The organism is Mesorhizobium sp. WSM4810, from assembly GCF_055811235.1.
In genome coordinates, this window is record NZ_JBVVQV010000011.1 from 56,891 (window position 1) to 172,233 (window position 115,343).

Genomic DNA, 115,343 nt, shown 5'->3' on the forward strand with positions numbered 1-115,343 from the left:
CGGGTGTCGAGCACCTCGAAACGTCCCGGCCGCTTGTCGCCCTGGGCAAGCCCCTCGACGACCATCGAGACCGAAGCATCGCCGAAGATGAAATGCGTCTGCCGGTCGCGGAAGTTGAGATGGCCGGTGATGATTTCGGGCGTCGTCACCAGCACGCGCCTGTGTGCGCCCGCCCGCACCAGATTGACCGCGATATGCAACGCCGCCGCCGCCGACGAACAGCCAAGGCCCATGTCGAAGCCGGCGCCCCTCGTGCCCATCGCCTGCTGCATCTCGATGGCGATCGCCGGATAGGGCCGCTGGTGATGCGAGGCCGAGCAGATCACCAGGTCGATATCAGGTGGCTCCAGGCCGGCATGGTCGAGCGCTTTCCTGGCCGATGCGATGCCGAACTCGGCTTCCAGCGACAGTGCGTCGTCCGGCCGCGGCGGAATGCGCGGCGCCATGCGGGTCGGGTCGAGAATGCCTTCCCGCTCGATCACATGGCGCGTCTGCACGCCCGAAGCATGGACGATGAAGGCGCTGTCCGACTTCTGCAGCAGCGTCTCGCCCGAAACCTGGCGGCGGACATTCTCCATCTCGACCCAGGCATTGAAGCTGTCGACCAATTCCTCATTGGTGATCGAAGGCTCGGGGATTTCAACGCCGATGCCGCTGATGATGACGCGATGCATTTTCAGTTCGTCCCCATGCGCAGGCGCTACGGCTTGATGTGGGCGCCGCGAGAGTTCGGCGCAACATTATTCGCATCAAGCTAGTTTAAGCCGGCTTAAATCAAGGGCCTGAGGCACAAGACCACAACCTTGCGTGGCTGAAATACGCGTTGTGGCGAATCAAGCGCAGCCAGGCAGTGCGTCTCGGTGTCGCCAATCGTTTCTAGGCAGCGCGCCGCGCGACGATGAAAAGGCGCGGGAAACGCAGCAGCACCTTGCCGTTCGCCGTCTTCGGATAGGCTTCGGTTATCCCAGCGGTGTAGCGCGTGAGAAAAAACCGTCGCTCGTTCTCGTCGAGCGGATCGAGGAACGGCTTCAGCCCCGTCGACTTCAGCCACTCGACGATTGCCCCGGCATCGGCCAGCGGATGATTGTAGGCGGTGTGCCAGATGTCGAGCCGGTCGGAGAACGGCGACAAAAGATCGTAGTAGAACGACACTAGCGGCAGCGGCCCGCGCGCAGCACACTCGAGCTTTTCGGCAAACGGCATTTCGGCCGCCGTCTCGCGCATCAGCCGGTGCGACGGCTCACCCATATTGTCGGGCATCTGCACGGCAAGCGCGCCGCCGGGCGCCAAAAATCCCATCAGCCGCTGGAAGATCGCCGGATGCTCGGGCAGCCACTGGAACACCGCATTGGCGAAGATCACGTCGACCGGCTCTTCGGGCTGCCACGCCGCCGCATCCGCCAGTTCGAAGGCCACTTCCGGCAGACGTGCCCTCGCCTTCTCGATCATGTCAGCCGAGGTGTCCAAACCGCTGACCTGCGCGCCCGGCCAGCGCTCAACCAGCAATTCGGTCGAGTTGCCCGGCCCGCAGCCGATATCGACCACCCGGCGTGGCGCCGCCACCGGCACCTGCGCGACGAGATCGCGCGCCGGACGCGTGCGCTCGTCCTCGAATTTGAGATATTGGGCGGCGGACCAGTCTGCCATTTCAGCTCCTCAGATCATTTGAGAATTCGCCGCCCTAAAAACCCCTATCGCGTCAACCTCTTGTACGTCATGCGGTGCGGGTTGACGGCATCGGGACCGAGCCGGCGGATCTTGTCCTGCTCGTAATCCTCGAAATTGCCCTCGAACCACTCGACATGGCTGTCGCCTTCGAAGGCAAGGATGTGCGTCGCCAGCCGGTCGAGGAACATGCGGTCGTGCGAGATGATGACGGCGCAGCCGGCGAAGTTTTCCAGCGCGTCTTCGAGCGCCGCCAGCGTTTCGGTATCGAGATCGTTGGTCGGTTCGTCGAGCAGCAGCACATTGCCGCCGGTCTTCAGCATCTTGGCCAGATGGACGCGGTTGCGCTGGCCGCCGGACAGATTGCCGACCTTCTGCTGCTGATCGCCGCCGCGGAAATTGAACGAGGCGCAATAGGCTCGGGTGTTGGCCTCGAACTTGCCGAGCTTGACCACTTCGGCGCCGCCCGAGATTTCTTCCCAGACGGTCTTGGTCGGGTCGAGCGCATCGCGGCTCTGGTCGACGTAACCGAGCTTGACCGTCTCGCCGACGCGGATCGTGCCGGCATCCGGCTTTTCCTGGCCGGTGATCATGCGGAACAGCGTCGTCTTGCCGGCGCCGTTCGGGCCGATGACGCCGACGATGCCGCCGGGCGGCAACTTGAATTCGAGGTCGTCGATCAGCAGCGTGTCGCCAAAGCCCTTCGACAGGTCCTCGACCTCGATCACCACATTGCCGAGCCGCTCGCCATGCGGAATGACGATCTGGGTGTCGCTCGGACGCCGCTTGTCGGCCGCATCCAGCAGATCCTGGAACGCCTGGATGCGCGCTTTCGACTTGGTCTGCCGTGCCTTCGGGCTGGACTGGATCCACTCGCGCTCGCGGCCGATCGCCCGCTGGCGCGCATCGTCCTCGCGGCCCTCCTGCTTGAGCCGCTTGGCCTTGGCTTCGAGATATTTGGTGTAGTTGCCCTCATAGGGAATGCCGCGGCCGCGGTCGAGCTCGAGGATCCAGCCGGTGACATTGTCGAGGAAGTAGCGATCGTGGGTGATGATCATCACCGCGCCCGGATAGGCGCGCAGATGCTTTTCAAGCCACGCCGTCGTCTCGGCGTCGAGATGGTTGGTCGGCTCGTCGAGCAGCAGAAGGTCGGGCTGACGCAGCAGCAGTTGGCACAGTGCCACGCGGCGGCGCTCGCCGCCCGACAGCTTGGTGACGTCGGCTTCCTTGGGCGGGCAGCCCAGCGCTTCCATCGCCATCTCGACCTGCTGTTCGAGATCCCACAGGTTGAGCCGGTCCATCTCGTCTTGGAGCTTGGCCGACTCGTCGGCCGTCTCGTCGGAATAGTTCATCATCAATTCGTTGTAGCGTTCGATGATCGCGGTCTTGGCGGCGACGCCTTCCATGACGTTCTCGAACACGGTCTTGCTCGCATCGAGCGCCGGCTCCTGCGCCAGGTAACCGACGGTGGCGCCTTCGGCCAGCCACGCCTCGCCGCTCCACTCCTTGTCGATGCCGGCCATGATCTTGAGGATGGTCGACTTGCCGGCGCCGTTCGGCCCGAGGATGCCGATCTTGGCGTCCGGGTAGAAGGAGAGGTGGATATTCTCGAGCACCTTCTTGGTGCCATAGGCCTTGTTGAGGCCGGCCATGTGATAGATGAACTGGCGTGCCACGCGCGCTTTCCCTGAAAAGTCGACTGGAATGTCGGATTGAATGGAAGTTGCGCGCTATGTAGGCGATGCCGCGCCGAACGGCAAACTGTTTTGGCATTTCGGGTTTGTCTTCCGGCCGAGACGGGCGCGATCGGCATCGGCGCATAGGCATCCAGTGTCACTGGAACTCGATCGGATCGATGATGCCTTTCGGACAGCCGGCATTGTTCGTCGGCACTGAGGCCAGCAGCAGCTCACTGAGCGAAGAGTTCGGACCGATTGGGCCGGTCAGGCCGAGCGTCAGTTCGCCGATCAGCCGCCTGCCGCTCGAAGGATCGTTCACACAGGAGACGCGAACCCGATCGCCGGCGCCGGGACCAAAGGCACTGTCGAAGGCGGCGCGGATCTGGCCAGAGGTCAGATCCCGGCCAATGTTTTGCGTGAAAAGATCACGCACCGGTGAAGCATTCGCCGCGCGCGTCAAGTTCAGCGCATCGGAAAAATACGCCTGCTGGCTCTTGCCGTAACAGGTGCCATGCTTGATCCATTCATGCCTGTCGAGAGCGGATGCGGTGCCTGGCATCACCCGATCGAGCTCCGACCGCGTGTTCGGCTCGAGCTCGACCGGCGGCAGGTCCTGCCAGCGCGCCGGATTGTCGTTCGCCTTGTCGGCCGCTGCCACCTGGCAATAGAAATTTCCGTTCGGCTGCGGCCACAGCCCATGCAAGGTGAAATGCGTCGCGTCAAAACCGGCCGCGGTCTGCGCCTTGCATTCGGTCTTGCCGGGCTTGGTCTCGCAAAACGCCGGCTGCCAGCTCAGCGCGAGGACATATTCGGGCTTTCGCGACGCCGGCGCAGCAGGCTTCTTCCGATCGGCCGGCACAGGTGCTGCCGGTTCCGTAGACGCGCTGCCACCCGAAACATGGCCGCAATCGACCTTCACCCACCGACGCTCCGGATCGGCACCGGGGACGCGGATCAGATAGTGGCTGGGAGCATCCTTGTTGCCAGCCAGAAGCTCGTAGCTCTGTCCCGCATCGGTCGCGATATTGCCGGGGTTCCTGCCGCTCCTGATGGCCTGGGTGGCTGGACAGGTGGCGTCGGCGACGAAAGAGCCGCTCATCTTGACCTCGGCCCGCGCAGCACCCGTCAGCGGCGCGGCGACAAGCGCCAATCCGAAAACAAGACCTGTCAGCGTACGCATAGGTACTCTCCGGTTGAATAATGCTGGGCAACAGACTGCCGCCCTCTCTGGGTAGCAAATTCTCCATGTCAGAATTGCGATACCCGCGTTGCGACGCAAGAACAGCGCTGCAAAACACCGCGAACGGATTGACGCAAAACCGGCGTCGGCGCACACAAACGTTCGCAGGCGCTAAAGACGCGTTGGAGACGAAGCGACAATGTCATTCAGCCAGCAGCGCGTGCTGCGATCGCCGACCGGCGCCGAGCTCAACCTTTACGTGAAACGCGCCGAGGGCCGCCCGCGTGCGGTCGTCCAGATCAATCACGGACTGGCCGAACATGCCGCGCGCTATGTCCGCTTCGCTACCTTTCTGGGCGAGTGCGGCTTCCACGTCTATGCCCATGACCATCGCGGCCATGGCGCAACCAAGGCGCCAGACGCTCCGCTCGGCAGATTCGCTAATGTGGATGGCGGCGCCAAGGTCATCGCCGATGTCGCCGCCGTGCATGATCTGATCGCCGGCGACCATCCCGGCCTGCCGGTCATCGTCTTCGGCCATTCCATGGGCGGCCTCGTCGCGGTGAATTTCATGCTTCACCATTCCAACCGGCTGCACGCCGCCGCCATCTGGAACGCCAATTTTTCCGCCGGGCTCGCCAGCCGTGCAGCGCAAGTCATCCTGGCCTGGGAAAAATTCCGGCTCGGCTCCGACATGCCGTCGCGCATGCTGCCGAGACTGACCTTCCAGGCCTGGGGCAAGGCCGTCCCCGGTCACCGCACTCCGTTCGACTGGCTGTCGCGCGACGCGGCGGAAGTCGACAAATACATCGCCGATCCGCTGTGCGGCTGGGATGCGTCGGTGTCGATGTGGCGCGACCTGTTCGGCTTTGTCTTCGACGGCGCCGACGACGCTAATTTTTCCGGCATCCGCAAGACCCTGCCGATCTGCCTGGTCGGCGGCGAAAAGGATCCTGCTACCGATCGTGGCAAGGCGGTCAGCCATCTCGCTGGGCGCCTGCACAGGATGGGCTTTTCGAATCTCGTTTCAAAGGTTTACGCCGAGACCCGCCACGAAAGCCTGAACGAGGTGAATCGAAATATCATCATGGACGATTTCGCCGCATGGGCCGACAGCGTGCTGAAACAAGCCTGATCGAGAGGTCCGGTTGGCCCATTGCAAGAGCCGTGACTTCGGCACGCGGGATTGATAGTGCATGTTGCCCAAAAGTGCGCAGCGGTTTTGGATAACGACATGCATAAAAAGAAAACCAGAGCCTGCGTTTCCGATCAATCACGGTGATCCATGACCGAGCCTCCGCTGAAAGGCATCCGCGTAGTCGAACTCGCCCGCATCCTGGCCGGGCCGTGGGCCGGGCAGCTGCTTGCCGATCTCGGCGCCGACGTGATCAAGGTCGAGAGCCCTGATGGCGGCGACGATACCCGCAAATGGGGTCCGCCCTTCGTCATGAGCCATGACGGCGAAAACCTCTCGGCCGCCTACTACCATTCCTGCAATCGCGGCAAGCGCTCCATAGCCATCGATTTCTCGACGCCCGAAGGCGCCGAGACAGTGCGCCGGCTGGCTGCGACATCGGACGTGCTGATCGAAAACTTCAAGCTCGGCGGGCTGAAGAAATACGGCCTCGACCATGACAGCTTGCGCAAAATCAACCCGCGGTTGATCTATTGCTCGATCACCGGCTTCGGCCAGGACGGGCCCTATGCGCCACGCGCCGGCTATGACTTCATCATCCAGGGCATGGCCGGCATGATGTCGATCACCGGCGAGGCTGGCCGCGAGCCGCAAAAGGCCGGTGTCGCCATTTCGGACATTTTCACCGGCCTCTATTCGGTGATCGCCATCCAGGCCGCACTTCGCCATGCCGAGAAGACCGGCGAGGGCCAGCATATCGACATGGCGCTCTACGACAGCCAGATCTCGGCGCTCGGCAACCAGAACCTCAACTATCTGGTTTCGGGAAAATCGCCGGTGCAGATGGGCAACGCGCATATGAACATCGCGCCCTACGAAGTGGTGCCGGTCAAGGACGGCCACATCATCCTTGCCATCGGCAATGACGGCCAGTTCGCCAAGTTCTGCGCGGCCGTCGGGTTGGACGAGCTGCCATCGAACCCCGATTTCGCCACCAATCCCGCCCGCGTCGCCAGCCGGGCCAAGCTGCGCGGGCATATAATCGAGGCGCTGAAAACCTTCGATCGCGATCCGCTGCTGGCCAGGCTGGAGGCGGCAGGCGTGCCTGCCAGCCCGATCAACACGATCGGCGAGATGTTCGCCGACCCGCAGACCATCGCGCGCGGCATGCGGCTCGACCTCGACGACGGCCATGGCAATCTGTTGCCCTCGGTGCGCGCGCCGATGGTCATGTCGGGCACGCCGCTGTTCTATGAACGGCCCTCGCCGCGTCTCGGTGAACACACCGAAGAAATCCTTGCCGAACTGGAGAGGTCAGGAAAATGAAGACCGGCGGACAACTGATTGTCGATGCGCTCGAAGCCAACGGAACGGACCGTATCTATTGCGTGCCCGGCGAATCCTACCTTGCGGTGCTCGACGCGCTGCACGACTCGCCGATCCGCACCATCGTCTGCCGCCAGGAGGGCGGTGCTGCGATGATGGCCGACTGCCATGGCCGCCTGACCGGCAAGCCAGGCATCTGCTTCGTCACCCGCGGCCCCGGCGCCACCAACGCCTCGGCCGGCATCCACATCGCCATGCAGGATTCGGTGCCCGTCATCCTGTTCATCGGCCAGGTCGCCAGCCACGCCAAGCAGCGCGAGGCTTTTCAAGAGGTCGACTACGTCAGGTTCTTCGGCGACATCGCCAAATGGGTCGTCGAGATCGACGACGCCGCGCGCATTCCCGAATTCGTCACCCGCGCCTTCGCGGTGGCGACATCCGGCCGTCCCGGCCCGGTCGTCATCTCGCTGCCGGAAGACATGCTGACCAGCCTGGCCGAAGCGCCGGCCGCCCTGCCCCACACGCCTGTCGAAACGCGGCCGGGCGAGGCCGAGCTCGATGCTCTGGAAAAGCTTCTCAACAAGGCAAAGCGCCCCTTCGTCATCCTCGGCGGCACGCGCTGGGATGCGGAGGCCGTCGCGCGGATGCGGACGATCGCCGAAGCCTGGTCCCTGCCGGTCGGCTGTTCCTTCCGCCGCCAGATGCTGTTCGATCATCTCCACCCGAACTATGCCGGCGATGTCGGCATCGGCATCAACCCGAAGCTGGCGACCGCCATCAACCAGGCCGACATCGTGCTGCTGATCGGCGGCCGCATGGGCGAGATGCCGTCCTCCGACTACACGCTGCTCAAGAGCCCCTATCCCGACCAGTTGCTGGTCCATGTCCATGCCGACGCCGGCGAGCTCGGCCGTGTCTACCGGCCGACGCTGGCGATCAACGCCTCGCCGTCCGCCTTCGTCGAAGCCTTTGCTGGGCGCAAGCCGGCCGCCACACCAGTCTGGGCGGATGAAACACCGAAGCTGCACGCCGCCTATCTCGACTGGTCGACACCGCCCGAAAGCGGCCCCGGCGCCGTCCAGATGGGGCCGATCATGAACTATCTCGAAAAAATGCTGCCCGACGACGCCATCCTCACCAACGGCGCCGGCAACTACGCCACCTGGGTGCACCGCTTCCACCGTTCCCGCCGCTTTGCCACGCAGGCAGCACCGACCTCCGGCTCGATGGGCTACGGCACGCCGGCAGCGGTCGCCGCCAAGGAACTGTTCCCCGAGCGCGATGTGATCGCCTTTGCCGGCGACGGCTGCTTCCTGATGAACGGCCAGGAATTCGCCACCGCCGTGCAGTACGATCTGCCGATCATCGTCGTCGTCGTCAACAATGGCATCTACGGGACCATCCGCATGCACCAGGAGCGCGAATATCCCGGCCGCGTCGTCGCCACCGACCTGAAGAATCCCGACTTCGCGGCGCTCGCCCGCGCCTATGGCGGCCATGGCGAAATCGTCGAGAAGACGGCCGACTTCGCGCCGGCCTTCGAACGCGCCCGCGCCAGCGGCAAGCCGTCGATCGTCGAGATCAGGCTCGACCCCGAGGCGATCACGCCGACCCGGACGATGACCCAGATACGGGACAGGTCGTGAGCGCAGAGGCATAGGCCGAGTTCCTTCGCAGCGCTTTCCCGCAAACTTCGACAGGCTAATGCAGCACTCCGCCGGGGCGCCGCTGCGCTACATCGTCGCCGCCTTCTCGATCTGCCCGCGAATCTCACCGTCCTTGTGGGCCGCCGTATGGATGTTTATGTAGTATTTGCCGGCCATCAGGTCGGCAGCCTGCGCGTCGGTCAGGATCGCGGCCCCCTTGAACGGGCTTTTCGCAGCGCCCTTGAACGGGACGACGACGTCGGCATTTTCACCCTTTGCTGCCGGACCGTGAATATGTCCGGCCGTCGCCGGTCCACTGAGACCTGAATACATCACGTTCCAGGTTAGCTGTTTCGTGTCGGTGTTGAAGCCGAGAGTGGCCTCGCCTTTGCCCTCCGTGGTGACAGGTGGATTCTGCTGAGCGCCATCGAGCGTCGCCTTCATCTTCATCATGTCGGCCAAGGCCGGTGAACCGCACAGGAAGGCAGCCGAAACGGCCAGCGCCGAAAGCATCGGCGAGAAGGATTGCATGCGCATGGAATTCTCCGTTGTGGCGATGACATCCGCTGAAGCAGGATGCACTGGAACAACGGTTGTGGCGAGCGGATGTTTCCACCGGTAACGGCTATTTTACATGCCAAAAAAAGGGGCGGTCGCCCGTCCCCTTTTTTTCGAATTGCGGGCCGCAGAGGCCCCGGTTGATGGCCCTTACTTGATGGCCTTGTCGGTGATAGCGGTCGTGTAGGCGCCGGTCGGCTCCTTGGTGATGATCTTCTGGTCGAGCAACGCCTTGGCGGTGCGCGCGTAGGTCGCCGGGTCGAGCTTGCCGTCGGCATTGTCGATCAGCTTGGCGACTTCGCCCATCATGCGCTTCTGGTGGTTCTCGTCCTGGCCGCCATTGTCCATGACGATGCCGGCCGCCTCGTCGGAATTGTCGACGGCGTATTTCCAGCCCTTCATCGAGGCGCGCACGAAACGCACCATCTTGTCCTCGAAGGCCGGATCCTTGAGCTTGTCCTCCAGGGCATAGAGCCCGTCCTCAAGCAGGTCGTTGCCCATGGCCGAGTAGTTGAACACGATCAGCTCTTCCGGCTTGTAGCCGGCATCGATGAGCTGCCAGTATTCGTTGTAGGTCATGACCGAAATGCAATCCGCCTGCTTCTGGATCAGCGGCTGCACGTCGAAACTCTGCTTCAGCACGGTGACGCCATCCGGGCCGCCGTCGGTCTTCAGGCCGAGCTTGTTCATCCAGGCGTAGAACGGATACTCGTTGCCGAAGAACCAGACGCCGAGCGTATGGCCCTTGAAGTCGGCCTCGGTCTTGACCGGGCCATCCTTCGGGCAGACCAGCTGCATGCCGGCCTTCTTGAACGGCTGGGCGATATTGACCAGCGGCACGCCCTTTTCGCGTGCGGCCAACGCGCCGCCCATCCAGTCGACGATGACGTCGGCGCCGCCACCGGCGATCACCTGCTCGGGCGCGATATCGGGACCGCCCGGCTTGATCTCGACGTCGAGGCCCTCGGCCTCATAAAAACCCTTGTCCTTGGCGACGTAGTAGCCGGCGAACTGGGCCTGTGTGACCCATTTCAGCTGCAGCGTCACCTTGTCTGCGGCCATCGCCTGGAACGCGGCAAGCGACATCGCGCCGGCCAGCATCGAAACAACAAGTCTTTTCATGCTTTTACCCTCTGGAGTTAAGTGTTCACCCTTTTAGGACCAGGACCTTCAATCCAACCCTGATTCCAAACCCGCCACCGCCCTATCCACCACGGACGGAGGGATGCCAAAACGTGACTGCTCTCTCGAAAAGAGCGACCACGCCATAAAAGACCGAACCCGCAAGTGCTGCAACTGCGATTTCGGCCCAGACCATGTCGATATTCATCCGTCCGACTTCGGTCGAAATCCGGAATCCCATGCCGACCACCGGCGTGCCGAAGAACTCCGCGACGATGGCGCCGATCAGCGCCAGCGTCGAATTGATCTTCAGCGCGTTGAAGATGAAGGGCGCTGCCGCCGGCAACCGCAGCTTGAACAGCGTCTGCCAGTAGCTCGACGCATAGGTGCGCATCAGGTCGCGTTCCATATGGCCGGAGGCAGCAAGCCCGGCGACCGTGTTCACCAGCATCGGGAAGAAGGTCATGATGATGACGACGGCGGCCTTCGACTGCCAGTCGAAGCCGAACCACATGACCATGATCGGCGCTACGCCGATGATCGGCAGCGCCGACACCATATTGCCGATCGGCAAAAGCCCGCGGCGCAGGAACGGCACGCGGTCGGCCGCGATGGCGGCAAGGAAGCCGGCACCGCTGCCAACGATGTAGCCGAAGATCACCGCCTTGAAGATGGTCTGCCGCACGTCGGCCGCCAGCACCGGCAGCGAATTGGCGATGCGCACGCCGATGGCGCTTGGCGGCGGCAGCAGGATGAAGGGAATGCCGGCGCCGCGCGTCACCGCCTCCCAGATGATCAGGATCCAGGCGCCGAAGATCGCCGGAATGATCAGCCTCAAAGCGGTCGCCGCCCAGCGCGAGGCCGGGCGAAGCGCGGACAGCACCGTCACGCAGCGCCAGGCCAGGAGCCATGCCGCGGCAAGCAGCAGATAGAACGACGCGCGGGCGGTGCCCTCATTGCCGGTTATGCCGGCGAGCAGCAGCCACGCTGCGCCATGCGCGCCAAGGAAGAGCAACACCACCCCAATTGCCGGCGGGAAATTATCGGCCCCAATTGCCAGGAGCAGCAACAAGAAAATCAAAGCCGCAGTACCGACACCGTAGCCGGGCGCCGCATCGACAAGCGGCCAAAGAAGCAGCGCGCCGGCAAGAAGGACAAGCGAGGCATACCCTTGCCACGAGCGGGGGGTGATCGACGAAAGGCTCAGGAGATCGCTCATGCCGGCCTCCCGCCCATGGCGCGGTTGACGAGGCGCCCGGCTATGCCGACCACCATCACCAAAAGGGCCGCCACCACCGAGCCCGCCACCAGCGCCGACCAGATATCGATGGTCTGGCTGTAATAGGCGCCGGCGAGCAGCTTGGCGCCGATGCCGGCGACGGCACCGGTCGGCAGTTCACCGACGATGGCGCCGACCAGGCTGGCGGCCACCGCCACCTTCATCGAGGTGAACAGGAACGGCACCGATGCCGGCACCCGCAACTTCCAGAAGGTCTGCGAGGGGCTGGCATTGTAGGTGTGCATCAGGTCGAGATGGGTGAGTTCGGGCGAACGCAGCCCCTTGACCATGCCGACCGCCACCGGGAAGAACGACAGATAGGTCGAGATCAGCGCCTTCGGGATCAGGCCGGTAACGCCGATCGCCGCCAGCACGACGATGATCATCGGCGCCACCGCCAGGATCGGAATGGTCTGCGAGGCGATGATCCACGGCATCAGGCTGCGGTCGAGCGTCGCCACATGGACGATGCCGACGGCAATCAGGATGCCGAGCGCCGTGCCGAAAGCGAAGCCGAGCAGCGTCGAGGACAGCGTCACCCAGGCATTGTAGACAAGGCTGCGATTGCTGGTGACCTTGCGCAGAAACGTGTTCTCGAAGAAATTCACCGCCACCTGATGCGGCGCCGGCAGTGTCGGCTTCGGCTGCGCCATCGTCTTGCCGATGAACTCCACGATCCCCGGCGTCTCGCCGGCACGGCGGTCGAGATCGCGCTGGAACGGCGCGTTGAGGATGACGGCGAAAACATACCAGACGACCACCACGCCTGCGAGGATCGAGGTCACCGGAACGATCTTGTCGCGAAAGGAGTCCATCAGCGAAGCTCCCCTCCTCTCCCCAACGGGGAGAGGGTGGCCGGAGCGAAGCGGAGGCCGGGTGAGGGGGTAGAAATCTTTCCGTCGAGGCAAGCCAGGATCGTATCAAGGACCGCTCGGCGCTCGGCCAAAACTTCATGGTTCCAGAACCGGAGAACGGAATAACCATGCCCATTCAGCCAGGCCGTCCTGGCGGGGTCGGTTGGTGAATCCGCATGCTGGCTGCCATCGAGTTCGACAATCAGACCCTTCTCGCGACAAACGAAATCCGCGATGAAAGGTCCAAGCGGCACTTGCCTCACAAATTTGTAGCCGTTGAGATGACGTCCTCTCAGATCCCCCCGAAGTCGGTACTCAGCCTCGGTTTCGTCGACCCGCAGCTTTCGAGCGCGAGCGGTTGCCCCGGCATTTCTTTTGGTCGGATCTGTCGGCGCCGCCCCCTCACCCGACCTCCGCTTCGCTCCGGCCACCCTCTCCCCGTCGGGGAGAGGAGGGAGCCCATCCCGCCCAATCCTCATAGCTGTGCCCTGCCCTGCGCCGCGTCGCTTCGCTCCTTGCTCCGCCCTAGGATGACGAAGGCATGGTTGGCCGCGCTCTCGATGAACGCCGCTTCGCGGCGGCTCCGCCCTAGGATGACGAAGGCATGGGTGGGCCCGCTGGCACCGTCGGGGAGAGGAGAGAGCCCATCCCGCTCAATCCTCATAGCTGTGCCCTGCCCTGAGCCCGTCACGCACCCGCGCCGCGATCGCCAAAAACTCCGGCGTCTCGCGAATGTCGAGCGGCCGCTTTTTCGGCAGCGTCGATTCGATGACATCGCTGACGCGGCCCGGGCGCGGCGACATGACTATGATCCGCGTCGACAGGTAGACCGCCTCGGGAATGGAATGGGTGACGAAGCAGATGGTCTTGTTGGTCCGATCCCAAAGCTCCAGCAGCTGTTCGTTGAGGTGGTCGCGCACGATCTCGTCCAGCGCGCCGAACGGCTCGTCCATCAACAGAAGATCGGCATCGAACGCCAGCGCCCGCGCGATCGAGGCACGCTGCTGCATGCCGCCGGAAAGCTGCCACGGGTATTTCTGCTCGAAGCCGGCCAGGTTGACGAGATCGAGCGTGCGCTTGATGCGCGCCGCCTGCTCTGCCTTCGACAGGCCCATGATCTCCAGCGGCAGCGCCACATTGCGCTCGATCGTGCGCCACGGATAAAGTGCGGCCGCCTGGAAGACATAGCCATAGGCGCGGTTTTCGCGCGCCTGCTCCGGCGTCACGCCATTGACGGAGATGCTTCCCGATGTCGGTTTCTCGAGATCGGCGATGACCCGCAGCAAGGTCGTCTTGCCGCAACCGGACGGCCCGATGAAGGAGACGAATTCGCCCTTGCCGATGGTCAGGTCGACATCCGACAGCGCCTGCACCGGACCGTCGCTGGTCTGGAAGGTCAGGCCGAGCTTGCTTGCCGAAACGACGGCTGGCGACTGTCCGGTCATAGGCCGCAGCCTGGCTTTTCGCACCGCCGCCGCGCCGGCCGCACTCCCGTTGCTTTTGCCAAAATGCTGCTTTCCACTTATCTTGTCCCACTCGATCGAGAGTTTGCCCGATGTCGTCCAAACCCACCTGCCATCTTATCCGCCCCGAAGGCTCTTATGAAGGCAAGCAGGGATTGAGTTATTTCACCGGCATCGCCGCCGAGACGGTCGGCTCTACCGGCATCTGCATGCACCTGCTCACCATGCCGCCCGGTGCCCGCGCCAAGGCGCATATGCACGAAAGCCATGAGACGGCGATCTATGTGCTCTCCGGCGAGGTCCATACCTGGTATGGCGATCGGCTCGAGCAGCAGACCGTGGCCAAGGCCGGCGACCTCTTCTACATTCCCGCCGGCGTGCCGCATCTGCCGGCCAATCTGAGCGACAGCCCGGCCTCGGCGGTCATCGCCCGCACCGATCCCAACGAACAGGAAAGCGTCGTGCTGCTGCCGCAACTGGATGGGCTGGTCGCCTGAGGCCGGCTTCAGTGCAATCGCTTCAGGTTTGCGCTGCCCCTGAGGGGCGGCGCCGACTTCGACAAACCCGCGCAAGCTCACACCCCGGTCGCCGGAATGCCTGATCGTTCCACCTTGCGCGGCGCGGAAATTTCCTTCCAGGTCGACAGCGCCCGGTTGACCGCGGCATTCGGCTCGCGAGCGACGAACTCGCCATGGCCGGGCTTCGCCTTGACCTCGTTCTCCTGGATCGACAATTCGCCGCGCGAAAAGACGAAGCGCGGCAGGCCGGTCACCTCGAAACCTTCGAAGACGTTGTAGTCGATCACCGACTGCTGCTTCTTGGAGGTGATCGTCTTCTTGCGCTTCGGGTCCCAGACGAGGATGTCGGCGTCGGCGCCTTCGACGATGGCGCCCTTCTTCGGATACATGTTGAGGATTTTGGCGATGTTGGTCGAGGTCACCGCGACGAATTCGTTCATCGTGAGCCGGCCGGTGTTGACGCCCGTCGTCCACAGCACCGGCAAGCGGTCCTCAAGCCCGCCGGTGCCGTTCGGGATCTTGGTGAAATCGCCGACACCGTTGCGCTTCTGGCTGGTGGTGAAGGCGCAATGGTCGGTCGCCACCACTTGCAGCGATCCGGCCTGCAGGCCGGCCCACAGCGAATCCTGGTGCAGTTTGTTGCGGAACGGCGGGCTCATCACGCGGCGCGCCGCATGGTCCCAGTCCTTGTTGAAATATTCGCTCTCGTCGAGCGTCAGATGCTGGATCAGCGGCTCGCCGAACACCCGCATGCCCTTCTGCCGCGCCCGGCGAATGGCTTCGTGCGCCTGCTCGCAGGAGACATGCACGACATAGAGCGGCACGCCGGCCATGTCGGCGATCATGATGGCGCGGTTGGTCGCCTCGCCTTCCACTTCCGGCGGCCGCGAATAAGCGTGCCCTTCGGGGCCGTTATTGCCGGCGGCCAGCAGCTTCTGCGACAGCGCCGCCACCACGTCGCCATTCTCGGCATGGACCAGCGGCAGCGCGCCAAGGTCGGCGCAGCGCTGGAACGACGAATACATCTCGTCGTCGTCGACCATCAGCGCGCCCTTGTAGGCCATGAAGTGCTTGAACGAGGTGATGCCCTTCTCGACGACGGTGGCCATCTCGTCGAACACCTGCTTGCCCCACCAGGTGATCGCCATGTGGAAGGAATAGTCGCAGGAGGCTTTCGAGGTCTTGTTGTCCCACATCTGCAAGGCCTCGAGCAGCGACTGCTGCGGCGCCGGCAGACAGAAATCGACAACCATGGTGGTGCCGCCGGCAAGCGCGGCGCGGGTGCCGCTCTCGAAATCGTCAGCCGAATAGGTGCCCATGAACGGCATTTCGAGATGGGTGTGCGGATCGATGCCGCCCGGCATCACGTAGCAGCCGGTGGCGTCGAACTCGTGATCGCCATGCAGGTCCGGCCCGATGGCGATGATCTTGCCGTGCTTGAACAGCACGTCGGCCTTCCAGCTTCGATCGGCGGTGACGATGGTGCCGTTCTTGATGACTTTGGACATTTTTTTGTTCCCTTGTTCTCTTCGCGCTTCTTGGTGAGCGACGTTCGGAATCTTGGTTTCTAGCTCACCCCACGATGACAGCTGTCTCCACCACCGCGTGGAACAGCACATCGGCGCCGGCCGCCGCCCATTCCTTGGTGATTTCCTCGGCCTCGTTGTGGCTGAGCCCGTCGACGCAGGGGCACATCACCATTGCCGTCGGCGCGACGCGGTTGATCCAGCAGGCGTCGTGGCCGGCGCCGGAGACGATGTTGCGATGCGTATAACCCAAGCGCTCGGCCGCATCCCGCACTGCCTTGACGCAGCCCGGATCGAAAGTCACCGGATCGAAATGGCCGACCTGGTCGATTTGATATTTGATGTCGAGCGCTTCGCAGATCGTGTCGATGCCTTCGCGGATGCGCCCGTCCATGGCGTCGAGCACTTCCTTTTCCGGTGAGCGGATGTCGATGGTGAACATGGTGCGGCCGGCGATGATGTTGCGCGAGTTCGGATAGACCTCCATGTGGCCGACCGCGCCGACGGCGTCGGGCTGGTAGTCCATGGCGATCTCGTGCACCAGTTCGATCACCCGCGCCATGCCGAGCCCAGCATTGCGGCGCTTCGGCATCGGCGTCGAGCCGGTATGCGCCTCCTTGCCGGTCAGCGTCACCTGCAGCCATTTCAATCCCTGGCCATGGGTGACGACGCCGATGTCGATGCCCTCGTCCTCGAGGATCGGGCCCTGCTCGATATGCAGCTCGAAGAAGGCGTGGATCTTGCGCTCACCGACTTTCTCGCTGCCTTTCCAGCCGATGCGTTCGAGCTCCTCGCCGAATTTTTTGCCGTCCTTGTCGACATGTTCGTAGACGTCGGCTTGGTCGAGGACGCCGGCGAACACGCCGGATGCCATCATCGCCGGCGCAAAGCGCGCGCCTTCCTCGTTGGTCCAGTTGGTGACGACGATCGGATGTTTTGTCTTGATGCCGAGCTCGTTGAGCGAGCGTACGATCTCAAGGCCGCCAAGAACGCCGAGCACGCCGTCATACTTGCCGCCGGTCGGCTGGGTGTCGAGATGGCTGCCGACATAGACCGGCGGCAGATCGGGCTCGGTGCCCTCGCGGCGGGCAAACATCGTGCCCATCTCGTCGAGGCCCATTTCAAGTCCAGCCGCCTCGCACCAGCGCTTGAACAGCTGCCGCCCCTCGCCGTCCGCGTCGGTCAACGTCTGGCGATTGTTGCCGCCGGCAACGCCGGGGCCGATCTTCGCCATTTCCATTATCGAATCCCACAAACGGTCTGAATTGATTCGCAGATTCTCGCCCGGAGCGGCCATTTCTAAAACCTCATCGATTGCGCAGCGTCCCCCAGGGAACGCTGCCGCGCGCCCTTCAATCCACCGCCCTCAGCACTCCACGCACATGGTCGATCAATTCGTTGATCTGGCCCTTGGTGATGATCAGCGGCGGCGACAGCGCGATGATGTCGCCGGTGGTGCGGATCAGCGCGCCGCGCTCGAACGCTTTCACAAAAGCCGAGAAGGCACGCTTGGTCGGACTGCCGGGAATCGGCGCCAGCTCGATCGCACCGATCAGGCCGATGTTTCTGATGTCGATGACGTTCGGCTCGCCCTTCAGCGAATGCAGCGCGTCTTCCCAATACGGCGCCAGTTCCTGGCCGCGGGTGAGCAGGCCCTCTTCCTTATAGGTATCGAGCGTGCCCAGCGCCGCCGCACAGGCGATCGGATTGCCCGAATAGGTGTAGCCGTGGAAGAACTCGATCATATGCTCGGGGCCGGTCATGAAGGCGTCGTGGATTTCCTTCTTGACGAACACCGCGCCCATCGGGATGACGCCGTTGGAGACGCCCTTGGCGGTGGTCATGATGTCGGGCGTGACGCCGAAATAGTCGGCGGCAAACGGCGTGCCGAGACGGCCGAAGCCGGTGATGACCTCGTCGAAGATCAAAAGGATTCCGTGCTTGGTGCAAATCTCGCGCAGCCTCTCGAGATAGCCCTTCGGCGGCAGGATGACGCCGGTGGAACCCGCCACCGGCTCGACGATGACGGCCGCGATGGTCGAGGCGTCGTGCAGCGTGACGATGCGCTCCAACTCGTTGGCCAGTTCCGCGCCATGCTCGGGCACGCCCTTGGTGAACGAATTCTTCTCCGGCAGGTGGGTGTGCGGCATGTGGTCGACGCCGCCGAGCAGCGTGCCGAACATCTTGCGGTTGGTGACGATGCCGCCGACCGAGATGCCGCCGAAATTGACGCCGTGATAGCCGCGCTCGCGGCCGATCAGGCGGGTGCGCGAGCCCTCGCCTCTGGCGCGGTGATAGGCGATCGCCATCTTCAGCGCGGTCTCGACCGATTCCGATCCGGAATTGGTGAAGAACACGTGGTCCATGCCCTCCGGCGCCAGGTCGACCAAACGGTTCGCCAGTTCGAAGACGATCGGGTGACCCATCTGGAACGCCGGCGCATAGTCGAGCTCTGCGGCCTGGCTCTGGATCGCCTCGGTGATCTTCGGCCGGCAGTGGCCGGCATTGACGCACCACAGGCCGGCGGTGCCGTCTAAAACCGTGCGGCCGTCGCTCGTCGTGTAATGCATGTCCTTGGCGGACACCATCATGCGCGGCGCCTGCTTGAACTGCCGGTTTGCCGTGAACGGCATCCAGAATGCGCTGAGATCGTTCGGCGTGACTTTCAGCCGGTTGGACATGACCAAGACTTCCCCTTGTAACCTGTTTCGGTGCGGCTAACGCTTGGTCTTCCCGACACTTGGTCTCTGCTGCGTTTTCGTGCTACGCAAATTTTGACCGATTGGACAAACGTTAGCACCGCCCTGTCGGCGGTCAAGGGATTACTAGCGGAAATGCGGCAGCTGAGGCGCGCTCCACAGGCCGGAGAAAAACTGGTCCAGAGAATTGGTCCAGATGGCTCTCCAAGCCATGGTATGCCGCGGTGACGGCCGACATGGAAATTCCGGCCCCTCGCCGTACCCGCATCCAGCAGGAAAAGCGCGAGCTGATCCTGGAGGCGGCGCTCGAGGTGTTCTCGACCAGCGGCTTTCGCGGCTCGACCATCGACCAGATCGCCGAAGCCGCCGGCATGTCGAAGCCGAACCTGCTCTACTATTTCCGCCGCAAGGAGGACATCCACGAGACGCTGATGCAGCGGCTTCTCGACACCTGGCTGGCGCCGCTGCGCGAACTCGACGACATCGGCGATCCCTTGACCGAATTGCGAAGCTATATCAGGCGCAAGCTCGAAATGGCGCGCGATTTCCCCAGGGAAAGCCGCCTGTTCGCCAACGAGATCCTGCAGGGCGCGCCGCGCATCATGCCGATGCTGGAAGGCGAGCTGAAGACGCTGGTCGACGAGAAGGCCGCCGTCATCAAGGGCTGGATGCGCGCCGGCAAGATCGCGCCCACCGACCCCTGGCACCTGATCTTCTCGATCTGGGCGACGACGCAGCACTATGCCGATTTCGACGTTCAGGTCCGCGCCGTGCTCGGCCCCGACCGCGGCGGCGACGGCCGCTTCGAGGATGCTGCAAGGTTTCTCGAACAATTGTTCATCGACGGGCTGAAGCCGAAGAGCTGAAGCTTCAGCAATTGGTTTGACAGATTGAGACCGTTTGCCAGAGGCTGCGGCGGCTGCCTCCGCGAGGCGGCCACCGAACCTTCAAAGCGGCTGCGCCGCCAGCGCCAGGAAACCTCCAGTAAGCGCCACGTTGCCGACAAAGCCGTTGATGCGCGACGCGCGCTTGGGGCCCTGATGATCCCAGAAATTGTGGAACATCGGCGTGGCCACCATCAGGAACAGCACCAGGCACAGAGCCGCGGCAGCGGTCCAGACACCTGATATCACCAGCGCTCCGGAAACGATTTGCAGGACGATCCCCAACCACAGCATCAGCCGCGCCTGCGGCACGCCTCGCGTCGTCATCAGCTGGGTCAGGAAGCCTGCATTCTGGATGTTGCGCAGGCCGGCAAAGACAAAGGCGCCGCCAAGCAGCAGGCGTGCGGCAACCAGAATCTCATTCTCAAAATTCGACAACATGGTCTTGATCCCAAAGCAAAAAGAGACGCGCGGGGCGTTAAGGCCGCGCATCCAGTTTCGTCTGCTCAGGCGGCCTTGGCCGCCGCTACCGGATGAATGGCGTGGAAGGGAACGCAGAGCCGGTTCCAGGTGTTGATCATGCCGATCGCGACGGACAGCTTGACCAATTCCTCTTCCGAGAAGTGTTCAAGCGTGCGAGCATAGAGATCGTCCGGCACGCCGCTGTCGGCGATCTTCGTCACCACGTCGGTCCAGGCGAAGGCAGCACGTTCGCGCTCGGAAAACAGCGGCGATTCCTTCCAGGCGGAGACGAGATAGAGCCGCTGCTCGGTCTCGCCATCTCGGCGCGCCTCGCGGCTGTGCATCTCGACGCAGTACGAACAGCCATTGATCTGCGACGCCCGCAGCTTGATCAGATGCAGCAGGCCTTCCTCGAGCCCGCACTCGTCGACCGCCTTGTTGAGCGCCGATACCGCTTTCATGATTTCCGGCGCCGCGCCGAAGAATTGCAGCCTCTGCTTCATTCTCTTTCCCTTCACGCTTGCTTGGTTGAACTGGATTTCTGCGGTCGTTGATGACGCTCGACAAAGGCGCAGTTGGCGGCGACTGAACGGGGATCGGCATCGCTCACGTATTCCGCAACGATGTCGGACAGCCGGGACTCAGCAAGAGCGGCGCGATAGGCGCGCTCGGCCTTCAGCATCGCGACGCTGATGCCGCAGGGTTTGACATAGGCCGAGGCATCGAGCCTGGCCGGCCCGCGCTGACGGATTTCGCCGCAACGGAAGGCCGGTTCGCGTCCTTCGACGGCGAGCACGATGTCGAGCAGCGTTATGCGCTCCGCCGGCCGCGCCAGCCGGAAACCGCCCGATGGCCCGGGCACCGATTCCAGGATGCCCGACGCCGTGAGCGCGTTGAGATGCTTGAGCAGATAGCTTGGCGACAGGCCGAACGCTTCCGCCATGGCAGCACCCGGCATGGTCGACGCGCCTTCCACGCCGGCAAGCATGGCGGCGCAGTGGATGGCCGCTTCAACGCCCTCGCCCAGCTTCATTTTTCTGAATTCCAATTCATGGATATATCTTATCGTGGATAATTTTTTATCCGCAATAGGAATATCCGGGCCTACGGTTCCTTTTCAAAGGTTGCGCTGCCCCTCATTGCCCTGCCGGGCATTTCTCCCCGTATAGTGACGGGGAGAAAGACGCTATCACCGATGATTTCGCCAATTGTCGGCGGTGCAAAAAGGGCGGCGAGGTTGCGGCAATCCCCCTTCTCCCCGTCACGATACGGGGAGAAGGTGCCGGCAGGCGGATGAGGGGCAGCGCCAACCTCGACAATTCAACCGGACGAAACCGATCTGGCGCTTCGACCAAACTTACTCCGCGGCCACCTTGGCCATCGGGTTGTTTGGATGCGTCGTCCAGTTGGCGTAGACCGGCGACACCGGTCTGCCGGTGCGCTGGTCGATGACGCCGGCCGCCAGCGGCTCCATGGTGATGCAGTTCTCGACAGGGCAGACATTGACGCAGAGGTTGCAGCCGACGCATTCGGCCTCGATCACCTCGAAATGCCGCTTGCCGTCAACCATGCTGGTGATCGCCTGGTGCGAAGTGTCCTCGCAGGCGATGTGGCAGCGGCCGCATTTGATGCACGCCTCCTGGTCGATATGCGCCTTGGCGACGTAATTGAGGTTGAGATATTGCCAGTCGGTGACGTTGGGCGTGGCGCGGCCGACGATGTCGTCGAGCGAGGCATGGCCCTTCTCGTCCATCCAGTTTTCCAGGCCGGCGATCATCTCCTGCACGATCTTGAAGCCATAGGTCATCGCCGCCGTGCACACCTGCACATTGCCGGCACCGAGCGCCATGAATTCGGCAGCGTCGCGCCAGGTGGTGATGCCGCCGATACCGGAGATCGGCAAGCCGTGCGTTTCCGGATCGCGGGCGATCTCGGCGACCATGTTCATGGCGATCGGCTTCACCGCCGGGCCGCAATAGCCGCCATGCGAACCCTTGCCGTCGATGGTCGGCTCCGGTGCGAAACTGTCGAGATTGACGCCGGTGATCGAATTGATGGTGTTGATCAGCGACACCGCGTCGGTGCCGCCGGCAAGGGCGGCACGCGCCGGCTTGCGTATATCGGTGATGTTCGGCGTCAGCTTGGTGATGACAGGCATGCGGGTGTTGGCCTTGCACCAGCGCACCACCATTTCGATGTATTCCGGCACCTGGCCGACGGCGGCGCCCATGCCGCGTTCCGACATGCCGTGCGGGCAGCCGAAATTGAGCTCGATGCCGTCGGCCCCGGTCTCCTCGACCACCGGCAGGATCGCCTTCCACGCATGCTCCTCGCAAGGCACCATCAGCGAGACGACGATGGCGCGCTCGGGCCAGTCCATCTTGACCTGCTTGATCTCGCGCAGATTGGTCTGCAAGTCGCGGTCGGTGATCAGCTCGATGTTGTTCAAGCCGAGCAGGCGGCGATCGGCGCCCCAGATCGCGCCATAGCGCGGGCCGTTGACATTGACCACCGGCGGCCCCTCTTCGCCGAGCGTCTTCCAGACAACGCCGCCCCAGCCCGCCCTAAAGGCGCGGATGACATTGTAGGCCTTGTCGGTCGGCGGCGCCGAGGCCAGCCAGAACGGATTTGGTGATTTGATGCCGACGAAATTGTTTCTGATATCTGCCATGCTCATGCCCTCCCGTTCGAGGTCAGTGCCCGGTGGATCGATTCGGCCGCGTCGCGCCCCTGCGCGACTGCCGAGACGGTGAGGTCGTCGCCGCCATAGATGCAGTCGCCGCCGGCCCAGACGTTTGGCAGCGAGGTGCGGCCTTCGGCGTCGACCTTGATGCGGCCGGCTTCCAGCGCCAGCAAGGCGCCGCTGCCGTTGAGCGCAGCCGGGACAAAGCTCTGGCCGATCGCCTTGAACACCTGGTCGGCGGTGAGCGTCATTCGCTCGCCGGTGCCGACGAGTTTCTCGCCATCCATCGCCGTATATTCGAGCTCGATGCCTGAGACCTTGCCGCCTTCGGCAATGACCCGCTTCGGCTGCAGCCAGTGGCGGATGATGACGCCGTTGGCGGCGGCCAGGTCCTGCTCGAATTCCGAGGCGTTCATGTGCTCCTGGCCGCGCCGGTAGCAGATCGTCACCTCTTCGGCGCCGAGCAGCTTTGATTGCACCGCCGCGTCGATCGCCGTCATGCCGCCACCGATGACGACGACACGCCGGCCGACCGGCAGGCTGGCAAGATCGCTGGCCTGGCGAAGCTCGGCAATGAACTCCACCGCATTGGTGACGCCTTGCGCGTCCTCGCCGTCGGCGCACAACGCGTTGACGCCGCCAAGTCCCATGCCGAGGAACACTGCATCGTAATTCCTGGTCAGGTCCGACAGCTGGTAATCGCGGCCAAGCGCCTTGCCGTTCTGGATGTTGATGCCGCCGATCGAAATGACATAGTCGACCTCAGCCTGGGCAAAATTGTCGATGCTCTTGTAAGCGGCGATGCCGTATTCATTGAGACCGCCGGCTTTCGGGCGGGCCTCCAGGATGGTCACGTCGTGACCGTGGCGGGCGAGCCGATGGGCGGCGGCAAGCCCGGCCGGTCCGGCGCCGACCACGGCGACCGTCTTGCCGGTCGGAGCGGCGCGCGCATAGAACTGCTTGTTCTCAGCCATTGCGACATCGGTGGCATAACGCTGCAGGCGGCCGATCTGCACCGGCTTGCCTTCCGCCACTTCGCGCACGCAGACCTCTTCGCACAGCGTCTCGGTCGGGCAGACGCGGGCGCACATGCCGCCCAAAATGTTCTGGTCGAAAATCGTCCTGGCCGAGCCGATCGGATTGCCGGTCGAGATCTGGCGGATGAACAGCGGGATGTCGATCGAGGTCGGGCACGCGTTCATGCACGGCGCATCGTAGCAGAAATAGCAGCGATCGGACTCGACCAGCGCCTCGTGATGATCGAGCGGCGGATGCAGGTCGGAAAAATTATCGGCGTATTGCTCAGGCGAAAGCCGGCCGCCGGCAATGCCCTGCTTGAAATGACCAGTCGCCATTCCGCTTCCCCATTCCTTGTTGTTTTGCGGAAGGCTAGCACGTTTTGTTTTTTTATCAATTGGTCAATTTTCGAGGCAAGCCGCTGAAAAGCCACAACAAAAACATGATATCAATACTCATGTTTTCTATATTGGCCTTGGCTGTCGGAATTCCGTCGCGAAGATCGTCCTAGATGGATCACGCATGATCGCTGACTGGAAACCCAAGGAGCACGACAATGCCAAACTCCCCGACGTCCTTCTTCTGGTACGAGCTGATGACCACCGATCTCGACGCTGCCGAAGCGTTCTACACCGACGTGGTCGGCTGGAAGGCGCAGCCCTTCGACGGCGCGCCCGGCATGCCGCGCTATATCGTCATGAATGTCGGCGAGCGCGGCGTCGGCGGGCTGATGACGCAGCCGGACGAAGTGCGCAAGACGGGCATGCCGCCGGCCTGGGTCGGTTACATCCATACCGGGGATGTCGATGCTTCGACGAAATCGCTGAAGGAGGCCGGCGGTACGGTTCACCGCGAACCCGATGACATTCCGGGCGTCGGCCGCTTTGCCGTCGTCGCCGATCCGCAAGGCGCGGTCTTCAATTTCCTGCAGCCGATTGGCCCTGACCAGCCGCCGTTGCCGGCTACCACTCCCGGCAATATCGGCTGGCATGAACTCTACACGACCGACTGGCGCGCCGCGTTCGATTTCTATGCCGGGCAATTCGGCTGGACCAAGGGCGACGCCATGGATATGGGGCCGATGGGCACCTACCAGCTGTTTGCCGCCGGCGGCGAACCTGTCGGCGGCATGATGAACAAGCCCGAGCAGGTTCCGGTGCCGGTCTGGCAGTTCTATTTCAATGTCCCCGCAATCGACGCGGCGGCCAAGCGTGTCACCGATAATGGCGGCACGATCCTGATGGGACCGATGGAGGTTCCCGGCGGCGGCTGGATCGTGATGTGCACGGATCCACAGGGTGCTCATTTCGCGCTAACGGCGCCGGTGCGGTAGCTGGGCCGGCGTCATGCTTGTCGAAGTGGGCGATCCTTCGCGCCCCCCTCTGTCCTGCCGGACATCTCCCCCACTTGGGGGGAGATTGGCAGCTCCGGCGACGGCACTCTTCTTGCGACCTTTGTGATTGGCGAATTCAGTGATGACGGCCGATCTCCCCCCTTGTGGGGGAGATGTCCGGCAGGACAGAGGGGGGCGCTGTCCCGCCGACCCCGCGCATTTTGGATAGCCTCCACCTAGCAGCGCCCTCACCCGCGCATCCGCACGAGATTCGCGTCGAACAGCGGCGTCGGCTGCACCCGGGCGGTGTAGCGCTTGCCCAGGAGCTCGATCTCGAAACCATCGGCCTCGTCGGCGATCTCCTTCGGCACATAGCCCATCGCCACGGACGTCTTCGAATGATGTGCGTAGCCGCCTGACGTGACCCAGCCGCGCACGGCGCCGTCGAACCAGATCGGCTCGTCGCCGATGACGTCGGCGTCTGCAGCATCGACGACAAAGGCGCGCAGCCGCAGCTTGCCGCCTTGCTGGCGCTCGGCCAGTGCCGCCTGCTTGCCGATGAAATCGGTTTCTTTCCCGTAGGCGACGAAACGGTCGAGCCCGGCCTCCAGCGGACCGTAGATCGGCCGGTATTCGCGCGCCCACGAGCCGTAATTCTTCTCCAGCCGCAGCGCGTTGAGCGCACGCGCGCCGAACAGGCCGATGCCGAAGTGTTCGCCGGCCGCCATCAGGGTCTGGTACGCGGCACGCTGATATTCCGGCGCCACCCAGATCTCGTAGCCGAGATCGCCGGTGTAGCTGACGCGGCCGACCAGGCACGGCGCCATGCCGATATCCATCCTGGCCGTCGCCATGAACGGAAACGCCGCATTCGACACATCCGCCCGCGTGGCTTTTGCCAGCACGTCCCGCGCCCTCGGACCGGCAATCGACAGGCCCGTCAGTTTCGCCCCCAGCGCCTCGATATGGACCGAGCCATCTTGCGGCAGATGCGCCTCGAACCAGCGCATATGATACTGCTCGGCAATGCCGGAACCGGCGAGGAACCAGCCCTCCCCGCTGGAATTGCCGCTGCCGAGATTGGCCAGCGAAAAGTCGCCGATCAGCCTGCCGTCTTGCTTCAGCATCGGCGCCAGCGTCATGCGGCCGGGCTTTGGCAGCTTGCAGGCAAGCAGGCGGTCGAGCCAGGCCGCCGCGCCCGCGCCCGTCACCCTGTATTTGGCGAAGGACGAGATTTCCGACAGGCCGACACTTGTCCGCACCGTCCTCACCTCTTTTGCGACATGCTCGAAATCGCTCGAGCGCCGCCACGAGAACTCGTCCCTGACGCCTTCGGGCGCATACCACAACGACACTTCCAGCCCATAGGCCACGCCCCACTGCGCGCCCTTCGCCGACAAAAGGTCGTAGACTGGCGTGGTCTTGAGCGGCCGCCCGGCAGGCAGTTCCTCATTGGGGAAGCGGATGGAAAAACGCCGCGAATAATTCTCGCGCACCTTGGCGTTGGTGTAGGCCATCGTTGCCCAGTCGCCGTAGCGAGAGACGTCCATCGCCCAGATGTCGGCGCCGGGATCGCCCTCGATCATCCAGTTCGACAGCGCCAGGCCAACACCGCCGCCCTGCGAAAAGCCGGCCATGACGCCGCAGGCGACCCAGAAGCCAGGCAGGCCGCGCACCGGCCCGACCAACGGGTTGCCGTCGGGCGCGAAGGTGAAGGGGCCGTTGATGATCTGCTTGATTCCGGTGTTCTGGAAGGCCGGGAAATGCCGAAACCCGACTTCCAATGACGGCGCGATGCGGTCGATGTCGGGCTCGAGAAGCTCGTGGCCGAAATTCCACGGTGTCTGGAGCTCGGACCATGGCTTGTTGGCCTTCTCATAGGTGCCCATCAGCATGCCGCCGCGCTCCTGGCGCAGATAGAGCTCGCCGTCGAAATCGACCGCGTGGATGATCTCCGTGCCGGTCTTCTGGTTCCAGGCGGCGACCTCCGGCATGTCCTCGGTGATCAGGTACATGTGCTCCATGGCCAGCACCGGCAGTTCGAGGCCCACCATGCGGCCGACCTCGCGCGCCCACAGGCCGCCGGCGTTGACGACATGCTCGGCCACCACCTTGCCCTTGTTGGTGATGATCCGCCACAACCCGTCGGCGCGGCGCACGATATCCTCGACCTTGGTGAAGCGCTCGACCTCGGCGCCAAGTTTTCTGGCCGCCTTGGCATAGGCGTGGGTGACGCCGGACGGGTCGAGATGACCGTCCTCCTTGTTGCGCACCGCGCCGACGAACTGTTTCGGGTCGAGCAGCGGCATCAACTCGGCCGCCTCATCAGGCGAGATCTCCTCGAGGTCGATGCCGAGATAGCGGCCCTTGGCGACAACGCCGCGCAGCCAGTCGAGCCGCGCCTCGGTCGCCGCCAAAAGCACGCCACCGGTCAGATGCACGCCGGTCGCCTGGCCGGACAGCTCCTCGATCTCCTTGTAGAGCGAGATCGTGTATTTCTGCAGCTTGGCGACGTTGGGATCGCCATTGATCGTGTGCATGCCGCCGGCCGCGTGCCAGGTCGAGCCGGAAGTCAGCTCGTCGCGCTCCAGAAGCACAATGTCGGTCCAGCCGTGACGGGCGAGATGGAACAGCACGGAACAGCCGACGACGCCTCCGCCAATGACCACGACCTTAGCATGCGATTTCATGGGTTTTTCTCATTATTTCAGGGAGTTGGAGGGGTGAGATGAGGGAGGAGCCAAGTCACCCCCCTCTGGCCTACCGGCCATCTCCTCCTCAAGGTCCCCCCAAGGGGGGAGATTGGCAGTTTCAACGCCGCCGCGCTCTTTTCAACGGTGGTGATTGGCGAAGGAGAACGTGACAGCCAATCTCCCCCCTTGAGGGGGAGATGTCCGGCAGGACAGAGGGGGGTACACGAGCGCAAGCCTTCGACCATCACGGCTCGCCCTGCCCGATCGCTTCCTTGCGCCTGGCCACATACGCCTCCAGCGCTTCGCGCACCGCAATATCCATCGTCGGCTCGACATGATCTTCCAGCGCCTTCTTCCACAGCCGCGTCGCCCGCGCCGTGGTGTCTAGCCCGCCGGCCTCCTGCCAGGCCTCGTAGTTCTGCCAATTGGAGAGCATCGGCTGGTAGAAGGCGGTTGCATAGCGCTCCAGCGTGTGCGGCTCGCCGAAGAAATGGCCGCCGGTCGGCACCGCACCCAGCGCCTCGACGGCGAGTTCCGCCTCGTTGACTTCGATCGGGCGCAAAAACTCCATCATGTGCTGGATCATCTCGACATCGATGATGAACTTTTCGAACGACGCGGTCAGCCCGCCCTCCTGCCAGCCGGCTGCGTGGTAGACGAGATTGCCGTGGCCGAGCACCGCACCCCACAGCGCCATCAGCGTCTCATAGGCGCCTTGCGCGTCGGCCGCGTTGGAGGCCGAGCCCGGCGTCGTCCGGTAGGGCAGTCCATAGCGCCGCGCCAATTGCCCGGAGGCGATGTTGGCCTTGGTGTTCTCCGGCGTGCCAAAGGCCGGCGCACCGGACTTCATGTCGACATTGGAGGTGAAGGCGCCATACATGACCGGGGCGCCAGGGCGGACAAGCTGCGTCAAGACCACGCCGAACAGCGCCTCGGCGTTCTGTTGCGCCAGCGCGCCGGCAAGCGTCACCGGGCTCATCGCCCCCATCAGCGTGAACGGCGTCACCGCAACCGACTGGCCGAACTCGGCCATGGTCATCAGGCCTTCGGCCATCATTTCGTCGAAGCGGCGCGGCGAGTTGACCGAGATGATGGTGGTGACGCCGGGATCGTCGCGCATTTGGTCGAGGCTCAAGCCCCGCGAAATCGCCATCATTTCGACGCCGTCCAGCGCCCTGCCGCGGCCGATCGCCGAGACGTGAAAACTCTTGTCGGTCAGCGTCAGATTGGCGAAATAGGTGTCGAGGTGGCGTGAATTGGCCGGCAGTTCCACCGGTGCGCAGACCTGATTGCCGAGCATGTGGATGCAGTTGAAATGCTGCGCCAGCCGGGTGAGGTCGCAATAGTCGCGCAAATTGCCGGCGCGCCGGCCGCGTTCCATGTCATGCACGTTCGGCGGTCCGGCGACGAGCGTAAAATTGATCGTGTTGCCGCCGAGATGGACTGTGTGGGCCGGGTTGCGCGGCGTCAGCGTATAGCTGGACCGCGTCGTCTTCAGTGCCTCGTCGACCATGCCGCGGTCGATGCGGACAGTCATCGACGCATGATTGACCTTGGCGCCGGCCTTCTCGAATAGCGAAAGCGCCCGCGGGCTCATCACCTCGATGCCGAAATTCTCCAGAATGTGCATCGACGCCTGGTGGATCGCCTCGATCTGATCGGCCGAGAGCATCGCCATCGGCGGATAGGGATTTGTCACGCGGCGCAACGGCAGTTGCGGGATGGCGGCCGGTCCCCTGTTGCTGGTTCGCTCGGCGCCGCGCTTGCGTCTCGGTTCGGTCATGCGGCGCATCAAAGCGCCGGCACGACGATCGGGCTGTCAGAAATCCGCCACCTGCGGGCGCGATTTTAGCCAAGGCGGCATTTTGGGATTTCGTGCCGACAAAAGCGACGGAAAACGTCGGAATATCTATCCTCGCTGTGTCCCGGCCAAAGCGGCCGATCAGCCGTTAAGGAACGCTGCAAGATTCCCTTTATGATTCCAGCCTAATCCTCTTCCAATGGGTAGGTCGAGTTTTAGCAAAATTGTAGCCGTTACCGTGCTGCTGGCGCTGTCGGCCTGCGCGACGCCGCCGAGCCATATCAACAATGTCTGCGCCGTCTTCGACCAGAATGACGGCTGGTTCGACAACTGGCAGGCGGCGGCCGAACGCGCCGAACGGAAGCACGGCGTGCCGGTTCCCGTGCTGATGGCGACGGTGCGCAAGGAATCCGGCTTCAAGAGCAACGCCAGGCCGCCGCGCAAGAAACTGCTCGGCTTCATTCCCTGGAAACGTGCCTCCAGCGCCACCGGCTTCTCGCAGGCGCTTGACGGCACCTGGGCGCAATATCAGAGCGAGACCGGCAGCTGGGCGGCGCGCCGCACCAGCTTCGCCGATGCCGTCGATTTCGTCGGCTGGTATCATTCCAAGACATCAGACACGCTCGGCGTCGCCCGCAACGACACCTACAATCTCTATCTGGCCTATTATCTCGGCTGGACGGCCTATGGCCGCGGCAACCGCGGCGATGCCGGCGTGCAGCGCTATGCGCGGGCCACGGAGCAGATGGCTCGGGACTACGCCGCGCAGCTACGCCAATGCGCGCGTTGATGGCGCCACGGATCTAATCGTCCGTCAGCTTCGGCCTCTTGCCATGCGGACGCTGCGGCGGAGCGCCGGCAAAGCCCGGACCGATGCCTTGCGGCGCGTCGTCGGGCACGCCTTCATTGGCGGCATGCTCCTTGTCGAACTTGATCACCGGCTCCATTTTCGCCAGCACGTCGTCGGCAAGCCAGCACAGGCTCATATGACCGTCGCCGAGATGCTTGACCGGCGGCACCTGCGTCTCGCAAAGATTGTCCGGCACCAGCTTCTTGTAGCCGCAGCGGGTCTGGAACGGGCAGCCGGTTGGCGGGTTCATCGCCGACGGGATGTCGCCCTCCAGCACGATGTGCTTCTTGATAACGCTGGTATCGGCGATCGGGATCGCCGACAGCAGCGCCTCGGTATAGGGATGATAGGGCGGCGAAAAGATCTGGTCGGTCGTGCCCTGCTCGACGATATAGCCGAGATACATGACGACGACGCGGTCGGCGATGTAGCGCACCACCGACAGGTCGTGGCTGATGAACAGCATCGTCGTCTTGTTCTTGCGCTGGATGTCCATCAACAGTTCGGTCACCGCCGCCTGCACCGACACGTCGAGCGCCGAGACTGGCTCGTCGGCCACCACCACCTTGGCATCGCCGGCAAAAGCCCGCGCCACGCCGATGCGCTGCTTCTGGCCGCCGGAAAGCTGGCGCGGCTTGCGGGTCTCGAACGCCCGCGGCAGCTTCACCAGGTCGAGCAGTTCCAGCATGCGCTTGCGGCGATCGGCAACGGTGTTGCCGACATTGAATTTTTCCAGCGTGCGGATGATCTGCGAGCCGACCGTATGGCTGGGATTGAGCGTGTCGAACGGATTCTGGAACACCATCTGGATCGACGACACCGTCTCGACGCTGCGGTTCTCGACCCCGATCGACTGGATCTGCTGGTTGCCGAGCGTCACGCTGCCGGAGCTTGCCGTCTCCAGTCCGAGCAGCACCTTGGCCAGCGTCGACTTTCCGCAGCCGGACTCGCCGACAATGGCGACGGTCTCGGATTCGCGCGCCATGAAGGAGATCGTCTCATTGGCCTTGACGACGCGGCCCTCGCTCGAGCCGAACACCTCGCTGCCGCCGACCTTGTAGTACTTTTTGAGATCCTCGATCTTGAGCACCGGCGCGCCGGGCTCGACGCGCTCGTTGACCTTCTTGGCGCCGGGCGGCAGCGCTTCCCAGTCGATCTCGTTGAAGCGCACGCAGCGCGAAAAATGGCCTTCATGGCCGTCGACCGCGATCATCGGGATTTCTGCGGCGTTGCAGACGCCCTCGACGAAATGGTGGCAGCGGGGGCCGAAATTGCAGCCCTTCGGCCGCTCGTGCGGCAGCGGCAATTGCCCCGGGATTGAGATCAGAGGCCGCGAATTCTTGTCGGCGCCAGGCAGCGGGATCGAGCGGAACAGGCCTTGCGTGTAGGGATGGCGCATCCGGTCGAAGACGTCCTTGATCTTGCCGGTCTCCACCGCTTCGCCCGAATACATCACCGTGATGCGGTCGCAGGTTTCCAGGATCAGGCCGAGATTGTGCGACACGAAGATCATCGAGGTGCCGAACTTCTCGCCAAGTCCCTTGACCAGGTCGACGATGCCGGCTTCGACCGTCACGTCGAGCGCCGTCGTCGGCTCGTCGAGCAGCAGCAGCGCCGGCTTCGACAGCAGCGCCATGGCGATGACGATGCGCTGTTGCTGGCCACCGGAAAGCTGGTGCGGAAACGAGCGCATCATCCGCTCCGGATCGGGCAGCCTGACCGAGCGCACCATTTCCAGCGCGCGTTGATAAGCCTCTTCCTTCGACACCTTGTCGTGGATCAGCGGCACTTCCATCAGTTGCTGGCCGACCTTCATCGCCGGGTTCAGGCTGGCCATCGGCTCCTGGTAGATCATCGCGATCTTGTTGCCGCGGATGGCGCGCAGTTCCTCGTCGGACAGCTCGCCCATGTCCTTGCCCTGGAACTTTATCCGGCCGCCGACGATCTTTCCGATGTTGGAGAGGTCGCGCATGATGCCGAGCGACACGGTCGACTTGCCGCAGCCGGATTCGCCGACGATGCCCATCGCTTCGCCAGGCATGACCGTGCAGGAAAAATCCATGACGGCCGGTATCTCGCCCTTGCGGGTGAAGAAGGAGATCGACAGGTTCTCGATCTCGATGATCGGCCCATTGGTCGGCTTGGCGGGATTTCGAACTGCCTCATTCATGGGTCGCTCCAATCCTGGTTCTTTCAGCATATCGGGTCGAGAACCCGTACATCAATCTTTCATCGATTGCTCACGCAGCGAGTCGGCCAGCAGATTAAGGCCCAGCACGAACGACATCAGCGCGATCGTCGGCGGCAGCGCCGGATGGATGAAGGAGCGCAGCAGCCGGCTGGCATCCTTGATCGCGGTGCCCCAGTCCGGGCTCTCGGGCGCCAGCCCCAGGCCGAAATAGCCGAGCGTGCCGAGCAGGATCGTGGTGTAGCCGATACGCAGGCAAGCATCGACGATCAGCGGCCCGCGCGCATTGGGAAGTATCTCCCACAGCATGATGTACCAGGGCGATTCACCGCGCGTCTGCGCCGCTGCCACATAGTCGCGCGTTTTGATGTCCATGACCAGGCCGCGCACGATGCGGAACACGCCGGGGCTGGAGGCGAACACCACCGCCACGAAGATGTTGAGCTGGTTGGGATCGATATGGATGATCCTGAACGGATCGGCATCGAAGACCAGGCCGGCATAGACCCAGCCGCCAATGATCAGCGTCAGCCCCAAGAGGATGTAAAGGCGGTCGGGCCGTTTCTTGTAGCGCGTCCAGAACAGCACGCTGAAGAAGATGATCGGAAACATGAAGAACAGGCCGGCCATCGCATAGGGGATAGGTGTCTCCATGATGCCCGGCGTCACCAGGAGGTAGAACAGCAGGATCACCGGGAAGGCGAGCACCAGATTGGCGAGGAATGACAGCACCGTATCGATCCTGCCGCCATAATAGCCGGCCGGCAGACCGAGCGTGATGCCGACCATCAGCGCAAACCCGGTCGCCGCCGGCGCGATGATCAGCACGATCTGACTGCCGTAGACCATGCGGCTGAACACGTCGCGGGCAAGCTTGTCGCCGCCGAACAGGTAGACAAGTCCCGATTGCGGCTCGACCGCGCCCGGCAGCGCGTCCTTCATGATCGGGATCTGGACAAGCGGATTGAACGGCGAGACGGTCGACGCGAAGATCGCCGTGAACAGCCAGAACAGGCAGATGCCGACGCCGACGATGCCGACGCTGCTGTCGAAGAGCTGACCGTAGAGGCCAAGCCTCTTCTTGTAGGCGAAGCTCGCCCCCATCACCACGACGAGAGCGATCCAGACCGGCCAGAAACGCGCAAGCACGCCAAGCACCACATTGAAGGCGCCGATATATTCAAGCTGCATCCGCTCGATCCCCTATTGAACTCTGATACGCGGATTGAGAAACGCGTAGCCGACATCGGAAATGAGCTGCGTGATCAGGACGATGAACACCGAGACCAGGGAGCAGCCGAGCAAAAGATCGATATCGTTGTTGCCGGCCGCCTCGACCAGCGTGTAGCCAAACCCCTGGTAGCGGAACATCACCTCGACGATGACGACGCCGGTGAGCAGCCAGGGAAATTGCAGCATGATGACGGTGAATGGCGCGATCAGCGCGTTGCGCAGCGCGTGCTTGACCACGACGCTGCCGAAGGAGAGGCCCTTCAGCCGGGCGGTGCGGATATATTGCTGCGTCATCACCTCGACCATCGAGGCGCGGGTCATGCGGGCGATGTAGCCGATGCCATAGATCGCCAGCGTCATCACAGGCAAGGTGAAGTTGTAGAAGGTGATGCCCCGGCTGGCGGAAGCCGCCGAACCGTTCAGCAGGCCGAGCCATGAGGCGAAGATGACGGTGAAAATGACGCCCGAGACATATTCGGGCGTCGCCGTCGAGGCGATCGAGGCGACCGACAAGGTCCGGTCGGTTCGCGAGCCTTCGCGCATGCCGGCGAGGATGCCGATCAGCAGCGAGATCGGCACCATCACCACAAGCACCCAGAACATCAGGATTCCGGTAGCACCGAGCGCCGGGAAAAGCTTCGACGCGACCGTCGTCTTGAACTTGGTCGAGCAGCCGAAGTCACCCTGCAGCACGCCGGAGAACGTCGGCTCGACAGGATCGTTGCAGAAGGCAAAACGTCGCGTGGGTTTGCCCGTTGCCGGGTCTGTGACCGGCTGTTTGGGTACGATACCCAGCCATTGGCCATAGCGGGAGAAGAAATTCTGGCGGTAGCCATGATTGACCAGCCAGTTTTCGAGCTGCTCGGCCGAGGTGTGCATTTCAGTCTGGCTGATCGCCAGCTTTTTCAGATTGGGATCGAGATTGATCAGGAAGAACACGACCATCGTCAGGCACAGCATCGTCAATGCCATGGTGCCGAGGCGTCGAAGGATGAAAGAAAGCATGGCGGTCCCCTGCCGGCTGGTTGGGGTTGAGGCCGGCTCGGAGCCAGCTCGGCCGCAATCGGCAGAGCTGGCTGTCAAACGGACCCTCAGAATGCGATCAACCCTGTCTTATTGCACGCCCCTTTCCGAAGAGTCTGCGCTTTTTTTCTGCGCCGACCTGCGGTTGTGGGATCATGCATGGCGTGGGTGGAAGGGGCGAACCGCCCCTTCCACGATCGATCCGATCAGGCCTCCTCGTCGAGCCAGACCTTGCCGTAGTCGCGCTCGAAGGTCGGGTGCATGGCGTAGTTCTTAACGGAAGCGACCGAATGGCTGTAGAGCTTGCGCCAGTAAGGCTGGATGATGATGCCGGCATCCTGCAGGATCTGCTCGATGTCCTTCATCATTTCCTTGCGCTTGGCGGGGTCGGCAACGGCGAGCGCAGCGTTGAGCTTGGCATCCCACTCCGCATTCGCCCAGCCTGTCTCGTTCCAGGCTTCACCGGTGCGATAGCCGATCGCCAGAACCTGGACGCCGAGCGGCCGCATGTTCCAGTTGGTCATCGACAGCGGGTATTTGGTCCAGTCGTTCCAGAAGGTCGAGCCCGGCAGCACCGTACGCTTGACCTTGATGCCGGCGTCGCGCATCTGCGCGGCGATCGCATCGCCGGTGTTCTTGTGCCAGTCTTCGTCGACCGTGATCAGCTCGTGCTCGAAGTCGGCCTGGCCGGCTTCAGCCATCAGCGCCTTAGCCTTGGCCGGATCGCGGGCAATCTTCGCCAGCTCGAAGTATTCCGGATGGATCGGCGAGACATGGTGGTTTTCGGCAACTGTGCCGGCATTGCCGTAGCCGAGCTGCAGGACGACAGCGTTGTCGACCGCAAGCTGCAGCGCGTTGCGAACCTTCTGATCGTCATACGGCTTGTTGGTCACATTGGTGCGGCAGACGATCGTCGAAGCGGTGACCACCTCGGACTTGACCAGGTCGACACCGTCGAGGATCGACACATAGTCGGCCGACGTCTCGAAATTGGTATGGACTTCGCCGGCTTCGAAAGCGCTGACCATCGCCGCCGGATCGGTGCCATAGTCGATGAACTCGACGCCGTCGAGAAACACCTCACCGTCCCACCACTTGTTGTCTTCGCGGCGTTTGTAGACGACCTTCTGGCCGACATCGTAGGAGACCAGTTCAAATGGGCCGGTGCCGATCGGGCAGGCTTTGAAATCGCCGCCCTTTTCGTCGAAGGTCTTGTGGACGACGAGACCGGGATAGTCGCACACGTTGGGGATGAGCGCGATATCCGGCGAGCTGAGCGTCAGCTTGACCGTGTGTTCGTCGACCTTGGTGACGGCGCTCTCATCCAGCTTGTCGTCCTTGACCAGCGAGCCGAGACGACCGGGCATGGAATTGCCTTCGGCCTTCTTGTCGGCCCAACGCTTGAAGTTGAAGATGACATCGTCGGCGGTGAACGGATCGCCGTTGTTCCAGGTGACGCCCTTGCGCACATGCAGCGTGTATTCGGTGGCGTCGTCGTTGACGTCCCAGCTCTCGAGCAGGTAGGGGCGGAACGTGTATTCGTTCGTGTACTTGACCAGCGGCTCGAGCGCCTGGCGCTCGGCATTGGCGATTTCCGACCAGTCGGCCTTGCGCGGATCCTTCGGATCCTTGATCCACATAGCGACCTTCAGTATGCCGCCTTTCTTGCCCTGCGCGTCCTGCGCTCTCGCCGGCGTCGGGTCGGCGAGGCCGAGCATGCCATAGGCCATCGCCGTGGACGCGCCGAAGACGCTGGCCAAAGCGAGAAACTCGCGGCGATCGACACGTCCGGCCCTGGCTTCCTGGGCCATCGCATGGATGTGATCCGGAACGCGGTCGCCATTACTCTTGTAGATTGTCATCGAGAACTCCCATTGTTGGCTTTCTGCCTTTTACCATTCCGCATCCGGGCCGTGATGTCAAAAACGGCACCGGATTGGGAACATGCCAAGGAATGTGCAACTTTGGAAGGGAAGCAGTTCGCGTGATAACGACAGTCTTGGCGCAAAATTGCTATTGCCCGGCAGATTTCGTTCGAATCTCCGGCATCGATCAAACTGAGACATTCACTACCGCGCCGCACGTCCCGTCGGGCGCGCAACGGACGCTGTAGCGGTTTGATTTTGCGCCGAAATCGATTTCGATTCTCGCGGTCATGCGCGAAGCTTTGCACCGCGCCGGCCGATCGCGGATGAGTGCCAGAACGGCGACGAGGGCTGTCGGACTGCCGGCCACGCAGGCCGGCTTCAGTACTCGCGTTCGTAGAAAATGCCACCCTTGGCTTCGCCGGCATCGGTGGCTTCGCCGCGCAATTTGACGCCGCGGCCGACGTCGAGATCGATCGCCGCCTTGCCCGAACCCGGCTTGTCGCCCTTCTGGATCGTCACATAGGTGCGGTCGTTGAGATATTTGCCGGCCGAGACCGCGGTGCCGCCCTCCTCGTCGGTGACGACGTCGAGATCGTCGACGCCGATGGCGCTGCGCAGGTTCTGGAGCAGTGAGGTCGAGCCGCCGATGCCGGCCAGTTGCGCGGCGGCTTCGGCAAGCTGGGCGATCTGCAGCGGCGACAGGTTCGACATCGAGCGGCCGAAAATCAGTTGCGCCAGGACCTCGTCCTCTGGCAATGCCGGCACCGACGAGAAGTTGAATTTCGGATTGGTCGCCTCGCCCGACACCACGATGGTGACGGTGGTGCTGCTCGTCGTCGATGTCGCCGTGAGATTGAGATATGGCACCAGCGACCCCGAAAAGCCGACCGTGCCTTCGGTGAAGGTCAGCCGCTTGGCCAGGATCGACAGCCGACCGCGCTGCAAGTCAAAGGTGCCGACCGCTTGCGGCGACGATGCCGGGCCGGTCAGCCGCAGCGAACCGCCAAGCTCGGCATCGACGCCCCTGCCCTGGATGAAGATCTGGCTGGGCGCGTTGACCGTGACATCGAGGTTGAGGCCGCCACCACCGCTGCTGCTGCTCGCCGTCGCCGGACGCAACGCCTTGTCTTGCGCGCGCACGGCGGCCGGTGCGTTCTTGTGCCTGATGTTGAGCGCCGCCAGCGAGCCCGGCAACTTTTCGGGAACGGTGATGACGGTCTTGGCCAGGTTGATCGTACCCGAGATCAACGGCGCCGATGCGAGTGGCCCCTTGATGGTCAGGTCGCCGCCGAGATTGGCGGTGACCACCCTGCCGTCGGTGTAGCGACCGTCGACGAGCTTGACCGACAGGTCGGCCGGAAAGCCTTGCGCCGGATTGATGCCGACCGTGCCGCTGGCCGACAGGCTGCCGCGCGTCGACAAATTGCCGGTCAGGCGGTTGATCCTGGCGACGCCATCGCCGATCGCCACATCGGCGGTGATGTCGTTGATTGCAAGTCCCGAGCGTGCATCGATCAGGCGGGCACCTGACGTGCGGACCGTGCCTGTGATCACCGGCGCCGTCGCCGGGCCGCGCACCTTCAGATTGACGTCGGCAGTGCCGCTCAACGACAGGCCTTGTGCGGCCAGTGTCCGGGTCAGGAAGGCGAACGGCACCTTGCCGGAAAAGTCGAGATCAAGCGTCGGCGTGCCTGATGTCGTCATCGTGCCGCCGCCCTTGAGGCCGAGACCGGCGGCATCGCTCATGTTGGCCTCGAAGGTCAGTCGGTTGCCGGAAAACGTGCCGGAGGACGAAACACCCATGCCGCCGAAACCGGCGCCGCGGGTCTGCGACGTCTGGACGCCTGCGGCGTCGACCTTGAAGGCGACGGCCGGATTGGCCGGCGCGCCCGTCACCTTCACCGTGCCCGAGATCGTGCCGGCGGCATCGAGGCCGGGCGAGAAACTGTTGGCGAGCGACATCGGCACCCGCGCCAGCGTCGCGTTGAGATTGAGCGCCTCCCCGACCTTGCCCGAAACCGTCGCCGTGCCGCCGCCGAGGTTGAGTGCGAGCCTGTCCAGGCTGGTGGTGCCGTTGGCGGTGGTGATGGTCGAGGTCTGGGCGATCGCCGCCTTGATGCCGCGCATCGTCGCCTGGCCGGAGGCGAGCTCAACCGTCGTCGTGCCATTGGCGACCCTGACGCGGCCGGCCGCCTTGGCCGGAATGTCCTTGACGGTGGCGCCGCCGGAAAAGCCGGTCCAGTCGCCGTCACGGGTGAGATCGACATCGATGCCGCGAATGACGGTGTCGCCGGAGGTGACGCTGTCGGCCCGGATTTTTCCGGAGATCACCGGTGCCGCGAGATAGTTGCCGATCGATGCATCGATGGTCACCGTCTTCGCCGAAACATCACCGCGTGTAATCGACGCCGTCGAAGCCTTGACGGTGACGCCAGGCGCATTGCCGGTCTTCGAGAACACGATCGTGCCGCGCACGTCGCCTTCCGCCTTTTCCAGCGCAAGCGCTGCCAGCGGTCCGATGTCAGGTAGGTCGAGCGCCACGGTGCCTTCAGGCACGAACGCCTCGTCAAGCGCCAGGTCGCCTGATATCCGGTTCTTGCCGAGCGACAGCAAAAGCCCGTCGATGGCGCGCTTGCCGTTTGACGTCGCCAGCACGGCGCTGCCTTGCAGGGGCTGGCCCGCGACGTTTCCGGTCAGTTGGACATTGGCCGCCGGGTTGGCGGCATCGGCCTTGCCGGTGGCGGTGAGGCTCAACCCGGTGATCTCGCGTTCGGCAACCGAAAGCCGCTCGCTGTTGACCGTCAGCGACAGGTCGGGCGCGGTGCTGGCGCCTTGCGCGTTCAGCGCAAAGGTGATGGCGCCGTTGGCGTCCCCTGACAGAAGCGAGATGTCGGCCAGCGCGCCTTTGATGTCGACGGTGAGCTTGTTGTCGGCAAGGCTGGCCTGCCCGTCGGCGGTCAGCGCGCCGGATACCAGCCTGATCGCATCGGCGGTGACATTGCCATTGGCGTCGCGCTTCAGCGCGGCACTGAGTTCCGTCCGCTGCGCGAGCACGCCGCGCGCTGCCGCCGGCAGCGCCGCGGAAACGGCATCGGTCTTAAGGTTGAGGTCGATGGCGCCGTCGGCCAGCGAGATCCTTCCATTGAAGCCGCTGTTCAGCGCGTCGCTCGTCACCGACCCGCTGTCGATGACGATGGTATCGGTAGCGAGATCGCCGGCGACCTTGGCAGTAATCTTTCCGGCGAGCAGCGGCGCGATGGTCGGATTGTCCAGGCCGATTTTGCCCGTCACCGTACCGGAGATCGGCCCTGTTCGGCCCTTCAGATCGAAGGCGTCGGAATGGAGCGCAAGCGCGATGCCTTCGGCCTTGGCGAGGTTGGTGGCGACCGACGGCAGTGTCGCGGAGATATTCAGCGTCGATTGCGTGCCCTGCCCCGCGACCTCCACCGAAAGCGCCTGCAGCTCGAGCTTGATCGGGCTCTCGGTGCTGCCGAGCGTCAGCGGCAGGCTCGGGCCGGTCGAGGCCAGGTCGAGCGAAAAATCGCTGGCGCCGTTCGGATTGATGGTGCCGGCAGCCTTGCCGGAAATCTTGTCCCCGGCAAGCGTCGCGTTGTCGATGGCGACGCCGCCGGCGGAGGAGAAGCTGCCTGCCGCATCGAGGTTGAGCTGCCCAAGCCCCGCCTGGCGGGTCTGGCTGGTCTCGGCGTCGTTGAGCTGCGCATCGAAACGAATGTCAGGGGCTGCCGACGGTCCCGTCACTTGCGCCGTTCCACCGAGCGTGCCTACGGCGTCGAGGCCGGGTGAAAAATCATTGGCCAGGGCGGCCGGCAGCCGGGAAAACTCTGCCGCAAGGTCGAGCGTCTGGCCGGCGGTGCCGGATACGGTCACCGATCCGCCGCCGACATCGAGCATCAGCTTCTCGATGCTGGCGTTGCCATTGGCGATGCTCAGGGTCGACGGCTGCGCGATCGCCGCCTTGATGCCGCGAATGGTCGCTTCGCCGGAAGCGATTTCGACGCTTGTCGTGCCGTCCGCGATCCTCACCCTGCCTTCGGCCCTGGCCGGAATTCCGGCAACGGTGGCGCCGCCGGAAAACCCGGTCCAGTCGCCGTCGCGCTTCAAATCGACATCGATGCCGCTGATCACGGTGCCGCCGGAGGTGACGCTGTCGGCACGGATTTTACCGGAGATCGCCGGTGCGGCGACATAGTTGGCAATCAGCGCATCGATGGTGACCGTCTTTGCCGAAAGATCGCCGCGCGAAATTGAATCTGTGGTCGCCTTGATGGCGACATGAGGCGCATTGCCGGTCTTCGAGAAGACGATCGTGCCACGCACGTCGCCGTCAGCTTTTTCCAGCGCCAGGGCTGCGAGCGGACTGATATCGGGTAGATCCAGCGCAACCGTGCCGAGCGGCAGGAATCGATCGTCGAGAGCAAGGTCGCCGGAAACTTTGTTGTCGCCCAGTGACAGGCTTAGTCCGTTTATGGACCGCTTTCCCTGGCGCGTTACCAGCGACGCCTTGAAATCGAGTGGCTCGTCATTGACGGATCCGGTGAGCGAGATATCGGCCGCCGGGCTGGCGATGTCGCCCTTCCCCGTCGCGGTGAGCTTTAGCCCGGTGATTTCTCGCGCCGCCACCGAAAGCCGGTCGCTGTTGACCGTCAGCGACAGGTCGGGCGCGGTGTTGGCGCCTTGCGCGTTCAGCGCGAAGGTGATGGCGCCCTTGGCATCCCCGGACAGAAGCGAGATGTCGGCGAGCGCGCCCTTGACGTCGGCGCTGACCTTGTTGTCGGCGAGGCTGGCCTGCCCGTCGGCGCTGAATGCACCTGATACCAGCCTGATGGCGTTGGCGATAACATTGCCGTTGGCGTCGCGCTTCAGTGCCGCGCTGAGCTGCGTCCGCTCGGCGAGCACGCCGCGCACTGCCGCCGGCAGTGCCGCGGAAGCCGCAACCGCCCTGAGGTTGAGATCGATGGCGCCATCGGCCAGGGAGACCCTTCCATTAAAGCCGCTGTCCAGTACCTCGCTCGTTACCGAGCCGCTGTCGATGACGATGGTATCGGTAGCGAGATCGCCGGCGACCTTGGCAGTAATCTTTCCGGCGAGCAGCGGCGCGATGGTCGGATTGTCCAGGCCGATTTTGCCCGTCACCGTACCGGAGATCGGCCCTGTTCGGCCCTTCAGATCGAAGGCGTCGGAATGGAGCGCAAGCGCGATGCCTTCGGCCTTGGCGAGGTTGGTGGCGACCGACGGCAGTGTCGCGGAGATATTCAGCGTCGATTGCGTGCCCTGCCCCGCGACCTCCACCGAAAGCGCCTGCAGCTCGAGCTTGATCGGGCTCTCGGTGCTGCCGAGCGTCAGCGGCAGGCTCGGGCCGGTCGAGGCCAGGTCGAGCGAAAAATCGCTGGCGCCGTTCGGATTGATGGTGCCGGCAGCCTTGCCGGAAATCTTGTCCCCGGCAAGCGTCGCGTTGTCGATGGCGACGCCGCCGGCGGAGGAGAAGCTGCCTGCCGCATCGAGGTTGAGCTGCCCAAGCCCCGCCTGGCGGGTCTGGCTGGTCTCGGCGTCGTTGAGCTGCGCATCGAAACGAATGTCAGGGGCTGCCGACGGTCCCGTCACTTGCGCCGTTCCACCGAGCGTGCCTACGGCGTCGAGGCCGGGTGAAAAATCATTGGCCAGGGCGGCCGGCAGCCGGGAAAACTCTGCCGCAAGGTCGAGCGTCTGGCCGGCGGTGCCGGATACGGTCACCGATCCGCCGCCGACATCGAGCATCAGCTTCTCGATGCTGGCGTTGCCATTGGCGATGCTCAGGGTCGACGGCTGCGCGATCGCCGCCTTGATGCCGCGAATGGTCGCTTCGCCGGAAGCGATTTCGACGCTTGTCGTGCCGTCGGCGATCTTCACCCTGCCTTCGGCCCTGGCCGGAATGCCGGCGACGGTGGCGCCGCCGGAAAACCCGGTCCAGTCGCCGTCGCGCTTCAAATCGACACCGATGCCGCTGATCACGGTGGCGCCTGATGTGACCGTGTCGGCCTTGATCGTGCCGGAGATCGCCGGCGCCTTGAGAAAGTTGGCGACCAGCGCCTTGACGGCGATGGTCTTCGCCGCCAGATCGCCGCGGGAAATAGACCCGCTCGTCATATCGATGACTACCGTCGGCGCGCCACCATCATTCGAGAGGCGGATGCTGCCCTGCACGTCGCCGGCCGCCGTCTGCCCGGCAAGCGCGGCCAGCGGGCCGATATCGGGCGCTTCGAGGGTCAGCGTGCCGAGCGGCAGCAAGCTGTCGTCGAGCACGAGATCGCCCGAGACCTTGTTGTCGGCCAGCGACAGGCTAAGCCCGTTGAGGGAACGCGTTCCGTCACGCGTCACCAAAGATGCCCTGAGATCGAGCGGCTGGTCGTCGACGGACCCTGTCAGTGCGACATCGGCAGCGGGATTGACGATGTCGGCCTTGCCCGTCGCTGTCAGCTTGATCGTCTTGACCGTCCGGCCCGACGCGGTCAGGCTGTCGCTGTCGGCCGAGACCGAGAAATCCGGCGCCGAGCGCGCGCCGCTCGCCGTCAGCGCGAAATTGACGGCCCCGCCGACCGGTACGCCAACCATCGGCGACAGCACCGAGACATCGCCGAGCGTGCCCCTGATGTCGGCCTGGATGTCGGTGCCCGTCGCGCTGGCGGTGCCGCTGGCGCTGAGCGAGCCCGAATTGAGTTGCAGCGCATTGGCGGCAAACAAGCCTTGCGGGTCGCGGGTCGCGGTCGCCGAGAATGTCACACGCTCGCCGAGAACCGGGCGGATCTGCGGCGGCAGCGCAGTCGAGACGGCATCGGCATTCATCTTGAGCGTCATCGCCAGATCGGCCAGCGTCACCTTGGATGTCACCGAGGCATTGAGCGCATCGCTGCGCAGCGTGCCTTGATCGACGACGATCTCGTCCTTGCTGACCGACCCGGCGAGGTCGGCGGTGACCCTGCCGGTCACCAGCGGCGCCAGCGTCGCCACGTCGGTGTTCAGGCCGCCGGCGATAAGCTTGATGGTGACCGGTCCGCTGCGGTCCTGGATGTCAAAGCCGTCGGAATGGATTTCGGCCACCAGATCGTCCACCCGCGTGCCGCCCGCCACCACCGAGACCAGGGACGCGCCGATGTCGATTATCGGCGCCTTGCCGCCGCCGAACGCGCGAGCCGTGGCGCCGGTGATCGCGACCGTCACCGGCTGCGCCGCGGCGCCGAGGCTGAGCACGATTGGTGGACCCTTGGCGGCGAGTTCCACCGAAAGGTCGCTGGCGCCGTTGGGGTCGATGATGCCCGCGGCGGTGCCATGCACGGCATCGCTGTCGATGCTGGCGCGCTCGACCTCGACGCCGCCCGTCACGATCGCGGTTCCGGCGAGGTCGAAGCTGGTCTTGCCGGCAAACAAGGATTTCAGATTGTCGGGCAAGAAGCGCTGGAAGTCGCCGTCGCCCTTGGCCTCGACATAGTTGCCCTTGTCGGTGAGCTGGTGGCGACCTGTGAGCTGGGTGACGATCTGGCCGTCGACGACGAAGGTACCGATGCCGCTCCAATTGGCGACCGGCCCGGTGCCGGTGACGACGATGTTGACCGGCGGCGCATCCGGCAATTTGAGCAGATTGGCGATGATGCCGCCGGCCGGCTCCGACGCCTTCAGATCGAGGTCCAGCTTGTTGTCGGCGGGCGCGAAATGGATGTTGGCGTCGAGCTTGCCTTGCTTGCCGTCGCGGCGGGTGATGTTGAGGCTGGTTGCGAGCGCCAATGGCGCCGCATCGGCCTTGAACGATCCCTTGGCGGCGAGCTCGGCGATACCGCTGCCGACCAGCGCCTGCCCGAGCGCGATTTCCGGCAGGTCGATCTGCTTGATGTCGAGCGACACCGGCAGCGTGGTGGCGCCACCTTGGCTCGGCTGCGTGCCGGCCGCCGGCAGCCGCGCCAGTTCGATGCGATCGGCGCCGATGCGGCCGGCGCTGAAGTTTTTCGACAGAAGCGCCAGCGGCGACCAGTCGACGGCCACCTTGCGCGCCACCAGCCAGGCGCCCTGGCGATCCTCCAGCACCACATGGTCGACCGTCAGCGCGCCGGACCAGATGCCGTCGATGCCGCTGACCGTGACCTTCTGGTCATCGGTCGACGCCACGGTCGAGATGATGCCGGCGAGATTGGCGCGGCCGCGCTCGGTCTTGGTCAGCACGACGAGCGCACCGACCACCGCCGCCACCAGGACGAGCAGCGTGTAAAGGGCAATGCGAAGGATGCGCTTGAACATTGTCATCAAAACGCCTGGCCGATACCGGCATAGATGCCGAAATCCGGGTCGTCGGGATCCGGGTTGAGCGGCACCGCCGCATCGATGCGCAACGGTCCGAACGGCGTAATATAGCGCAAGCCGACGCCGGCGCCGACCTTCATGCCGGAAAAATCCGGGAATTGATCGGTCGAGACGGTGCCGGCATCGACGAACGGCACGACGCCGATCGTGTCGTTGATGGCGATGCGCATCTCGAACGAGGTCTCGAAGAAGGACAGCCCGCCGATCGGCTCTCCGTCGGCGTCCTTCGGACCGATGCCCTGATAGGCATAACCGCGGACCGAGCCGCCGCCGCCGGAATAGAAGCGCCGGTCGGCCGGAACATCCTGAAGGCCGGCGCCGATGATCGAGCCGATGACGACGCGTTCGGCCAGGACGAACTTCGAGGCCGCGTCGAGCGACTGATAGGCCGATCCTTCGCCCCTAAGCTTGACGAAGGCGGCACCGTTCAAAATGTCGTAGCTCGGCTCGGCATAGGCCAGCGCCCTGAATCCGGTCGTCGGGTTGAGCCGGTTGTCGCGGTTGTCGTAGACATAGCGCAGCGGAATGCTGGCGATCAGAAAAGTGTGCTTGCCGAAGGAATCGGTGATCTTCGAATAGTCGAGCGCGACTTCCGCCGAAACCGTCTGCTGCCGGTCGAGGTCATACGACAGGCCGGTGTTGCCCTTGACCGAGAAACGGTCGTAGGCGTCGGGATGCTCCAGCACGGTGTTGGCGCCGGCGAAGAATTTAGACGCCGGCCCGACCACGCCCGGCTTTTCGAACATGATGCCGGCATTGTAGTTGAGCTCGGTCAGTTCGTTGCTGCCGATGCCGCTGATTTCACCCTCGATGCGCAGTTTTTCGGCGCGGCCGAACAGATTGCGGTGACCCCAATAGCCTTCGAGGCCGAGCCCCTCGGTGTTGGAGAAGGTGCCGCCAAGGCCGAAATAGCGCGGCTTGCGCTCGCTCACTTCGACGCCGATCGGGATGTTGCCATCGGCGTCGAGACCGTCGGCCTCCTTCAGCGTCACGCTGTTGAAGACTTCCAGCCCGAGCAGCCGGTCGCGCGCCTCGTCGACCTCTTCCGGCGAATATTGGCGGCCGCGCTTCAGGCCGGTCATGTATTCGGTGAAATCGCGGTCGACCTTTTCGGTGCCTTCGACCGTGGTGTCGCCATAGCCGGCAACCGGCCCGGCGGCCACGGTCAGCGCCACGTCGAGCGTCGAGGTGGCGTGATCGGCAACGATCTCGCGGGCGGTCACCTTGGCCAGCGGCCTGCCGTCCTCCTTGAGCGCCCGCACGATCGACGCCTCGGCCTTGAGCACGGCACCGGAACCGGCATCGCCGCCGGCGATCAGGCCGAAATCGGCGCCCGACAGCCCCGCCGCATCGCCCTCCAGCCTGATGTCGCCAAGCGTGAACTTCGGCCCGGCCGCAATGTTGATCACCACCGGAATCGGCTGCGGACCCGAGAATTCGGCGTCCGGCGGCAAATCGTCGAGCGGCTTGCCTTCGATGGTAATGGTGACGACGCCCTCGTAGCGGGCGTCCGCATAAAGGGCGGCGACAAGCTGATCGCGGTCGGCACGCGCCTTGGCCAGCAGGCCGAGCGAACCGGAGACCGGACGTTCTTCGTCGTCCTTCAGCGCCGAGGCGTTTTCGAGCTTTTCGGCGAGATCCTCGTCGGCGTCGGGCGCCTCGATGGTCACCGCATAGCGCAGCGGATCGACGATGTCGGCATCTTCATCCTCCGACGATCCCCACAGCTTGATGCCGAAGATCTCGAAAGCGGCCGCATTTCCGCTCGCGCCAATCAGTGCAGTCGAGCATAGCAAGGCGGAAAGCAAGGCGAGCGAAAACACGCGCCGTGGCGCGGTTCCTCCCGACATCTGCCTTTCATACGCCGACATTACAACTCTACACTAACGGCCAAAGCTAAAATTGGAATGAAGTTCTGAATTGCTCGTAAACGGGCCACAATCCAAATGCCACAATCCAACTGTCTGAAATGGACAGGGCTTGGAATTCACACCTTCTGCGTCGCCGCAAGAAAGCGTGATCCCTGTCCTGTGGAGGTACTACCGGTCATCGGCCGGAAAGGAAACCGTTGGCAGGCGGGAACCTGCCGCGTCCTTGTGTTGACAAGCTGGACCGAAGCTTGAACATGTCTGGGCGTAACGTGGACGTAACGTAAGCAGTGTCCGGAGGGGTGTCATGGCAATGCGCGCGGCTCGTGGTCTGTCGATTCTTTTTCTTCTCTTTTTCGCTTGGGGCAGTGTCGCGGAAGCGGCCGAAGCGCGCCGGGTGGTGACATCGGACAATTCCGATTATTTCGGCTTCGATCTCAGATCCGACCAGAACGTCAGCCTCGATCAGTGCACGACGACATGTCTCGGCGATCCCGCCTGCCGCGCCTTCACCTACAACCCCAAGGCCAAATGGTGTTTTCTCAAATCCGATTATAACACGCTGAAGCCCTTCAAGGGCGCCGTCGCCGGCAAGGTCGTCAACGTCGAAGGCGACCCCGACATCGGCGCGCCGCCGGCGCTCGCCTTCTTCCCCGCCTGGATGGCCGACCAGGCCCAGCAATACCGCAACAGGCTCACCGGCCCGGCCTACACCAAGCCCACCGAAGGACTGACGGCGCTGCGGGAGGCGGCAAGGCAAGCGTCGCAGACCGGCGACCACCGCTTGGCCGTTCAAAAATACGAGGCTTTGGTTTCGGTATTGCCCGACGATGGCCAACTCTGGCTTGAACTGGCGCGGGAAACACTTGCCGTGCAGCCGACCGCCAACAGCGCCGAGGCGTCGACCCTGCCGGCGAACGCCACCTCCGCCGGCTTCAACGCCTACAAATTGCTGCGCACCACAAAAACCCGTGCCGAAGCGCTGGCACTGCTTGGCGACGGGCTCGATCGCCGCGACCTCGCTCGGCCGGCGCTGCAGGCCTACGAAGCGAGCCTCGCGCTGGTCAGTTCGCCCTGGGTCACGGCCGCCTATCAGGACCTCAAGGCGCGCAAGGGATTCCGCGTCGTCGATCATACGGTCGACGCCGACACCAGCGCGCCACGCATCTGCGCGCAGTTTTCCGAAGACCTGGTCAAGACCGGCGTCGACTACGCGCAATTCGTCACCGTCGACAACGCCGCCCCCAAGGGCGTCGAGGCCAAGGACAAGCAGATCTGCGTCGAGGGGCTCGAGCACGGCCAGCATTACGACGTGACCTTCCGTCCCGGCCTGCCGGCCGCCATCGGCGAGGTGATCTCCACCCCGGTGGTGCTGTCGATCTATGTGCAGGACCGCGCCCCGTCCGCCCGTTTCACCGGCGACAGCTTCGTGCTGCCGGCCGGCGCGCGCCGCGGCATCCCGGTCGTCACCGTCAACATGAGCGCCGCCGAAATGAAGCTTTTTCGCATCGGCGATCGCTCGCTGACCCAGCTTCTGTCCGGCTACCAGTTCCTGCGCCAGCTTGACGGCTACGACATCTCCAACATTTCCGATCAGATGGGCGAGCCGGTTTGGCAGGGCCAACTCGACATCGCCAACGACCTGAACAAGGAAGTCACCACCTCCTTCCCGGTCGACGAGGCGCTGCCGCAACGCAAGCCCGGCGTCTATGTGCTGACCGCGCAACCGGTCGACGAGAACGACGACGACTATGATTCGCGCGCCACGCAATGGTTCGTCGTCTCCGATATCGGCCTGTCGACCTATACCGGGCAGGACGGGCTGAACGTCTTTGCCCGTTCGCTCGCAACCGCCAAGCCGATATCAGGTGCTGAACTGACGCTGCTGGCCAGGAACAACGAGATCCTCGGCACCGCGACCACGGACGCGGAAGGCCGCGCCGTCTTCAACCCTGGACTGACGCGCGGTGACGGCGGCATGGTGCCGGCCGTGCTGACAGCCAAGCAGGGTGACAGCGACTTCGTCTTCCTCGACATGGGCCGCGCCGGCTTCGATCTTTCCGATCGCGGCGTCACCGGGCGTCCGGCGCCGGGCGCGCTCGACGTCTATGCCTGGACCGAACGCGGCATCTACCGCGCCGGCGAGGACGTCCATGTCGCAGCACTTGCCCGCGACAGCGCCGCCAAGGCGGTCGAAAACCTGCCGCTGACCTTCATCTTCACCCGTCCCGACGGCGTCGAGAACCGCCGCATCGTCAGCGACGGCGCATCGGCCGGCGGCCATGCCGTCGACCTGCCGCTCGAACCCAACGCCATGCGCGGCACCTGGACGGTGGCGATCCACACCGACCCCAAGCAGGCGGCGGTCGCCAGCCAGATGTTTTTGGTCGAGGATTTCGTGCCGGATCGCATCGAGTTCGACCTGTCCTCCGACAAGCAGGAGATCGCGCAGGGCGAAACCGCCTACGTTACCGTCGACGGCCGCTTCCTTTATGGCGCGCCGGCCGCCGGGCTGGCGCTCGAAGGCGAACTGACGCTGTCGACCACCCGCGCCTGGGACCGCTTCAAGGGCTATTCCTTCGGCCTCGCCGACGAGCAGTCGGCAGAACCGTCAGTCACCCCGTTCACCGGCCTGCCGGTGGTCGGCGACGACGGCAAGGCGACCTTCCCGGTTTCCGTCGACCAGTTGCCCTCGACCACCAGGCTGGTCGACGCCAAGGTTACGGTCAGGATGCGCGAGACCGGCGGCCGCGCCGTCGAACGCTCGCTCAACATCGCCATCCGGCCGCAGGGCCAGATGATCGGCATCCGCCCGGATTTCGACGGTGACGAGGTGCCGCAAGGCGGCACGGCGAAGTTCGGCCTGATTGCCGTCGACCCCGACGGCAAGCGCGAGGCGCTGCAGGGCGCGCAATGGTCGCTGGTCAAGGTCGAACGCAATTACCAATGGTACCGCTCCAGCAATTCCTGGAATTATGAGCCGGTGACCTTCACCAAGTCGGTGGCCAGCGGCCAGGTCGACATGACCGCCGACGGCGAGGCCACCGTCTCGCTGCCGGTCGACTGGGGCCGCTACCGGCTCGAGATCGAGACGTCTGACCCGGAGGGCCCGGCGACCAGCTACGAGTTCGACGCCGGCTGGTATGTCAGCTCCACCACCACCGAAACGCCCGACGGCCTCGAAATCGCCCTCGACAAGGACAGCTATGCGGCCGGCGAAGTGGCCAAGCTCAAAGTGTCGCCGCATTTTGCCGGCGAGCTGCTCGTCACCATCGGCGCCGACAAGCTCTTGAAGACCGTCACCGCCAGCGTGCCGGCCGGCGGCAGCACCATCGACATCCCGGTCGGCGACGACTGGGGCGCCGGCGCCTATGTCACGGCAACGCTGTTCAGGCCGGGTGATGCGCAGGAAACCCGCATGCCGGCGCGCGCCATCGGCGTCAAATGGCTGAAGGTCGATCCGGGCTCGAAAAAACTCGCCGTCAGCCTGACGCCGCCGGACAAGACCATGCCGCGCCAGCAGCTGTCGATCCCGGTTTCGGTGGCCGGCGTGCAGCCGGGCGCCAACGCCTATGTCATGGTCGCGGCCGTCGACGTCGGCATCCTCAACCTGACCAACTACAAGGTGCCGGATCCGGAGACCTGGTTCTTCGGCCAGCGCATGCTCGGCCTTGAAGTACGCGACCTCTACGGCCGCCTGATCGACGGCTCGCTGGGCACGATCGGCAAGCTGCGCAGTGGCGGCGACGGCGCCAACATCCAGTCGCAAGGCAGCCCGCCGACCGAAAAGCTGGTCGCCTTCTTCTCGGGTCCGGTCCAGCTCGACGCCGACGGCAAGGCGCGGGTCGACTTCGACATCCCACAGTTCAACGGCACCGTGCGCGTCATGGCCGTTGCCTGGACCGAGGACCGGGTCGGCCACGCCCAGTCCGACGTGATCGTGCGCGATCCGGTGGTGATCACAGCCGGCCTGCCGCGCTTCCTGGCGCCCGGCGATTCGGCCGTCATGCGGCTCGACGTCACCGACGCCGACGGTCCGGAGGGCGACTATGCGCTGTCGATCGACACCACAGGCGATCTTTCGACCGGCAGTGCCGCCCTGCCCGAAAACCTGACACTGGCCAAGGGCAAGCGGCGGACGCTGACCGTGCCGCTGATCGCTGAGGCACCGGGCAACGCCTCGATCACCATCAAGCTCGCCCATGCCGACGGCACCGCTGTCGAGCAGACGCTCTATGTCCCGGTGCGCCCGGCGCAATTGCCGGTGACCACCCGCATGGTGGTCGACCTCAAGGGCAATGGCGGCTCGCTGCGCGTCGACAAGGAGCTCTTAGCGGCAAGCCTGCTCGACGGCGCTTCGGTCAGCGTCGGCGTTTCACAGGCGGCGGCGTTCGACGTGCCGTCGCTGCTGATGACGCTCGACCGCTACCCCTATGGCTGCGCCGAGCAGACCACCAGCCGCGCCATGCCGCTGCTCTATGTCAACGAGATGGCGTCGGGCGCCGGCATGGCCAGCGACGCCGATCTGCACGGCCGCATCCAGGACGCCATCTACAAGGTGCTGAGCTACCAGGCCTCGGCCGGCAGCTTCGGCCTGTGGGGCCCGGGCTCCGGCGATTTGTGGCTCGACGCCTATGTCACCGACTTCCTGACCCGGGCGCGCGAGCAGAAATACGACGTGCCGGCGCTGGCGATGAACCAGGCGCTGAGCAATCTGCAAAACGCGATCGGCTATGACCAGGACGTCAAGGATCGCGGCAGCGAGATCGCCTATGCGCTCTATGTGCTGGCCCGCAACAAGAAGGCCTCGATCGGCGATCTGCGCTACTATGCCGACACCCAGCTCGAAGCCTTTACCAGCCCGATGGCCGTCGCCCAACTGGCGGCGGGCCTGGCGCTCTATGGCGACACGCAGCGCTCGGAAGCCACCTTCCAGGCCGCCCTGCAACTGGCCAATTCGACCTCGGCATACGACCACTACAGGTCCGATTATGGCTCGCCGCTGCGTGACGGCGCGGCGATGCTGGCGCTTGCCGCCGAATCCAAGCCGGTGCCGACGATCGTGCCGGCGCTGATCAAGCGGGTGACGCAGGAACGCGCCGCCGTCAGATGGACCAGCACGCAGGATGAGTCCTGGATGCTGCTGGCGGCGCGTGCCCTGAAGGCCGGCAATGATGCGATCGCGCTGACCATCAATGGCGCGCCGCATGCCGGCGCCTATTCGAACCAGATCGCCGGCAGCGACATTGCCGACAGTCCGCTGACCGTCGCCAACACCGGCAGCAACCCGTTGCAGGCGGTCGTCACCACGGTGGCCTCGCCGATCCAGCCGCTGCCGGCCAGCGGCGACGGCTTCACCATCGGCCGCACCTACTACAAGCTCGACGGCACCGAAGCCAATGTCACGCAGGCGACCCAGAACGAACGCTATGTCGTCGTGCTCAGTATCTACGAGCAGAACAAATGGCCGTCGCGGCTGGTGATCACCGATCTGCTGCCGGCCGGCTTCGAGATCGATAATCCGGGCCTGGTTTCCAGCGCCCAATTGTCGAATTTTTCCTGGCTGGCCCAGACCGACGCCGCCCATCTCGAATTCCGCGACGACCGTTTCGTCGCCGCTTTCAATCCGAACGACGGCGAAGGCGACCGCAACATCACGCTCGCCTATGTCGTGCGTGCGGTGACGCCGGGCACCTATGCCCACCCGGCGGCAACCGTCGAGGACATGTACCGGCCGCAATATTCGGCCCGCACCGCAACCGGCATGATGGAGGTCAAGGCGCCGTAAGGCGGCGAACAGGAACATGGCGATGTCGCTGCCCCTCATTGCCCTGCCGGGCATTTCTCCCCGTAAAGAGATGGGGAGAAAGAAGCTTGCGCCGAAATTTTCGCCAAACTCGAACGCTGCTGAAAAGCCGCTGTGGGCCGTGATAGCCCCCTTCTCCCCGTCACTATACGGGGAGAAGGTGCCGGCAGGCGGATGAGGGGCAGCGCCGTGCTCTCCAAAAAATTCCTGCGCCGTTCAGCCATCGCCGCCGCCTCCCTCTCCGGCTTCGCAGCAATCGCGGCCGCCACCCTTTGGCAGCTCGACCGCGCCTTTCCGCCGCCGCTGCCGGCGGCGCTGACGGTATCGACCGAAGTCCAGGACCGCGACGGCCAGCTGTTGCGGGCCTTTGCCACGCCGGACGGCTATTGGCGGCTCGCCACCCGCCTCGATCAGGTCGACAGACAGTTCGTCGACATGCTGGTGACTTACGAGGACAAGCGCTTCTGGGATCATGAAGGTGTCGACGTGCTGGCGCTGGCCCGCGCCGCCGGCCAGTTCGCGACCAATGGCCGTATCGTCTCCGGCGGCTCGACGCTGTCGATGCAGCTCGCCCGGCTGACCGAACCGCGCGACAGCCGCAGCCTCGGCTCCAAGCTCAAGCAGCTGCTGCGCGCCCTGCAGATCGAGCGGCGGCTCAGCAAGCGCGAGATCCTCGAACGCTATCTGACGCTGGCGCCCTATGGCGGCAATCTCGAAGGCGTGCGCGCCGCCTCGCTGGCCTATTTCGGCAAGGAGCCGAAGCGGCTGGACGTCTCGGAGGCGGCGCTGCTCGTCGCGCTGCCGCAACTGCCGGAAAAGCGCCGGCCCGACCGCAACCTGGCAATCGCTCACGCCGCCCGCGACCGGGTGCTGACGCGCATGGTCGCATCAGGCCTGCTCGGCGAGCGCGAGGCCGCACGTGCCGCGCTCGACGATGTTCCCGCCAGCCGCCGCCCGCTGCCGGCGCTTGCCGCCCATGCCGCTTATGCAGTGCTGCCCCGGGCCGTCGCAGGCCACAAGCTGCGGCTGACGATCCGCAAGAGCGTCCAGGAGGGGCTGGAACAGGTGGCCAGGAATGCCGCCGCCAGGCTCGGCCCTCGCCTGTCCGTCGCCATGGTGCTGGCCGACGCCCGCACCGGCGACATCCTCGGCGAAGTCGGCTCTGCCGACCATTTCGACGCCAGCCGCTCCGGCTGGATCGACATGACCAGGATCGTCCGCTCGCCCGGTTCGACGCTAAAACCGTTCATCTACGGGCTCGCCTTCGAGCAGGGATTGGTGGCGCAGGAAACGCTGATCGACGACAGGCCGACGGATTTCTCCGGCTATCGGCCGAAGAATTTCGACATGGGCTATCAGGGCGACGTCAGCATCAGGCAGGCGCTGCAGCTGTCGCTCAACGTGCCGGCGATCAGTGTGCTCGACGCGGTCGGGCCGGCGCGGCTGCTCGCGCGCTTCCGGCAGGCCGGCGTCACGCCGATCCTGCCCGTCAACAAGGCGCCGGGTCTCGCCATCGGCCTTGGCGGCGTCGGCGTGACGCTGCGCGACCTCGTCCAGCTCTATGCCGGTCTCGCCAATGGCGGCAAGGCACACACGCTGCATGACGGCACCGAGCCGGCGAATGCCGAGCGCTCGACCGCTACCATCCTCGACGATCAGGCGAACTGGCAGATCACCGACATATTGTCGGGCGTCAAGCCGCCCGAGGGCGCCGCCCAGCGCGGCATCGCCTACAAGACCGGCACCTCCTACGGCTACCGCGATGCTTGGTCGGTCGGCTTCGACGGGCGCTACGTGCTGGGCGTCTGGGTCGGCCGCCCCGACGCCGGCGCGGTGCCCGGCCTGTCCGGCTATGCCTCGGCCGCACCGATCCTGTTCGAGGGCTTTGTCCGCTCCGGCCTGGCTGCCGTGCCGCTGCCGGGCCAGCCGGCCGGCGTCACCAGACCCAGGCGCGACGATCTGCCGGTGACATTGGCGCGCTTCGGTTCTGGCGCCGACGGCCTGGTCCAGGCGACGCCGACCGAGCCCGCGCCGACGATCATCTTTCCGCCCGACGGCGCCCACGTCGATCTCGGCGCCACCGCCGCCGACGCCACGCCGCTGGTGCTGAAGCTGCAAGGCGGCCGCGCCCCGTTCCGCTGGCTGGCCAACGGTAAGCCGCTGGTCGGCCTCGACCGGCGGCGCACCGCGACCTGGCAGCCGGACGGCGCCGGCTATTCGACCCTGACCGTGATCGACGCGGCCGGGCGCGCGGCCAGCGTGAAAGTGTTTGTTGAATAGAATGCGCCAAGCGATTCAGGGAATTGGCTTTCCATTAGGTCGGCGAGTAAGCAGGACACGCTCGACTCCTCAGGCCATTGCCGAGGCGCGACCTTTCTCTAGATAGATTGCTTCATGTGCCCGGATTCGGCACTGCAGCGTTGCGTGGAAAGAATTTCTTCGTGATGCCGAAAGCAGGCGAAAAATTGCTTCATAAGGCCAAAAAAAGCAACATTGAATGCATCTAATTTCTACCAATTCAGTAGATTGAGGTGATCTCAACGGAGGCGGAAATGACCAATCCTCATTTCAGGAAACTGCTCGGCGCACTGGTCGCCACATCTGTCCAGTTCGGCACGCTCGGTTTCGCGTTCGCCGATACCACCATCCTCAACGTGTCGTATGACCCGACGCGTGAGCTTTACAAGCAATTCGACGAGGCCTTCGCCGCCCACTGGAAGGCCGAGACCGGCGAGACGGTAACCGTCCAGCAGTCGCATGGCGGCTCGGGCGCGCAGGCCCGTGCCGTGATCGACGGCCTCGACGCCGACGTGGTGACGCTGGCGCTAGAAGGCGACATCAACGCCATCGTCGAGAAATCGAAGAAGATCAATCCCGACTGGCGGACCAAGTTCGAGAACAATTCGGCACCCTACACCTCGACCATCATCTTCCTCGTCCGCAAGGGCAACCCGAAAGGCATCAAAGACTGGGGCGATCTGGTCAAGGACGACGTCCAGGTGATCACGCCGAACCCCAAGACTTCGGGCGGCGCGCGCTGGAACTATCTCGCGGCCTGGGCCTATGCCAACGCCAAGGATGGCGGCGACGAGGCCAAGACCAAGGAATTCGTCGGCAATCTGTACTCTCATGTTCCGGTGCTCGACACCGGTGCGCGCGGCGCAACCGTGACCTTCGCGCAAAAAGGCCTCGGCGACGTGCTGCTGGCCTGGGAAAACGAGGCCTATCTGGCGCTCGACGAATTCGGCGCCGACAATTTCGATATCGTCTACCCGCCGACCTCGATCCTGGCCGAGCCGCCGGTCGCCGTGGTCGACGCCAATGTCGATGCCAAGGGCACGCGAAAAGTCGCCGAAGCCTATCTGAGCTACCTCTACTCCAAGGAAGGCCAGACGCTGATCGCCAAGAACCACTATCGCCCGTCGAAGCCGGATTTGGTACCGCCCGAGGACCTCGCGAAACTGCCTGAGATCAAGCTGATCACCGTCGACGATCCGCTTTTTGGCGGTTGGAAGAAAGCACAGCCTTACCATTTCGGCGACGGTGGTATATTCGACCAGATCTACAAGCCGGCCCAGTAGACCCAGTTAGCTAGACTCTAGATCAGGACGACATGACCACAGCACCCGCCAAGGCGGGGTGGCGGTTCAGACAGCCGAGCGTCATTCCGGGTTTCGGATTGACGCTCGGCTTCTCGCTTGCCTACCTCACGCTCATCATCCTCATTCCCCTGTCAGGGCTGATCTGGCGATCGGCTGCGCTTGGCTGGGCCGATTTCTGGGCGATCGCCACCGACCGCCGCACCATCAACGCGCTTGAAATCAGCTTTGGCACCGCCTTCATTGCCGCCATGGTCAATGTCGTCTTCGGCACGATCGTTGCCTGGGTGCTGGTGCGCTACAGCTTTCCTGGCCGCCGCATCGTCGATGCCATGGTCGACCTGCCCTTCGCCTTGCCGACGGCGGTCGCCGGCATCGCGCTGACCACGCTCTACGCGCCGAACGGCTGGCTTGGCAGCCTGCTGGCGCCGCTCGGCATCAAGGTCGCCTATACGCCGCTCGGCATCGTCATCGCGCTGATCTTCATCGGCCTGCCCTTTGTCGTGCGCACCGTCCAGCCGATCATGGAGGAGATCGACAAGGAGGTCGAGGAAGTGGCCGCCACGCTCGGCGCCAATCGCTTCCAGACCATCTCCCGGGTTCTGCTTCCGGGCCTGGCGCCGGCCATCGTCACCGGTTTCGCGCTGGCTTTCGCGCGCGGCGTCGGCGAGTACGGCTCCGTCATCTTCATCGCCGGCAACCTGCCCTACAAATCCGAGATCGCGCCGCTTCTGATCGTCATCCGGCTGGAGGAATACAATTATGCGGCGGCGACCGCGATCGCGGCGATCATGCTCGCTTTGTCGTTCGTGATGCTGCTGGTCATCAATCTGGTGCAGACGTGGAGCCGCAAGCGCTATGGCTGATCCGGAGATCAAATCCTACGCACCGCACCACGAAAGCCAGTCGGCGGCAGTGACCGAAAGCCGCCCGGCGAAAGCCGTGCTGATGATCGTGACCTTTGCCTTCCTCGGCATTTTCCTGCTGTTGCCGCTGATCGTCGTCTTCAACGAGGCTTTCGCAAAGGGTCTCGGTGCCTATACCGAGGCGCTGACCAACCCCGACACGCGCTCGGCGATCCACCTGACGCTGCTGGTGGCGGCGATCTCGGTGCCGCTCAACATCGTCTTCGGCGTCTCCGCCGCCTGGGCGATCGCCAAGTTCGAGTTCAAGGGCAAGGCCTTCCTGACCACGCTCATCGACCTGCCGTTTTCGGTCTCGCCGGTCATTTCTGGCCTAGTCTATGTGCTGTTGTTCGGCGCGCAAGGCCTGTTCGGCGCCTGGCTGAAGGCGCATGGCATCGTCATCCTGTTTGCCGTGCCGGGCATCGTGCTCGCCACCATCTTCGTCACCTTCCCGTTCGTCGCCCGCGAACTGATCCCCTTGATGCAGGAACAGGGCAATGGCGACGAGGAGGCGGCGCTGTCGCTCGGCGCCAATGGCTGGCAGGCGTTCTGGTACGTGACGCTGCCCAACGTCAAATGGGGGCTGCTCTACGGCGTCTTGTTGTGCAATGCCCGCGCCATGGGCGAGTTCGGCGCGGTCTCCGTCGTGTCGGGCCACATACGCGGACTGACCAACACCATGCCGCTGCATGTCGAAATCCTCTATAACGAATACAATGCCGCAGCCGCCTTCGCCGTCGCTTCACTGCTTGCGGGCCTGGCGCTGGTCACGCTGGTCTTGAAAACACTTCTCGAGATGCGCTACGGCGCCGAGCTCGCCGCGACGCGCGGACACTGAAAAAAGGGACGGTTGATGGAAGTTCGCGTTGCCAACGTGCGCAAGGAGTTTGAGCGGTTTCCGGCGCTCCACGACGTTTCGCTCGACATCAAGTCCGGCGAACTGATCGCGCTGCTCGGGCCGTCCGGCTCCGGCAAGACGACGCTGCTCAGGCTGATCGCCGGGCTGGAGCGGCCGACGAAAGGCAAGATCTTCTTTGGCGAGGAGGATGCGTCGCAAAAGTCGATCCAGCAGCGCAATGTCGGCTTCGTTTTCCAGCATTATGCGCTGTTTCGCCATATGACGGTCGCCGACAATATCGGCTTCGGCCTAAAAGTTCGGCACGGGCCGTCACGGCCGTCGGCGCAGGAAATCCGCCGCCGTGCCTCAGAGCTTCTCGACCTCGTTCAGCTTTCCGGCTTGGAAAAGCGCTATCCGGCGCAGCTTTCGGGCGGCCAGCGCCAGCGCGTGGCGCTGGCCCGCGCGATGGCGATCGAACCGGCCGTGCTTTTGCTGGACGAGCCGTTCGGCGCGCTCGACGCCCAAGTCCGCCGCGAATTGCGCCGCTGGCTGCGCGACATCCACGACGCCACCGGCCACACCACGGTCTTTGTCACCCATGACCAGGAAGAAGCGCTCGAGCTTGCCGACCGCGTCGTGGTGATGAGCCAGGGCAGCATCGAGCAGGTCGGCACCGCCGACGAAATCTACGACACGCCGAATTCGCCCTTTGTCTACGGCTTCATCGGTGAATCGAGCGCGCTTCCGGTCAAGGTCGAGGACGGCCAGGTCTGGATCGCCGATCGCCCGATCGGGCTGTCGGCGCCGCAGGCGCCGCGGGGCGAAGCAACGCTGTTCTTCCGCCCGCACGATGTCGACCTGGTGGACGAATGCAATGGCTGCATCGCCGGCACGGTCGCCGCCAGCCGCCGCGTCGCCGGCACCAGACGGGTGGAGCTCGAAATCGGCGGCGAGCGCCAGCGGGTCGAGATCGAGCTACCGGTCGACCATCCGGCGGCGCAGAAGAGCCGGGTAGCGTTCAGGCCGCGGCGCTGGAAGCTTTTTCCGGCTGCTTGATCCCCTTCCGGCGCTACTCAGCCAGTTCTCGACCTTCAGGCCCCTGATCCGGTTGAACTCTCCCATGTTGGCGGTTACCAGGGTGGTGTCCAGCGCGTAGGCGTGGGCAGCAATAAAAAGGTCGTTTTGGCCAATAGTTGCTCTGCCCGCCGGGTTTCGGATCATGTCGCTGACAAGTTGGTGTCCAGCATGAGCCGCATCAAAAAATTCTTTCGGATTTGACAGGCATATCGTCGGTTCCGGGGAAGTCGTCCTCGGGACCGAGCGGTGGCTCTTGCGCCCATTGCGCGAGCAGCGCCGAGAGGCCAGGTTTGCGGACCGGCTCGATGACCAGGCGGTCGCCTTCACGGCTGATCAAGACCTTTTCGCCGGGGAGTTCGAACTCGACAGGAATGCGCACCGCTTGGCTGCGATTGTTGCGAAACAGCTTCGCCTCTTTCGGCGGAGTCTTGGAATGGCGGCGCTGGGGCATAGCGATGGCTCCTTTGTTTATATCATTTGTAAAATGCCAGACAGTGTCGCGATGCAATCGTTTTGCCAACGCATGGGGACCGCTGCCCAGGTGCCTCGCAAGACTCGGGGTGAAAGAAAATCCTAGCAACGGCGTGGAATGGGAACATTTTTCTCGCGAGGGCGTGGTGAAGCCGCTCTGCGTGTCTCGTCGCCCACCATGCCTTGCCGCTATGGTTCGGCAATAAGCGCACTGCATCGGAGCCCTGTTTTCATGAAGCGATTTTTGCTTGGCGTCGCCACATTGGCCGGCCTGTTCCTCGCATCCTCCCAAGCCTGGTCGGCCGACAGACTGCTGAATGCGTCCTATGATGTCGGCCGCGAATTGTTTGCGCAGGTCAACAAGGCCTTCATCTCCGAGCACCCCGGCGTGGCCATCGATCAGTCGCATGCCGGGACGTCGGCGCAGGCACGTGCCATCGCCGAAGGCCTCGGCGCCGATGTCGTCACCTTCAACCAGGTCCTCGACATCGACTTCCTGGTCTCGAAGGGGCTTATCTCCGCGGACTGGCAGAGGGACTTCCCCGACAACGCCTCGCCTTTCTATTCGCTGCCGTCCTTTTTGGTGCGCGCCGGCAACCCGAAGAACATCAAGGATTGGAACGATCTCGTGCGCGACGACGTCCAGGTGATCTTCCCCAACCCGAAAACGTCGGGCAATGCGCGCTACACCTATCTCGCGGCCACCGCCTACGCCAAGGAGGCCTTCAAGGGCGACGACGCCAAGGTCAAGGAATTCGTCACCAAGCTGTTCAACAACGTGCCGATCTTCGATTCTGGCGGGCGCGCCGCCACCACCACCTTCGTGCAGCGCGAAATCGGCGACGTGCTGATCACCTTCGAGTCGGAAACGCGCGGCGTCCGCAGGGAGTATGGCGATGACAAGTTCGAGCAGGTGACGCCTTCGGTCAGCCTGCTGGCGGAGTTTCCGGTGGCGATCGTCGACACGGTCGCCGACGAGCATGGCACGCGTGACCTCGCCAAGACCTACCTCGACTTCCTCTACACGCCGCAGGGCCAGGACATCGCCGCCCGCAACGGCCTGCGGGCTCGCGACGCGGCGGTCGCCGCCAAATACAAGGCCGAGTTTCCCGATGTCCGGCTGCTGACGGTCGAAGATGTCTTCGGCGGCTGGGCCAAGGTCCAGGCCGAGCACTTTGCTGCCGGCGGACTGCTCGACCAGACCTATGGCAGCCGCTGAGCCAAGCGATCTTCGAAATTGATAGAAAGCCGGCTTTGCCGGCTTTCTTCGTTTTTCGCGCTCCGGACAGGTGATTTCCCGCACGTTCCCAGCGCGCCGTCCAAAACGTCACGAACAATCAACGTGTTTGTGCCTACTGTGCCCTCGGACGGCTTGTTTCGCGAAACTGCATCGCGCGACAAAACGTCATGATTTGCACACAAACAACCGCCAGATGCGGGCGGTTGGGGTTTTCATGAACTGAATCGGCATGCTTACCAAAAAAGGCAAATACGGCCTCAAGGCCCTCGTGCATCTGTCAGGCTTGCCGGTCGGCCAGCTGGCGTTCGTCAACGACATTGCCGTCGCCAACAACATCCCGAAGAAATTCCTGGATGCCATTCTGGGCGAATTGCGCAATGCCGGCTTCGTCCAGAGCCGCAAGGGCAAGGAAGGCGGCTATCGCCTCGCCCGCCCGGCCTCCGAGATCAAGATCGGCCATGTCGTGCGCGTCCTCGACGGGCCGCTGGCGCCGATCCCTTGCGCCAGCCGTACCCAATATCAGCGCTGCGATGATTGCGACGAGGCGACATGCCAGGTCCGGAACATGATGCTGGAGGTACGCCATGCGATCGCCGAGGTGCTGGACAATCGCAGCCTCGCCGCCATGCGCGACGCCGACAATGACGATTTTCCAGTCGAACTGACGTCACAGATCTGATCTGGCGTCTTGAAGCAATATCCGCGCCGGCGACCCCCTCATGAATCCGGCTCGAACAGGCTTATGACGTCGGCGACAATGTCGGCGATCGGGCGCGTTGCATCGAGCGTCAATACATTCTCGTCGGCTGCCGGCGGTTCGAGCGTGGCGAACTGGCTGTCGACCAGGCTTGCCGGCATGAAATGCCCCTGGCGGGAGCCGACACGCTGCTTTGCCGTCGCCGGATCGATTTCCAAGTAGAGGAACAAAATGTCCTGGCAAAAGCCGCGCAGACGCTCGCGATAACTGCGCTTGAGCGCCGAGCAGGCGGCGACGACGCTCTGCCCATCCCCGACCGGTCCTGCAATGCGCCGGCCGATCGCGTCGAGCCAGCCTTCGCGCAATGCGTCGGTCAGCGGCTCACCGCTTGCCATGCGCGCGACATTTTCCGGTGGATGCAGCCTGTCGCCCTCGACGAAGACAGCGCCCAATGCCGCCGCCAGCGCTTCGCCGACGGCCGACTTGCCACAGCCGGCAACGCCCATCACCACGACGGCCAGTGCGGGCCGAATGCGATCGCTCTGCATTTGTGCTGTCTTTTCGTCCACGATGCGGGTCAGCGGCTGGCCGGCGCGCGGCCGTAAAGCAGGAGCATGGCGACGATGACGACGCCATAGATGATTTGCCGCCCCGCCTCCGGCATCTGCATGACCGAAAGAATGGATTGCAAAAGCGTGATCAGGATGACGCCCGCGACCGTGCCGAGATAGGAGCCGCGGCCGCCGAGGATCGAGGTGCCGCCAAGCACCACCGCAGCGATCGACGGCAGCAGATAGGCGTCGCCCATCGACTGCGCCGCCTTGGAGGCATAGCCGGCCAGAAGCACGCCGCCGAAGGCGGAGAGTCCGCCGGATACGGCGAAGGCGATCAGCACCACGCGCCGCGTGTCGATGCCGGAAAGGTAGGCGGCGCGCTCGCGGTTGCCGATGCCGTAGACCGTGCGGCCGAAGCCGGTGCGGGTCAGCACGAAAACCATCGCAGCACCGATCAGCGCCCAGATGACGACGGCGTTGGGCACGCCCGGAATGGCAAAGCCGGTCGCCAGATAGCGCATCGCCCGGGTCGCCGAATCCTGTGGCGAGAAGCCGCCGGTATAGACCACCATCAGCCCTTGCGCGACGGCATTGGTGGCGAGCGTGATGATCATCGAGGGAATGCGCAGATAAGCGACGCCAATGCCGTTGACGATGCCGATCGCGACGCCGCAGAAAATGCCGAACGGGATCGCCAGCGCCACGCCGAGCGGGCCGTAGGCGGCGGCCGCACAGGCCATCATCGCGCCCGTCGCCACCGACCACGGCACCGACAGGTCGATCTGGCCAAGCAGGATGACCAGCATCATGCCGGTGGCGATGACGCCGAGAAACGACGCCACCTTGAGCTGCTGCAGCAGATATTCCGGCGACAGGAAGCTGCGCGAGTAAAGGCTGCCGACAAACAGCAGCAGCACGATGCAGGCAAAGGCGGTCAGCACCGCAGGGTCGGCGCGGCGGATGAATTTCGGCATGCGGCCGGCGATGCCGGCGATGGTCGTTTCGCTCACAGGAACCACTCCAGCCGGTTGCGGACCCTGAACAGGGCGAAGGCGCCGAGGCTGACGGCGATCAGCAGGATGACGCCCTGGAACAGCGGCTGCCAGAGCGGATCGAAATCGAAGACGAAGAGCAGGTCGCCGATGGTGCGGAAGGCAAGCGCGCCGAAAATCGCGCCGATGGCGCTGCCCTTGCCGCCGAACAATGAGACGCCGCCGAGCACCACGGCGGCGATCGAGAACAGCGTATAGGCATTGCCGCTGGCATAGGCCGCCTCGCCCGTATAGGTGAAGAAGGTCAGGAACAGCCCGCCGATCGCGGCGAGCAGGCCGGCCAGCGCATAGGCGGCGAATTTTCCCCGGCGGATCGGCACGCCGGACATGTAGGCTGCCATCTCCGACGATCCGGCCGCGTAAGCGGCGCGGCCGAGCACCGACCGGCTGAACGGCACCCAGACGACAAGCACGATGGCCAGCAGCGCCACCAGGCTCGCCGGCACCACGCCGAACAGCCGCCCGGTCAGCGCGTCGGCAAGATCCTCGTTGACCGAACCGCCCGGGAACGGTCGCAGCAGCAGCGCGATGCCAAAATAGACCGCGCCGGTGGCGATGGTGGTGACGATCGGCTGCAGCCGTCCGTAGATGACGATTGCGCCGTTGATCGCCCCGCACAGCAGTCCGGTGCCGAGCACCGCGACGACACCGAACGCGGTCTCGATGCCGGTGCCGATGACCAGCCATGAGGCCAGGCAATTGGTCAGCAGAAAGATCATGCCGACGGAAAGGTCGATGCCGGCGGTGATCACCACCAGCGTCTGCGCCATGGCGACGAAGGCAAGCAGCACGCCTTTGTTGGAAGCCGTCTGCACGACATTGGCGGTAAAGCCGGCCGGATGGTTCGAGGTGTAGATCGTGAACATCACGATGAAGATACCGAACGCCAGCAGCGTTCCGCGTTGTTCGGCAAGCCAGTAGCGCCAATCCTTCACGCGTCTGCTCCTCGGGCTGGCGTCTTCGCCATGCCCCTGACGGGCATCTCTTCGCCATGGATGTTGAGCGCGCTGGCGATCAGCGCCCGCTCGGTGATCTCGGCGCCGACCAGCTCGCGCTTGACCGCTCCGTCATAGAGCACCAGCACCCGGTCGCAGCAGCCGATCAGCTCGTCATAGTCGGTCGAGTAAAACAGGATCGCCGCGCCCTGGTCGGCAAGCTTGCGCATCAGCTGATACAGTTCCTGCTTGGTGCCGACGTCGATGCCGCGCGTCGGGTCGTTGAGCAGGATGATGCGCGGTTGCCGCATCAGCCATTTGGCGATGACCACCTTCTGCTGGTTGCCGCCGGACAGCGCGCCGACCGGGATGTCGAGGCCGGCCGTCTTGATCGCCAGCAGGGCGACCATGTCGTCGATCAGCCGCTGCTCGGCGGCACGGTCGATGATGCCGGCCCTGGATAATCGGTCGAGTGCGGCAAAGGAGAGGTTTTCGCGCACCGTCATCGGAAGCATCAGGCCTTCGGTCTTGCGGTCCTCCGGGATCAGCGCCATGCCGATCCGGTCACCGCGGGCCTTGGCCGGGCTGGCGATCGCCACCGGTTTGCCGTCGATCAGTATCTGGCCGCTGAGGCCGCGCAGCACGCCGAAGAAGGCGAGCAGCAATTCCCGCTGGCCCTGGCCGTCGAGACCGCCGAGGCCGACGACCTCGCCTGCCCCGACCGTGAGCGAGATATTGTCCAGCCGGTCGGTCCACGACAGTTTTCGCGCCTCAAGCACCGGAGCGGTCATAGCCGGGGCGCGCACCGGCTTCGGTGGAAAAATATGGCTGTATTCGCGGCCGATCATCAGCTCGACGACTTCATTGTCGCTCTTCGAGCCCGCAGCATAGCTGGCGACGTTGCGGCCGTTGCGGTACACCGTGCACTGGTCGGCCAGTTCCGCGATCTCGTTCATCCGATGCGAGATGTAGAGCAGCGCCAGCCCTTCCGAGCGCAGCCGCTTCAAGACGCCAAAGATCTTGGCGACGTCGGCCGCGGTCAACGCCGAGGTCGCCTCGTCGAGGATCAGGATGCGCGGCTTCCTGGCAAGTGCTTTGGCGATCTCGACCATCTGCCGTCTTGAAAGCGGAAGGTCCTTGACCAGCGCCAGTGGGTGGATGTCGGCGGCGCCTGCACGAGCCAGGGCTTCCTCCGCGATGCGCCGCTGCGCCTTGCGGTCGATCATGCCGAAGCGTTTCGGCGGATCGGAAATGACGATGTTGTCAGCGACGCTGAGTTCGGGGACGAGCGACAATTCCTGGAAGATGCAGACGATGCCGGCCTGGTTGGCCGCGGCCGGCGACGCGAAGCTCACCTCGCTTCCGTCCAGCATCATGCGGCCTTCGTCAGGCGCGACGACGCCGGCCATGACCTTGATCAGCGTCGATTTGCCGGCGCCGTTTTCGCCGAGGATGGCGTGGATGCTGCCTGGCGTGACCGAAAGCTCGGCCTTTTCCAGCGCCCGCACACCGCCATAGCGCTTGGATATGCCCTCCATGCGGAAGAGCGGAACCGCACCGTCCATCGGCCCCTCCCAAGGCGCTTGTTCATCGGGACTGGCGCCGCGTAATATCCCGCGGCGCCGAGCGATCAGCCTACTGGTTCTCCTTGCTCTGGCCCATGATTTCCTGCGCGGTGAAATTGATGCCGCAGGTCGGGAAGGAATTGCCGACGAAGAAATTGTCGGACTGGTCGGGGAAATAGTCCTCGCCCTCCTTGAAGTTCGGATCCTCGACGATCGCCAGCGGCAGCTTCACCGCCTGCGGGACGACCTGGCCTTCGAGCGCGGCGATCGCCGTCTTGATGGCGACCGCCACCTGGGCGGGTCCGGTTCCGGCCGACGAGCATTTCAGCCCTTCTGAGGCAAACTTGGCGCAGAATTTGCGAAAGCCATTCTCCGTTTCGCCGCCGAACGGCACGAACGGATGCTTGGCGTCGATCATCGCCTGGACGATGCCGGTGTCGCCGCCCTGCCCGGTGACGCCGTCGAAGGGACCGTTGGTGGCGATCGCGTCGGCCGTAGCCTTTTGCGCGACGCCGTCGTCCCATTTGCCGACGACTTCGGTGACCTCCCACTTCTTGCCGGAAGCGTCGAGGGCCTCATGGATGCCGTTGTGGCGGTCGGTGTCGACCGACGTGCCGGCAACGCCGCGCACCTCGAGGAGCTTGCCGCCATTGGGGATATGCTTGATCAGCCAGTTGGCCCACAATTCGCCAAGGCCTTTCTGGTCGACATTGACGTTGATGGCGTCCTTGGTGTCGAGGATGTTGTCGAAGGCGACCAGCACGACGCCGGCTTGCTTGGCGCGCTTGATGACCGGACCGAACGCCGTCGGATTCTGCGCGTTGACGACGATCGCGTCATAGCCGGAATCGATGAAATTGTTGATCGCCGAAATCTGCGCCGGCACATCTTCGCCGGTCGAGACGACCTTGAATTCCTTGAGTTTGGCCGCGACCTCCGGCTGCGCCGCATAGGCTTTTGCCGTCTGCACCATCTGGATGCGCCAGGTGTTGGCGATGTAGCCATTGGCGAGCGCGATGCGGTACGGGCCTTCCTTCTTGGGGAACTTGAAGAACTGCGTGTCGGCGGCCCATGGCGCGAAGCATTCCGGCTCGGCGGATGGGCCTGCGACGATTTCGGGTTCGGCGAGCGCCGACGAACTCAGCATGACGAATGCAGTGGCGGCGACGACGCCACCTACGAGTGACTTGATCATCGATATTCCTCCCAGTTGCAGTTTCTGATTGTTCTACGCGTCTCGCGTGCCTGGCTCGGCACCTCCTGCCTTGCCGTCGCGCTTTCAGGGTGGCCGAATGCCAACCCGATCTCCTCCCTCGTGGCTCAGTAAACCGGAATAAAAACTATCATATTATACATAATAAACAAGCATCAGCTGTCGCTTATATATAATAAACAGACTTTCGCTGTTTTCGCGAGCTTTCGCCTAGAGTTAACTGGTAGCGCTACCATGACGTCGAGTAAAGCGGCATTTTGCGATGCCTGCAAGCGCTTTCAGCGGGCAGTGCTCTCACGGCATTTGAGTTCGAAGCCGAGATCGACGACCGGGTCTTGCGGCCGCTTGCCTGCAATCGCCGCGAGCGCCATGGCGACGGACAGCCGGCCGATCTCGTAGCGAGGCGTCCGGACGCTGGTGACGGAGGGGAAAGCCACTTCCATCATGTCGAGATCGTTGAAGCCTGTGATGCCGATCGTCTTCGGCACGGCGATCGAGGCGCGGTGGCACTCGAACAGCGCGCCGAGCGCGATGTCGTCATTGTTGCAAAAAACCCCGTCCAGCGTCGGCATCTTGGCCAGCGCGTCGCGAAACAATTCGCGCCCGAGCGTCACGCTGGACGGCACTGGCGTGGTGGTGACAAGCCGCGCGTCGAACAGGCCGGCCGCCTCCATCGCCGCGCGATAGCCGGCCAGACGCCGCTGCGAGCGCGGGTCCATGCGCGCGCCGATGAAGCCGATGCGGCGATAGCCCATTTCGATCATGTGCTCCGTCGCCGCCCTGCCGCCGTCGAAATGCGAGAAGCCGACCATCATGTCGACCGGATCGGGCCCGGTTTCCATGACCTGCACCACTGGGCAGCCGGCCGTCTCGAGCAATCGTCGCGAAATTGGCGTCTGGTCGATGCCCGCCACGATCAGCGCCGCCGGGCGCTGCGGGCCGAACACCTGCAGCAGCCGTTCCTCCTCGAGGCCGGAATAATGGGTGTTGCCGAACTGGATGCGGTAGGAACTGTCCGACAGGCTGTCATAGATGCCGCGCAGCACTTCGGCAAAGACGCTGTTGGTGAGCGACGGCACCAGCACGCCAAAGACCTCGGCGCGCGCCGAAGCCAATGCTCGCGCGTTCGGGTCGGGCAGATAGCCGAGCTCATCGACAGCAGCCTGGATCTGGCGGCGCAGATCCTCCGAAACGCGCTCCGGCTCGCGCAAGGCGCGGGAGACGGTGATGGCGCCGACGCCGGCCTTGCGCGCGACATCGGCGATCGTCGGACGGCCGCCGCCGCGGCGCGAGCGCGGTTTGGTCATAGCCTTGTCCCGAACGCGGCGCTCTCGCCGAAGCGCGGCTGCGAAATGCTGTTCAGCGTCTTTGCCACTGTCGCCATGCCAACCCGACTTGCCGCACCCGACTTGCCACACCCGTCTGGCGTCGCGCAGCCTTACCCCATTGTCAAGCGAACCGGGCAGGACAGCTACCCGAACTCGGGCATTTGAATTTCGGCTGTGGGTGGGTTCGCGTGCGTCTTGTCGTCCACCGTGCTCAGGCTTCTACGCCGTGCGTCGTCCGCTGCGCCAGTTCGTGGCATAGGGCAACGCGAACAGATAGAGACCGCTGAGCATGAGCAAGGCGAGCGGGATCAGCGGCATGAGATATACCCAGTAGGCGGGCTCGACACCTACCCCCAGGGTGATGAAGATGGCAGCGACGACCGCCGTAAAAATGATCGACAGCCAGCGGTGGAATTGCCGAATCCACGCGTTCCAGTTCATTTGGGACCTCCTCTGAAGACGAGTTGAAGCGGATCGGGCGACCCGCTTGGCGGCTTTTTTTGCTACCTTGTTTCGTTGACAGATTTCTTGTTGGGCATTGGGTTTCGCCCGCAGATGCCTATGGCGCCGGCACGGCTATTCTATCCGCGCCAGGACCTGCTCCAGCTTCGCAAAGAACCGCTGCCATCCGTGTTGGGCGCCCTGATAGTACTGCTGCTGATCCGGCCGGAAGCCCAACTGCTCCATGCGCAGATGGGTCCCCGTGCTCGTAGGGGTGAGCGTCCACGTGACGACGCTCCTGAGATCCTTGGTATCCCACGTGTAAGACAGCGTCTTGTTGGGCTCGACTGCCTGGACCTGACAGTCGACCGTCCCCCAGTCCGCGCTCAGATTGAAACGGTGCCCCTCGTCTGGCTTGAAATCGTTCTTCATCAGCCACTCCTCGATCAAATGTGATTGGGTGAGCGCGCGCCAGATCTTTTCCGGCGGAAAAGCGACCTCCCGTTCAACAATGACGGCGCGCGTTTCGGTCTCGGTATTGGTCATTGGTCCATCCTTTTGAGCAGATCTTCGAGGTTGTCGAACCGGCTTTGCCAGAACCCAGCCATTTGGTTTGTCCAGTCGATCAGCGGCGCCAAGGCGCCAAGCTCCGCGCTGTAGTGCGTGTTGCGGCCTTCGTGGCGATCGCGCACCAACCCGGCCTGCTTCAGCACCCCAAGATGCTTTGACACGGCCGGTTGCGAGACCCCGGCCCGAGCGGTCAGGGCCGCGACGGTCTGGTCTCCGTCGCGACACAGCCGCTCGAAGATGGCCCGTCGCGTCGGATCGGCAAGCGTTTTGAAGAGGATCTCATGGGGCTGTGACATCGCGATCGATAACTCGCTGGCTATTGGAAACCAATAACCGCCGAGATATGTAAAAGTCAAGCAGGAACCTGGCCGGCATCCGCGTCACAGGGCCACTGCCATGTCATCGCTCCGGCCAGCGGAGGTCAGTGCTCAGGCCATCACCGCGGCGCTGCGCCGTGCCTTCCACAGCAGCAGCACCATGGCCGCTACGTTCAGCAGGTTCCAGGCGATGCCGTTGAGGAACGCGGCGGCGTAGGAGCCGGTCAGATCGTAGATCCAGCCCGACATCCAGCCGCCGATCGCCATGCCGAAGATCGTTGCCATGATTACGATTCCGACGCGCTGGCCGGCCTCTTTGGCGGGCATGTATTCGCGCACGATGATGGCATAGCAGGGCACGATGCCGCCCTGCGACAGGCCGAAGACCAGCGAGACGACGTAAAGCGACGCGAGCCCGTCGAAGGGGATGTAGAACAACAGCGACAGGGCTTGCAGCACCGAGCCGATCAGCAGGGTTTTCACGCCGCCGATGCGATCGGCGAGGAAGCCGGACGCCAGCCGGCTGACGACGCCCGCCGCCATCATGATCGACAGCATGTCGGCGCCTCGCGCCACGCCGTAGCCGAGATCCATGCAATAGGCGACGATATGGACCTGCGGCATCGACATCGCCACGCAGCAGCCAAGGCCGGCGACGACGAGCAGCACCTGCAGCGCTGCCGGTGACAGCGAGATCGGCTGGACCGGACGGCTGCCGGGTGAACCGGGAGCGGCGGCATGCGGTGCGCCGCGCCTGAGCAGCAGGATCAGCGGCAGCATGGTGGCGAGGCAGACGACGCCGATCGCGGCATAGGTGAAGCGCCAGCCCTCGCTCTGCATGACGTAGGGCATTGCCAACGGCCAGATCACCCCGGCGAGATAGCTGCCGGCGGCGGCAGCCGTCACCGCGACGCCGCGGCGGCGGTTGAACCAGTGCGAGATGTCGGCGATCAGCGGTCCAAAAATCGCCGACGTGCCGACGCCGATCAAAAGCCCCTGGACAAGGGTGAACTGCAGGATCGAAGTGGTCAGCGACGCCAGCAGGAACCCGGTACCGAGCGTCACCGAGGCAATGAGCGCCGGTATCCAGTAGCCGATGCGGTCGATGGCGCGGCCGACCAGCACATTGCCGACGGCGAAGCCGATCATGGTCGCGGTATAGGGCGTCGAAGCGGCGGCGCGATCGACGCCGAATTCGGCCTGCATGGCGGGGAGCACCACGACCACCGCCCACATGCCGACACCGCCGATCGTCGCCAGCAGCATCGAGATGCCGAGCCGCAGCCAGGCATAGGCGCTGTCTATGCCGGGGCTGCTTGCCTGGCTGGAGGCGGTTGTGGTCAAGGCGTTTCCTGTCCGCGATTGTGGGCAAGTCGACGGGTTCGACACCACTATCGGCACATTGGCGGCGCCGTGCAGCGCCACATTGCGCAATTGCGTGGCTCCAGGGATTTGAGCTGCAGTGGAACGGTGGCCGCCGTCCCGGAGTTTTTCATCAAACTTGCCAATAGGCCAATAGAAGGAAGAAGGAGTTTGTCATGACCGCGAAAAGGAAATGGTCGGCCGAGGTCACCGAGCACAGCGATGCGCTGGACCTCGAGGACCATATCTTCGAATCCCGCGACCCCAAGAAGATCGCAGCCTCGTTGAAGCGATCGGCCGAGCACAGCGACCGGCGCAAGGCCGAGCCGTTCCAGTCCGCCATGTCGATGCTGAATTTCTACATCAACCGCGCCGGCACGAACCTGCCGGCCAAGCAGAAGAAAGTGCTGGAGGAGGCCAAAAACGAACTGCGCGCCGCGTTTGGCCGCCCGAGAGAACACTGAGCAAGGAGCGAAGCGACGCGGCGCAGACCCTGGGAGCCATTCCGTGACAGCCGCCGAAGAATGCAACGGCTCAGAATAAAAGCGCTCTGTAGCGATCCTTCGCGCCCCCCTCTGTCCTGCCCTCTTTGCCAAGACTCGACATCTCCCCCACTTGGGGGAGATCGGCAGCTTCGCGGACAGCGTCCGCAAGGTTGGTGATTGGCGAAATCAGTGATGAAGCCAATCTCCCTCCTTGTGGGGGAGATGTCCGGCAGGACAGAGGGGGGCGCTGTCCCTCCGCGATCAAAGGTCCTGCACCGCAGCAGTGCTCCAAGGTAACGGCATGGATCCTGGGGTCTGCGCGGCGTCGCTTCGCTCTTTGCTTCGCCCCAGGATGACGAAGGCATGGGACCCTGCGGCTAATCTCAAATCTTGGAGATTGGCGGCTGTGGCCCGGCGGCGATCGCGAACGGGGAGATTGCGAACGGCGAAATTGCGGGCGGTGGAGAAAGAAGATGAAGCGCTGCAGTGGTCCGCCGCGCTTTCAGCGCGATTTGATGACGCCGTCGGTGTTGGCCAACAGCTTGCGCACCGCATTGCGTGCCGCATCCGGCCGCTGCAGGCGGATGTTCTTTTCGATCGCCTCGTGCAGCTTCTGCGCGTGCTGCAGATCGTCCAGTTCCCGCGTCGTATAGGCGAACAGATGATCGAACGCCGATTCGATCAGCACGCCGAGCGGCACCAGGAGGTCGTTGCCGGAGGCGCGCAGGATCGCCAGATGAAAACGGGTGTCGGCGCGGGTCCGCTCCTGCAGCGTCGCCGCCGCGCCCATCTCCCGGCAGGCCCGGCTGATCTCGGCCATCTGCTCGTCTGTGCGCCGCATCGCGGCAAAGGCGGTCGCTTCCGGCTCGATGATGTGGCGGAACTCCTGCACCGTCTTCAGGAACACCTCGCGGTCGGGCGAGGTCGCGTACCAGGCCAGCACGTCGCGGTCGAGCAGGTTCCAGCGCTCTTTCGGCTCGACCCAGCTGCCGATCTTTGGACGCGACGCCAAAAGGCTCTTGGCCATCAGCATTTTGATCGCTTCGCGCACCGCCGAGCGGCTGACGTCGAAAGTCTCGGACCATTTGGCCTCGTTGGGCAGGATGGTTCCCGGCGGATAGTCGCCGCGCACGATCCTGAGACCGATTTCGTTGGCCAGCGACGCATGCACGCTCGCCCCAGGCATGCGCGCCGTATCGGCACGGCGAACGGCAGCCGGGCGCTCGGCCGACGCCGCCCTGGCCGGTGTTTTTCGCTTATTCGGCTTGCCGTCCCGCATGCGTTCACAAAGTCCGGATTGCGAAAGCTGTCAAGCGCCGGAAAAGCCTCGGGCGGCAAAGCCTGCTTCTGTGCACAGATCAGCCGGGATGCATCGGCCTCGTCATGCCGTCCTGACGAATTTCCGCCAGCTGTGTTCCGGGCGGAAGCCGAGCATATCCCGCGCCTTGCGGTTCGAAAGCAGCGTCTCGTATTCGCCGAGCTCGCCCTTGACCGGCACGCCGGGATAGAACCGCTTCAAGAGTTCGGCCGTCGGCAGGTCGGAGGAGGTGTCGTCATTGGCGGCGTTGAACACCTGATAGCCGAGCCCGTCCTTCTCGATGGCGCGCAACGTGATCTGGCCGAGGTCGCGCGCGTCGATATAGCTCCAGGCGATCCGCTTGCGGAAACCTGGATCGGCGAACCATTTCGGGAACAGCGAATATTCATGCGGCTCGATGACGTTGCCGATGCGCAAGGCGTAGATGTCGATGCCGCTGCGCAGCGCGAAGGCACGCGCCGTCTTCTCGTTGACGATCTTCGACAGCGCATAGCTGTCCATTGGATCGACGTCATAATCCTCGTCGAGCGGGAAATGCGTCGGATCGCGCGGCTCGTTGGCGAAAACCAGCCCATAGGTCGTCTCGCTGGAGGCGATCACCACCTTGCGGATGCCGAGTTTTGCCGCCGCCTCGATGACATTGTAGGTGCCGAGCGCGTTGATGCGGAACACCTCGTTGTCGGGCGTGATCATGATGCGTGGGATCGCCGCGAAGTGCACCACGGCATCGACCGGCTGCGCGCGCAGCGACGGGTCGAATTCATGCAGGCCCATATAGCTCGACAGCGCATTGAACACCTGCCCGCTGTCGGTGATATCGGTGATCAAGGTGCGCACTTTGGGATTGTCGAGCGGCTTGGTATCGATGTTGAGCACCTGGCAGCCCTGCTCGACCAGATACTGCACGACATGACGCCCGGCCTTGCCGCTGCCGCCGGTGAACATGATCCGCTTCGTCATTTTGCTCTCCACATTCTCCAGGATTCATGTGTATTGTCAGACAATATCGAACTCTGCAATCGTCTGCCAACCGTTTGCGGCAAAAACCCGCTTCAACAATTCGCCTGCCGAAGTGCGGCGTTATCGAGACCGCAACACAGGATTACACGCCATGAACACCTCCGCCGCGAGCGAAAAGATCGGCTTCATCGGCCTCGGCCTGATGGGACACGGGATCGCCAAGAACATCGTCGACAAGGGCTATTCCCTGACGTTTCTCGGCCGCAAGAACCGCGCACCGGCGCAAGACATGCTCGACCGCGGTGCGAAGGAAGCCGCAACCTCGCGCGAGGTGGCAGCGGCATCCGATATCGTCTTCATCTGCGTCACCGGCTCGCGCGAGGTCGAGGCCATCATCCGCGGGCCGGGCGGCCTCAAGGAGGGCCTGAACAAGGGTTCGGTGATCGTCGATTGCTCGACCTCCGACCCGACCTCGACGATGGCGCTTGCCGCCGAACTCAAGGCGATCGGCGTCGACTATGTCGATGCCCCGCTCAGCCGCACGCCGAAGGAGGCCTGGGAAGGCACGCTGGACGCCATGGTCGGTGCATCCGACGCGGTCTTTGCCCGGCTGAAGCCAGTGCTCGACACCTGGGCCGGACGTATCGTCCATATCGGTGACACCGGCGACGGCCACCGCATGAAGCTGCTCAATAATTTCATCTCGCTGGGCTATGCGGCGATCTATTCCGAGGCGCTGGCGCTGGCCGAAAAGGTAGGCATCTCGCCGCCGCGCTTCGACAGCGTCATCCGCAAGGGCCGCATGGATTGCGGCTTCTACCAGACTTTTATGCGCTGGACGCTTGAAGGCGACCGCGATGCGCACAAATTCACCATCGCCAACGCCTTCAAGGACCTCACCTACCTCGAATCGATGGCCGGTGCCGCCGGCATCGCCAACCCGCTCGGCAATGCCACCAAGAACGCCTTCGCCGGCGCATTCGCCGCCGGGCCCGCCGATCAATATGTGCCGATGCTGGCCACACATATCGGCAAGGTCAACGGCGTCGATTTGACGCCGACGAAGGATGGGGAGAAGCAGACGATTTGAGGCGATCGGCTCGCTGTATCTGATCAAAGTTGGCGCTGCCCCTCATCCGGCTGCCGCCACCTTCTCTCCCCGTGGAAAACGGGGAGAAGGGACAAGCTCCAGCCGCTGATGGCGGCAACCTGCACCCATATCAGTCATCGACAATGACGATGCAGACTACCTCTTTTTGAGGAGTTCCCCGAACGCCGTCTCACTGTCATCGTTCGAGGAGAAGGTGCGGGAATAAACAAGAATTTTGAGGCGACCCATGACGCGAGAGCGTGAACCTACGCTTGACGATCTCCTGAGCGAGCCGATCATCCTGACTATCATGGCAATCTACGGTCATACTGCGGATGACATCCGACATCTAATACACCAAGTGGGCGCTCGGAAAACGCCATCAATGCTTCAGAAGCCCTCTACGATGGCTCACGCGCCCCAGCGGATTTCCAGTCCCGCCTTGACGGCCACTTGATGGCGGATCGGTTGGTGACAGTGGCTTTTCCACGGGACGTCGTTGAGAACCGCGATCCGTGTCAATCGACGTTTAGGCGTGACATCCGCCGACAGCAGATCGCCCAGGAAACGCAAAACAGGTCAGGTTTCTCTATCCCAGACCCAGTCCGCCGGCAGCCAGCGAAAACCATCGCCCTCCTTCACGACATGGCCAACGCCCGGGAACAGATAGTGGTAACCGTTAAAACCTTGCTGGGGTCGGATTGTGCGAGGTTCAGACTTCCCTAGTCTCAAAGAGCATTAGCTCCACTCCGCCATCTGCAAAATTGCCAAGATCAGCCGCCGTGGCCCGACCCTCGGGGGACGCTAAGGCCGCTTGAATATCCGCAACGGAATCGAAGTAGAGCGTAGCAACAAGATGATAGCCTGAGGCCCCACCCGGCGAATGGACGCCGCCATCGCTGATTTCGTATTTCCTCAAGCCGGGAATGGCTTTGGCCAGAGGAATGTGGGTCGAAACATAGTAACGGTCGAAGGCGGCCACGTCTTTCGGAGTCTTGTAGAGTGCGACAAGTCTGGCCATGCTCCCCCTTTCAACCGACACTCACCGCCAGCTGTGCGCAAAAGGATACTCCTCAGCAAGAGTGCTGGCAAATGGGTTCGTTCCTCGCTCTGAGGAGGTCAACGAAGCATATGGGTTTCAGGCCCGACGTGAGTCTTCCAGGTCGCCGCTCCCTGGCCGTTCAGAGCGATTGCGTTTGACCTTACCGCCGCGACCGCCCGATAACCTCGTCGGTGTTGGCGAGCAGTCGGTGCACCGCGGTGCGGGCTGCCGCCGGCCGCCGGAGGCGGATGTTCTTCTCGATCGCCTCATGCAGCGCCTGCGCCCGAGGCTGGTCGCTGGTTTCGCGCGTGACGAAAACGAAGAGATGATCGAGCGCCGATTCGATCAGCACGCCGAGCGGCACCAGCAGGTCGTTGCCCGAGGCGCGCAGGATGGCCAGGTGAAAACGCGTATCGGCGCGGGTGCGCTCCGGCAGCGTCGCCGCCTCGCCCATCTCCCGGCAGGCCTGGCTGATCTCGGCCATCTGCTCGTCGCTGCGCCGGATCGCCGCAAAGGCGCTGGCTTCCGGCTCGATGATGTGACGGAATTCCTGGACAGTGCGCAGGAACATTTCGCGATCGGGCGCTGTCGCATACCAGGCGAGCACGTCGCGATCGAGCAGGTTCCAGCGCTCTTTCGGCTCGACCCAGCTGCCGATCTTGGGGCGTGAGGCCAGCAGGCTCTTGGCCATCAGCATTTTTATCGCTTCGCGCACCGCCGAGCGGCTGACGTCGAAAGTCTCGGACCATTTGGCCTCGTTGGGAAGGATGGTTCCCGGCGGATAGTCGCCGCGCACGATCCTGAGGCCGATCTCGTTGGCCAGCGACGCATGCACGCTCGATCCGGGGATCAGCGCCGCGTCGGTCCGGCGGGCGCCGGCCGGGCGGGCGACCGGCGGCTTGACCTTGGCCCGTGCCTTGACCTTGGCCCGTGCCTTGACCGTAGCCCGTCCCTTGACCGTGATAAGTCGCTTTTTCGATCTGGCGTCCGACATCCATGTTCCCCGGCACAGGCTGAACTCAAGGCGCGGCAAGGCAGGAGCGGTTCGCCCCAGCCACGTCACCTCGTAGATTTTCGTGAACCGGCGTGACGGGGCGCCCGTCGAGCGGACGCCCCGAAAATGCGAACCTACTTCTGGATGCAGGTATCGACCGTATCCTTGGTGCACTCGTCGAGACCGGTGAAGACCGGATCGGCAACGGGCTTGCCTTCGACAAGATCGATCATCACCGAGGGCGCCTTGTAGCCCATCTCGAACGGTCGCTGGCCGACCAATGCGGTCACCAGGCCCTCCTTGGCAATGGCCACTTCCTCACCGATCGTATCGGCGGCGCCGATGACGAACTCGTTCTTGGCGATCTTGTCGGCCATCGGCTTGAACAGGTCGCGATAGGGCTGCGGCGCACCGAACAGCGGCCAGCCGCCCATGATGCCGAAGGCGTCGAGATCGGGATTTGCGGCGAGGATATCGGTCATCGCCTGCACGCCCTTGGCACCGTCGTCATTGGTGAACACCGGGCAGCCGGCGACCTCGGTCCAGCCGCCCTCGCCGGCGAGCGCCGGGAGATCCTTCTGGCCTGTAAGCGCGTCACGCATGCCCTGGGCGCGGCGCAGGATGTTGTCGGCCGCGGGATTGCCCTGGATGGTGCAGATCTTGCCACCGTCGGGCTTGGCCTTCTTGATGTACTCGCCGATCTTGTAGCCCATCAGGTAGTTGTCGGTGCCGAGATAGGTCTTGCGCAGCGCCGCATCTTCCTTGCTGAGGTCGGCGTCGAGCGTCATGATCGGGATCGACGGATTGGCGCTCTTGATCGTCTGCGCGATCAGCGGTGCGTTGGACGGCGAAATCGCCATCGCCACCGTGTCCGGCTTGCTCAGCATGTCCTGGACGATCTGGGCTTCGCCGGCTTCGTCCGAGGTCGATGCCGGACCGGTGTAGAAGCACTCATACTCCGAGTCGACGTTTTCCTTGTTCCATTTCTGGCAACCCTGGTTGATGGCCTCGAAGAACGGATTGTCGAGCCCCTTGACCACGATGACGAGCTGTTTCTTGGCCAAAGCCGGCCCGGCGCCCAGCGCCAGCATGGCGACGGCAGCGAGCAATAGTGACTTCCTCATTTCAGTCCTCCCTTGAAACAGACGGACACGGCGTGCCCGCCACACAGACCAGCCCGGATGCGCGATGACAGAGGTTCGTTTCGCGAGCGCTCGTGTCGTCAAGCCGGGCCGATAAGAATTTCCAGATGCGGTTGCAGACCAGCGCGATGTGGACGCTGCCAGATCCTCGACCGATAAACCTCCGCCTGCTCAGCCCCGGCGAACCGGGGCAGGAGATCGGCATAATCTCCTCCGACGCCTAGCTAATATCGGCTTGCGACGGACGTCAATTGCTATTTGTCCTACAAAACGGATTTTTCGAAAGAAGCCGCTGTTGACGGCAAGGGGGCATATGCGTAAATGGGCGAAAGCGCGGTTCCCGGGAGGAGCTGGGAAGAGCGAGGCCGCGGCAGGATCGCAGGCCGAAAGCACGGAGGAAGCAGACTGGTGCCGGTTCTCGAACTCGCCAACATCTCAAAACATTTCGGCGCCATCCAGGCCGTCAACGACGTTTCGCTGTCGATCGAGGCCGGACAGGTGGTCGGGCTGATGGGCGACAACGGCGCCGGCAAGTCGACGCTGGTCAAGATGATCGCCGGCAATTTCCGCCCGAGCCATGGCACGATGCAGTTGGACGGCAAGGAGCTGATCCTGCACAAGCCGGTGGAGGCGCGCCAGCACGGCATCGAGATCGTCCATCAGGATCTGGCGTTGTGTAACAATCTGACGGCCGCCGCCAATGTCTATCTCGGCCGCGAGCTGCGCCGCGGCGTCGGACCGTTTCGCATCCTCGACTACGCCGCGATGTACAAGCGCGCCGGCCAGATCTTTGCCGTGCTGAAATCCGAAACCCGCCCGCGCGATCTGGTCAAGCAGATGTCGGGCGGCCAGCGCCAGGCGGTGGCGATCGCGCGCACCATGCTTTCGCAGGCCAAGATCGTGCTGATGGACGAGCCGACGGCGGCGATCTCGGTCCGGCAGGTCGCCGAGGTGCTGAACCTGATCCGCCATCTGCGCGACCAGGGCATTGCCGTCGTGCTGATCAGCCACCGCATGCCCGACGTCTTTGACGTTGCCGACCGCGTCATCGTCATGCGGCGCGGCCGCAAGGTCGCCGACAAGACGATCGCGTCGAGTTCGCCCGAGGAAGTCACCGGGCTCATCACCGGCGCCATCGAACAGGTTTGATGCCAGCCGGTTTCACCACGCAAGCAGATAAAGGTCGACGATGGCAGTAACTCTTGACCAGACGATCGCGCAGAAACAGCACACTTTGCTGACCAGGGTGTTTGCCAGCCAGACCTTCTGGGTGGTGATCGCAGTCATCCTCGCCTGCCTGTTCCTGTCCGTCGCCACCGATTCCTTCGCCACGACGAAGAACCTCTACAACATCACCCGCAACATCACCTTCGTCGCCATCGTCGCGCTCGGCATGACCTTCGTCATCATCACCGGCGGCATCGACCTGTCGGTCGGCTCGGTGCTTTGCCTGTGTTCGATGGTGCTCGCCGTGACCATGCATGCCGGCTACGGCATCGAGGTCGGCATTGCCGCTGCGATCGCGACGGCGCTGATCATCGGCGCCTTCAACGGCATCCTGATCGCCTATCTCGGGTTTCCGCCCTTCGTGGTGACGCTCGGCATGCTGTCGATCGCGCGCAGCCTCGCCATGGTCGCCTCCAACAACACCGTGGTCTTCCAGTTCGGGCCCGACCACGACAAGCTTCTGGCGCTGGGCGGCGGCGCCTTTGTGTTCGGCATCGCCAATCCGGTGCTCTACATGATCGTGCTGGCGCTGATCACCGGCTTCGTCCTGCGCTGGACGAAATTCGGCCGGCACATCTTCGCCATCGGCGGCAACGAGCATGCGGCGACGCTGACCGGCGTACCGGTGCGCCAGATCAAGGTCGCGGTCTACATGATCTCGGCGCTGGCAGCAGGCCTCGCCGGCATCATCCAGACCGGCTGGCTAGGCGCCGTCACCACCAATCTCGGCAACGGCATGGAGCTTCAGGTCATCGCCGCCACCGTCATAGGCGGCGCCAACCTGGCCGGCGGCATGGGCACGGCCTTTGGCGCCGTCGTCGGCGCAGCGCTGATCGAAGTGATCCGCAACAGCCTCGGCCTGCTCGGCATCAATGCCTTCTGGCAGGGGGTGTTCATCGGCGGCGCCATTCTGATGGCGGTCCTGTTCGACCGGCTCCGCAATTTCCGGCGCAACGAGTGACGTTCAAGCCCCAACGTCCCCTTCTCCCCTTGTGGGAGAAGGTGTCGCCGAAGGCGACGGATGAGACACATCGCCCGGCACCGGGCGCCATCGTAGATGAAAGGTGCGCGGGCCGCTTTCTCTGGTATATCGGCTTTAAAATCGAGCCCTTGGCCCAAGCCGCTATCTCATTGAAATAAAGCAGAGTTTGAAGTTACTTTCATGGCAGGGGTGTTCCGGAGACCACCAACGCCTCATTTCTTCCAACACCCATCAACCGTCTCGGCGCTAGCGTGCCGATCCACCTTCTCCCACAGGGGGAGAAGGGGACGCGCTCCTATCGCTCAGTCTGAAAATCGGCTGGCACGGTTCATGACGGGCGCCAAGCGTATGCATGCGCCTTGACGCAGGCCCGGACTGAGCCGCACTATCCCGATTGCAGGCGAAGGGAGGCCAGTCGCCTGCGGGAGGATATACCCATGACGGAAGCGATCAGGCTCTACTGGGGCCGGTTCGGACATGTTTCTGTCCTGAACGTCGCCAGCGACTTCGTCACCCATGCCCATGTCGAGGCGCATATCATCATCTGGCTGGAAGGCACGGCCGGCGAGATGACCATCGGCCGCGAGACGGTGCGGCTTGGGCCTGGCACCGCCGCCGGCATCAATTCCTTCCAGCCGCACAGCCACGCTTTGTCCCGCGACGGCCGGGCCGGCCTGTTCCTCGCCTTCTACATCGATCCGGACTGGGCGCGCCGGCGCCGCGACCTGCCGTCGACCGCGCCGCTGTTTTCGGCACCGGCGATCACGTTGGAGCCGTGGCTGCACAAGGCGGCAGCCAATCTTCTCGATCATCTCAGCGACAATGAGAGCATCGACGACATCGCCAATTACGAGATCGAGCGCTTCATCGACAGCGTGCTCGACGCCGCCGACGCCTCGGCGCCACAAGTGGCGCGCGCCCGCGTCCACTGCGTGCAGGATTTCCGTGTCCGCAAGGCGATCCAGCTGATGAAGGCCAATGTCTGCGAACGCATCTGCTTCGACGAGGTGGCGCGCAGCGTCGGCCTGTCGCGGCCGCATTTCTTCGCGCTGTTCAAGGAGCAGACCAATCTGACGCCCAATGTCTACTGGAACACGCTGCGCATGGAGGAAGCGGTGCGGCAGTTGCAGTGGTCGCAGGAACCGCTGATCTCGGTCGCCTGCAATCTCGGCTTCACCACGCAGGGCAATTTCTCGCGCTTCTTCCGCGACCATGTCGGCGTTCCGCCGACACTCTATCGCGAGGCGGCGCGGGCCATCTCCTGAGCCATTTCAGACTGCCCGTTTCTTTCAGATTGCTCGTTTTTTTTCAGGGTGCCGTCTTTTTCAGATTGCCAGTTTTTTTCAGACTTATTGATAGGCGTTCAAGACGCATTGATAAGTGCTGCCGAGCTCGCCGCCCTACCCTCGCGACACAGCTATCTGCAAGGGAATGATCATATGGCGAAAGTCACCGTCTCCAGCGTCATCGACGCACCGGTCGAAAAGGTCTGGGCGCGCATACGCGACTTCAACGGGCTGCCGAGCTGGCACCCGCGCATGGTCGAAAGCCATATAGAGGACGGCAAGGACACCAGCGCAATCGGCTGCGTGCGCAATTTCCAGCTCGCCAGCGGCGCTCGCATCCGCGAGAAGCTGCTCGACTTCTCCGACGACAATTTCCTCGTCAGCTACTCCATCCTGGAGACGCCGCAGCCGCTGACCAACCACAAGGCGACGCTGCAACTGCGCCGGGTGACCGATGGCGACCGCACCTATGCCGAATGGACCGCAAGCTTCGACGCGGCTCCCGAGGAAGCTGACAAATTGGCCGAAGGCATGGGCGCCAACGTCTTCCAGGGCGGCTTTAACGCCCTTAAGACCCATTTCGCCGGCCAGGGTTGAGCTGAATGGGGCTCACAAAAAGGACCGTTCCATGGCGCTTGCACTGCAGACTTTCTTGACGGTCAAGGACGCCAACGCGGCGCTGAAAGCCGCCGGCACCCGCTATCTCGGCGGCGGCACGCTGGTCGTGCGCGCCGCCAATGAAGGCGACGTTTCGGTCTCCGGCCTCATCAGGTCGACCGAACCGGCGCTGTCGGCCATCACTGTTTCCGGCAGGGAGGTCCGCATCGGCGCTTCGGTGACCATGGCGGCGATCGCCCGTCACCCGGATCTGTCCTCCCTTGCCCACGCCGCGCGCGCCGTCGGCGGCCCGGCGATCCGCAACATGGCGACCATCGGCGGCAATCTCTTCGCCCCGGCGCCCTATGGCGATTTCACCGTCGCGCTGCTGGCATTGGGCGCAACCGTCGGCACCGATGACGGCGAGAAGCCGATCGAAACCTTCCTGGCAAAACGCGAAAGCAATCACGCCATCGTCACCGCGATCGGCTTCAGCTTGCCAGTGGAAGGCGGCTTTCGCTTCCTGAAAATATCGAGGGTCAAGCCGAAGGGCGTCTCGGTGCTGAGCATCGCCGCCGTGCTGGAACGAGCGCCGGACGGAACCGTGTCATCGGCGCACATCGCGCTTGGCTGCATGGCCGACCGGCCGATGCGCGCCAAGGCGGCGGAGAAGGCGCTGCTCGGCAGGAAACTCACGAGCGACGGCATCGCGCCGGCGCTGGCCGTCGCGAACGACGGCACCTCGCCGATTACCGATCCGATCGCCAGTGCCTGGTATCGCAACGAAGTCCTGCCGGTCCATCTCGGCCGGCTTTTGCTCGCCTGAAAGCCAATGGCGGGCAAGTCCGCCAAGCTGCGGCGCAAGGAGTAAAAGATGACAAAGATCCCGGTTCAGTTCACGCTCAACGGCGCGGAGAAGGCCGAATTCATCGACAGCGGCACGACGCTGCTCAATGCGCTGCGCGACAAGATCGGCGACACCTCGCCAAAGGGCGGCTGCCATCAGGGCACATGCGGCGCCTGCTCGGTCATCATCGACGGCGAGCTTCGGCTGTCCTGCCTGACGCTGGCCGAAACCTGCAACGGTGCGGCGATCACCACGACATCGGGGCTTTCGCAAGGCGGCGTGCTGCATCCTTTGCAGCGCGCCTTCCTCGACGCCTTCGCCACGCAATGCGGCTTCTGCACGCCGGGCATGATCATGGCCGCCAAGGTTCTGCTCGACCACACGGCGGACCCCAGCCGCGACGAGGTGGTCGAGGCGCTGTCGGGCAATATCTGCCGCTGCACCGGCTACGAGCCGATCATCCAGGCGGTGCTGACCGCCGCGCGATCCAATTCGCAGAACGCAGCTTGAGGGGAGTCGAAAAAATGGAACTCCGCAAGAGCTATTTCGCCGACCAGCGCACGGACGATCTGCACGAGATCGGCCAACCACGGCCGCGCTCCGATTCGCCCGGTCACGTCACCGGCAAGACCGCCTATTTCGCCGACCGCAATTTTCCAGGCATGCTGCATCTGAAGATGGTGCGCAGCCCGCATCATCACGCCCGCATCCGCAGCATCGACACTTCAGAGGCGGAAAAGCATCCGGGCGTGGTGAAAATCCTGACCGCCAAGGACGTGCCGCACAATGTCTACACCATCCTGATCTTGATCCAGATCGGCCCGGAGGACGAGACGGTGCTGGCCGACGGCAAGGTGCGCTGGAAGGGAGAAGCCGTGGTGGCGGTGCTGGCCGAGACCGAGCGTGCCGCCCAGGAAGCGGCGGCCAAGGTCAAGGTCGACTACGAGGTGCTGCCGGCCGTTTTCGACATGGAAGAAGCGCTGAAGCCCGGCGCGCCTGTTGTCAACGAATATCACGGCCGGAATTATTACCTCTATGACAGCGGCGAATGCCGCAAGGTGCGCTTCGGCGATGTCGAGGCCGGTTTCGCCGGCGCCGATCTCGTGCTCGAGCAAACCTATCAATCGTCGCCGATCGAGCACGCGCCGACCGAGACGACCGGCTGCATCGTCGCGCCGGAGGGCAACGACCGCTTCACCTGCTACACCAACACGCAGGCCATGTTCTTCACCCTCGACAACGCCTCGATCATCCTGCAGATGCCCGGCAACAAACTGCATTTCGTCGGCGGCACCGTCGGCGGCGGCTTTGGCGGCAAGGTCGACGTCATCGTCGAGCCGATCGCCATCCTCGGCGCCAAGCTGACCGCGCGGCCGGTCTCGTTCATCTACAGCCGCGAGGAGGAGATGCAGATTTCCTCGCCGCGCGCCGCCGAAAAAGTCGTCATCAAGGACGGCGTCATGAAGGACGGCCGTATCGTCGCCAGAAAAGTCACCGGTTACACCGATGCCGGCGCCTATTCGCGCCATTCGCCCTATGGCGCGCAGAAGGGCGCCGGCCACTATCCCGGCCCTTACACCATCCCGAATGTCTGGATCGACACCTACTGCGTCTACACCAACCGCACCCCCTCCTCCGCCATGCGCGGCTTCGGCGTCACCATCGGCGATTTCGCGCTTGAGGTGCAGATGGACAAGCTCGCCCGGCTGATCGGCATGGACCCGCTCGAGTTCCGCATGATCAATGCCTACCGCGACGGCGACATCAAGGCGCACCGCCAGCCGACCGAGGGCGCGGCTCTGATCGAGTGCATGCAGGAAGCCTCGCGCGCCGCCAACTGGCCGGTGGCGGACAAATTCATGGCGATGTCGTCCTACGCGAAGGGAGCTTGAAATGGCGATCAGGCGCGGGCGCGGCGTCGCCGCGATCAACTATCCGACAGGCATGAACCTCGGCGGCGATCCAACCCAGGCGCTGGTCCATTCGACGCCGACCGGCAATTTCATGGTAACGCTGTCGAGCGTCGATCTCGGCCAGGGCATGAAGCAGATCATGGCGCAGATCTGTGCCGAGACGATCGGCGTGCCGACCGACCGCGTCGTCGTCGACACCGCCGACACCGACACCGGCCCGCACTGCATGGGCACCTTCGCCTCGCGCGGCACACATCGCGCTGGCAACGCCGTCATCCAGGCGGCCAGGGAAGCCCGCCAGGTCATGCTGGAAGTGGCGGCCGAGGAACTGGAAGTGAACGCCTCGGACCTCGAGACCGACGGCCAGGGCAACATCCTGGTCAAGGGCGCGCCGCAAAGATCGATCTCGATCTTCGATGTCGCGCTGTCGGCGCATTTCAAGCGCGGCCGCTCGATTTCCGGCCGCGGCATGTTCTTGATCCCGCGCTCCTATCCCGAGAAAGAAACCGGCGCGATGAAACCGTCGACCTGCTATGCGCACGCCTGCACCGTGGCCGAGGTCGAGGTCGACGACGAAACCGGCGAGGTCACCGTGCTGACGGTCAGGAATGTCTTCGAGATCGGCCGCGCGCTGAACCCGAAAATGGTCGAGCAGCAGCTCGTCGGCGGCTCGTGGATGGGCATCAGCCACGCGCTCTACGAGACGACGGAACCCTATTACCCCGACCGCGATCATGGCGGCACCGACTTCAACCAGTATCTGATGCCGGGACCAGGCGATCTTGCGCAAACCGAGATCATCGTGCTGGAGAGGCCCTCGGCCGACGGACCCTTTGGCGCCAAGGGGCCGGGCGAAATGTGCGCCAACCCGCAAATCCCGGCGGTCGCCAACGCGGTCTTCGACGCCGTCGGCGTGCGCATCGACACGCTGCCGATCACGCCGGAACGCATCCTGCGGGCGCTGAAGGCGCAAGCCTCGAACTGAGTGCTGGAAATGCCCAAAAGAAGCGGCCGGACTAGAAGCGCCGACACTGTCGTGATCTCGCCGGAGGCGGTGGCATCGCGCCTCGCCGCCTCGCGCTATCTGGCCGATGAAAGCCTGGCCACCGCCATTTTCCTGGCGATCCGGCTGGGCAAGCCGCTGCTGCTCGAAGGCGCGCCGGGCGTCGGCAAGACCGAAGCGGCCAAGGCGATAGCCGAACTGCTCGGGCGCGACCTGGTGCGGCTGCAATGCTACGAAGGTATCGACGCCGCACACGCGCTATACGAATGGAACTACCAGCGCCAGTTGCTCGCCATCCGCCATGCCGGCGAGCATGAGGTCGACATCTATGACGACCGTTTTTTGATCGCACGGCCGCTGCTGCAGGTGCTGAAGGCGCCGGAAAAGCGCGTGCTGCTGGTCGACGAGATCGACCGTTCCGACCATGAGTTCGAAGCGCTGCTGCTGGAATTCCTGTCCGACTTCCAGATCAGCATTCCCGAGCGCGGCACTATCCGCGCCAAAGCGCAGCCGATCGTCGTCCTGACCTCGAACCGCACCCGCGAACTGGCGGAGGCGCTGCGGCGGCGCTGCGTCTACCACTGGATCACCTATCCCGACGCCGAGCGCGAGGCCGAAATCATCATGCTGCGCGCCGGCGACGTCGCCAACGCCACGGCGCGCGCCGTGGCTACCGCCGTGCGCGACATCCGCGCCCGCCCGCTGGCCAAGCCGCCGGGCATCGCCGAAGCGGTTGAATGGGCGAACGCCGCGACGATCCTCGAAAAGGGCGGCAGCCCGTGGCCGGAAGCGTTCCGCCGCGCCATCGGCGTGCTGATCAAGGACGAGGAGGACCTGTCCTACATCGCCCCCGAGCTTGGCCGGATCGTCGAGGAGGCATTGGCGTGAGCCCCGCGGCCCTACCCCGGGCGGCTGCACCCTTGCTCGGCTTTGGCCGGCTGCTGCGCCGCTACGGCTTTCCGGTGGCGCCCGAGCAGGTGTCAGGCTTCATGCAGGCGGTGACGCTGCTCGGGCCCCGCTCGATAGCCGACATCCACGAGGCGGCGCTTGCCACGCTGGCGCCGCCGCCCGACCGCCGCGGCGAATTCGAGGCGCATTTCCAAAGCTATTTCTACGGCAACACGGCTGCCCTCGTCGAGGGCGAGGCCGACGGGGAAACCCGCATCAAGGACGACGGCGGCGCCAGCGACGAGGACAACGAGGTGGCGCGCCAGGCGGAAGGCGGTGCGCTGTCGTCCGGCGCCGAACAGTTGAGCGCCCGCGACTTCAAGCGTGACGGCGACGGCCTTGCCGCCTTCCGCCGCAAACTTGCTAGCGCCTTGCCCGCCCGTCGCTCCTTCCGCACCGTACGCACGCACGCGCGCGGCAAGCTCGATCTGCGCCGGTCGCTGCGCGAAATCGTCAGTGCCGACGGCGATATACCGTCGCCGCTGCTGCGCCGCCGGCAGACCGTGCCGCGCAAGCTTTTGCTGCTGATCGACGTGTCCGGCTCGATGAAGCTCTACACATCGGACTATCTCAAGCTGGCGCATGCAGCGGTGCAAGGCGCGGACCGGGCTGAAATTTTCACCTTCGGCACGCGGCTGACCCGCATCACCATGGCGCTGCGCATTCGCGACCGCGACCAGGCGCTCGCTCGCGTGGCAGCGCTGGTCGACGACTGGGATGGCGGCACCCGAATGGGACCGACGCTGCTCGCCTTCCTGTCGGTGCCGCGCTTTTCCTCATTTGCACGCGGCGCGGCGGTCATCATCCTGTCGGATGCGCTGGAGCGCGGCGACCATGCCGAGCTGGAAATGGCGATGCGCCGGCTGAGCGCACGCGCCTTCCGGCTTTCGCTGGCGACGCCTCTGGCCGGCGATCCGCGTTTCCGGCCGGCGACGGCAGCACTTCGCGCCATCCTGCCGGTGCTCGACGATCTCGTCGACGGTTCTTCGATCGCCGGTCTCACCGATTTCATCCTGTCGCTCGCCCGCCCCGCTCCGGCGGCGGCAGCAATCTGGAAAAGGGTTTCATGATGAAAAAGGCGATCGACGCGCATTTCCATATCTGGCGCCAGGAGGATCAGCCCTGGCTGCGCGGGCCGATGGTGCCGCGCATCTTCGGTCCCTACGAGCCGATCCGACGCGACTACCCGATCGAGGAATTCCTCGCCGACCAGCAAGGCTCTGATGTCGAGAAGGCGGTCTATGTCCAGACCAACTGGGCCAAGGAGGATTTCGAGAAGGAAGTCGCCTTCCTGCAGACGACGGCTGACGAAACCGGTTGGCCGCACGCCATCGTCGGCTATGCCGACATGACGGTGGACGATGTACGCCATCAGATCGACCGACTGATCAAGTACCCCCTGCTGCGCGGCGTGCGCATGCAATTGCACTGGCACGAAACGCCGGCCTTCCGCTTTGCCGCGTCCGCCGATCAGGTCGTCGACCCGAAGGTGCGGGCCAATGTGGCGCGGCTGAAGGACTATGGCCTGTCCTTCGACCTGCAGCTTTTCCCGGCCCAGATGAAGGACGGGCTGACGCTTGTCGGCGAAAATCCCGAGACCAACTTCATCCTCACCCATGCCGGCATGCTGACCGACATGTCGGAGGAAACCACGCAAGCCTGGAAGGCCGGCCTGCGCTCGCTTTCAGCAGCGCCAAACCTCTACGCCAAGCTGTCCGGCCTCGGCACCTTCGTCCACCGCAACGACCCGGCGCTGATCGCCTACATCGTCGACAACGCAATCGACATCCTCGGCAGCGACCGTCTGATGTTCGGCTCCAACTTCCCGATCGAAAAGCTATGGACCAGCCATGCCGAACTGATCAAGGCGCACCGGCAGGCAGTAGCCAAGCATGGTGCGGCGGCAGAGGCGGACATTTTTTGGAACACAGCGGAGAAGGTATATCGGCCGGTGTGACGCGCTGCCCCCCTTCCAAACACCCTTGTGGGAGAAGGTCACGCCCGATGGCCCGAAACCTCGGCGCCGGCGGCCGGCGGCAGCGCCAGGAAGCGGAACGAGGCCACGAGCCCGATGGCGCCGATCGCCAGGAAGGCGAGGCGGAAGTCGACGAGGTCGGGCGCCGCCCCGGCCCTGGCGATCTGCGACAGGTTGAGCAGCGCCGCGGCGACCGCCACGCCGAACAGCATCGCCACCTGCTGCAGCATGCTGGACAGCGTCGCCGCCGAACTGCGGTGCGCCGAAGCGATATCGGCGAAGGCCAGCGTGTTGAGCGCGGTGAACTGCATCGACCGCGTCAGTCCGGCAATCAGCATCAGCGCCACCACCAGCGCTTGCGGTGTCTGCGGCGATATCGCCGCGCAGGCCATGATCGACAGCGATGCGATCACGCCGTTGACGACCAGCACCGAACGGAAACCGAAGCGCTTCAGCGTCGGCGTCGTCACCGTCTTCATGCCGAGATTGCCGAGGAAATAAGGCCAGGATCAGCATGCCGGCATCGACGGGTCTCAGGCCGAACCCGACCTGGAACAGCAGCGGCAGCAGGAACGGCGTAGCGTTGATGGAGACCCGGAAAATAGTGCCGGCCGACAGCGTCGATATGGCGAAAGTCTGCACCTTGAATGCCGCAAGGTCGAGCAGCGGATTTTTGGCGCGCGCCAGGTGCCGCACGGCCAGCCAGCCGATCACGACGCCGGCGCCAAGCAGTGCCACGGTCGGCAAGGTGCCGTCTTGCGGATGGGCGATGCGTTCGAGGCCGTAGAGCATTGAGGCAAGCCCGGCCAGTCGAGCGGCCTGGTTTCGGAAGCGCGGTCGCCGGGAATGAAGCGGGCGACCAGCGCCAGGCCGGCCGCGCCGAGCGGAATGTTGATGAAGAAATTCCAGTGCCAGGACAGATAAGTGGTGATGAAGCCGCCAAGCACCGGCCCGATCACCGGCGCAAACAGCGCCGGCCATGTGATCAGCGCGGTGGCATTGAGAAGCTCGGACTTCGAGGCGTTGCGCAGCACTAGGATGCGGCCGACCGGTGTCATCAGCGCACTGCCCAGGCCCTGCACGGCACGCGCGGCGACGAACTGGGTCAGGTTCTGCGAGATGCCGCAGGCGATCGAGGCCAGCGTGAACAGGGCGATCGCCACAAGGAAGATGTTGCGCGCGCCGAAGCGGTCGGCGAGCCAGCCGGACAGCGGCACGAACACCGCCATGGTCAGCATGTAGACGGTGATGCCGATGCTCATCGCCACCGCCGGCACGCCGAAGGATTCTCCCATCTGCGGCAGCGATGTCGAGATGATCGTCGAATCCAGAAGCTGCATGAAGAAGGCGACGGCGACGATCAATGCCACGCGCCGCGCCTGCCGCGCCGCCCTCGCGGTTTCGGGCAAGGCTTTGTTTTCGGGAATGGCGGTCATGCGCAGAACTGTACGAAAGGTTTTCCCGCGCCACTGGGAACCGGGCGATTGTCCGGCAAATCGATGACGCACCGGTTTGAACAGCATTTGGGCGACGACGTCCAGACATGGCCCAACAAACTTTCGTGTCGTTTCGCGACCAGTCACGGCAGAGAAGGTATATCGGTCGGTGTAGCGAGCAGCGCCCTTTCCTTCTCCCCTTGTTGTGGGAGAAGGTCACAGCAGGTCCTGGCCGGCGCATCTCATCCGGCGTCGATCTTCTCCTTGAACTGACCGAGCTGATCCGGGTCCATATGCACCACATGCTTGTCTTCGGGATAGGCCAGGCTGTTGACGTCGGCGACATATTCGGAAAAAGCAGCGATGCGTTCCGCCTGCAGGCGGTCATATTCGGCGGCGAAATTGCGATAGACCTTGGAATGGCGCGGCATGTGGCCACGGTTCTGGCCAAGGATGTCGTCGGCGAACAGATATTGCGCGTCGCAGCCGGTGCCCGCCCCCATCGACAGCATGATCAGCGAGGTTCGCTCCGAAATCGCCTTGGCCACCTCGACCGGCACCACTTCGATCTCGGCGCCGATCGCGCCGGCCGCTTCGTATTGCTTGACTGCCTCGAAAATCTGCATGGCGCTGTCGGCGGTTTTGCCGACAGCCTTGAAGCCGCCGGTCCAGGTGGCGCGCGACGGAATCAGGCCGACATGGCCGATCACCGGGATATTGTCATCGGCCAGCCGTTTGACAGTGGCAAAGCCGGCGCTGCAATAAACCGCGTCGGCGCTCGCCTTGTAGAGCCGGAACGCCCAGCGGACGAAATCGTCGGCTGTGCCGATCTCGTAGAAATTGTCGCCCGGCATGGTGAACAGGCTGGGTGCGGCATCGCGGTATTGCGGATCGAGCACCAGTTCCGGCGGCACCGAGACAATGTCGACCCTGGCTCGTTCGGCGGCCTCGGCCTCGTCCATCGTCAGCACCCGCAGCATGGTCAATTGCCGCTTGCCCTTCATAGCGCGCAGGTCTGCCACCGTCGGTCTTTTCCGGCTCATTGATTTGGTCCCCTTTGCTACGTGAATGGAAGGCCGGTCAGGCGATCTGGATCATCACCTTGCCAGCTTCGACCTTCACCGGATAGGTCTGCAGATTGACGCAGACCGGCGCGCCCTTGGCCTGGCCGGTCTTGTAGTTGAAGCGGCCATTGTGCTTGGGGCATTCGATGATGTCGTCCATGACAAGCCCATCGGCCAGATGCGCCTTTTCATGTGTGCAAAAGCCGTCGGTGGCGAAGAATTCGTCATCCGGCGAACGGTAGATCGCGAAGCTGCGGCCGTCATGATCGAAGCGGATGACATCCTCTTCGTCGACATCGTCCACAGTGCACGCCTCGACCCAATCGGCCATCTCTATTTTCTCCCGAAATTCGCCTTGCTGTGCTGCACAGTGCTATTCAGCTGCTGCCGACATGTTCACTTCGTGGAACTCGCCACGATAGGGCCGTGCCGTCGGCGGCAGTTCGCGCTTGAGGAAATAGTCCTCATATTTGAGCTGCCTGAGCAGGACCGGCCAAACCTCGCGATAGGCATGCCACATCGACGGGTTCGGCTCCGGCAGATCGTGTCTGATCAATTCGTGCAGCCTGGGCAGCGCGTGATAGGGCACCATCGGAAACATGTGATGCTCGACGTGGTAGTTCATGTTCCAGTAGATGAACCGGCTGATCGGGTTCATATACACGGTCCTGGAGTTGAGCCGGTGATCGACGACATTGTCGGCGAGGCCGATGTGCTGCAGCAGGCCGGTCAGCACCATATGCCAGGTGCCGTAGAGGCGCGGCCCGCCGATCAGCACCAGCGGTATCCACGACTGCATGAAAACCGCGAGCACGATTGTGGCGATGTAGATGGCGACATGCCAGCGCGCGGCGATGACGGCCTTGTGCTGTTCCATCTCGGGCACGTAGCTTTTCTCGTCCGGCGCCAGCTTGCCGAACGCCTGGCGTGCCAGTGCCGGAAGCGAATAGCGAAAGTCGAGGATACCGGTAAAGGCGAGCGCCGCACGCAAAAGGTCCGGCGGGCGCATAACGGCGATCTCGGCATCGCGTCCGACGATGATCGTGTCGGTGTGATGCCTGGCATGGCTCCAGCGCCAGGTCACCGGGTTGCGCATCAGCATGAAGCTGGCAATCTGGTAGACGACATCATTCATCCAGCGCGTGCGGAAAGCCGTGCCGTGGCCGCATTCGTGCCAGCGCGAATCACTGGCCGAGGCATAGAGCACGCCATAGACGAAGAAGAACGGCACGCACCACCAGGTGCCCCAGAAGTAAACGCCGCCGGCGGCGGAGACCAGGATGGCGCCCAGCCAGATGGCCGTGTCGCGGATTGCCGGACCGTCGGAGCGTTGCATCAGCTCCTTCATCGTCTTGCGCGGCACATCGGTATGGTACCACTCCGCCGAGGCCAGCCCGGTCTCGATCGCAATCCGCGTGCTTTCGCCGACCAGGCTGTAATCGCGCTTCACCTTGCCAGCCATTGTGACCTCCAATTTCCGAACGGCCGCGAGCCCTCTCCACTCCGGCTAGGGCCAGCCTTCCAATTGGTGTTTCGCATCGCCTTCGCCATTGTCACGACCTGCCTCCGAGAACAGGAAAATGACCCGATGGCCGCGGATATTCCTCCCGCGGCTGCCTGGCAATCGCTGCGATCCGGCTCTCGGCGGCGGCGATCTCGCCGGCGCCGTCGAGAACCCGAAACACCGCTTCGTACGAACGGCTTTCGCCGTGCTGCAGCCAGATCATCTCGCCGCGTTCGCGCGCTGCCAGATTGCCCAGCACATGATGCGTCGACGGCTCGATGCCGAGCGCATAATGCCCGGCCTGGAAATTCTGCCACTCATAGGCGCAAGGTAACTGCTGCTTGCGGGTGACGACTTCGAGACCGAGGCCGAGACGGTCGTTGACCACCGCCACCGGCACGTCGCCGTTGGCGTCGGCGCCGAGTTCGTGCTGCCAGACCTGTTCAATGAAGCCCAGTTGCGGTGCCGGTGCCGTGCGGTAGCCGACCTTCTGCGCCTCATAGCGCTCGCCGGCATGGCCCGCCCAGACGACGTCGCGGATCGGCGCCAGGTAGCGCGAGCCCTCGTCGAGCACCGGATGGCTGACATTGATGTGATAAAAGTACATATGCGGCGTGCGGCTAAAACCGTGATTGACGACGCGGTCCGAAAGCCGGATCTCGTTGCCGCCGACATCGGCCTCGATTCGCCGCAGCAGATGCAGATCCTCGCCGAACACAGTCGACTGCTGGACGATGCCTTCCGCCCACAGCACGCAGCGGTCGCCGTCCCATGTCTCGCCATAGCCGGTCAATCGCGCCGGGATGGTGCTGACGCGGCCATGCAGCGAATGGCGCACCGTCTTCCTCGGCGGATAATTGTAGCTGTCGGCGGGTACCTCGTTCATGAACAATATATGGTCGAGGCCGCAGGTCAGCAGCAGGCCGGAAAACGACCGCGCCCAAGCCAGCCCCTCCTCGCCTTCATATTCGTGCAGACCGGGATGGCGAAAGCCGCTCGGCGAATGCCAGCCGATCGCCTGGCCCCTAAAATCGCAATCGGCGATGTCGAGCGCCCGGTCGACCAGCGCGGTGAAGCGCAGGCCGGAGCCGGTGCGGAATTCGAGCATGCGGATGCCGCGCTCCACCCCGTCGCCAAGCGTCATCAGCCGCACGCCGGCGAACTGCGACAGCATGCCGGACCGTTCCGAGACCTGCCGGCGCGAAAGCGTCTTGCCGTAAAGCTCTACCATGTGACGGCTAGTTCCTTCACTTCGCTCTCGTCTCCTTGAGCAGGGCCGACATGTCGGCGCCGGTGATGATGCTCTCCACCGTCAGCAGATCGGTATCGGCGACTGTCTGCTCGGCGACGATCTCGCCATGGCGCATGACGATGATGCGGTCGGCGACCTGGAAGACATGATGGATATTGTGGGTGATCAAAAGCACCGAATGGCCGGCGGCGCGCATCTCCTTGACGAAATGCAGCACACCGTGCGTTTCCTCGACGCCGAGATTGTTGGTCGGCTCGTCGAGGATGATGACCTTGGCGGCGAACTGCATGGCCCGCGAAATGGCGATCGACTGGCGCTCACCGCCCGACAATGTGCTGACCAGCGCATCGGCGTCGAGTTTTTTCGAGATGCCGACGCGCTTCAAAAGTGCCGCGGCGGCATCACGCAATTTGGCGAGGTCGAGCGGCGCGAACACGCCCAGACATTTCAGATTGACCGGCTCGCGACCGAGAAAGAGGTTGCGCGCGATGCTCAGGTCCGGCGCCAGCGAGGTATCCTGGTGGATCGTCTCGATGCCGAGATCCATGGCGTCGCGCGTCGAGCGGATCGAGACTTTTTGGCCGCGCACATAGATGTCGCCGCGGTCGACGGGAAAGACGCCGGAGATCGCCTTGATCAGCGTCGATTTGCCGGCGCCATTGTCGCCGAGCAAGGCCACCACTTCGCCCTCGTTGAGGGTGAAGGAGGCGCTCTTCAGCGCGCGAACGCTGCCGAAGGATTTTTGCAGATTGTGCAGCCGAAGCACTTCCATGGTCAGTTCCTGGCGGCGTTCTTCTGCAGCAAAGCGTGCAGGATGAGCATGGCAAGGATGATGACGCCGACGAAGATATTGTAGGCGAGGCCGGGCACGCCGATCAGCACGATGCCGTTGCGGATGCTGCGCAGCATCAGCGCGCCGACGATGGTGCCCAGGATGGTGCCGCGCCCGCCGGTCAGCGCCGTGCCGCCGACCACCACCATGGCGATCACTTCGAGCTCGTATCCGGTACCGGCTACCGGCGAGGCGGCCGAGATGCGGAACGCACTGATCATGCCGGCCAGACCCGCCAGCACTGAGGTCAGGATGAACAGCCAGACCTTGACCGCATCGGCCGGCACGCCGCGCGCCACCGCAGCGTTGCGGTTCGAACCGATGGCGCTGATCCAGTTGCCGAGCTTGGCGTAGTGCAGCACGTAGATCGCCAGCAGCGACAGGCCGATGAACCACCACAGCGATGTATAGAAACGGAACGTTCCGATATTGAAGCTGCCGGCCAGCAGTGTCACGAAAAAGCCAGGCTGGTCCCAGGACTCCAGCGGAAAGCCTTGCGTGATGTAGAGCGCCGCCCCTCGCACGACGAGCAGCATCGACAGCGTCACCAGGAAGGAGGAGATACCGATCTTGGTGACGATCAGCCCGTTGATGGCGCCGATCGCCACGCACAGCAATAGCCCGGCAAGCAGCGCGATGCCGATATCGAACCCGCCGTTCTGCACCAAAAGCATGACGACGACCGGCGCCAGGCCGAACACGGCGCCGACCGAAAGGTCGAACTCGCCCGCCGTCAGAAGCAGCGTCATGCCGAGCGCGATGATGCCGAGTTCGGGCAGGAACGCCATCATGTTGGAGATGTTGAGCGGCGACAGGAAGTTCCCGTCGGCGATCGCGAACACCGCCAGCAGGACAATCAGGATGACGAGCGAAGAGAATTGCGGCGAGCGGATCAGGCTCGACCTGCGTTTGGAGCGCGGCATTTCCTGTTCTGCGGCGATAGTCATGACTGCTTGGACCATATCTCAGGGCGGCGCCCGCCGCCTGCGCAGCGGGCGTCAGTTTCAATCACTTGTCGTAGAGTTTCAGAATCGGTTCGACGCTCGATGCGTCGTAGAGGCTGAAAGTGTGGATATCGTAGCCGATCGGTTCGCCCGCGGCGGCAAGCCCGAGCAGCGCCACCGGCATGAAGCCCTGCGCCGACGGAAACTGCCAGGCGGCCGCGTTGACGAAGCCGGCCTTGACGGCTTCGGCGGTCTCCCGGGAATTGCCCCAACCTACGACCGGGATCGTGCCGGCCGGCACGCCGGCGCCGTCAAACACCCGCTTGATGCTGGCCGCCACGGAATCGCCGAGCGCGATGATCGCCGGCGGATTGTTGGCGACCATGTAGTCGGTCATCTTGGCGATGATGCCGGCCGGATCGGTGCCGCAATCGACCACGTCGTATTTGATGCCGAGCGGATCGAAGACGCTGGCGATGCCTTCGGTCTCGAGCTGCTGATAGCTGGCGCCCGGCACTTCCACCGGCAGGAACACCTTGTCGCCTTGCTTCACCATCTTGTGGTCGACCAGATATTTCGCCCAGATGACGCCGGCTTGCCTGAGGTCGGCGCCGACATAGGCCTGCCGGCCGGTCGCTGGATCGTCGGTGTTGAAGAACACGATCGGGACGCCAGCCGCCTTGGCTGCCTTGACCTCCTCGTTCCATAGGCCGGGCTGCGCCGAGGTGGTGGCGATGCCGTCCGGCTTGGCGGCAAGTGCGGAGTTGAAGGCCTCCTTCTGCGCCGCCATGTCGCCGCCGCTGAACGAGATCTTGCAGGTCACCTTGAGCTGGTCGCAGGCCTTGGTCGCGCCTGCATTCCAGTCGATCCAGAAGGCGTCCGACGGGCCGCCATGCGACAGCAGGTAGAACGTCTTCTGAGCATCCTGCGCCAGCGCCGGTGCAGCCAGTGCAACACCGGCGAACACGATCGCCGCAGCCGCGATTTTCGATACGAATCTCAACATTCTCTTCCTCCCTTTTTTGTGGCCGTCACAGTCCGTTGGCGCGGAATTTCTCGTCGAGGAATTTCTTGGCGCGCGGCACGTCGTCCTCCGAAAGGTGCTCGATGATGACCGGGATGTTCGGGTGCTTTTCGGCCAAACGCTTGAGATAGAGGTCGTAGTTCAGCGAACCGAGGCCGGGCGCCGGCAGCTCGATCTCGCCGACACCGCGAAAAGTGTGGCTTTCCAGCGCGTCCTCGTCGCCGATATCGGCGTGCTTCTCCGACTTGTCGCCGCCCGAGCGCTTGACGTCCTTGGCGTGGGCTATTTTGATCTTGTCGGTCAGGGTGTCGAATACCTGGTTCAGGATCTGGTCCATCCTGTCGATGTTATGGGTCTCGAAATAGTTGGTCGGATCCATCAACAGGCCGAGGCCGGGATGGTCGACCTGCGCGAACATCTTCACCGTCTCCTCGACCGAGCCGACGACATTGTTGACATAGGTTTCGAGCAGGAACACCGCGCCGTGGTCGTAGGCGGTCTGGGCAAGGTCGGCGATGACCTTGCGGCATTCCTCAAAACCTTCCTCGGTCTTGTTCTTGGGATGGTGCACCCAGTCGGATTCGGTGTTGTAGGTGCCGGTTTCCGAGATCACGTAAGGCGTGCCGAATTCGCGCGCATTGCGGATGATCTCCTTGAGATAGCCGACGCGCCTCTCGCGCTCGCCCATGTCCGGATGAATGATGTTGGTGTAGCCCGACACGCAGCACACCGGCAGGTTATGGTCGCGAAACGTGTCGCGAACTGTCCTGGCCTTTTCCTTGGTGATCTGCCCGACCGACAGGTCGATATCCCTGAAATGCAGGTCGAGCTGCACCGTGTTGAAATCGAGCGCGCGGATCTTCTGCGCGGTTTCCTTAAGGCCGTACGGGAAATAGCCCGTGAAGATACCTGCCTGCATCATGATATGAAATCCTCCCTGTAAGCGATTCAGTTGATTGGGTTTATCGAGATTTCGGACAGCTTGACCGTGCGGCGCTCGTCGATCGAGCGATAGCCGGCTTCGATCAGCGCCATGGTCTTGGTGTTGTCGGCGACGGAAAGTGCCGGCGGCTCACCCGTCTTGACCGCATGCTGGAGTTGCTCCATCACGCCGATGAAGGCATGCGGGAACCACATCGTCTCCCAGCTGGGTGTCACCCATTCGCCGCCGGTGGTCTCGGTCGAGGCATAGGTCAGCGTTGAGGGCGAACCCGTCGGCCAGCCGATCGTGCCCTTGGCGACGCCCTTGGTGCCGTCGACGCGCCAGTTGATGTGCTGGTCGTCCCTGTAGCCGTCCTGGCGCGGGCCGGACCAGACATCCTCCAGCGATACGGCGAGCACGCCGGACGGAAATCGCATCGTCGAGACGGTGATGCCGTCGGAATGGTCGAAACGCGTGCGCGGATCCTTGCGGGTCAGCGTGGTGATCTCGTCGGGATCGCCGAACAGGAAACGCAGCACGTCGAGATGATGGACGCTCATGTTGGCGAGCGTCAGCCGGTCATAGTCCTCGAGAAATGTCTGCCAGTGCGGGATCGCATGCATGTCGATCTGCGCGAAGACGATATCGCCGAGCGCGCCGCTGTCGATGATCTGCTTCAGCACCCGCATCGACTGGTCGTAGCGCATGTTCTGGTTGACCGAGAGGATCTTGCCGGCCCTGGCCGCCTCGTCACGCAGTTTGACCGCTTCATTGAGCGACAGCGCCAGCGGCTTTTGCGCCAGGATCGCCTTGATATGCTGCTGCTTCAGCGCATGGCGGATCAGTGCCGGCTGCTGGTCCGGCGGAAACGCAAGGTCGATGATCTCGACATTTTTGTCCTCGATCAATTGTTCCGGCGTGTCGTGGACGGTCGGTATCTCCCAGCGCCTGGCGACCTTCTCGGCGCTGGCCTTGGTCCTGGAGGCGATTGACACCACGGGAAAACCAGCTTCCTGGTAGGCCGCAAGGTGACATTCGGCCATGATCATGCCGGCGCCGACGCAGCCGATCCTGTATTCCCTGGTGCGGACTTTAACGTCCGGCTCGAAGTCCTTGCCCGCTATTCCTTCGCCAGCCATCTGATCCTCCCGAAGCTCGTTTCTTAGAACCGCTGTCATCGCGCCAGCGCTGCCCCGCTTTGCCCAAAATAATGCACCCTGCCCGGCTCGCAGGATATCGCCACCATCGCGTCCGGCCTGATATCGGGCTGGCCGCGCAGCAGTGCCCGCAGACGCGCCTGCCCGGCGGCGAGTGTCACCACGGTGTAGCCGCCGAGCGGCTCGACCTCGAACACTCGCGCCGGGCGGCCCGCGCGCCCAACCGACATTCCATCATCCGATATTTCCCCATCCTGCCAGGGCCGGACCTTGATGTCTTCCGGCCTGAGCCCAATCTCGACGGCATCGGCCGGCGCGGCCTTGTCCGCGATGCGGATCGTGCCTTCGGCCGCCTCCATGCCTTCCGCGCCGCGCACCGACTTCAAGATGTTCATCATCGGCGAACCGAGCAGCCGCGCGACATAGGTGCTGGCCGGCCGATCATAGATCTCGGCCGGCGCGCCGGTCTGCCTGATCCTGCCGTTTTCCAGAATGGCGATACGGTCGGCGACAGACATCGCCTCTTCCTGGTCGTGCGTGACATAAATCAGCGTCTTGCCGAGCTCGCGCTGGATGCGCTTCAGCTCGACGCGAGTCTCCTCGCGAAGCCTGGCGTCGAGCGCCGAGATCGGATCGTCCATCAGATAGGCATTGGGGTCGCGCACCAGCGCCCGAGCGATCGCCACGCGCTGCCGCTCGCCGCCCGAAAGCTGCGCCGGCGGCTTATGCAGGATGTGGCCGATATGCAGCTTGGCCGCGACGTCTGCGACACGCTTTTCGATTTCGGCCTCGGCGACCCGGCGTTCGACCAGGGGAAAGCGGACATTGTCGCGCGCGCTCATATGCGGAAACAGCGCCAGGTTCTGGAACACCATGGCGACATTGCGTTCGGCCGGCGACACCGTGTTGACCGGCCTGCCGCCGATCAGGATTTCGCCGGCGTCCGGCGTCTCCAGCCCGAGCACCAGACGCAGCACCGTCGACTTGCCCGATAGCGGCGGGCCGAAGAAGCAGAAGAACTCATTGTCGTTGACAGTGAACGAGGCGTCGTCGACGGCGAGCGTGTCGCCATAGCCTTTCGTCACATTGCGGAAGACGATATCGGCCATGGTCTCAGCCCGCCTTCATGGCAAGGCCGGTGGCGGCGTCGAACACACGCACGGACGCCTGGGCCGGCGCGACAACCGCTGTCTGCCCGATCGCCAGCCCGACGTCATTGTCGAACACCGCCTTCACCGTGCTCTCGCCCTGGCCGAAATGGACGATGGTGCGCGCGCCGATGCGCTCGACGAACGTTACCGGCATCGACAGGCCGCGGTCTGAGAGAATCACCTGCTCAGGCCGAAAGCCGTAGAGCACATCTTCGCGCGCGGCCCTCACCGCCGGGGCGAGATTGTCCGGCAGCGGCGGCGTGACACCGATCGGCCCGAGATCGATGACCAGGCCACGGTCGCTTTCCGCCGGCCTGCCCTTGAGCAGGTTCATGCCCGGCGCACCGATGAAGCGGGCGACAAAGACATTGGCCGGATCGTTGTAGACCTCGAGCGGCGTGCCGACCTGCTGCAGCACGCCATGGTCCATCACCGCGATGCGATCAGCCATGGTCATCGCTTCGAGCTGGTCGTGGGTGACATAGACCATGGTCTGCCGGAACTGACGCTGCAGCTGTTTCAATTCGGTCCGCATGACAGCCCGGAAGGCGGCGTCGACATTGGACAGCGGCTCGTCCAGCAGGAAAATCGCCGGCTCCATGATCGCCGAACGGCCGATCGCCACGCGCTGCAATATGTTGACCGACAGCCTGTCGGCCTTGCGGTCGAGCAGCGGAGTCAGTTGCAGCATCTCGGCGATCGCGCCCACGCGGCGGTCGATCTCTGCCCTCGGCGCGCCGCGCATTTTTGGGCCGTAGGCGAGGTTCTGCCGCACGCTCATATGGGTGAAGATCGCATAGTTCTGGAAGACGAAGCCGACGCCGCGCCGCCCCATCGGCACGCCGGCCATGTCGCGCTCGCCGAACACGATCTTGCCGCTGGTCGGCTCTTCCATGCCGGCGATCATGTTCATCGTCGTCGACTTGCCGCAGCCCGACGGCCCAAGCAGCGCCATGAACTCGCCGTCGGCGATGGCAAGATCCATCGTCTTCAAGGCGGTAAAGTCGCCGAACTTCTTGACCAGGTTCTGCAGATGGATCGCGCTCATGCCGGCACCTCCCGCGCCCGGGCCATGCGCTTCATGGCAAACACCGCGGCGATGGACAGCACGATCAGGATGGCCAGCGCGATCGCCGCGACATAGCCCCAGATCAGGTCCTGGGTGGTGAGCTTGTAGATGTAGACGGAAATGGTCTCGGTGGCGACGCCGGGACCGCCGCCCGTCATGATGTAGAGCGTGTCGAAGATCTTGAAGTTCTCGATGACCCTGATTGCCAGTGCGATGATGATGATCGTCTTCATCTTCGGCAGCACGATAGTGACGAAGCGCTGCCAGGGATTGGCGCCGAGCAGCGTCGCCGCTTTGATCTGGTCCTCGGGCACGCCGACCAGGCCGGCAAGCAGGATGAGGAACATCAGCGGCGTCCATTGCCAGATGTCGGCGAGCATGACGGCGATGAGCGCCAGCGTCGGGTCCGACAGCCAGGCGATGGTGACGGGAAAGCCTGATAGCGCCGACAGGATGTCGTTGACCGGTCCGCCTGACTGGAACAGCATGAAGAACATGTAGCCGGCCACCGCCGGCACGACCATCATCGGCATCAGCAGGATCGAATAGAAGATCCGCTTGCCCGGGAACTCGTCGGCAAACAGCGTGGCGAGTGCCAAGCCGAGCAGGAATTCCGCCGGCACGCAGACGATCATGACGATGGCCGTTCTCTTGAGCGCGCTCCAGAAGCGCGCGTCGGCGGCAAGGTCGGTGTAATTGGCGAAGTTGTTCCACAGCGACCAGGCGCTCCACCAGCCGAGGCCGGACAGCGGCGACCAGTCGGTCAGGCTGATATAGAGCTGCATCAACAGCGGAAACACCGCGATGAACAGCACCAGGATCTGCGCCGGCAGTGTCAGCCGGAAACCGAGCTTTACCCCTTCGTCCCGAAGGGTCGGCTTTGCCTGGACGGTTTTCATCACGTCCTCCGGAATCGTGGCAGTGACCGCGCTCATTGCTTGAGCGCCCCGAAGGTCAGCCCGCGCACCAGATGGCGCTGGATCGCGATGCCCATGATGACAGGCGGCACCGCCGCGATCAGGCCGAGTGCCGCCTTGGCACCGTAGAGCTGGCCGGTCATCGAAGACGACAGCGAGGCCATGTAGACCGGCACCGTCACCCATTCGCGTGTCGTCAAAAGCAGCGCGATCAGATAGTCCGACCAGTTGAGGATGAAGACGAACAGCGCGGCACTGGCCAGCGGCGCGCGCATCATCGGCAGCGTGATGCGGGTGAAGACGCGCAATCGCGAGCAGCCCTCGACCAGCGCCGCTTCCTCGATCTCGCGCGGCATGTCGTCGAAGAACGTCTTCATCAGCCAGAACGCAAAGGGCAGCGTGACGATGCCGTAGATCAGCGACAGCCCCCACCAGCTGTCGGTAAAGTTGAGAAAGGCCCACATGATCATCACCGGGGTCATCACCGCCATCGGCGGAAACAGGCGGAGCTGGATCAGCGCCAGCGGCAGGTTCTGGCCCGAGCCGAAGCGCGACAGCCCGTAGGCCGCCGCGGTGCCCGCCGACATGGCGATCGCCGTTCCGAACACCGCCGACAGCAGCGATGACAGGATCGGTTTTAGGGCGGTACGGTCGAGCGCGACGATCAGGTTGTTGGTCGATTCACCGAAGACGAAGCGGAAATTGCTGAGCGTCGGGTTCTTCGGCCACCAGGTGAGGTCGGCGCCGGTCGCCGACCATTCGGCGATCGGCTTGAAGGCCATCGAGACCATCCACAGGATCGGCACCAGCGTCACCGCCATAGCAGCAAGGATCGCTGCATAGCGGAATATTTCGAAAGGAACGGAACGCTTCATTTTGCAGCTTTGCTGGTACCATCGTTTGCGGAGGGGAAGAGCAAACTCCTCCCCTCCATTCGTATGCTGGGAGGAGGATCAGCTGATCGGATCGAGAACGGTGGGCCAGGCCTCCTTGTTGGTCTTGATGGCTTCGAGAAGCTTCTCCTCGCCGGTGCGGCGGGCGATCTTCTTCCATTCGGCCTCGGTGTCGACCATCGCCTGCTCGGGGGTCTTGGCCTTGGTCAGCGCGGCAACGAGGTTCTCGTCCAGCGCATTGTGGAAGGCGGTGGCGCCGGGATAGTTGATGGTCGGCACGGTGCGGGCGACCGTCTCGCGCACCACATCCATGTGGTAGGCGTGATAGGTCTGGCGGACCAGCGGGTCGGAGAAATCCGACAACCGGAACGGATCGAAATAGCCGCCCGGATTGGCGGTCATCCAGGCATAGATGCGGCTCGAACCGAGCCACTGCAGGAACAGGTAGCAGGCCTCCGGATTCTTGGCCTGCGACGAGACCGAGGCCGACAGATTGAGCCACAGCACCGAGCGGCTGATCAGCTTGCCGTCGATCTCGCGGCCGGGCGGCAGCATCGAGCCGATCTTGCCGGTGACGGCTGAATCCTTGTTGCCGGCATTGTCGAGGAATTTTGGCAGGTTGGAGAAGGCGCAGGTCATGGCGCCGCCGCCCTTGGCGAAATTGCCATACTGCTCAGGCCAGCCCCAAGAGATCGCATCCGGCGAATGATGGACAAGCGAGGCGATGTACTCGTTGGTAGCAGCAATGCCTTGCTGCGAATTGATCAGCGGCTTGCCGGTATCGTCGAACAGGAACTGATTGGGCGAAGCCATTGAAACATAACGCTGATACCAGTTGGTGTAGCCCCAGCCCTGGTTGCGCAGATCGGTCGAACCGAACAGACCCTTGTCCGGCCGATGGAAGAAGGCGGCGATCTCGTCATGCTGCTTCCAGGTCTTCGGCGGCGCCAGTTCATAGCCATGCTTGTCGGAGAAGGCTTTCTTCTCGGCCGCGTCGCCGAACAGATCGGTGCGATAGACCCAAGTCTGGAAATCGCCGTCCAGCGACACGCCATAGGTCGAGCCGCGATACTGGTTGAGCAGCGAGACGCCCTTGGCGCCGTCGACATAGCCGCGCTCGGGGTCGTCCCATTCCGGCTTGTACTGGGCGACGAAGTCGTCGAGCTTCAGGATCCCGCCGGTTTCGGCGAGATCGCCGAGACGGTTCCATTCCACCGCGTAGATGTCATAGGCCCCACCCTTGGTGGAGATGTCCTGCATCGTCTTGGTGAATTCCTGGCCGTTCGGCACGCCGACGATCTCGAGCGGAATGCCGGTTTCTTTCTCCCACAGATCCTTGATCGAGGGCGCGCCGGCGGGAAATGGCTGCGTCAGCTGGCCGATCGAGCCGTCGGACAGGCCAAGCACGATCTTGGCCGGCGCCTTGCCGGCCCCCTTCATCGCTTTGGCCGCCTCGATGGCGCGGCCTTCCGGCGTGTCGGGACCATACTGATAGCGCTCCGAGCCGTCGAAGCCGGTCGGGCCGCCGATCATGCCCGGCGCCAGCGCATCGGCCGCATAGGCGCGGCTGGGGCGGATGAATTTCGGTGCGATACCTGCGGCGGCAACAAGCACGGCCGCCTTTCCACCGGACGCCAGCAGACGGCGCCGCGACATGCGGATCATATCAGACATTGGAAGTCCTCCCTCGAGGGCCTTGTTCCTCCACGGCCCTCATGATGGATATTGACGGCAGTATGGGAAGGCTGTCAACATCATAAATAATCAAAACACATCATAACATCGCAATTGAGGGGAGAGGATGCAGTCCAGCGAGGTCAGCCAACGGCACCTAGTGCTTGAATTTGAGGGACCGAGCGCCGCGCCGATCCTTTTCGGCCCGGCTCGACGATTTGGTGTAGCGCGCCGGCTTGCGCATCGGCTCAGGCCGGATACATCATTTCCCATCAGAATCGCGGATGGCATGAAGCCGTCGTCCGGCATTCGAACCATTGAGCGCGCGATTTTGATGCGCGTAGCGCGCAAGCAGTGAGGTGATCGACTGTGCGGTCCACCCTGACAGACATAGCCCGGGAAGCCGGCGTTTCAGCCGCGACGGTCGATCGTGTGCTCAACAACCGCGCCGGGGTCAGGGCGCGCACCCGCGAGGTCGTGCTGGAAACGGCGCAGCGGCTGGGCTACATCGCTGAGAATTCGAACAGCCCGACCACGCGCCACGCGCTGTCCGGTGATGTGATACGGCTCGACTTCGCCCTGCCCGCCGGCACCAATTCCTTCATCAAGATGCTGCACCGGCACATCGAGGCGCAGGCGCAATCGCGGCCAGACCTCGATGTTCGCGTCGCCACGATCGAAGGCTTCAATCCCGACCGGCTTGCCCGCCTGCTGCAGGAATTGCGCGGCCAGACGCAGGGCGTCGGCGTCATCGCGCTCGATCACCCGACGGTCCGCGAGGCGATCCGTTCGCTGTCGGCCAGCGGCGTCAAGGTCGTCACGATAGCGTCCGACATCCTGCACGTGCCGAGGGTCGCCTATATCGGCATCGACAACCGCGCCGCCGGCCGGCTCGCCGGCTATCTGCTCAACCGCTTCATGGGCGCCGGTCGTCCGGGCAAGGTCGCGCTGTTCGCCGGCTCGCTCTCCTATCGCGGCCATGAGGAACGCGAGATGGGGTTCCGCCACATATTGACGGAAGAATCGCCCAATCTGCAGATCGTCGAGATGCGCGAGATGCTCGACGACCGGGAAAAGGCCTATGCGGAGGCCTCCGCCCTGCTGGACCGGCATCCGGACCTGGCCGCGATCTACAATGTCGGCGCCGGCAACACCGGCATCGCCCGCGCGCTCAAGGAGCGAGGGCGGGCGCTGTCGACCGTGTTTCTCGGCCATGAAGTGACCGAAGGCACCAAGGAGCTTTTGCTCGACGGCACGCTCGATGCAGTGATCGACCAGAACCCGCGCGTCGAGGCCCGCGAAGCGCTCAACACCTTGACCCACGCGATCAGGGGCCTGCCCTACGAGTTGCACCAGCCGAGGCTGCAGGTGATCTTCAGGGAAAGCATCCCGGAGATCTGAACGGAAGGGTCCCGGGATTACCCGGGAAAGAGAGGCAGCGCCAGCAGGTGCAGGCTGTGGCGCTGCGGCGATCAAGGTAATCTTGAGCTCAATGCGTGCGGACTGTTGTCTTCGGGACGACGACGACCGGGATCGCCTCCGCATGGCCGACCGGCTCGGCGTTCGGCTGGTTCGCGGCGGAAGCAGCTGCCGCCAGGATCGTTCGCGAACACTGGCGCGGCACGCTCGGGCTTGGCCGCGACGAGACGCTGGCGGCGGCCTACTGGCGACGTGGCACGGCAGGACTGATGGCCGGCTGAAAAAGACTGTTTTGATGGCGAATGCAACGCAGGCGATCCCCCTCTCCCCGTTCTTCACGGGGAGAGGGTAAGGGTGAGGGGCAGCGCGAACGTTGAGTAGAAATTCCGACGCTGGTGCTGCCCCTCATCTACCTGCCGGCATCTTCTCCCCGTGGAAAACGGGGAGAAGGGGCTAGCCGCTGACCCGACGCGACAATTCCCAATCACTCACTTTAGATCATTGCCCAATATTGACGATCGCCCGGTCATCCTCGCCGAGGCCGATCGCGATCCGGTCGCCGGAGACAATGCCCGATATGTCGCAGACGACCAGCGGCATGCTGATTTCGTAGAGGAACTCGGCGACGATGGCGCCGACGGCCAGGATCGGATCGGGCCGCTGCAGGATGATGCCGGCCGGCGCCGTGCCCCGGCGGATCGCCTCGGCCAGGACCGAAGACGAGGACGACGATCCCCGCCCGGATGCCATCACCAGGATCTTGCCGGCGACGTTGCCGCCCGGGTGCGAACGGTCGATGATGTCGCCCGTTTCGGCATCGACGCCGCCCCAGAAGCTGAGCGCATGCGACAGCACCAGCGCCGATCCCTGCGCCTCGCCGGCAAGCTGGAACGTGCCAACTCTGTTCTGCGCTCGACTGTCCTGTTGGCTCATCGCGCGCCTCGCACGACGCGGCCGGCAGCGGCCGAGCGAACGCAGTCTGCCAGGTCGCCGAAGACCACCGACACGCCGATATTGCCGGGCGCATAATGCGCCCATTTGCCGGAATTGGTCATCACCACGCCGTCGAGACGCTCGAGCACCGAGGTGACATAGGTGCAGGTATCCGTAACCGGAATGAGGCCGAACGCATCCATGCCGGCAAGTTCGCCCTCGTCCTGCAATCTCTTGAAAGTGGCGCGCCCGGTGTTGACGTAGATCGGAATGCCCCTGCCCGGCGCCACCTCGCGCAGCATCGCCAGCAGGCGCTTCCACTCCTCGTGCGAAAAATGCGGCGTGCCGAGCGATACGGCCGCAAGCGGCGCGCCGTCGGGGACGCTCGACAGTTTTGCCAGCGCCTGGTCGATGTCGGCGCGACAGATCCGGATCGTCGCCTCCGGCGCCACGCCGCGAAATGCCTCGTCGAGCGTCCTTGCTTCCGGCGTGATGCCGACCGCATGAAACAGCGCCACCGCACCCGTCGTTGCCGCCGCCGCGCCAAGCGCCTTCAGCTGATCCTCGTCGCGCGGCTGCGGCAGGCCCGATATCACAGGAACGCGGTCGCCACTCGCTTGCCCGATGACCAGCCCGACGCCGACGAACAGGGCATCGGCAGGTTCGAAAGAACCGGTCAGCTCGAACAGGATCTGGCCGCGCCGATTATCGGTCAAATGCAGTCCCCAGGCCGGCGCGCGCCCGGTCATCGCGCAGCACAGATCGATGAAATCGCCATAGCGGTTGGTCCGCGCACCGATCACCGAATTGGCAAAGACGATGGCGTTGGACTCGCCCCAGGCGATCTGCTCGCCAAAGCCCGGCCGGAACCGCGTCTGATAGGGCGCGCAGGTGAAGGTCGCCTGGCAGCCGAGTTTTAGATGCGCCTTCATCAGCCGCCGCGCCGGCACCTCTTGCGCGGCCGGCATCTTCACCAGCCCGGGATGGATGAGGTCGAAGGAACCGACATTGAGTGTTGTTGGCACGCGGACGCGGCCGCCGCCCTCGACCAGCCTTTCGACGAAATCGAGGCTGGCCTGGCCGTGATAGAGGCAGCCGTCGATATGCGCGCCGGCAATGTCCAACAATTTGCGCGCGCCGACGGCGTTGGAAAAGGCGACCAGTATCTTCATCGCTGCGGCCACGGCCCGGCCGTGCTCGCCGCCGAGCATCGACTGGTCGCCCGCACTGAGTTCAAGCGTCATCGGGTGTTCCGCTTTCCCGCACTATGCCCGACCATGCTCTCACTGATTGCGGCCCGCCTGGCAAGATCAGTTTGCCGCGATCAGCACCGTGCTCTCCGGCGACCAGCGCAGCACCACTTTTTGCCCCTCCGCCAACCTTTCAACGCCGGTGTTCTGCACGATGACCTTGAGCGTTTGCCCGTCGCGATCGACGAAATAGGTGCTGTTGTTGCCGGCGAAGATGCGCTTGGATACCTGGCCGTGGAGCATATTGGCGTTCGGATCGGACGTCCCCGAATCGGTGGCGATGCGGATGCGTTCGGGCCGCACCGCGCAGCTGGCCTTGGCGCCGGCGGCAAGCGTCGCGCCTGCCCCGGCGGCAATCGCCGTGCCGTCCTGCAGCCGGATGCCGGCGCCGGTGCTCTCGCCGCGAAAAATGTTGGCGTCGCCGAGGAAGGTGGCGGCGAACTCGCTCTTCGGCCTGTCGTAGATCTCCTCGGGCGGCCCCTCCTGCACCAGCCTGCCGTCACGCAGGATGCCGATGCGGTCGCTCATCGTCAGCGCTTCTTCCTGGTCGTGGGTGACGAAGATGGTGGTGATGCCGATCTCGCGCTGGATGCGCTTCAGCTCGATCTGCATGTCGACGCGCAGCGCCTTGTCGAGCGCCCCCAGCGGCTCGTCGAGCAGAAGCACGCGCGGCTTGGTGACGATGGCGCGGGCCAGTGCGACGCGCTGGCGCTGGCCGCCCGACAGCTGGTGTGGGCGGCGGCCGCCGAGCTTGCCGAGTTGCACCAGGTCGAGCGCGCGCTGCACCTCGCTGGCTATCGTTGCCTTGGCTTGCCCGCGCACCGACAGGCCGAAGGCGACATTGTCGGCAACGCTCATATTGGGAAACAGCGCATAGTTCTGGAACACCATGCCGATGCGCCGCTTCTCGACCGGCACCAGCTCGACGCTCTCGCCGCCGATGGCGATGCGGCCGGAGTCGGGGAAATCGAAGCCGGCGATCTGGCGCAGGAGCGTGGTCTTGCCGCTGCCCGACGGCCCGAGCAGCGCGTAGAAACCGCCGTCGGCGAAATCGATCGAGACATCGTCCAGCGCCTTGTGCGCGCCAAAACTGCGCGACAAATTCGCTACCTGCACGCCGGCCATTATTTCTCTCCGCCGAATTTGAAGAATTTTGCCGTGAGCAGCATCAGCGCCATCGAGACGACGATGATGATCGTCGAGACGGCATTGATCTCCGGCGTGAAACCCTTGCGGATCGCGGCGTAGATCTCGACCGGCAAGGTCGTCTGGCCCGGCGTCGACAGGAAGTACGAGACCACGAACTGGTCGAACGACACGGCGAAGGCGAACAGCCCGCCGGCGATGACGCCCGGCATGATCCAGGGCAGCGTGACCCGCGAAGTCACCTGCCACTGGTTGGCGCCGAGCGATCGCGCCGCCTCTTCCAGCTCCGGCGCAAAGGTCTGCAGCCGGGCTGAGACGACGACGATGACATAGGGCAGCGCCAGCGCGACATGGCCGAGCAGGATCGCGAACAGCCCACGGCCGATGCCGACGCCGAAGAAGAAGATCAGCATCGCCGTGCCGGTGATCAGCCACGGAATGGCGATCGGTGGAAACAGCAGCGCTTGCAGGACTTTCTTGCCGCGAAATTCATGGCGATAGAGCGCCAGCGATGCCGCCGAGCCGAGCACCGTGGAGATGATGGTGGTGATGATGGCGATCTCCACGCTGTTCCAGGTGGCCGAGATCAGCTGGTCGTTCTGCCACAACGACGCGTACCACTCGGTCGTCCATTCGAACGGCAACTGGTAGAAGGGCGAGACGTTGAACGACATCAGCGCCATGATGATGATCGGGAGGTAGAGAAAGGCGAGCAGCAGCCAGATGTAGAGGCGCCCACACCATTCCAGGATACGCGTCGTCGCCATCACGCGGCCCTCTTCAACACCGGCGACGCCAATGCCAGGATGACCAGCACGACGGCCAGCAGGATAAAGGACAGCGCCGCACCCAGCGGCCAGTTGAACACGGCGACGAACTGGTCCTCGATGACCGTGCCGTAGAAAGTGCCGGTGCGGCCACCGAGAATACGCGGTTCCATGAAGGAGCCGACGACGGGAACGAAGATCAGCGCCGCACCGGCGACCAGCCCCGGCATCGACAGCGGAATGATCACCCGTTTCAGCATTTGCAGCCGCGAGGCGCCGAGCGATCGCCCTGCCTCGATCAGCGAATCGTCGATGGCCTGCAGCGTCAGGTAACAGGTCAGCACTATGTAGGGCACGTAGGAGTGGACCAGGCCGATGATGACGGCCGGATAGGAATACATCAGGTCGATGTTGATCTTGAACGGCAGCACGGCGTTGAGTGCGGTGTCGAGAATGCCGCCCTCGCGCAGCACCATCGCCCAGGAGAAGATGCGCACCAGGCCGTTCGACCAGAACGGCAGGATGACGAGCAGGAAGATCGCCTCGCGGCTGCGTCCCCTAAACACCTTGGCCAGCACATAGGCCGCGGGATAGCCGATGACGACGCACCACAGCGTCACCTCGAGCCCGAGCCTGAGCGAGGCCAGCAGCAGCGTCCGGTAGAGGCCTTGCGCAAAGAAGGTGGCATAATTGCCCAGCGTGAACGACCACGCCTTTCCCGACAGCGGCAGCTCGGTCATGAAGGAGAAAAACACCATGGCCGACAGCGGCAAGAAGATCGCCACCGTCAGCCAGAGATAAGCCGGCACAAGCAGCGGCAAAGCCGATCGCAATCCGCTCCTCGAACCGGTTGCGACCTGTCCAGCCATATGTTCCTCCCGAAAGCTTGCCGTTACTTTCACCCCGCCCGTTACTTCACATTGACCTTCAGCTCCTGCCACAGCGCCAGATAAGCCTCGCGCTGCGCGTCGCTGATCGGCGCCTGGAACTGGATGCGCTTGGCGACGTCGGGGTCGCCCATCACCTTGCGGTTGAAGGCGTCTTCGGGAAGGGCGGCGACCGCCTTGGCGTTGGCCGACACCGGCGCGCCGACCTTGGTGACCCATTCGACGTAGAATTTCGGGTCGATCATGTAGTTGATGAAGGCCTCGGCGCCGGCGACGTTTTTGGAACCGACCGGGATGGAGAAGGCGTCGAGCCAGGCGACGGCGCCTTCCCTGGGGATGACCAGCGAGACCGGCAGCTTGAAATGCGTCTTGGCGCGGTCGGCCGAGCCGCTCCAATAAGTGCCGATGTCGATCTGATTGGAGGCGACCATCTGGTTCCAGTCGTTTTCCGAGCTCCAGAACGTCTTGATCTGCGGCATCAGCGAGGCCAGCTTCGCCTTGACCGCCTCCATATCCTTGACGTCGTTGATGTTCTGGCCGGTGGCGATGGCGCCGAACTGGACCGCCTCGACCGCGTCGTCGCGGATGGTGACGCGGCCCTTATGCGCCTCGTTCCACATCTCGGCGATGCTGGTCGGCGGCGTCTCGAAGGCTTTCTCGTTGATGGCGAGCGCGGTCAAGCCCCACACCCATGGCACGCCATAGACCTTGCCATCGCGGGCGAGCATCGGCGAGCCTGCCTTGTCCGCGCTGATGTCGGCATAGTTGGGGATTTTCGAGACGTCGATCGGCTGGATCAGCTTTTCCGCCATCGCCTGGTCGTTGAAGGCGGCGTTGATCATGACGACGTCGTAGAGGCCGGGATTGGTCCTCAGCTTGGTCAGCATTTCCTGTTCGGAATTGAAAAAATCGTTGACGACCTTGTTGCCGGTCGCCTTCTCGAAAGCGGCGATGGCCCAGGGCTCGTCGGCGCCGTAGCCCTTCCAGTTGAGCACATGCACCTCGTCGGCGCTGGCGACCAGTGCGGAAGCGAAGACGGCGGTTGCCGTCAGAAAAGCAGTCAGTTTGGGCATGCGCATGTTCGTTCCTCTCATTGTTTGCCCGGTTGGCGGGCTTGTTGCGTCATTTAGGCTGTCATAAATGGGCCTTTTGCTTCCGGCCGTGCACGGATCGATCGTCATGGCTGAGGAATGTCTGGATCTCCTCGTCGGTCGGCGCCGACGATCCGCCATGGCGGGTGACCGAGAGCGCCGCCGCCGCATTGGCGTAACTTGCCGCTTCGAAGGGCGGCACGCCGCGCGACAGCGCGCTGACGAAGGCGCCGATATGGGTGTCGCCGGCGCCGTTGGTATCGACGGCGGCGACCTTGAAACCGGACACGGCCTGCGCGGTGCCGTCAGCCAGTCGCACGAAGCAGCCTTCCGCCCCGGCGCGGATGATGACCGCCTCGGCGGTCGGGCAGTGATTGGAAAGAAGCCGGGCGGCAATGGCCTCGACAGCGCCGGGGCCGGCGATCTCGCCCGCTTCCGTTGTGTTGCAGCTCAGCCAGTTCGTGCGCGCCAGCACCCGGTCGAGAATGGCGCGCGGAACCTCCGATATGACAGGCGTCGGATCGAAGACGAAGGGAATTTCCGCCGGCAGCGCCTCGATCCAGTCGGCCAGCGCGTCGCGGCTCCCGACATAGCTCAGCGTATAGCCGGAGGCGAACACCCAATCATCAGGCGCAACCCGGACCGGCGCCATCATGCCGAGGCTGAGCACACTCTCGGCGCCAGGCCATGACACGAAGGTGCGCTCGGCGTCGCCGCTGATCATGGCGACGCAATTGCCGCTGTCCATCACCGGCGATGGCGGCGTCAGCGTTGCGATGCCCTCGGCGGCAAAAGCGGCACGCAGGAAATCGCCATTCGGTCCGCTGCCGAGCTGGCCGCCGAAGACGACCTTCATGCCGGTGCGACTGGTCGCAACCATCATGTTGAAGCCGCCGCCGGCGACCTGGGCAAAGCTCGATGCGGTCTTTTCGGTGCCGGGCGCCGGCAAGGCATCGATGCGGTAGACATAGTCGACCACCGCGCTGCCGATATGGACGAGACGCCCGCTCATGTCAGGCTGAGCTCCGCTCATGCCGTCGCATCCTTGCCCGAACCGCGTTTCGCCATCCGCACCGCGACCAGATCGGCGGCGAGCGCGCGCACCTGCGCCATGTCGAGCCCTTTGAGCCGGGCGATGTATTCCCTTGGCAATCGGCAAAAGCCGGCGCAGGCGCCTGCCATGCCGGCGGCGATGGCGCCGATCGTGTCGGTGTCGCCGCCGAGATTGGCGCTGATGACGGCCGCCCGCCAGGGATCGCCGCCGGCGATTTCCAGCACGGCGAAAGCCGCCGGAACCGATTCCTGGCTGGCGACGCCGGTGCCGACCAGGTCGACGATCAGCCGGATGCCGTCGGTGACGGCCTTGCCGCGAACCAGGCCCCTCGCCCAGTCGATGCGCGCGGCGATATCGCCGCCGCTGGTCCAGTGACCGTGTTCTGCGCCCTGCCTGGCCGCCACGACCGCGCGATCCAAGGCGGCGCGCCAATCGCCGCCGGCAACGCCGCAGCTGACGGCGGCGGCAACGGCAGCCGCCGCGGCAATGGCGATCGAGGTGTTGTGCGTGGCGCGGCAGGTTTCCGCAACCTTGGCGACCAGCGCGCCGAGCGGCTCCGGCGGCATCATGATGCCGACCGGCGCGATGCGCATCGCCGCGCCATTGGTGTCGCCGCTGCGCCCAGCCTCCTCGGCCGGCACGCCGTCATTGATGGCGTCGATGGCGCGCTTGGTCGAAGGTCCGAGCAGATCGTAGCTGCCGCGCGCCTTGACCTCGCGCTCCCAGTCGAGCAGCGCCTTGACCCAGCGCGTGTGGTCGAAGCCGTCGCCTGAAGCGACCAGGATGCGGCCGAGCAGCAGCGCCTGTTCGGTGTCGTCGGTGACGGTGCCGGCGGACAGGCCCTTCGACACCGGATGGTCGGCGGCGGGCGCGACGAAACCCTCGACAGGACCGTAGAGCTCGACGATGCGGGCCGGCGACAAAAGCTGCGTCGGCATGCCGAGCGCATCGCCCAGCGCCCCGCCGACAAGCGCACCCATCGCCCGGTCGATCGCCGCGGCCATCTCCATGCTCAGAACTCCAGGTGAAGCGCGAAATGCGCCGGATTGAGCAGGCTGGTGACATATTCGATGGCGCGGCCGTCGGCGGCGCGCGTCAGGCGCCGCGTGCGCAGGAACGGCGCGCCCGGCGCGCAGTCAAGAATGGCCGCGTCCTTAGCGCTCAGCATCTCGATATCGACCCACTCCTCGCCGTGATCGGGGACGAGCCCCGCCGCGCGCAGCGTCTGGTGCAGCGAGCCCTCGCGCAGTCCGCGCAGCGGCACGTCCTCCAGTTCGGGCGACAGCGGCAGGCGGCTGCGCTCGATCGAGATGGCATGGCCGTCATCGGCGTTTGAGCGCACCCGGTCGACGGCGATGAAGAACGGGCTTTCGACGCCGAGTGTGGCGGCGAGCTCGGCATCCTGCATGACTTCGAGCCTGAGCGTGCGCGTCTCGGCATTGGCGCCGGCATTGGCCAGTGCCCGCGACCAGCCGACGGCGTCGTCGACCGGCATGCCGTCGAAGGTGACGAACGAGCCGATGCCGACCTTGGTGGTGATCAGCCCGCGGCTCGACAGTTCCTCGAGACCCTTGCGGATGGTGTTGCGGCTGACGGAGAAGCGCTGGACAAGCTCGTTCTCGCTCTGCAGGCGGTCGCCGAAGCCGAGCACGCCGGAGCGGATCTCGTGCTCGAGGACGGTGGCGATCCGTTCCGGCTTGCCGGTTCCGGGAGACGACAGGATCGTGCGACGCGCCATGGAATACCTGTTCAGTAAACCTGTATAATCCTGTTCAATAACGCGATAGGGCAAGTCATGTCAACGGCTCGCGGCCGGCACGTTTTGGGTTCCCGGCATCCCGGGCAAGATTGCCCTGCTGATCACGACGGCCCTGCTGATCACGACGGTTCGTCGCAGGCTGCAATTTTACGGGAACCTTCACCACGCCCGAGCGGTTTTTTCTATAGTCGCGATGCGGCGACGACCGAAAAAATGGAGACAAATGGAGGCAAACCATGCTTACGAAGTTACTCGCGGCGTCCGTGCTCGCCGCTGGTCTGGCCACTTCTGCGATGGCCCAGAGCACAGCCGACCCAGCCGACACAGAGGCTGGCATGGCTCCCGGCAGCGGTAGAAGCGTCGTCATCGACCCGGCCCCGACCGATCCGAACCTGGCCGAGCCGGATGCTGTCGATACCGGGATTACCGGTAGCATCATTGCGGGCCCCGACGGCACGAATTCCAATGCCGATCGGAACTGCCCGCCAAGCCCGCAGGGCGCGATGCCTGATGCCACGCA

At 63.9% G+C, this 115,343-nt stretch carries 98 protein-coding genes and 2 pseudogenes (2 of these 100 running past the window's edge); 32 read left to right on the forward strand and 68 right to left on the reverse strand.

Annotated features, from left to right (window positions below; genetic code table 11):
* From AC0L3O_RS17520 to AC0L3O_RS17535, 4 genes are all read right to left on the reverse strand, one after another.
* Positions 1–674, reverse strand: partial view of a beta-ketoacyl-ACP synthase III gene (locus AC0L3O_RS17520; RefSeq protein ID WP_287237216.1) — the 5' portion only. The gene continues 448 nt to the left of window position 1, outside the view; 674 of the gene's 1,122 nt are visible here — the first part of the coding sequence; its start codon is at positions 672–674; the stop codon falls past the left edge of the window.
* Positions 675–876: 202 nt separating this feature from the next.
* The gene (gene tam, locus AC0L3O_RS17525; RefSeq protein ID WP_473479941.1) at positions 877–1,647 is read right to left on the reverse strand and encodes a trans-aconitate 2-methyltransferase; all 771 of its coding nucleotides are present in this window, start codon (positions 1,645–1,647) and stop codon (positions 877–879) included.
* A 44-nt stretch (positions 1,648–1,691) separates the two neighbouring features.
* Positions 1,692–3,341 (reverse strand): energy-dependent translational throttle protein EttA, encoded by a 1,650-nt coding sequence (gene ettA / locus AC0L3O_RS17530; protein WP_027153822.1) that lies wholly within the window; start codon positions 3,339–3,341, stop codon positions 1,692–1,694.
* Between the two features lie 157 nt (positions 3,342–3,498).
* Positions 3,499–4,524 carry a ribonuclease T2 family protein gene (locus AC0L3O_RS17535; protein ID WP_473536071.1) on the reverse strand — a complete coding sequence of 342 codons (1,026 nt, stop codon included), beginning with the start codon at positions 4,522–4,524 and terminating at the stop codon, positions 3,499–3,501.
* A gap of 199 nt (positions 4,525–4,723) precedes the next feature.
* Here AC0L3O_RS17535 and AC0L3O_RS17540 point away from each other — a divergent pair, with 199 nt between their 5' ends.
* The 3 genes from AC0L3O_RS17540 to AC0L3O_RS17550 all read left to right on the forward strand — a co-directional run bounded on the left by AC0L3O_RS17540 (position 4,724) and on the right by AC0L3O_RS17550 (position 8,631).
* On the forward strand, positions 4,724–5,659 hold the full coding sequence (locus AC0L3O_RS17540) for an alpha/beta fold hydrolase (protein ID WP_128246390.1): 936 nt from the start codon (positions 4,724–4,726) through the stop codon (positions 5,657–5,659).
* 150 nt (positions 5,660–5,809) lie between these two features.
* Positions 5,810–6,985 (forward strand): CaiB/BaiF CoA transferase family protein, encoded by a 1,176-nt coding sequence (locus AC0L3O_RS17545; protein ID WP_473536070.1) that lies wholly within the window; start codon positions 5,810–5,812, stop codon positions 6,983–6,985.
* Positions 6,982–8,631, forward strand: coding sequence for a thiamine pyrophosphate-binding protein (locus AC0L3O_RS17550; RefSeq protein WP_473536069.1), 1,650 nt, complete (start codon positions 6,982–6,984; stop codon positions 8,629–8,631). The genes AC0L3O_RS17545 and AC0L3O_RS17550 overlap by 4 nt, the downstream gene beginning before the upstream one ends.
* Positions 8,632–8,718: 87 nt before the next feature.
* Here AC0L3O_RS17550 and AC0L3O_RS17555 read toward each other — a convergent pair whose 3' ends face one another.
* The 6 genes from AC0L3O_RS17555 to AC0L3O_RS17580 all read right to left on the reverse strand — a co-directional run bounded on the left by AC0L3O_RS17555 (position 8,719) and on the right by AC0L3O_RS17580 (position 13,889).
* Entirely contained in the window at positions 8,719–9,168 is a 450-nt protein-coding gene (locus AC0L3O_RS17555) for a CHRD domain-containing protein (protein WP_287249500.1), read from the reverse strand.
* Between the two features lie 171 nt (positions 9,169–9,339).
* Entirely contained in the window at positions 9,340–10,311 is a 972-nt protein-coding gene (locus AC0L3O_RS17560; RefSeq protein ID WP_023798699.1) for an ABC transporter substrate-binding protein, read from the reverse strand.
* 82 nt (positions 10,312–10,393) lie between these two features.
* A complete protein-coding gene (locus AC0L3O_RS17565; RefSeq protein ID WP_473531223.1) occupies positions 10,394–11,530 on the reverse strand; it encodes an ABC transporter permease in 1,137 nt (378 codons plus the stop codon).
* Positions 11,527–12,405 (reverse strand): ABC transporter permease, encoded by an 879-nt coding sequence (locus tag AC0L3O_RS17570; protein WP_473616171.1) that lies wholly within the window; start codon positions 12,403–12,405, stop codon positions 11,527–11,529. The genes AC0L3O_RS17565 and AC0L3O_RS17570 overlap by 4 nt, the downstream gene beginning before the upstream one ends.
* On the reverse strand, positions 12,405–12,923 hold the full coding sequence (locus AC0L3O_RS17575) for an endonuclease domain-containing protein (RefSeq protein ID WP_473616172.1): 519 nt from the start codon (positions 12,921–12,923) through the stop codon (positions 12,405–12,407). The genes AC0L3O_RS17570 and AC0L3O_RS17575 overlap by 1 nt, the downstream gene beginning before the upstream one ends.
* Before the next feature lie 174 nt (positions 12,924–13,097).
* Positions 13,098–13,889, reverse strand: coding sequence for an ABC transporter ATP-binding protein (locus AC0L3O_RS17580; RefSeq protein ID WP_287237206.1), 792 nt, complete (start codon positions 13,887–13,889; stop codon positions 13,098–13,100).
* A 110-nt stretch (positions 13,890–13,999) separates the two neighbouring features.
* On the opposite strand from AC0L3O_RS17580, the gene AC0L3O_RS17585 reads away from it, so the two are divergent.
* On the forward strand, positions 14,000–14,404 hold the full coding sequence (locus AC0L3O_RS17585; RefSeq protein ID WP_027153830.1) for a cupin domain-containing protein: 405 nt from the start codon (positions 14,000–14,002) through the stop codon (positions 14,402–14,404).
* A 77-nt stretch (positions 14,405–14,481) separates the two neighbouring features.
* On the opposite strand, the gene hydA is transcribed toward AC0L3O_RS17585, so the two are convergent.
* The 3 genes from hydA to aptA form a co-directional block, all read right to left on the reverse strand.
* Entirely contained in the window at positions 14,482–15,933 is a 1,452-nt protein-coding gene (gene hydA, locus AC0L3O_RS17590; RefSeq protein WP_473536068.1) for a dihydropyrimidinase, read from the reverse strand.
* 64 nt (positions 15,934–15,997) lie between these two features.
* On the reverse strand, positions 15,998–17,248 hold the full coding sequence (locus AC0L3O_RS17595) for a Zn-dependent hydrolase (RefSeq protein ID WP_473536067.1): 1,251 nt from the start codon (positions 17,246–17,248) through the stop codon (positions 15,998–16,000).
* Positions 17,249–17,303: 55 nt separating this feature from the next.
* Complete coding sequence (aptA, locus tag AC0L3O_RS17600) at positions 17,304–18,632, reverse strand: omega-aminotransferase AptA (protein ID WP_473536066.1); 1,329 nt, start codon at positions 18,630–18,632, stop codon at positions 17,304–17,306.
* A 254-nt stretch (positions 18,633–18,886) separates the two neighbouring features.
* On the opposite strand from aptA, the gene AC0L3O_RS17605 reads away from it, so the two are divergent.
* On the forward strand, positions 18,887–19,516 hold the full coding sequence (locus AC0L3O_RS17605; RefSeq protein WP_128174246.1) for a TetR family transcriptional regulator C-terminal domain-containing protein: 630 nt from the start codon (positions 18,887–18,889) through the stop codon (positions 19,514–19,516).
* A gap of 81 nt (positions 19,517–19,597) precedes the next feature.
* Here the strand turns inward: AC0L3O_RS17605 and AC0L3O_RS17610 are convergent, their stop codons facing one another.
* The 5 genes from AC0L3O_RS17610 to AC0L3O_RS17630 all read right to left on the reverse strand — a co-directional run bounded on the left by AC0L3O_RS17610 (position 19,598) and on the right by AC0L3O_RS17630 (position 24,034).
* Positions 19,598–19,975 carry a DoxX family protein gene (locus AC0L3O_RS17610; RefSeq protein ID WP_473536064.1) on the reverse strand — a complete coding sequence of 126 codons (378 nt, stop codon included), beginning with the start codon at positions 19,973–19,975 and terminating at the stop codon, positions 19,598–19,600.
* A 65-nt stretch (positions 19,976–20,040) separates the two neighbouring features.
* Complete coding sequence (locus AC0L3O_RS17615) at positions 20,041–20,499, reverse strand: carboxymuconolactone decarboxylase family protein (RefSeq protein WP_091600277.1); 459 nt, start codon at positions 20,497–20,499, stop codon at positions 20,041–20,043.
* An 11-nt stretch (positions 20,500–20,510) separates the two neighbouring features.
* Positions 20,511–21,029, reverse strand: coding sequence for an RrF2 family transcriptional regulator (locus AC0L3O_RS17620; RefSeq protein WP_287249484.1), 519 nt, complete (start codon positions 21,027–21,029; stop codon positions 20,511–20,513).
* A gap of 324 nt (positions 21,030–21,353) precedes the next feature.
* Complete coding sequence (gene preA, locus AC0L3O_RS17625; RefSeq protein ID WP_128167225.1) at positions 21,354–22,667, reverse strand: NAD-dependent dihydropyrimidine dehydrogenase subunit PreA; 1,314 nt, start codon at positions 22,665–22,667, stop codon at positions 21,354–21,356.
* Positions 22,668–22,669: 2 nt separating this feature from the next.
* Positions 22,670–24,034, reverse strand: coding sequence for an NAD(P)-dependent oxidoreductase (locus AC0L3O_RS17630; RefSeq protein WP_473536063.1), 1,365 nt, complete (start codon positions 24,032–24,034; stop codon positions 22,670–22,672).
* 218 nt (positions 24,035–24,252) lie between these two features.
* Between AC0L3O_RS17630 and AC0L3O_RS17635 the strand changes: the two genes are divergently transcribed.
* Positions 24,253–25,029: a VOC family protein gene (locus tag AC0L3O_RS17635; protein ID WP_419693812.1), complete on the forward strand. Its 777-nt coding sequence runs from the start codon at positions 24,253–24,255 to the stop codon at positions 25,027–25,029.
* A 248-nt stretch (positions 25,030–25,277) separates the two neighbouring features.
* Here the strand turns inward: AC0L3O_RS17635 and AC0L3O_RS17640 are convergent, their stop codons facing one another.
* Together AC0L3O_RS17640 and AC0L3O_RS17645 are read right to left on the reverse strand one after the other, a co-directional pair.
* A complete protein-coding gene (locus AC0L3O_RS17640; RefSeq protein ID WP_473616174.1) occupies positions 25,278–27,719 on the reverse strand; it encodes a GcvT family protein in 2,442 nt (813 codons plus the stop codon).
* Between the two features lie 247 nt (positions 27,720–27,966).
* Positions 27,967–29,505 (reverse strand): trimethylamine methyltransferase family protein, encoded by a 1,539-nt coding sequence (locus AC0L3O_RS17645; RefSeq protein ID WP_287173562.1) that lies wholly within the window; start codon positions 29,503–29,505, stop codon positions 27,967–27,969.
* Between the two features lie 217 nt (positions 29,506–29,722).
* On the opposite strand from AC0L3O_RS17645, the gene AC0L3O_RS17650 reads away from it, so the two are divergent.
* Positions 29,723–30,313, forward strand: coding sequence for a transglycosylase SLT domain-containing protein (locus tag AC0L3O_RS17650; RefSeq protein WP_128174262.1), 591 nt, complete (start codon positions 29,723–29,725; stop codon positions 30,311–30,313).
* Positions 30,314–30,326: 13 nt separating this feature from the next.
* Here AC0L3O_RS17650 and AC0L3O_RS17655 read toward each other — a convergent pair whose 3' ends face one another.
* From AC0L3O_RS17655 to AC0L3O_RS17680, 6 genes are all read right to left on the reverse strand, one after another.
* The gene (locus AC0L3O_RS17655) at positions 30,327–32,543 is read right to left on the reverse strand and encodes a dipeptide ABC transporter ATP-binding protein (RefSeq protein WP_473536061.1); all 2,217 of its coding nucleotides are present in this window, start codon (positions 32,541–32,543) and stop codon (positions 30,327–30,329) included.
* A 51-nt stretch (positions 32,544–32,594) separates the two neighbouring features.
* The gene (locus tag AC0L3O_RS17660; RefSeq protein ID WP_128174266.1) at positions 32,595–33,752 is read right to left on the reverse strand and encodes an ABC transporter permease; all 1,158 of its coding nucleotides are present in this window, start codon (positions 33,750–33,752) and stop codon (positions 32,595–32,597) included.
* Between the two features lie 12 nt (positions 33,753–33,764).
* A complete protein-coding gene (locus tag AC0L3O_RS17665; protein ID WP_128174268.1) occupies positions 33,765–34,799 on the reverse strand; it encodes an ABC transporter permease in 1,035 nt (344 codons plus the stop codon).
* Positions 34,800–35,023: 224 nt separating this feature from the next.
* The gene (locus AC0L3O_RS17670) at positions 35,024–36,679 is read right to left on the reverse strand and encodes an ABC transporter substrate-binding protein (protein WP_287173564.1); all 1,656 of its coding nucleotides are present in this window, start codon (positions 36,677–36,679) and stop codon (positions 35,024–35,026) included.
* Between the two features lie 384 nt (positions 36,680–37,063).
* Positions 37,064–44,974 (reverse strand): translocation/assembly module TamB domain-containing protein, encoded by a 7,911-nt coding sequence (locus AC0L3O_RS17675; protein ID WP_473616175.1) that lies wholly within the window; start codon positions 44,972–44,974, stop codon positions 37,064–37,066.
* Complete coding sequence (locus AC0L3O_RS17680; protein ID WP_287300786.1) at positions 44,974–46,902, reverse strand: autotransporter assembly complex protein TamA; 1,929 nt, start codon at positions 46,900–46,902, stop codon at positions 44,974–44,976. The genes AC0L3O_RS17675 and AC0L3O_RS17680 overlap by 1 nt, the downstream gene beginning before the upstream one ends.
* A gap of 304 nt (positions 46,903–47,206) precedes the next feature.
* Between AC0L3O_RS17680 and AC0L3O_RS17685 the strand changes: the two genes are divergently transcribed.
* From AC0L3O_RS17685 to AC0L3O_RS17715, 7 genes are all read left to right on the forward strand, one after another.
* Positions 47,207–52,687: an alpha-2-macroglobulin family protein gene (locus AC0L3O_RS17685; protein WP_473616176.1), complete on the forward strand. Its 5,481-nt coding sequence runs from the start codon at positions 47,207–47,209 to the stop codon at positions 52,685–52,687.
* A gap of 22 nt (positions 52,688–52,709) precedes the next feature.
* Positions 52,710–52,883 (forward strand): hypothetical protein, encoded by a 174-nt coding sequence (locus AC0L3O_RS17690; protein ID WP_473616178.1) that lies wholly within the window; start codon positions 52,710–52,712, stop codon positions 52,881–52,883.
* Entirely contained in the window at positions 52,880–54,985 is a 2,106-nt protein-coding gene (gene pbpC, locus AC0L3O_RS17695; RefSeq protein ID WP_473616179.1) for a penicillin-binding protein 1C, read from the forward strand. Before AC0L3O_RS17690 ends, pbpC begins: the two co-directional genes overlap by 4 nt.
* A gap of 272 nt (positions 54,986–55,257) precedes the next feature.
* The gene (locus tag AC0L3O_RS17700) at positions 55,258–56,286 is read left to right on the forward strand and encodes a sulfate ABC transporter substrate-binding protein (protein ID WP_473616180.1); all 1,029 of its coding nucleotides are present in this window, start codon (positions 55,258–55,260) and stop codon (positions 56,284–56,286) included.
* A 32-nt stretch (positions 56,287–56,318) separates the two neighbouring features.
* Positions 56,319–57,170, forward strand: a complete 852-nt coding sequence (cysT, locus tag AC0L3O_RS17705; protein WP_473616181.1) for a sulfate ABC transporter permease subunit CysT — start codon at positions 56,319–56,321, stop codon at positions 57,168–57,170.
* Positions 57,163–58,047 (forward strand): sulfate ABC transporter permease subunit CysW, encoded by an 885-nt coding sequence (cysW, locus tag AC0L3O_RS17710; RefSeq protein ID WP_287291429.1) that lies wholly within the window; start codon positions 57,163–57,165, stop codon positions 58,045–58,047. Before cysT ends, cysW begins: the two co-directional genes overlap by 8 nt.
* Positions 58,048–58,062: 15 nt before the next feature.
* Positions 58,063–59,103 (forward strand): sulfate/molybdate ABC transporter ATP-binding protein, encoded by a 1,041-nt coding sequence (locus AC0L3O_RS17715; RefSeq protein ID WP_128175126.1) that lies wholly within the window; start codon positions 58,063–58,065, stop codon positions 59,101–59,103.
* Between the two features lie 18 nt (positions 59,104–59,121).
* Here AC0L3O_RS17715 and AC0L3O_RS17720 read toward each other — a convergent pair.
* Positions 59,122–59,241 (reverse strand): annotated as a pseudogene (locus tag AC0L3O_RS17720) (type II toxin-antitoxin system VapC family toxin); the annotation flags it as partial.
* Positions 59,242–59,302: 61 nt separating this feature from the next.
* Positions 59,303–59,575 (reverse strand): antitoxin, encoded by a 273-nt coding sequence (locus AC0L3O_RS17725; RefSeq protein WP_236377161.1) that lies wholly within the window; start codon positions 59,573–59,575, stop codon positions 59,303–59,305.
* A 252-nt stretch (positions 59,576–59,827) separates the two neighbouring features.
* Between AC0L3O_RS17725 and AC0L3O_RS17730 the strand changes: the two genes are divergently transcribed.
* Complete coding sequence (locus AC0L3O_RS17730; RefSeq protein WP_473616183.1) at positions 59,828–60,814, forward strand: sulfate ABC transporter substrate-binding protein; 987 nt, start codon at positions 59,828–59,830, stop codon at positions 60,812–60,814.
* A gap of 250 nt (positions 60,815–61,064) precedes the next feature.
* Positions 61,065–61,514, forward strand: a complete 450-nt coding sequence (locus AC0L3O_RS17735; RefSeq protein WP_027154320.1) for an RrF2 family transcriptional regulator — start codon at positions 61,065–61,067, stop codon at positions 61,512–61,514.
* A gap of 38 nt (positions 61,515–61,552) precedes the next feature.
* Here the strand turns inward: AC0L3O_RS17735 and AC0L3O_RS17740 are convergent, their stop codons facing one another.
* From AC0L3O_RS17740 to AC0L3O_RS17785, 10 genes are all read right to left on the reverse strand, one after another.
* Positions 61,553–62,080 (reverse strand): gluconokinase, encoded by a 528-nt coding sequence (locus AC0L3O_RS17740; protein WP_473616184.1) that lies wholly within the window; start codon positions 62,078–62,080, stop codon positions 61,553–61,555.
* A gap of 29 nt (positions 62,081–62,109) precedes the next feature.
* Entirely contained in the window at positions 62,110–63,096 is a 987-nt protein-coding gene (locus tag AC0L3O_RS17745) for an ABC transporter permease (protein WP_023798663.1), read from the reverse strand.
* Complete coding sequence (locus AC0L3O_RS17750; RefSeq protein ID WP_023798662.1) at positions 63,093–64,073, reverse strand: ABC transporter permease; 981 nt, start codon at positions 64,071–64,073, stop codon at positions 63,093–63,095. Before AC0L3O_RS17750 ends, AC0L3O_RS17745 begins: the two co-directional genes overlap by 4 nt.
* Entirely contained in the window at positions 64,070–65,638 is a 1,569-nt protein-coding gene (locus AC0L3O_RS17755) for a sugar ABC transporter ATP-binding protein (protein ID WP_473616186.1), read from the reverse strand. The genes AC0L3O_RS17750 and AC0L3O_RS17755 overlap by 4 nt, the downstream gene beginning before the upstream one ends.
* Before the next feature lie 70 nt (positions 65,639–65,708).
* On the reverse strand, positions 65,709–66,833 hold the full coding sequence (locus AC0L3O_RS17760) for a sugar ABC transporter substrate-binding protein (RefSeq protein ID WP_027154324.1): 1,125 nt from the start codon (positions 66,831–66,833) through the stop codon (positions 65,709–65,711).
* Positions 66,834–67,129: 296 nt separating this feature from the next.
* Positions 67,130–68,158, reverse strand: coding sequence for an HTH-type transcriptional regulator GntR (gene gntR, locus AC0L3O_RS17765; protein ID WP_473616187.1), 1,029 nt, complete (start codon positions 68,156–68,158; stop codon positions 67,130–67,132).
* A gap of 240 nt (positions 68,159–68,398) precedes the next feature.
* Positions 68,399–68,620, reverse strand: coding sequence for a hypothetical protein (locus tag AC0L3O_RS17770; RefSeq protein WP_287223539.1), 222 nt, complete (start codon positions 68,618–68,620; stop codon positions 68,399–68,401).
* A 135-nt stretch (positions 68,621–68,755) separates the two neighbouring features.
* Entirely contained in the window at positions 68,756–69,166 is a 411-nt protein-coding gene (locus AC0L3O_RS17775) for an SRPBCC family protein (RefSeq protein WP_023798657.1), read from the reverse strand.
* Positions 69,163–69,486, reverse strand: a complete 324-nt coding sequence (locus AC0L3O_RS17780) for an ArsR/SmtB family transcription factor (RefSeq protein ID WP_023798656.1) — start codon at positions 69,484–69,486, stop codon at positions 69,163–69,165. Before AC0L3O_RS17780 ends, AC0L3O_RS17775 begins: the two co-directional genes overlap by 4 nt.
* Before the next feature lie 132 nt (positions 69,487–69,618).
* On the reverse strand, positions 69,619–70,851 hold the full coding sequence (locus AC0L3O_RS17785; protein ID WP_287223538.1) for an MFS transporter: 1,233 nt from the start codon (positions 70,849–70,851) through the stop codon (positions 69,619–69,621).
* A gap of 194 nt (positions 70,852–71,045) precedes the next feature.
* On the opposite strand from AC0L3O_RS17785, the gene AC0L3O_RS17790 reads away from it, so the two are divergent.
* Complete coding sequence (locus AC0L3O_RS17790) at positions 71,046–71,333, forward strand: DUF3175 domain-containing protein (RefSeq protein ID WP_287223537.1); 288 nt, start codon at positions 71,046–71,048, stop codon at positions 71,331–71,333.
* A gap of 523 nt (positions 71,334–71,856) precedes the next feature.
* Here the strand turns inward: AC0L3O_RS17790 and AC0L3O_RS17795 are convergent.
* Positions 71,857–72,633: a FadR/GntR family transcriptional regulator gene (locus AC0L3O_RS17795; protein ID WP_287223536.1), complete on the reverse strand. Its 777-nt coding sequence runs from the start codon at positions 72,631–72,633 to the stop codon at positions 71,857–71,859.
* Between the two features lie 102 nt (positions 72,634–72,735).
* Entirely contained in the window at positions 72,736–73,632 is an 897-nt protein-coding gene (locus tag AC0L3O_RS17800) for an NAD-dependent epimerase/dehydratase family protein (RefSeq protein ID WP_287223535.1), read from the reverse strand.
* Between AC0L3O_RS17800 and AC0L3O_RS17805 the strand changes: the two genes are divergently transcribed.
* Positions 73,616–74,722, forward strand: a complete 1,107-nt coding sequence (locus tag AC0L3O_RS17805; RefSeq protein WP_473616189.1) for an NAD(P)-dependent oxidoreductase — start codon at positions 73,616–73,618, stop codon at positions 74,720–74,722. The two genes, AC0L3O_RS17800 and AC0L3O_RS17805, sit on opposite strands and share 17 nt — an antisense overlap.
* Before the next feature lie 712 nt (positions 74,723–75,434).
* Here the strand turns inward: AC0L3O_RS17805 and AC0L3O_RS17810 are convergent.
* The 3 genes from AC0L3O_RS17810 to AC0L3O_RS17820 all read right to left on the reverse strand — a co-directional run bounded on the left by AC0L3O_RS17810 (position 75,435) and on the right by AC0L3O_RS17820 (position 77,882).
* A complete protein-coding gene (locus AC0L3O_RS17810) occupies positions 75,435–75,743 on the reverse strand; it encodes an EthD family reductase (RefSeq protein WP_023798648.1) in 309 nt (102 codons plus the stop codon).
* A gap of 181 nt (positions 75,744–75,924) precedes the next feature.
* Positions 75,925–76,758, reverse strand: coding sequence for a FadR/GntR family transcriptional regulator (locus tag AC0L3O_RS17815; protein WP_473493724.1), 834 nt, complete (start codon positions 76,756–76,758; stop codon positions 75,925–75,927).
* Between the two features lie 134 nt (positions 76,759–76,892).
* Positions 76,893–77,882 carry a sugar-binding protein gene (locus tag AC0L3O_RS17820; RefSeq protein ID WP_473616190.1) on the reverse strand — a complete coding sequence of 330 codons (990 nt, stop codon included), beginning with the start codon at positions 77,880–77,882 and terminating at the stop codon, positions 76,893–76,895.
* Positions 77,883–78,308: 426 nt separating this feature from the next.
* Between AC0L3O_RS17820 and AC0L3O_RS17825 the strand changes: the two genes are divergently transcribed.
* The 11 genes from AC0L3O_RS17825 to AC0L3O_RS17875 all read left to right on the forward strand — a co-directional run bounded on the left by AC0L3O_RS17825 (position 78,309) and on the right by AC0L3O_RS17875 (position 88,660).
* Positions 78,309–79,049 (forward strand): ATP-binding cassette domain-containing protein, encoded by a 741-nt coding sequence (locus AC0L3O_RS17825; protein WP_473616191.1) that lies wholly within the window; start codon positions 78,309–78,311, stop codon positions 79,047–79,049.
* A 40-nt stretch (positions 79,050–79,089) separates the two neighbouring features.
* Positions 79,090–80,088, forward strand: a complete 999-nt coding sequence (locus tag AC0L3O_RS17830) for an ABC transporter permease (protein WP_128175099.1) — start codon at positions 79,090–79,092, stop codon at positions 80,086–80,088.
* A gap of 458 nt (positions 80,089–80,546) precedes the next feature.
* The gene (locus AC0L3O_RS17835; protein WP_473616193.1) at positions 80,547–81,374 is read left to right on the forward strand and encodes a helix-turn-helix domain-containing protein; all 828 of its coding nucleotides are present in this window, start codon (positions 80,547–80,549) and stop codon (positions 81,372–81,374) included.
* 174 nt (positions 81,375–81,548) lie between these two features.
* Positions 81,549–81,992 carry an SRPBCC family protein gene (locus tag AC0L3O_RS17840; RefSeq protein ID WP_473616194.1) on the forward strand — a complete coding sequence of 148 codons (444 nt, stop codon included), beginning with the start codon at positions 81,549–81,551 and terminating at the stop codon, positions 81,990–81,992.
* A gap of 31 nt (positions 81,993–82,023) precedes the next feature.
* A complete protein-coding gene (locus AC0L3O_RS17845; RefSeq protein ID WP_473616195.1) occupies positions 82,024–82,818 on the forward strand; it encodes an FAD binding domain-containing protein in 795 nt (264 codons plus the stop codon).
* 48 nt (positions 82,819–82,866) lie between these two features.
* Positions 82,867–83,349: a (2Fe-2S)-binding protein gene (locus AC0L3O_RS17850; RefSeq protein ID WP_473616197.1), complete on the forward strand. Its 483-nt coding sequence runs from the start codon at positions 82,867–82,869 to the stop codon at positions 83,347–83,349.
* Between the two features lie 14 nt (positions 83,350–83,363).
* Positions 83,364–84,731 (forward strand): xanthine dehydrogenase family protein molybdopterin-binding subunit, encoded by a 1,368-nt coding sequence (locus AC0L3O_RS17855; protein WP_473616198.1) that lies wholly within the window; start codon positions 83,364–83,366, stop codon positions 84,729–84,731.
* 1 nt (position 84,732) lies between these two features.
* Positions 84,733–85,737: a xanthine dehydrogenase family protein molybdopterin-binding subunit gene (locus tag AC0L3O_RS17860; RefSeq protein ID WP_473611566.1), complete on the forward strand. Its 1,005-nt coding sequence runs from the start codon at positions 84,733–84,735 to the stop codon at positions 85,735–85,737.
* Between the two features lie 9 nt (positions 85,738–85,746).
* Positions 85,747–86,643 carry an AAA family ATPase gene (locus AC0L3O_RS17865; RefSeq protein ID WP_473616199.1) on the forward strand — a complete coding sequence of 299 codons (897 nt, stop codon included), beginning with the start codon at positions 85,747–85,749 and terminating at the stop codon, positions 86,641–86,643.
* A gap of 53 nt (positions 86,644–86,696) precedes the next feature.
* Positions 86,697–87,773 carry a vWA domain-containing protein gene (locus tag AC0L3O_RS17870; RefSeq protein WP_473616235.1) on the forward strand — a complete coding sequence of 359 codons (1,077 nt, stop codon included), beginning with the start codon at positions 86,697–86,699 and terminating at the stop codon, positions 87,771–87,773.
* The gene (locus tag AC0L3O_RS17875; protein WP_473616236.1) at positions 87,773–88,660 is read left to right on the forward strand and encodes an amidohydrolase family protein; all 888 of its coding nucleotides are present in this window, start codon (positions 87,773–87,775) and stop codon (positions 88,658–88,660) included. Before AC0L3O_RS17870 ends, AC0L3O_RS17875 begins: the two co-directional genes overlap by 1 nt.
* 38 nt (positions 88,661–88,698) lie before the next feature.
* On the opposite strand, the pseudogene AC0L3O_RS17880 reads toward AC0L3O_RS17875, so the two are convergent.
* From AC0L3O_RS17880 to AC0L3O_RS17955, 16 genes and pseudogenes are all read right to left on the reverse strand, one after another.
* Positions 88,699–89,166, reverse strand: a pseudogene (locus tag AC0L3O_RS17880) (MFS transporter); the annotation flags it as partial.
* Between the two features lie 222 nt (positions 89,167–89,388).
* Positions 89,389–90,114 carry an MFS transporter gene (locus AC0L3O_RS17885; protein ID WP_473616200.1) on the reverse strand — a complete coding sequence of 242 codons (726 nt, stop codon included), beginning with the start codon at positions 90,112–90,114 and terminating at the stop codon, positions 89,389–89,391.
* 242 nt (positions 90,115–90,356) lie between these two features.
* A complete protein-coding gene (locus AC0L3O_RS17890) occupies positions 90,357–91,157 on the reverse strand; it encodes a 3-methyl-2-oxobutanoate hydroxymethyltransferase (RefSeq protein WP_473616202.1) in 801 nt (266 codons plus the stop codon).
* Positions 91,158–91,194: 37 nt separating this feature from the next.
* Entirely contained in the window at positions 91,195–91,509 is a 315-nt protein-coding gene (locus tag AC0L3O_RS17895; RefSeq protein WP_128247706.1) for a MocE family 2Fe-2S type ferredoxin, read from the reverse strand.
* A 42-nt stretch (positions 91,510–91,551) separates the two neighbouring features.
* Complete coding sequence (locus AC0L3O_RS17900) at positions 91,552–92,640, reverse strand: fatty acid desaturase family protein (RefSeq protein ID WP_473616203.1); 1,089 nt, start codon at positions 92,638–92,640, stop codon at positions 91,552–91,554.
* Positions 92,641–92,731: 91 nt separating this feature from the next.
* Complete coding sequence (locus AC0L3O_RS17905; RefSeq protein ID WP_473616204.1) at positions 92,732–93,913, reverse strand: aldose 1-epimerase family protein; 1,182 nt, start codon at positions 93,911–93,913, stop codon at positions 92,732–92,734.
* A 16-nt stretch (positions 93,914–93,929) separates the two neighbouring features.
* Positions 93,930–94,712, reverse strand: a complete 783-nt coding sequence (locus tag AC0L3O_RS17910; protein ID WP_473536076.1) for an ATP-binding cassette domain-containing protein — start codon at positions 94,710–94,712, stop codon at positions 93,930–93,932.
* The gene (locus tag AC0L3O_RS17915) at positions 94,709–95,713 is read right to left on the reverse strand and encodes an ABC transporter permease (protein WP_473536026.1); all 1,005 of its coding nucleotides are present in this window, start codon (positions 95,711–95,713) and stop codon (positions 94,709–94,711) included. Before AC0L3O_RS17915 ends, AC0L3O_RS17910 begins: the two co-directional genes overlap by 4 nt.
* 61 nt (positions 95,714–95,774) lie before the next feature.
* Entirely contained in the window at positions 95,775–96,716 is a 942-nt protein-coding gene (locus AC0L3O_RS17920) for a sugar ABC transporter substrate-binding protein (protein WP_287290803.1), read from the reverse strand.
* Between the two features lie 25 nt (positions 96,717–96,741).
* Positions 96,742–97,656, reverse strand: coding sequence for a sugar phosphate isomerase/epimerase family protein (locus AC0L3O_RS17925; protein WP_023798628.1), 915 nt, complete (start codon positions 97,654–97,656; stop codon positions 96,742–96,744).
* Positions 97,657–97,682: 26 nt separating this feature from the next.
* On the reverse strand, positions 97,683–98,795 hold the full coding sequence (locus tag AC0L3O_RS17930) for a Gfo/Idh/MocA family protein (RefSeq protein WP_287065544.1): 1,113 nt from the start codon (positions 98,793–98,795) through the stop codon (positions 97,683–97,685).
* Positions 98,796–98,830: 35 nt separating this feature from the next.
* A complete protein-coding gene (locus tag AC0L3O_RS17935; RefSeq protein ID WP_473616206.1) occupies positions 98,831–99,922 on the reverse strand; it encodes an ABC transporter ATP-binding protein in 1,092 nt (363 codons plus the stop codon).
* A gap of 4 nt (positions 99,923–99,926) precedes the next feature.
* Positions 99,927–101,012: an ABC transporter ATP-binding protein gene (locus tag AC0L3O_RS17940; RefSeq protein WP_287346572.1), complete on the reverse strand. Its 1,086-nt coding sequence runs from the start codon at positions 101,010–101,012 to the stop codon at positions 99,927–99,929.
* Positions 101,009–101,968: a carbohydrate ABC transporter permease gene (locus AC0L3O_RS17945; RefSeq protein ID WP_123152065.1), complete on the reverse strand. Its 960-nt coding sequence runs from the start codon at positions 101,966–101,968 to the stop codon at positions 101,009–101,011. Before AC0L3O_RS17945 ends, AC0L3O_RS17940 begins: the two co-directional genes overlap by 4 nt.
* On the reverse strand, positions 101,965–102,825 hold the full coding sequence (locus tag AC0L3O_RS17950; protein ID WP_123152066.1) for a carbohydrate ABC transporter permease: 861 nt from the start codon (positions 102,823–102,825) through the stop codon (positions 101,965–101,967). The genes AC0L3O_RS17945 and AC0L3O_RS17950 overlap by 4 nt, the downstream gene beginning before the upstream one ends.
* A gap of 78 nt (positions 102,826–102,903) precedes the next feature.
* Positions 102,904–104,517, reverse strand: a complete 1,614-nt coding sequence (locus AC0L3O_RS17955) for an extracellular solute-binding protein (RefSeq protein WP_473616207.1) — start codon at positions 104,515–104,517, stop codon at positions 102,904–102,906.
* A gap of 369 nt (positions 104,518–104,886) precedes the next feature.
* On the opposite strand from AC0L3O_RS17955, the gene AC0L3O_RS17960 reads away from it, so the two are divergent.
* A complete protein-coding gene (locus AC0L3O_RS17960) occupies positions 104,887–105,918 on the forward strand; it encodes a LacI family DNA-binding transcriptional regulator (RefSeq protein ID WP_128170201.1) in 1,032 nt (343 codons plus the stop codon).
* A gap of 95 nt (positions 105,919–106,013) precedes the next feature.
* Positions 106,014–106,217, forward strand: a complete 204-nt coding sequence (locus AC0L3O_RS17965; RefSeq protein ID WP_023798620.1) for an SIP domain-containing protein — start codon at positions 106,014–106,016, stop codon at positions 106,215–106,217.
* Positions 106,218–106,434: 217 nt separating this feature from the next.
* Here AC0L3O_RS17965 and AC0L3O_RS17970 read toward each other — a convergent pair whose 3' ends face one another.
* The 9 genes from AC0L3O_RS17970 to AC0L3O_RS18010 all read right to left on the reverse strand — a co-directional run bounded on the left by AC0L3O_RS17970 (position 106,435) and on the right by AC0L3O_RS18010 (position 114,802).
* On the reverse strand, positions 106,435–106,869 hold the full coding sequence (locus tag AC0L3O_RS17970) for an aconitase X swivel domain-containing protein (RefSeq protein ID WP_023798619.1): 435 nt from the start codon (positions 106,867–106,869) through the stop codon (positions 106,435–106,437).
* The gene (locus AC0L3O_RS17975) at positions 106,866–108,113 is read right to left on the reverse strand and encodes an aconitase X (protein WP_473616209.1); all 1,248 of its coding nucleotides are present in this window, start codon (positions 108,111–108,113) and stop codon (positions 106,866–106,868) included. Before AC0L3O_RS17975 ends, AC0L3O_RS17970 begins: the two co-directional genes overlap by 4 nt.
* A 66-nt stretch (positions 108,114–108,179) precedes the next feature.
* Entirely contained in the window at positions 108,180–109,244 is a 1,065-nt protein-coding gene (locus tag AC0L3O_RS17980; protein ID WP_473616210.1) for an ABC transporter ATP-binding protein, read from the reverse strand.
* Positions 109,244–110,032 (reverse strand): ABC transporter permease, encoded by a 789-nt coding sequence (locus AC0L3O_RS17985; RefSeq protein ID WP_023798617.1) that lies wholly within the window; start codon positions 110,030–110,032, stop codon positions 109,244–109,246. The genes AC0L3O_RS17980 and AC0L3O_RS17985 overlap by 1 nt, the downstream gene beginning before the upstream one ends.
* Complete coding sequence (locus tag AC0L3O_RS17990; RefSeq protein WP_473616211.1) at positions 110,032–110,901, reverse strand: ABC transporter permease; 870 nt, start codon at positions 110,899–110,901, stop codon at positions 110,032–110,034. Before AC0L3O_RS17990 ends, AC0L3O_RS17985 begins: the two co-directional genes overlap by 1 nt.
* A gap of 41 nt (positions 110,902–110,942) precedes the next feature.
* The gene (locus AC0L3O_RS17995) at positions 110,943–111,998 is read right to left on the reverse strand and encodes an ABC transporter substrate-binding protein (RefSeq protein WP_473616212.1); all 1,056 of its coding nucleotides are present in this window, start codon (positions 111,996–111,998) and stop codon (positions 110,943–110,945) included.
* Between the two features lie 55 nt (positions 111,999–112,053).
* Positions 112,054–113,022, reverse strand: coding sequence for a PfkB family carbohydrate kinase (locus tag AC0L3O_RS18000; RefSeq protein ID WP_473616237.1), 969 nt, complete (start codon positions 113,020–113,022; stop codon positions 112,054–112,056).
* 17 nt (positions 113,023–113,039) lie between these two features.
* On the reverse strand, positions 113,040–114,074 hold the full coding sequence (locus AC0L3O_RS18005) for an ADP-ribosylglycohydrolase family protein (protein WP_473616214.1): 1,035 nt from the start codon (positions 114,072–114,074) through the stop codon (positions 113,040–113,042).
* A gap of 2 nt (positions 114,075–114,076) precedes the next feature.
* Complete coding sequence (locus tag AC0L3O_RS18010) at positions 114,077–114,802, reverse strand: GntR family transcriptional regulator (RefSeq protein WP_473531256.1); 726 nt, start codon at positions 114,800–114,802, stop codon at positions 114,077–114,079.
* 257 nt (positions 114,803–115,059) lie between these two features.
* Between AC0L3O_RS18010 and AC0L3O_RS18015 the strand changes: the two genes are divergently transcribed.
* Positions 115,060–115,343, forward strand: the 5' portion of a protein-coding gene (locus AC0L3O_RS18015) for a hypothetical protein (RefSeq protein ID WP_287052745.1). The gene runs 55 nt beyond the window's last position; the window shows 284 of its 339 coding nt (coding positions 1–284); its start codon is at positions 115,060–115,062; its stop codon lies off the right edge, out of view.

Coding starts and splice junctions, on each gene's coding strand:
- tam (WP_473479941.1), bottom strand. CDS start 1,647: ATGGCAGACTGGTCCGCCGCCCAATATCTCAAATTCGAGGACGAGCGC.
- AC0L3O_RS17535 (WP_473536071.1), bottom strand. CDS start 4,524: ATGCGTACGCTGACAGGTCTTGTTTTCGGATTGGCGCTTGTCGCCGCG.
- AC0L3O_RS17540 (WP_128246390.1), top strand. CDS start 4,724: ATGTCATTCAGCCAGCAGCGCGTGCTGCGATCGCCGACCGGCGCCGAG.
- AC0L3O_RS17545 (WP_473536070.1), top strand. CDS start 5,810: ATGACCGAGCCTCCGCTGAAAGGCATCCGCGTAGTCGAACTCGCCCGC.
- AC0L3O_RS17550 (WP_473536069.1), top strand. CDS start 6,982: ATGAAGACCGGCGGACAACTGATTGTCGATGCGCTCGAAGCCAACGGA.
- AC0L3O_RS17555 (WP_287249500.1), bottom strand. CDS start 9,168: ATGCGCATGCAATCCTTCTCGCCGATGCTTTCGGCGCTGGCCGTTTCG.
- AC0L3O_RS17560 (WP_023798699.1), bottom strand. CDS start 10,311: ATGAAAAGACTTGTTGTTTCGATGCTGGCCGGCGCGATGTCGCTTGCC.
- AC0L3O_RS17565 (WP_473531223.1), bottom strand. CDS start 11,530: ATGAGCGATCTCCTGAGCCTTTCGTCGATCACCCCCCGCTCGTGGCAA.
- AC0L3O_RS17570 (WP_473616171.1), bottom strand. CDS start 12,405: ATGGACTCCTTTCGCGACAAGATCGTTCCGGTGACCTCGATCCTCGCA.
- AC0L3O_RS17575 (WP_473616172.1), bottom strand. CDS start 12,923: ATGAGGATTGGGCGGGATGGGCTCCCTCCTCTCCCCGACGGGGAGAGG.
- AC0L3O_RS17580 (WP_287237206.1), bottom strand. CDS start 13,889: ATGACCGGACAGTCGCCAGCCGTCGTTTCGGCAAGCAAGCTCGGCCTG.
- AC0L3O_RS17585 (WP_027153830.1), top strand. CDS start 14,000: ATGTCGTCCAAACCCACCTGCCATCTTATCCGCCCCGAAGGCTCTTAT.
- hydA (WP_473536068.1), bottom strand. CDS start 15,933: ATGTCCAAAGTCATCAAGAACGGCACCATCGTCACCGCCGATCGAAGC.
- AC0L3O_RS17595 (WP_473536067.1), bottom strand. CDS start 17,248: ATGGCCGCTCCGGGCGAGAATCTGCGAATCAATTCAGACCGTTTGTGG.
- aptA (WP_473536066.1), bottom strand. CDS start 18,632: ATGTCCAACCGGCTGAAAGTCACGCCGAACGATCTCAGCGCATTCTGG.
- AC0L3O_RS17605 (WP_128174246.1), top strand. CDS start 18,887: ATGGAAATTCCGGCCCCTCGCCGTACCCGCATCCAGCAGGAAAAGCGC.
- AC0L3O_RS17610 (WP_473536064.1), bottom strand. CDS start 19,975: ATGTTGTCGAATTTTGAGAATGAGATTCTGGTTGCCGCACGCCTGCTG.
- AC0L3O_RS17615 (WP_091600277.1), bottom strand. CDS start 20,499: ATGAAGCAGAGGCTGCAATTCTTCGGCGCGGCGCCGGAAATCATGAAA.
- AC0L3O_RS17620 (WP_287249484.1), bottom strand. CDS start 21,029: ATGAAGCTGGGCGAGGGCGTTGAAGCGGCCATCCACTGCGCCGCCATG.
- preA (WP_128167225.1), bottom strand. CDS start 22,667: ATGGCAGATATCAGAAACAATTTCGTCGGCATCAAATCACCAAATCCG.
- AC0L3O_RS17630 (WP_473536063.1), bottom strand. CDS start 24,034: ATGGCGACTGGTCATTTCAAGCAGGGCATTGCCGGCGGCCGGCTTTCG.
- AC0L3O_RS17635 (WP_419693812.1), top strand. CDS start 24,253: ATGCCAAACTCCCCGACGTCCTTCTTCTGGTACGAGCTGATGACCACC.
- AC0L3O_RS17640 (WP_473616174.1), bottom strand. CDS start 27,719: ATGAAATCGCATGCTAAGGTCGTGGTCATTGGCGGAGGCGTCGTCGGC.
- AC0L3O_RS17645 (WP_287173562.1), bottom strand. CDS start 29,505: ATGACCGAACCGAGACGCAAGCGCGGCGCCGAGCGAACCAGCAACAGG.
- AC0L3O_RS17650 (WP_128174262.1), top strand. CDS start 29,723: ATGGGTAGGTCGAGTTTTAGCAAAATTGTAGCCGTTACCGTGCTGCTG.
- AC0L3O_RS17655 (WP_473536061.1), bottom strand. CDS start 32,543: ATGAATGAGGCAGTTCGAAATCCCGCCAAGCCGACCAATGGGCCGATC.
- AC0L3O_RS17660 (WP_128174266.1), bottom strand. CDS start 33,752: ATGCAGCTTGAATATATCGGCGCCTTCAATGTGGTGCTTGGCGTGCTT.
- AC0L3O_RS17665 (WP_128174268.1), bottom strand. CDS start 34,799: ATGCTTTCTTTCATCCTTCGACGCCTCGGCACCATGGCATTGACGATG.
- AC0L3O_RS17670 (WP_287173564.1), bottom strand. CDS start 36,679: ATGACAATCTACAAGAGTAATGGCGACCGCGTTCCGGATCACATCCAT.
- AC0L3O_RS17675 (WP_473616175.1), bottom strand. CDS start 44,974: ATGACAATGTTCAAGCGCATCCTTCGCATTGCCCTTTACACGCTGCTC.
- AC0L3O_RS17680 (WP_287300786.1), bottom strand. CDS start 46,902: ATGTCGGCGTATGAAAGGCAGATGTCGGGAGGAACCGCGCCACGGCGC.
- AC0L3O_RS17685 (WP_473616176.1), top strand. CDS start 47,207: ATGGCAATGCGCGCGGCTCGTGGTCTGTCGATTCTTTTTCTTCTCTTT.
- AC0L3O_RS17690 (WP_473616178.1), top strand. CDS start 52,710: ATGTCGCTGCCCCTCATTGCCCTGCCGGGCATTTCTCCCCGTAAAGAG.
- pbpC (WP_473616179.1), top strand. CDS start 52,880: ATGAGGGGCAGCGCCGTGCTCTCCAAAAAATTCCTGCGCCGTTCAGCC.
- AC0L3O_RS17700 (WP_473616180.1), top strand. CDS start 55,258: ATGACCAATCCTCATTTCAGGAAACTGCTCGGCGCACTGGTCGCCACA.
- cysT (WP_473616181.1), top strand. CDS start 56,319: ATGACCACAGCACCCGCCAAGGCGGGGTGGCGGTTCAGACAGCCGAGC.
- cysW (WP_287291429.1), top strand. CDS start 57,163: ATGGCTGATCCGGAGATCAAATCCTACGCACCGCACCACGAAAGCCAG.
- AC0L3O_RS17715 (WP_128175126.1), top strand. CDS start 58,063: ATGGAAGTTCGCGTTGCCAACGTGCGCAAGGAGTTTGAGCGGTTTCCG.
- AC0L3O_RS17725 (WP_236377161.1), bottom strand. CDS start 59,575: ATGCCCCAGCGCCGCCATTCCAAGACTCCGCCGAAAGAGGCGAAGCTG.
- AC0L3O_RS17730 (WP_473616183.1), top strand. CDS start 59,828: ATGAAGCGATTTTTGCTTGGCGTCGCCACATTGGCCGGCCTGTTCCTC.
- AC0L3O_RS17735 (WP_027154320.1), top strand. CDS start 61,065: ATGCTTACCAAAAAAGGCAAATACGGCCTCAAGGCCCTCGTGCATCTG.
- AC0L3O_RS17740 (WP_473616184.1), bottom strand. CDS start 62,080: ATGCAGAGCGATCGCATTCGGCCCGCACTGGCCGTCGTGGTGATGGGC.
- AC0L3O_RS17755 (WP_473616186.1), bottom strand. CDS start 65,638: ATGGACGGTGCGGTTCCGCTCTTCCGCATGGAGGGCATATCCAAGCGC.
- AC0L3O_RS17760 (WP_027154324.1), bottom strand. CDS start 66,833: ATGATCAAGTCACTCGTAGGTGGCGTCGTCGCCGCCACTGCATTCGTC.
- gntR (WP_473616187.1), bottom strand. CDS start 68,158: ATGACCAAACCGCGCTCGCGCCGCGGCGGCGGCCGTCCGACGATCGCC.
- AC0L3O_RS17770 (WP_287223539.1), bottom strand. CDS start 68,620: ATGAACTGGAACGCGTGGATTCGGCAATTCCACCGCTGGCTGTCGATC.
- AC0L3O_RS17775 (WP_023798657.1), bottom strand. CDS start 69,166: ATGACCAATACCGAGACCGAAACGCGCGCCGTCATTGTTGAACGGGAG.
- AC0L3O_RS17780 (WP_023798656.1), bottom strand. CDS start 69,486: ATGTCACAGCCCCATGAGATCCTCTTCAAAACGCTTGCCGATCCGACG.
- AC0L3O_RS17790 (WP_287223537.1), top strand. CDS start 71,046: ATGACCGCGAAAAGGAAATGGTCGGCCGAGGTCACCGAGCACAGCGAT.
- AC0L3O_RS17795 (WP_287223536.1), bottom strand. CDS start 72,633: ATGCGGGACGGCAAGCCGAATAAGCGAAAAACACCGGCCAGGGCGGCG.
- AC0L3O_RS17805 (WP_473616189.1), top strand. CDS start 73,616: ATGATCCGCTTCGTCATTTTGCTCTCCACATTCTCCAGGATTCATGTG.
- AC0L3O_RS17800 (WP_287223535.1), bottom strand. CDS start 73,632: ATGACGAAGCGGATCATGTTCACCGGCGGCAGCGGCAAGGCCGGGCGT.
- AC0L3O_RS17810 (WP_023798648.1), bottom strand. CDS start 75,743: ATGGCCAGACTTGTCGCACTCTACAAGACTCCGAAAGACGTGGCCGCC.
- AC0L3O_RS17815 (WP_473493724.1), bottom strand. CDS start 76,758: ATGTCGGACGCCAGATCGAAAAAGCGACTTATCACGGTCAAGGGACGG.
- AC0L3O_RS17820 (WP_473616190.1), bottom strand. CDS start 77,882: ATGAGGAAGTCACTATTGCTCGCTGCCGTCGCCATGCTGGCGCTGGGC.
- AC0L3O_RS17830 (WP_128175099.1), top strand. CDS start 79,090: ATGGCAGTAACTCTTGACCAGACGATCGCGCAGAAACAGCACACTTTG.
- AC0L3O_RS17835 (WP_473616193.1), top strand. CDS start 80,547: ATGACGGAAGCGATCAGGCTCTACTGGGGCCGGTTCGGACATGTTTCT.
- AC0L3O_RS17840 (WP_473616194.1), top strand. CDS start 81,549: ATGGCGAAAGTCACCGTCTCCAGCGTCATCGACGCACCGGTCGAAAAG.
- AC0L3O_RS17845 (WP_473616195.1), top strand. CDS start 82,024: ATGGCGCTTGCACTGCAGACTTTCTTGACGGTCAAGGACGCCAACGCG.
- AC0L3O_RS17850 (WP_473616197.1), top strand. CDS start 82,867: ATGACAAAGATCCCGGTTCAGTTCACGCTCAACGGCGCGGAGAAGGCC.
- AC0L3O_RS17855 (WP_473616198.1), top strand. CDS start 83,364: ATGGAACTCCGCAAGAGCTATTTCGCCGACCAGCGCACGGACGATCTG.
- AC0L3O_RS17860 (WP_473611566.1), top strand. CDS start 84,733: ATGGCGATCAGGCGCGGGCGCGGCGTCGCCGCGATCAACTATCCGACA.
- AC0L3O_RS17865 (WP_473616199.1), top strand. CDS start 85,747: ATGCCCAAAAGAAGCGGCCGGACTAGAAGCGCCGACACTGTCGTGATC.
- AC0L3O_RS17875 (WP_473616236.1), top strand. CDS start 87,773: ATGAAAAAGGCGATCGACGCGCATTTCCATATCTGGCGCCAGGAGGAT.
- AC0L3O_RS17885 (WP_473616200.1), bottom strand. CDS start 90,114: ATGACCGCCATTCCCGAAAACAAAGCCTTGCCCGAAACCGCGAGGGCG.
- AC0L3O_RS17890 (WP_473616202.1), bottom strand. CDS start 91,157: ATGAGCCGGAAAAGACCGACGGTGGCAGACCTGCGCGCTATGAAGGGC.
- AC0L3O_RS17895 (WP_128247706.1), bottom strand. CDS start 91,509: ATGGCCGATTGGGTCGAGGCGTGCACTGTGGACGATGTCGACGAAGAG.
- AC0L3O_RS17900 (WP_473616203.1), bottom strand. CDS start 92,640: ATGGCTGGCAAGGTGAAGCGCGATTACAGCCTGGTCGGCGAAAGCACG.
- AC0L3O_RS17905 (WP_473616204.1), bottom strand. CDS start 93,913: ATGGTAGAGCTTTACGGCAAGACGCTTTCGCGCCGGCAGGTCTCGGAA.
- AC0L3O_RS17915 (WP_473536026.1), bottom strand. CDS start 95,713: ATGACTATCGCCGCAGAACAGGAAATGCCGCGCTCCAAACGCAGGTCG.
- AC0L3O_RS17920 (WP_287290803.1), bottom strand. CDS start 96,716: ATGTTGAGATTCGTATCGAAAATCGCGGCTGCGGCGATCGTGTTCGCC.
- AC0L3O_RS17925 (WP_023798628.1), bottom strand. CDS start 97,656: ATGATGCAGGCAGGTATCTTCACGGGCTATTTCCCGTACGGCCTTAAG.
- AC0L3O_RS17930 (WP_287065544.1), bottom strand. CDS start 98,795: ATGGCTGGCGAAGGAATAGCGGGCAAGGACTTCGAGCCGGACGTTAAA.
- AC0L3O_RS17935 (WP_473616206.1), bottom strand. CDS start 99,922: ATGGCCGATATCGTCTTCCGCAATGTGACGAAAGGCTATGGCGACACG.
- AC0L3O_RS17940 (WP_287346572.1), bottom strand. CDS start 101,012: ATGAGCGCGATCCATCTGCAGAACCTGGTCAAGAAGTTCGGCGACTTT.
- AC0L3O_RS17945 (WP_123152065.1), bottom strand. CDS start 101,968: ATGAGCGCGGTCACTGCCACGATTCCGGAGGACGTGATGAAAACCGTC.
- AC0L3O_RS17950 (WP_123152066.1), bottom strand. CDS start 102,825: ATGAAGCGTTCCGTTCCTTTCGAAATATTCCGCTATGCAGCGATCCTT.
- AC0L3O_RS17955 (WP_473616207.1), bottom strand. CDS start 104,517: ATGTCTGATATGATCCGCATGTCGCGGCGCCGTCTGCTGGCGTCCGGT.
- AC0L3O_RS17970 (WP_023798619.1), bottom strand. CDS start 106,869: ATGAGCCAACAGGACAGTCGAGCGCAGAACAGAGTTGGCACGTTCCAG.
- AC0L3O_RS17975 (WP_473616209.1), bottom strand. CDS start 108,113: ATGACGCTTGAACTCAGTGCGGGCGACCAGTCGATGCTCGGCGGCGAG.
- AC0L3O_RS17980 (WP_473616210.1), bottom strand. CDS start 109,244: ATGGCCGGCGTGCAGGTAGCGAATTTGTCGCGCAGTTTTGGCGCGCAC.
- AC0L3O_RS17985 (WP_023798617.1), bottom strand. CDS start 110,032: ATGGCGACGACGCGTATCCTGGAATGGTGTGGGCGCCTCTACATCTGG.
- AC0L3O_RS17990 (WP_473616211.1), bottom strand. CDS start 110,901: ATGGCTGGACAGGTCGCAACCGGTTCGAGGAGCGGATTGCGATCGGCT.
- AC0L3O_RS17995 (WP_473616212.1), bottom strand. CDS start 111,998: ATGCGCATGCCCAAACTGACTGCTTTTCTGACGGCAACCGCCGTCTTC.
- AC0L3O_RS18000 (WP_473616237.1), bottom strand. CDS start 113,022: ATGAGCGGGCGTCTCGTCCATATCGGCAGCGCGGTGGTCGACTATGTC.
- AC0L3O_RS18005 (WP_473616214.1), bottom strand. CDS start 114,074: ATGGAGATGGCCGCGGCGATCGACCGGGCGATGGGTGCGCTTGTCGGC.
- AC0L3O_RS18010 (WP_473531256.1), bottom strand. CDS start 114,802: ATGGCGCGTCGCACGATCCTGTCGTCTCCCGGAACCGGCAAGCCGGAA.